Genomic DNA, 114445 nt, shown 5'->3' with positions numbered 1-114445 from the left:
TGATTACATCGAAATGTTTTATAACAGTAAGCGTCGGCATGGTTCTAGCGATCAGATGTCACCGACAGAATATGAAAACCAGTATTATCAACGGCTCGGAAGTGTCTAGATTATCCGTGGCGATTCAATTACAGTTTTTGATGAATGTCTCATCAAGTTGCCTAATCACCCGTAATTCTCTGCTTCATCTCACGCCGATGCTTATGATAGTCCTCGTCACATTCCGCGGAACAGAAAGCGGTATTAGCAACGATTGCCTCATCAGTGCACCAGATACAGTAACCATTACGGCTCATTAGAGGTGGCTTTCGGGCAGATAGAGAGGCATCCAGATGAGCTGCTTCACGTTCCTGAGCCAGGTCCACATCATCCATAATCGAGATCCTTATAGTCATTTCGTTGTATTAAAGAGGGTTTGTTAGCCTCAGTCCTGTATTGCCATTCAATGTCCAGCCTCACAGCATAGTTCAATTACACAGGTTTGGGGCTTAAGGCTTGATTTGAATACGATTCACTGCGTTACCCGTCTCCCTGGCGGCATGATATCGTTCATTGCCCACCACAGTATGCCCGCCCCCCAAAGATCAATCTGGATGTCCTAAGTCTGACCTGCCAGCAATCGAAATACCTATCCATATTTAAATTCCTATAGCATTCAACAGCCTTACAAAACACTCCGATGGAACGACTTGATCCGCATCTGCACCTCAATAATACTGTTATTATATACAGTATTATTAGGGGCATCTAAATGCCACGCGACTACGAAATTCTATTGGCTTTCAGGCAGGCGGTTAAGCGTGATGCTGCTGGCCGTTACACCATCAGCACACTCGACTTCGTCAAAGAGCTTGATCGTATGAATTGGCGTTATTCATTACGCGCCGCCAACAAATGGATTGAGATGCATACGACAACTTTCCGTGACATATCAACCAGGGAGGGGGAGGAACGCATGTTTCAACTGTTCAATCCGAATGGTTAAGACATGGCATCTTAAAAAAAAAGCCCGCACAAGGCGGGCAAAAAGCAGTGGCTAAGGAATGTCTCTCTCGTATGAAACGCATCCTGTGTGCTTTGCTGCCAGTAAGTGACTGACCCACATACCATAGACCAACATAATACGGGTGGTAGGATGCATTAAAGAAAGTGATTATGTGCCATTAATTTCTAATAAGTCATATTAATCAGCGACTAATAAATTAAATTTCAGACCCTTAACCGAAGCGGCTACGTTTGCTGCTGATTTTCCCTGGTTTATGACGGCCTGAAAAATGCACCAAAACTATCACCCCCTGCGCTCATGGCTATCCACCCAGGCTGACAGCCTCCCGTACACCTCAAATTAAATCCCCTTTACCAACAACGCGTTTGGAAAAAGTCTTTCTGCCTGACTTGATCGATTGTGCTGTTTACGATTACTGTTTATATATACAGTATTTATCAGGGCAATTATCATGGAGTTTTTCAGACCAGCGGAAATCCGCGCTGTTCTTGAGTTGCCGCTTTTCATTGCCCGCGTGCCATGTGGTTTTCCGTCGCCGGCGCAGGACTACGTTGAGCAGCGACTCGACCTCAACAATCTGCTGGTCAGCCACCCCAGCTCGACCTACTTCATCCGGGTCAGTGGTGATTCGATGATTGAGGGTGGCATTAATGATGGCGACATGCTGGTGGTGGACAGCTCCGTCACCGCGGAGCATGGGGATATCATCGTGGCCGCGATTTCCGGCGAGTTCACCGTGAAGCAACTGATGACCCGGCCATTCCTGCATCTCAAACCCATGAATGCTGCACACGCTATCATCCTGATCCCTGATGCCGACCAGTTTGAAATCTTCGGCGTTGTCCGGCACTCCATTAAGACGATGGGCCGTTAATGTTTGCCCTGGTGGATGTGAACTCGTTTTACGCCAGCTGTGAAACGGTGTTCAGACCGGACCTGCGTGGCAAGCCGGTAGTTGTCCTCTCCAACAACGATGGCTGTGTTATCGCGCGTTCGGCAGAAGCGAAGGCCCTACAGCTGCCTATGGGGGCACCGTACTTCAAGCTCAAAGACGAGTTCAGGCGTCATAAAGTTCACGTATTCAGTTCCAATTACGCCTTGTACGCGGACATGAGCAACAGAGTGATGACCACTCTGGAAGATATGGCGCCCTCAGTTGAAATCTACTCCATTGACGAAGCTTTTATGGACCTGACCGGGGTTCGAAACTGCCGTGTGCTGGAAGAATACGGGCGGGAAATTCGCGCGCGCGTGAAGCGCGATACGCACCTGACGGTCGGCGTCGGTATCGCACCGACCAAGACACTGGCCAAGCTGGCCAATCATGCCGCCAAAAAATGGACGAAGACCGGCGGCGTGCTGGATTTATCGAACGTCGATCGCCAGCGCAGGTTGATGGAGCTGGTGAAGGTTGAAGATGTCTGGGGTGTTGGCCGGCGCATCAGCAAAAAGCTCAATGCGATGGGCATCATCTCCGCGAAAGACCTGTCCGAGCAAAGCACGTACATCATACGCAAACATTTCAACGTTGTGCTCGAACGCACCGTAAGAGAGCTGCGCGGTGAACCCTGCCTCGAACTGGAGGAGTTCGCACCCACGAAACAGCAGATTGTCTGTTCGCGTTCTTTCGGTTCCCGCATAACGGAATATCAGGATATGCGTCAGGCTGTGTGTGCTTATGCCGAGCGCGCTGCCGAAAAGCTCAGAAGTGAACGACAATACTGCCGGCAGATAGCCGTTTTCGTCCGAACCAGTCCGCACGCGGTAGGGGAGACGTTTTACGGTAATCAGGCCATGGGCACGCTGATGACACCTTCCAACGACACGCGTGACATTATCCGCGTGGCCATGGATTCACTGGATCGCATCTGGCTCGATGGATGCCGCTTTATGAAAGCCGGCGTGATGCTCGGGGATTTCTACAGCCAGGGCGTTTCGCAGCTCAATCTCTTTGACGAATTTAAGCCACAGGCCAACAGTGAAGCGCTGATGCGCGTAGTTGATGGCCTCAATCAGAGCGGGAAGGGGAAATTATGGTTTGCAGGACAGGGAGTGCAGAAAACATGGGCCATGAAGCGGGAAATGCTGTCGCCGGCTTACACTACGAGGTTTTCGGACTTGCCTATTGCAAGATGATTTAGGTTAAATCGTCAGCATTGCAGCATCATCAATGGAGAGCAGCCAATTAGTATCGGACTAAACAAGTTCAACTAAAAGTGATTGATTGATAGAAGCAATTAGGATAATAAGTAGTCCTTATCAAATTGTATTCTTTTGTAGCCATTCAATATTTCGGCAAATACTTACGGTAAACCTCGGAGCCATTAGCGCTTGTTGCATTAGGCGGTTTGTGATTGAATTTCTTAATAGAATGTTATCCGTACTGAATAGAATTAAGTAAAAATAAATTTGTATTGATTTCAGTCAGTTAGTGCTAAGTGGGTTCATCACGGATCTTTACGACTCGGCTAACGTGGACATTAACAATCAGCAGGTGCGTGATACTATGTGCGCAAGGGAGGATGGAATGACTGAAAAAAACAAGGATAGTAGATGGAACTGTTGATTATTATAGCCATTGTTGCTAACAGATTTTAGTACGTTGAAAATCACAAAGAGTTTCGTATTATCTTAGATAATGTCGCCTTCTGTGCCCCATTGGATATTACCTATTTCTGGCAAGTAATTCCATTGGTTCAGTTCAAAGCGTTGCCTCTTTTAGATACCTGAAAAAGTAGGGCAAATTATCGAAGGTAATAAAGAGCTGTGATTCAAGAATTAGACGTATTAAAAGAGCCTTGATTTTTTACTGAGCGAAACTCTTTTTTTTGTTTTTCAATAACGTGCAATATGAAAAAATATAAATTTAGACGGGAATTTTTGGTTTAAGTGTTAAGAAGTATTTAAATGATGTAATGGTAAATTTTACGCAAAAATTTTAATTTGGAGTTAATATGGCTAAATATATAAGAAGCATTGCTCAAAAAACAAATGCTGGTCGCAGAAAAATAATAATAGATGGTAAGAATCTGATCATCGTTGGTAACAACGGGGCTGGGAAAACCAAATTTTTAAAGGCGTTACAGAGCAGTCTAAATAAGTTATTCCAAGGAGGTCAATATCAAACATCAGAAAGCCTGAATAAATTGATTGATGATCATAATTCTCACTTGAAACAATTCAAGATTGATACTGAAGAACATAATAATATTCTCAATGCCATCAGTCATTACAAAAGCCTTCTTGACGAAAAAAATGTTCTTGATGTAACGCTATCCTCAAGTACATCCTTTATCCAAAGTATAAAAAACAATGAGATTATATTCAGATTTTTCGAGGCTGGGCGTTTTTATAATAGTGATGGAAATAATCTTTTAACTAGCATAGATAGCCTGTTTGAAAGGTTCAAAAGTAATAACTCAAACTTTCAATCTACGAGCAGTTATTTCGAATCCTATTTGGTTTCAATGAGCAATTATGCCCTCCTTGAAAAGGGGGCAGAACAGATTGAAGAGTATAATCGTGTAAATGGTATAGTTCAAAAAATACAGTATGATCTTAGAAGTTTATTCGAAGATGAAAGTTTGTTGTTGTCATTCAATCGAAAAAAATTAAGGATGGAAATCAATCAAAAGAATAAAGACCCGTTCAGCTTGAGTCATCTCCCCTCAGGTTATTCATCTATCCTTGCAATATATGCAGAGCTAATAATGGTTTCTGAGTTAAGCAACAGAAGAAAAGATGAAATAAAAGGGATTGTTATTATTGATGAAGTTGATGCGCATTTGCATGTTACACTTCAAAAGAAAGTATTTAATTTTTTATCGGAAAGCTTTAAAGATATTCAGTTTATAATTTCAACTCACTCTCCTTTTGTGGTCCAATCAGTATCTGATGCAATAATATATAATCTATCCAAGAATGAAAAAATGGAAGATCTTTCCATTTATTCTTATAGTTCCATCATTAAAGGTTTGCTTGGGGAAACCACAAATTCAAATGAGCTCGAAGGTTTGTTAAACGAATTAAGCACGCTTAGTAAAAAAGATATTTATAATTCAAGATTTCATTCAATCATATCCATTTTGGAAGAAAATATGGATTTTTTAAATCCAAAGGCCAAGGCGACATTTTTAGGTGCTAAATCGAAATTTATAGACTGGAAAGAGGAACAAGATAATGTTTAATGTCACTCGTTCCTATCCTGCCCCTACTAGTCTAGCTTTAAATCGAACCTACAAAGATCAAGATGTAATTGACGCTTTACGCCTGATTTTTCATGATAAATGTTATTTATGTGAACAAGGTTCTATATCCGATCCCGAAGTGGAGCATTTTGTGCCACATAACAAAAATAAAGCATTAAAATTTGGCTGGGATAATTTGTTTTTTGTCTGCCGTCGATGTAATGGCATTAAAAGTACTAATCATATAAATCTTCTCGATTGTACTGTTTCAGCAATTAACGTTTCAGATGAAATAGTACATTTTGCTGGTAATGCTGATGTCGGTGAGATCGTTATTAGACCTCATTCAAAAAATCCCTCTGTGCAAGTTGAAAACACAGTTCTGCTTCTAAGTAAATGTTTTAATTTAGAGAATACTAGCTTAAGAAAAATCTCTAAAGAGAGTTTGATGGAAAAGATTTTAGTGGAGCTTAATAACTTTAGACCACTAAGGGATGTCTTGGCCCAAAGGTTGAGTTCAATTGAGAGTGTGATTGCTGCAAAACAATCTTTAGCGATAATGTGCTCAAGCAATTACCCATTCTCAATTTTTTGGAGATGGCATGTTATTAGTGATGTAATACTAAAAAGAAGGCATCCAAACTTAAGGCAAGAACTGGGATTCTAGCTTAGAAGGTGCGCTTAGCGCGCACTCTTTAAATTCCAATCATGTTTGTATCGAATAGTTCACTGAAAGAAAATGGTCTGGTTTGTCTATATGTTTATATAAAGAAATACTGTATTAGATGGTGAAGGGAACGTATGTAATTAAGCGAATATTTCACATTCAATTATTTAATTAGCAGTCCATGATGGGGTGGTGATTGTTTTTATTTGTAATAAATTTAATAAGAATGAGGTTTTATTTAAAGATGCTTCATATCTAGGTAAGCATTTTTTACAGTGGAAAATATCGATTTTAAACTCTCAAAGAAAATTTTAGCACCCTGCTCAGTAAATATATAATCATTGAGGATTTCCTCCGCCTTAACAGCATAATCAAAATTTTTCAATGCATGTCTTATTTTCATTTCATCCTGTAGATAGTTTGCTTTATAGTAAAATATAGACACGTTAGAAAATGCATGATATGCAAGTAAAATTGCCCAGATCGGTCGAGGTAAATTAACAGCCGGAGATAATCTGAGAATGCCATCATCTTCATGCAAACATTTGTTCAAATTGATAAAATAAAAATTTTGATGGCATGCTTCATGAAGTAATATGTCGGCCAGTTGGAATACCTCGTCCCGAAGTGAACAATAGGAAAGCCCACAATGCTTATCCCAACTACCAGAACTGAAAGAGTTTTTTTCGGCCTCGGTGACGTATAAACTTGTTATTGCAGAAGTCACCCACTCTGCCAACACTCCTGTAGAGGTTAGTTCATTTATAGCGAGCCTATTTAGCATGTCTAGTTCATTAAAATTCCCAATCGTAAGCTTAGATGATGTGTCATAGCCATTGTTGATAGTTTCTTTAAATGCAACAGCATCACCAAGAAACATTGATGTCGATATTTTATGAACATTATCGTGGTTTTCATTTATTGTTTCTCTAAATGTGATCGTGTTTTGTTTTATTATGAACTCCTGATTTTTTAAATATCTAGCAGGAATTCCATTAAAGGAACCAAAGCCTGGAGAGGCTGTATTAGAAAATTTTCCTTGCACGCAAAATCCTGATAATCTAACGGCATATAACTCTATTTTGAAATATGGAGGCTCTAGGGTTGTATCTGCCAACCATTGAAGAATTGAGGGTATCTCAGGTGCCCATGCGTTGCTGTTATTTGGTAATGACCGATCAGAAATACAAATTAGAGCTTCTATAACCCATAGGGGAACTTGGTGACATTTAAGGTTTTGCAATAAATTTTGAGCCAATACTATAGAAAAGGAACTTTTCCTATTTAATAGAGTGTCATGAATGCTTTGCTCTGAAAAAGGGCTAGCACAAGATAATAAACTATCCAACACGATTCACCCCCTCCACCCAAGCCTTTTCAGGAATCGACTGTTGCATATACTTTAAAATATGCTGCCCAAGTCCATACATAACACTGCAGTAATATGTCGGATTATTAAAGCTCACACCATCAAAACGGTCTGGTATGTAGCCCCCGCCACACGCATTCACTACAACACAATTTTTACATGTGTCACAAAGCTTTTGTGATTCCTGAACTTTGAAATGTTCAGAATGCACATCCAACTTATGTGTTTTAATATTAATGTCATCACTAGAATATATACCACCAAGGAATCGAGTTACATCACTCATTCCAATTGCACCATTTGACTCAACAACACACAAATTAGTTAAATCGCCTCCTAGTGCATCGAGGCAAACCTCATGCCCAAGAAATCCTTTAATCATTAATTCATACAACCTAATTCTTGGTGCCCCTTCACCAAGAGATCTCCAGTATTCGAAACCTTTAATCAGTTTCTCTTCTAAAGATGCCAGGTCTGATATTCCGCTGGGCGGGGTTAAAATATTCCCAAGTGGAAGTAGTAAATCAAAAGAATAAATTCCTATAGTGGGAAACCAATCGATTAATTCACAGATATCAGATGTGTCAGAAATGACGGCTAGTGCTCCTGGCTTAAAATTTGCTCTAGTGATATGCAAATTCCCAAGAATATTTAATAAATTTTGAGTAATGTCCCGTCCTCGTCTATTAACTCTTTTTGAGAAAGTTGATGGAGGTCCATCAATACTAATGCCTACATTAACTTTAAATTCAGAAAACAAATCAACCCACTCTCTATCCAGAAGCAATCCGTTGGTTTGAATTGAATATCTGAGGATTTGTTTGCCAACTATAAAATCCATAGTTGTAAGCAGTTTTCGTAGCCGTGCTTTCCCATATAATAAAGGCTCCCCACCATGCAGTTCTAGATGAAAAGTCTTCATGTTATAGAATTCAACATGTTCTTTAATTTTATTTGCTAAGGCCTGAACAATCTCATCACTAGCAAAATTCTCTCGTTGGGACCAAGAACTATCCCCCATGTTATAAACGTAGCAATACGTGCAATTTATATTGCATTTCTGGGAAATTTTAAAAATAACTTGGTGAAGAGTTGGTTTTTTAATATGGAATGAAAAGTCAGTCATCCTCACCCCTTGTTACATTAAATTTTAATATAAATTAAATTTGATTGGTGTGACTACTCCGATGATCACTTGCATGAGCTGTTTGATCACCACCTAATTGTTTTTTTTGTTCTTCAATAAGTTTTTTTATTAGGACGTCAATGTTTTCATAATCATCAAAATTAATTTTTGAAAGATCTATTTTGCGAGGTTTTTTAGGCTCAACCATAGCATCACCAATAAATTAGAATGTGGATAGTTAACTTAAGATATAATCTCAGTATGAAACTTTGTCAAATGTGTATGCGAAAATAATGTAGGTGCACTCCTGTTGTCACTATACGCTCTGAGCGTCTTGCATTTTCAAACTATAGAGCGATGTCTTTCATCAGTTAGTATATTTATATAGTATTCATATAGTTATGATATCGGTTTTACGGATAATTGTTATTATCAAGCGTAACCCTTCTCCTGCTCTCGTACAAACAAAGAAATTTAGTCTGGCACGTCAGTAAGAATTATTGATAAGAGGTTTCTGAATTATTTTTGTTATAGTGCACTACCTTTTCCTTCCCGATTTTTCTTTATTGATTACTTTATAATGACTTATGAGATCTGCCTCTGGCACAGGGCTGCTGTTGCAGCGCTGACAACCTAAGATTTCAATCGATTCAGAGATCTCTAACGCATCATTGAGTTCAATGCCCAGATGACGGACTGTGCTTTCCAGTTTCTTATGACCCTACAGAAGTTGGTTCACCCGGAGATTCTTGGTTTTCTTGTAAATCCGGTAAGGTTTTGTTCTTCTAAGGGAATGTGTCCTGTAAAGCGAATCTTAGAGACCAAGCTTTTCAACCAACCCAAGAAAGATTCGGTTGTATTGCCGGGTTAATATGTGCTGGCCAGTCCGGGACCGGAACAAGAAGTCTTTACTGTTCAAATTGCCAAGCTATATCATTGCAGCACCAACTTCTCTTGTCCCTTTGGTTATCTCAAATTGCACAGGGCTACCGGTTTTCTGTTGCAGCACTGTTGTTCTGCCTAAAAAGCTCAGCTGCCATATGCAACATCCGATACTTTTAGTTTGACCAGATCACAGCCTCGAAGCTTACTGTCCAGGGTCATATTGAAAACAGCTAAACCGCGCGTTTTTCCCCTCCAGTTCAAGCAGGATTAGGATACTACAGCTGAAGTGGTCTTTTTTTGACCGATGACACAGTCTTTGTTCCACGGAGATGTGTTAATACTCAAGACTCCTGAAATGTGGAAAATTTGAGTATGGTTATCCCCTATTGGCTGTGAGATCAATGGCTCGATGCAAAGCTGTCTGTTAATTTATTCGTGATCTTCGCTGGTGAGACCAACTAAACTGCAAACAGTTAGTCAGTTGAATGCATATACCCACAAAATGAATTTTATGTATTCACTTGTGATTAAACAGCAATAACTGGGGGGTTAACTCTTTATTTAGGGATGGAGAAACAGGGGACAAAAACAGGGGCAAAAACCCAAATCAGGGCACTAAAATGGGCATTGAAAATGGGGCTGGGAGTATGACTGCGTACTTTAGCGTTAATCTAACCAATTGATTTAAAATGAATATATAATGTTGCCAGATACTTAGACAATCAATCTTATTTCTTCAGGTTATATTGTTCTTTCTTCGTTACTTCTTGATTTTCTGACATTATTTTCACGCTTGAGAATGAACGCAAGGGTCGTTGGCGGCTGAATAACGCTTCAGCGGCAATAAACCCCTATGACATGAGTGCGTATGGTACGGATTGCGCACGCGAATGCCAGTCTGATGTGATCTCTTTTCACGGATTCCTGCGATAAAACCGCACACTTTGCCAGAACAATCTGCCCATTTATTGATCTGGGTAAAGATTGCGCGCATCGCTGCCTGACAGGATGGATGAAGTGTTTTTTTTAGTTTCTAAAGGTGAGGAGAGGCAGATGCAAACGTACGACATGGTTTTTGAAGAAGCGTGCCGGCTAGTCGGGCAATGTTATCTCGAGCTGGCGCAGCGGGGATCAGCAACAGAAAAAGAGGTGGTAGCGACGGAGTTGCGCAATCTGCAGCTGCGTTATCGGGAATTAACCGGCTCGCCCAATCGTGCGGTTGAGATGGCGATTATTCAGCTTAAACCCTGTTAAATCATTAAGCCCGGCCAGTGCGCCGGGCTTGCTTCATCTAGTCACTTTTCTCTGCTTTACCGGCCATTTCCGCCAGTCGCTGATAGCGTTGATTGGCGGCTTCGGTCGCATCCTGCCATAACTGCGCGGCAGCTTCCGGTTCACGGGTTTGCAACTGGCGGAAACGCTGCTCGTTCATCAATGCGTCTTCCAGCACTGAGGTTGGCTGGCGAGAGTCCAGCGCCAGTGCCGCTTTACCTTGCTCTGCACGACGAGGGTCATAACGATACAGCGGCCAGAACCCGCTGGTGGTTAACAATCGCATCTGCTCATGGCTATAAGCCAAATCATATCCGTGTTCTTCACATGGGCTGTAAGCGATGATTAGCGAGGGACCGGGCCAGGCCTCCGCTTCCTGAATCGCTTTCACCGTCTGATTCAACTGTGCGCCCAGCGAGATTTGGGCCACATAAACATGCCCATACAGCATGGTGGCAACGCCTAAATCTTTACGTGCTTTACGCTTGCCTTGTTCGCCAAACTTGGTGACTGCACCGAGCGGCGTAGCTTTGGAAGCTTGTCCACCGGTATTGGAGTAGCACTGGGTGTCGAGAACCAGCACGTTGACGTTTTCACTCAGGCTCATCACATGATCAAGACCGCCATAACCGATGTCATAGGCCCAGCCGTCACCCCCGATTAGCCAGACAGATTTCTCAACCAGCGCATCGGCGATAACCTGCAATTCGCCAGCGTGGGCTGATGATGAAGCCGCCAGCTGCTGACGCAGTTCAACTATTTGCTCGCGACGAACCGAGGGCAGGACATTTTCCTCTTTCAATGCGGCCAGTAAAGCTTCGGGCAACTGTGGCGCACACTGATCTAACAGACGTAGCGCGCGCTGTTTCTGCTGATCAACGCTCAGGCGGAAACCGAGCCCAAATTCAGCGTTGTCTTCAAACAGGGAATTGGCCCATGCCGGTCCGCGTCCTTCGGCGTTGGTGGTATAAGGTGTGGAGGGGAGATTACCGCCATATATGGATGAGCAACCGGTGGCATTGGCAATCAACAGGCGATCGCCATACAACTGCGTCAGCAACTTGATATACGGCGTCTCCCCGCAGCCGGAACAGGCGCCTGAGTACTCAAAGAGCGGCGTGATCAGTTGTGAGGTGCGAATATCAATGCGTTCCAGTTGTTCCGCTGTGATTTCTGGCAGCGCAAGAAACGCATCGTAATTCACTTTTTCGGTTTCAACATGTTCAAGACGCGATTGCATATTGATGGCTTTGATCTCTGGATGCTGGCGATCGCTGGCCGGGCACACTTCCACACACAGATTACAGCCGGTGCAATCTTCAGGAGCCACCTGCAGCACGTATTTCTGGCCGCGCATATCGCGTGATTTGACGTCGAGAGAAGCGAGGGAATCAGGTGCGGAGTCCATGGCCTCAGGCGTAACGACTTTGGCGCGAATCGCCGCATGCGGGCAGGCTGCTACGCAGTGGTTGCATTGGGTGCACAGGTCAGGCTGCCAGATCGGAATCGCTTCGGCGATGTTGCGTTTTTCCCACTGTGTGGTGCCAACGGGCCAGGTGCCGTCTGGCGGCAGTGCGGACACCGGCAATTTGTCGCCTAATCCTGCCAGCATGGCGGCGGTGACGGTTTTGACAAAATCCGGTGCGCTATCGGATACCACCGGCGGACGATGCGGACTGTGCTGATCAACCGCCTGCAGCGGCACCGCTTCCAACGCCTGTTGTGCCATTGCCAGTGCCTGCCAGTTACGCTGCACCAGCTCCTCGCCTTTACTGCTGTAGCTGCGGGAAATGGCGTTTTGCAGTTCGGTTAATGCACTGTCGCCGGGCAGAATCTGCGTCAACTGGAAGAACGCCATCTGCATGACGGTGTTGATGCGTGCACCGAGCTGGCATTCGCGCGCGATACGTGCCGCATTGATGACATAAAACCGCGCCTGCTTGTCATTAAGCTGGCTCTGCACTTCCTGCGGTAGGCGTGACCAGACTTCATCAGCGGCGTAAGGAGTATTCAGCAGGAAAATGCCGCCCGGCTTAAGCTGATCGAGCATCGAATATTTATCGATGAACTGCAGTTGATGGCAGCCAATAAAATCAGCCTGCTGCACCAGATACGCCGACTGGACGGGATGTTCACTGACACGCAGATGGGAAACAGTCAGGCCGCCCGCTTTTTTCGAGTCATAGACGAAATATCCCTGCACATGCCAGGGCGTGGCATTGCCGATGATCTTCAGGTTGTTTTTGCTGGCGCTCACGCTGCCGTCACTGCCGAGGCCGTAAAACAGCGCTTCAAGCCGTGCCCGATTCGGCACGATGTTGGCCTCCATCGGCAGCGATAAATGCGTGACATCATCATAAATACCCACGGTGAAACGCGCAGGCGGTTGTTCACGCAGCAGCGCACGGAACACGGCTAGCACGGCATCAGGGGCAAATTCTTTCGATGACAGACCGTAGCGGCCGCCAATCACTCTCGGCAGCGTCGGGCGTTCACCCCGGCTAAAGGCTTCAGCCAGTGCGGTCATCACATCCAGAAACAGCGGTTCACCCAGCGCGCCGGGCTCTTTGGTGCGATCCAGCACCGCCACACGCTGAACCGAAGTGGGCAGCGTTTTGATCAGATGCGCCGCTGAGAACGGACGATAAAGGCGCACTTTCACCAATCCCACCTTTTCGCCGCGCTGCAACAGAACATCAATCGCTTCTTCGGCGGTGCCGCAGCCCGAACCCATCATCACGATTACGCGCTCAGCCTGCGGGTGGCCATAAAACTCAAACGGCTGATAGTGGCGGCCGGTGTTAGCGGCAAACGCTTCCATGGCGGCTTCAACATGGCCGGTACAGGCGTCGTACCAGCGGTTAGTGGCTTCGCGCGATTGGAAATAGGTATCAGGATTGGCGGAGGTGCCACGAATCGTTGGATGATCCGGCGTCAGTGCGCGTGCACGATGCTCTGCGATCGCTTTTGCTGGCATCAGTGCTTGCAGGGTTTCATCACTGATCGGGACAATCTTGTTGATCTCATGTGAGGTACGGAAACCGTCGAAGAAGTGAATAAAGGGCACGCGGCTATTGAGTGAAGCCATCTGAGAGATCAACGCGAAATCCTGCGCTTCCTGCACGCTGGAAGCACACAGTTGCGCGCAACCCGTCTGGCGCACGGCCATCACATCAGAGTGATCGCCAAAAATCGATAAAGCATGTGTAGCGACGGTACGCGCTGCGACGTGCAGGACAAACGGCGTCAGCTGCCCGGCCAGTTTATACAGCGTCGGGATCATCAGCAGCAGGCCCTGTGATGACGTAAACGTGGTGGAAAGGGCACCGGTCTGCAACGCTCCGTGTACGGTAGCAATGGCACCGCCTTCTGACTGCATCTCCACTACGCGAGGGATATCACCCCAGATATTGCGGCGACCTTCGCCAGACCAGCTGTCGGCCAGTTCCGCCATGGTGGAACTGGGCGTGATGGGGTAAATGGCGATCACTTCACTGGTGCGGAAAGCGACCGAAGCCACCGCACCGTTGCCGTCGACGGTAATCATAAATCGTCCTTTGCTACGCTGAGAAACCCGAAAGTTTACGGGGGTAATGATTCAGTTTAGCAAAGCGATTTGGCCAGACTTTTTCATCTGTGTGTTGGCGACAGGTGAACGCACTGTCATCTAAGGTTGTCGATTTTTACATCATTTCTAAGGATTGAACGCCTTTGATTTCCATCACTTTATCGTAGATGGTGTGAATAGCGGCGCTACGTGACAATGTCACTTCAACGCTCAGTTCACACAGGCCATTATCTTCATCCCGGTTCACCACGGCGATATGACCGTAGCGGATATTTTCGCGTTGTAGCACCAGCAACACCAACGGCACGCTCTTCGGTTTAAGGTGCACCATCAACGTATGGTGTCGGCCAATCAACCAGTGACTAATACGACGGAAAGTTTCTAACACCACCAGCGCTAACACCGTGCCATAAATACCAATCTCGTACATGCCGCTACCAATGACCAAACCAATGGCTGCGGTGACCCACAATCCTGCTGCGGTGGTTAAACCCTTGACCACTTGTTTTTGAATGATAATGGTGCCGGCACCGAGGAAGCCCATCCCACTGACCACCTGCGCGGCAATTCGGCTGGGATCGAGCGCCACATGATCGCTATCCAGCATGTCTGAAAAGCCATATTTCGACACCAGCATAAACATGGCACTGCCAATACCGACCAAAATATGGGTGCGCAAACCGGCCTCTTTGGCGCGCATTTGACGTTCAAGGCCAATCAATCCACCCAGTATTCCAGCAAGCGCGATACGGATTAACATGTCCGTTAGCATGATTCCTCCTTATGCATTGAAAAATAGGAATGTTTCGGTCAGAAAAGGTTTATCAGGTCCAATCAGGATAATTCTGCTTGCAAAAGGCGATAATAAATTTTGTAAAAAGCTGTGTCGCCTATCGACCCCTGATGGCACCTGACATATGCTGGTGCCTCTTTTACGCCCAACTCCCCGGAGCCCGACCGATGAAAGCCGCTACCTTAATGCTGGCCGGTGCAGCACTGTTACTTTCTGCCTGCAGCAGCAACAGTGATGATGAACCACCGCAACAGGCTACCGCAGCACACGTTCAACCGCATGTCATCATGGCATCTATGGCCGAAGTGAATTGCAACAATGCCGGGGGAACACTGGCGTTTTCACGTCAGCTGGATGGATCGCGTATTGGCATGTGTCAGTTAGCCAACGGCCGTCGTTGTGACGAGCAGGCGTTGATGGGTGGACAGTGCGCCCGCTGAGGCAGGCGCCACATCTTTACGCTTTCACCTGATTCGGGCAGGTTTCGCCACGTTCAAGCTGCTGCAAATTGCTGAGCGTGGTTTCGGAAATTGCCGTCAGGGCTTCGGCAGTCAGAAATGCCTGATGGCCGGTGAACAACACGTTATGGCAGGCTGACAGGCGACGGAAAATATCGTCCTGTATCACGTCATTGGACTTATCTTCAAAGAACAGATCGCGCTCGTTTTCGTACACGTCCATCCCCAGCGATCCAATTTTCTGCTGCTTGAGCGCATCAATCGCGGCCTGCGAATCAATTAAACCACCGCGACTGGTGTTAATGATCATCACGCCATCTTTCATCTGGCTAAACGCGTGCGCATTTAATAAGTGATGGTTTTCTGGCGTCATCGGGCAGTGCAATGTGATGACATCAGATTCAGCAAACAGCGTTTTCAGGTCGACATATTCTGCCCCCAGCTCCTGGGCTGCCGCGCTTGGGTAGGGATCAAACGCCAGCAGGCGCATGCCAAAGCCTTTCAAAATTCGCATGGTTGCCACACCGATTTTGCCGGTGCCAACTACACCCGCGGTTTTGCCGTGCATATTGAAGCCGGTCAGGCCATCCAGCGAGAAGTTAGCATCACGCGTGCGTTGATAGGCGCGGTGAATGCGGCGGTTCAGCGTCATCATCAAACCCACTGCGTGTTCAGCCACCGCTTCCGGCGAGTAGGCCGGTACGCGCACCACCTGCAGACCGAGCGCTTCGGCTGCTTCGAGATCGACATTATTGAACCCGGCGCAGCGTAGCGCGATAGTCTTGACGCCCAGCGCAGCCAGTTCTTCCAGTACCGCTTTACTGCCATCGTCATTAACGAAAATGCAGACGGCATCGCAGCCCGCAGCATTTTTGGCCGTGGTTTCACTCAGCAGGAAGTCAAAGAACTGCAACTCAAATCCAAAGTTGGCATTGACGTGTTCAAAGTATTTCTGGTCGTAGTGTTTGGTACTGTAAACCGCAACTTTCATTGTTTCGCTCCTGAAAAATGTCATGTCGGTATCATCACAGAATAACGTTTTCTGCATCATTTTGCTGATCTTCAGCCAGGCTATATAGCTAACACCTTCATTTGCCGGGCATAACATGACATCATCTCCGTCAGGATTGCGTAAAGAACAGGATAGTTAGCTGCCATGACGCGGGGCCTCCGTCGAACTCTTGCTGCGCTACTGGCGCTGATACTGCTGCTATTGGGATTGCTGCTGACGCTGACGCAATGGCTGCCGCGTCTGGCGGGCATCTGGCTGCCGGAAAATACCCGTGTGGAACTGACTGGTTCACCGCGCTGGCATAACGGCGGCGTGCATTTTCCGGCGGTACGCTATCTGGCCGGTGATTGCGAACTGGCGAATGTCAAAGATGTGGCGCTGGGTTGGCAACATCGACGCTGGCAGCTCAGTGCGCAGGCCGTACAGCTCAACAGCGATTGCCTGCAAGCTCTGCCGCAGAACGATGCCAGCGGTGCACCGCGCAGTCTGGCTGAATGGCAGCAGATGCTACCGGGCGCCGATATCCATCTGGAGCAACTGAGTATTTTACCCTGGCAGCAATATGCCGGTCGTTTTGATCTCAGCCTCGATAAAAGCGTCCAGCAGTTGCATTATCAGGGCGATAACCTCCAGCTTGATGCGCGTTTGCAGGGGCAACAACTGCAGATAGCACAACTTCAGTTCAGTCATCCTTTACTTCCTAAACCACTCGATTTGCACGGTGAACTGACGCTGCCCACCTTTGCCAACGGTTTACCGGTTGCAGGCGAACTTAGCGGTGATGTCAATCTGGCGCAGTGGCCGCAGCCGCTGGCGGTGACGCTTAACTGGCAGCAGCAGCAGGGCACGCTGGTGGTGAATCAGCAGGGCGACGATCAGCCGTTGTTGCAGTTACCGTGGCAGGTCGATGCGCAGCAGATTCGTATCAGCCAGGGACATTGGCGCTGGCCACAAGCCGATCAGCCGCTGTCGGGTGGTTTGGCGCTCACGCTGGACAACTGGCAACAGGGACTGGAAAACACCCAGGTCAGCGGACGATTTAACCTGCTAACTCAGGGACGTGGCGGTAAGGGTAATCTGGTGTTAAGTATCGGACCCGGCAACCTGAGCCTGACCGACAGCAACTTGCCGTTCCAGCTCACGGGTGAAAGTAAATTTGCCGATCTGCAACTGTTTGGCAGCATGCCGGGTGTGCTGCACGGCATGCTGACCGACCCGCAGGTCAGCCTTAAACAAGGTGCACTGCTGCGTTTGCGCGGTCGCTTACTGTCGACGCTGGAAGTGGATGAAGCGCGCTGGCCGTTAGCCGGCGTGACGCTTGCCTCGCGCGGTATCAATGGCAGATTACAAGCCATTCTAAAAGCTCACGATCCCAGTTTCGGGCGCTTTACGCTGCATCTTGATGGCCGCGCCAGCGATTTCTGGCCAGACAGCGGGCGCTGGAACTGGCGATACTGGGGCGATGGCGAGATGCAGCCGCTCAATGCCAAATGGGATGTGAAGGGCACGGGTAGCTGGCAGGATACGTTAATCAGTCTGGACACACTCAACACCGGCTTTGATCAATTAGCCTATGGCATGGTGCAGGTTGATAAACCGCGCCTGACCCTAACCGCACCGGTCCGCTGGCAGCGAGACGTCGCGCATCCGGCGTTTAACGGTGGTTTTACCTTGAAGTCAGGTCAGACGCAGTTCAGCTATGGCGGCTGGCTGCCGCCTTCGGAATTGAGCTTCGAGGCCAAAGGCAGCGATCCGAGTCGCTTTATCTGGCGTGGGCAGTTAACCGCTGAGGATATTGGCCCGGTGCGGGTGCATGGTCGCTGGGATGGTGAACGTCTGCGCGGTGAAGCCTGGTGGCCAGCTCAATCACTAACGGTGTTTCAGCCGTTGCTCAGCAGCGATTTGAAGATGCGCATTCAGTCGGGTGAACTGCGGGCACAAATGGCGTTTTCTGCGGCGTCGAAACAGGGCTTCGAAGCCGGTGGTTTCTGGGCGGTGAAAAAGGGCAGTGTGTGGATGCCAGACAGTGAGATCAATGGCATCGACTTTACGTTGCCGTTCCGTCTGAAAGACCATCAGTGGCAGTTAGGCCTACGTGGTCCGGTTTCACTGCGCATCGCCGAAGTGAAAAACCAGTTTGCGTTGCAGAATATTACCGCCGATCTGCAGGGCCACTATCCATGGCAAGAGCGCCAGCCGCTGACGCTGAGTAATGTAAATCTCGATCTTTTAGGCGGCCACGTTAGCATGCCTGAACTGCGCATGCCGCAGCATGAACCCGCGCGCGTTTCACTGCGTGAAATCAACCTCAGCAAGCTGATCACGGCGATCAAACCCAAGCAGTTCGCCATGTCGGGCAAAGTAAACGGCGAGCTGCCGCTGTGGGTGAATAATCCGCAATGGTTGATTGAAAAAGGCTGGATCGCCAACAGCGGCCCGCTGACCTTCCGCATGGATAAAGATATGGCCGATGCCATTGTCAGTAATAACTTTGCTGCGGGTGCCGCTATGGACTGGCTGCGCTACATGGAGATTTCCCGTTCGTGGGCCACATTGGACCTCGATAACTTCGGCAACCTCACGATGCAGTCGGAAGTGAAGGGCACCAGCCAGTTTAGTAATCGCCGGCAGTCGATTAACCTCAACTATCGGCATCAGGAAAATCTTTTCCAGCTGTGGCGCAGTTTGCGCTTTGGCGATAATTTGCAATCCTGGGTGGAACAAAATGCCACCCTGCCATCGAAGAAGGATCCCCAACCATGAGCCTCAGGGCATTGCTGGTGTTGGCAGCTGGACTGCCGCTGATCGGTTGCGTGCCGCGTATTGAAGTGGCGGCGCCGAAAGAGCCGATCACCATCAATATGAACGTGAAGATCGAACATGAAATCCACATCAAGGTAGATAAAGATGTGGAAGCGCTGCTGAAAAACCAGAGCGGTCTGTTTTGAGGAGCGGCAGGATGAAATCAAAAGCGATGGCATTAATGCTGGCGCTGCTGTTGGTGCCTTCAGCCTGGGCGCTGACGCTGGACGAAGCACGCCAACAGGGGCGTCTGGGTGAAACACTCAGTGGTTATGTTGCGGCACGCCAGCAGGATGATGAAACCCTGGCGCTGGTGAAGCGGATAAACGATGGCCGCACGCAGCAGTATCAGCGCGTCGCGCAGCAGAACAATCTAACCACCAGCGAAGTGGCACGTATTGCGGGCGAGAAGCTGGTGAGTCGTGCGGGTAGCGGGGAATATGTGCGCGGCATTAACGGGCAGTGGTTACGTAAGTAAAACCCATCATTATGTGAGTCACAGCCATAAAAAAGCCGGGCACTCAGGCCCGGCAAAGATGGCATCATACCCATTATTCTCGGGTATTCATCACGTTCTTAAGATTACGCAGCAACAATTTGCTTGATAGCGTCTTTCGCGTCGTTAGCCGCTTTGGTCGCCACTTCCGGACCGTAAGCAATACCTTCTGCGAACACGAAGTTCACGTCGGTGATGCCGATGAAGCCCAGGAACAGTTTCACGTATGGGGTCAGCAGATCGCTGGCCGTATCTTTGTGGATACCGCCACGGCTGGACAGGATCACGGCACGTTTACCGGTGACCAGACCTTCCGGGCCTGCTTCGGTGTAACGGAAAGTCACGCCAGCACGAGCAATCAGGTCGAAGTAGTTTTTCAGCTGAGTTGGGATGTTGAAGTTGTACATCGGCGCAGCAATAACCACGGTGTCATGCGCTTGCAGTTCAGCAATCAGTTCGTCAGACAGGGACAGTGCTTCCTGCTGGCGTGGAGACAGTGGAGCATCTGAAGGACGCAGTGCGCCAACCAGCTCACCATCCAGAACCGGAATCGGCTGAGCAGCCAGATCGCGGACGGTAACATCATTACCTTTGGCGCGGGCTTCTTCAGCGTAGAAGTCAGCCAATTGGTTTGACTGAGAGTAACCGGCGAGGATGCTTGATTTCAGAACTAAAACTTTGCTCATGGTGTTTTCCTGTGCGTGACGCGGTTGGCTTACCGCTCAATGCGTTACACTCTACGGAGTTCCTCCGCGAGGTAAAAGCGCAATATTTCGAGACCTATGTTCGAAATTATTGAATAAGGTCGCACGTCCGGTCAGGTGAGGTTTTCCAGAGTGTGCTATCATGCCGGGCAATAATTGATTGAATCCGCCGGGAAATTTCAGCCGGTATAGAGCGCATTTTGCCAGGCTCGCCGCGACAACAGGTAACGCATTACTATGTCATCATCCCAAACCTCCCCTTTGGCGCCGCTCTGGTCGCGGCTCGATAATCTGACGCTGCGCGATCGCCAGCGCTTGCAGCGCCGTCTGCATGGCGCAGCGAAGGCAAAAAATCCTGCGGCGCAGCAGGGCATTGCCACAGAATTAGAAGCCGAATTTGCGGCTGCTGAACTGCGTATCGCTCAGCGTACGGCGGCCACGCCACGCATCACCTTCCCGGAAAACCTGCCGGTCAGTCAGAAACAGCAAGAGATTGCAGAGGCGATTCGCGATCATCAGGTGGTGATTGTGGCCGGGGAAACCGGTTCAGGGAAAACCACCCAGCTGCCGAAGATTTGTCTGGCGCTCGGGCGTGGTGTGAAAGGGTTGATTGGTCATACGCAGCCACGCCGACTGGCGGCGCGCACCGTCGCCAACCGTATTGCTGATGAGCTGGAAACCTCGCTCGGAGGCACTATCGGTTATAAGGTGCGCTTTAACGATCAGGTCAGCGACACGACGCAAGTGAAGTTGATGACCGACGGTATTTTACTGGCGGAAATCCAGCAGGATCGTCAGTTGCTGCAATATGACACCATCATTATTGATGAAGCGCATGAACGCAGCCTGAACATCGATTTTCTGCTGGGCTACCTGCGCGAGTTGCTGCCGCGCCGTCCCGATTTGAAAGTGATCATCACCTCGGCGACCATTGACCCGCAGCGTTTCTCACGCCACTTCAATAATGCGCCCGTAATTGAAGTCTCAGGTCGCACCTATCCGGTAGAAGTGCGCTATCGCCCGATTGTGGAAGACGCGGATGATACCGATCGCGATCAGCTGCAGGCGATTTTTGACGCCGTCGATGAGTTAGGTCACGAGAGCCGCGGTGATATCCTGATCTTTATGAGTGGCGAGCGTGAAATCCGCGATACCGCCGATGCGTTGATGAAGCGCGATATCCCGCACACCGAAATTTTACCGCTGTATGCACGGCTGTCGAATGCCGAGCAGAACCGGGTGTTTCAGTCACACAGCGGGCGCCGCATCGTGCTGGCGACCAACGTGGCCGAGACTTCACTAACCGTACCGGGCATTAAATACGTCATCGATCCCGGCACTGCGCGTATCAGTCGCTACAGCTATCGCACTAAGGTGCAGCGCCTGCCGATCGAACCGGTTTCGCAAGCGTCTGCTAACCAGCGTAAAGGGCGTTGCGGTCGTGTGTCGGAAGGGATCTGTATTCGTCTCTATTCAGAGGACGATTTCCTTAGCCGTCCAGCGTTTACCGATCCGGAAATTCTGCGTACCAATCTGGCATCCGTGATTTTGCAGATGACCGCGCTCGGTCTCGGCGATATTGCTGCGTTCCCGTTTGTTGAAGCGCCAGACAAGCGCAACATTCAGGATGGCGTACGTCTGCTGGAAGAGCTGGGCGCCATCACGCTGAGTGAGGATGAAACCTACAAGCTGACTACCTCTGGCCGCCAGCTGGCACAATTGCCGGTGGATCCGCGTCTGGCGCGCATGGTATTGGAAGCGCAAAAGTTCGGCTGCGTGCGTGAAGCGATGATCATCACCGCGGCCTTATCCATTCAGGATCCGCGCGAGCGCCCGAGTGAAAAACAGCAGGCATCCGATGAGAAACACCGTCGCTTTGCCGATAAAGAGTCGGATTTCCTCTCTTTCGTGAATCTGTGGAACTACCTGCAGGAGCAGCAAAAAGCGCTGTCGGGCAATCATTTCCGCCGCCAGTGTAAAACCGACTTCCTCAACTATCTGCGCGTACGTGAATGGCAGGATATTTACACGCAGCTGCGTCAGGTGGTGCGCGAACAGGGCATGCCAGTTAACAGCGAGCCCGCACCCTATCGTGAAGTCCACTGCGCCTTATTGACCGGTTTGCTGTCGCATATTGGTCAGAAAGATAATGAGAAGCAGGAATTCACCGGCGCGCGCAATGCCCGCTTCTCCATCTTCCCCGGCTCCGGCCTGTTTAAGAAGCCGCCGAAGTGGACCATGGTGGCGGAACTGGTGGAAACCAGCCGCTTGTGGGGCCGCGTGGCCGCGCGTATCGATCCGGAATGGATTGAACCGCTGGCACAGCACCTGATCAAACGCAGCTACAGCGAACCGCACTGGGAGAAAGCCCAGGGTGCGGTGATGGCGACAGAAAAAGTCACGCTTTATGGCCTGGCGATTGTGCAGGCGCGCAAGGTTAACTACAGCCAAATCGATGCGCCACTCAGCCGTGAACTGTTTATCCGTCACGCGTTAGTGGAAGGAGACTGGCAGACGCGTCATGCGTTCCTGCGTAACAACCTGAAATTGCGCAGTGAAGTAGAAGATCTGGAACACAAATCACGTCGTCGTGACATTCTGGTCGATGATGAAACGCTGTTTGCTTTCTACGATCGCCGCATCGGCGCTGACGTGGTCTCCGCGCGCCACTTTGACAGCTGGTGGAAACAGGCGAGCAAAGACAATCCTGACTTGCTCAGTTTTGATAAGCAGATGCTGATCAAAGATGGCGCCGATAAAGTCAGCCAGCTTGATTACCCGAACTTCTGGCATCAGGGCAACCTGAAGCTGAAACTGAGCTATCAGTTTGAACCGGGGGCGGATGCCGATGGTGTTACCGTCCACATTCCGCTGCCGTTGCTCAATCAGGTCGAAGAAGGTGGTTTTGAGTGGCAAATCCCCGGCGTGCGCCGTGAGTTGGTGATTGCACTGATTAAATCGCTGCCAAAACCAACGCGACGCAATCTGGTGCCTGCACCGAACTACGCAGAAGCTTTCCTTGGTCGTGTTAAAGCGATGGAGTTACCGCTACTGGATGCGCTGGAGCGCGAGTTCCGCCGCATGACCGGCGTGACAATTGATCGTGAAGCCTGGCAGTGGGATCAGGTGCCCGATCACCTGAAAATGACCTTCCGCATTGTGGATGAACACAATCGCAAGCTGCAGGAAGGCAAAGATCTGCATCAACTGAAGCAGGTGTTGAAAGGCAAGGTGCAGGAAACGCTGTCGAAAGTCGCGGATGATGGGCTGGAGCAGAGCGGACTGCACATCTGGAGCTTTGGTGATTTGCCGCAGAGCTACGAGCAGAAGCGCGGCAGCTATCAGGTTAAAGCCTGGCCCGCGCTGGTCGATGAAAAAGACAGTGTTGCCATTCGCCTGTTCGATAATGAACTGGAGCAGCAGAAAATGATGTGGCGCGGTCAGCGTCGCTTGTTGCTGTTAAACATCCCGTCGCCGATCAAATATCTGCACGAGAAACTGCCAAACAAAGCCAAGCTCGGCTTGTACTTCAATCCGTACGGCAAAGTACTGGATCTGATTGATGACTGTATCGCTTGTGGTATCGATAAATTGATGGCGGAAGCGGGCGGACCGGCGTGGCAACAGGAGAACTTCGAGCAGCTACGCGACAAAGTGCGTGCTGAATTGAATGAAACCGTGGTGACCATCGCCAAACAGGTCGAGCAGATTCTGACCAGTGTGTTCAATATCAACAAGTTCCTGAAAGGCCGTGTCGATATGACGCTGGCGTTGGCACTGTCTGATATTAAAGCGCAGATGAGTGGTCTGGTTTACCGCGGCTTTGTTACCGGCAATGGCTATCAACACCTGGGCGATACATTGCGCTATTTACAGGGTATCGAGCGTCGTCTGGAAAAATTGCCGACCGACCCTTACAGCGATCGCGCGCGCATGCTGAAAGTGCAGGCGACAGAGCAGGCGTGGCAAGCATGGCGCAATAAACTGCCGCCACAGCGCCAGGATGATGCTGAAGTTCAGGCGATTCGCTGGATGCTGGAGGAGTTACGCATTAGCTACTTTGCCCAGCAGTTGGGCACACCTTATCCCATTTCTGATAAGCGTATTGTGCAGGCGATGGAACAGATTGGCTGATTGCAAAAACAACAAAGGCGCAATTTTTTTGCGCCTTTGTGAGTGAAAACATCGCTGACTGTGCGTAATAAATAACACCGCGAAGAATCGATTGAGTGGCGGAATCTTATTTCGCCAACTCTTCAAGACTGTCTTTAAACGATGTGACCGCAATGGCACGGTTATCCGCGCGATAACGATCCGCTGGAGCGGGCGCAGAGCTTTGCACCGCAATCAGTTTCCAGCCATCCCCACTTTTTAACAGTAGCGGTGATCCACTATCGCCAGGCAAGGTATCGCACTGGTGTGACAACACCGCACGTTGCGCCCAGCCGGTAATCAAACAATCACTGTGCGAGTAGAGCGTATCAAGATGATCCGCCGGATATCCGGCCTGCGTCACTTTACGTTCGGTGGTTTTCAGTGCGTCAGTTAGATCGCTGCGTGAGCCGTCAAACAGGGGAATCGGCACGATGCCCGACGGCGGGTTATGCAAAATAACCAGCCCATAATCGTAAGGTGCCGCGCCCGGCGGCACGATCCAACCCTCACCGTCGGCTTTAAGCCTGCGCGCCAGAGAAGGTTCTACTCGCGCATCAATATCATGTATTTCATAACGCCAGCCTTTGGCACCTGACATAAAGCGCAGCGCCACCGGTTTATCAAATTTACCCGGAGGAGCGAGCAGGCAATGTCCGGCGGTTAACGCCAGGTGAGCGGATATCAGGGTTGCGGTACAGAGATTGCCGCTTTCGGTCTCCAGCTGGCCAATCGCATCCCATGGCGCCGCGCTGACATCCGTGATCGCTTTGCGGTGGTCTTTGCCAAAGAACAGTGTCTTGATGTCTTCCGGGCTTGGCCCATCTTCGTCATCGGCATGTGCTGCGAGGTTAAAACTGAAAATACCAACGAGTAACAGGGTAGCCAGGCGCATAAATCTCTCAATGGCGAGAATAAGTAGGGGAGTTTGTCATCACGCTTGAGCGATAACTATAGTCGGAGAGCGGGAAAAAAGGGAGAAATATTGGAGTAATCAGCACGCTACAACGACTAGATAAAAAAACTGGCTGCAACAATGCCACAGAGGATCATTACAATCAGGATAATTTCGAAGCGATAGCGACGCACCATTTTTCGCTACTCCAGTAAATAAACACCCGGCATAACCGGGTGTTTTAGATATTAATGCGGTGTTGGCGCTAAGGGGCCGAATTATTTAGCCGCTTTTTTCGCTTTGTGGTGCTTTTTAGCAGCCTGAGCTTTCTGAGCTGGTTTAGTTACTTTTTTGTGGTGCTTTTTAGCAGCTTGAGCTTTCTGTGCAGCTGGCTTGGTTGCTTTTTTGTGATGCTTTTTAGCAGCCTGGGCTTTCTGTGCAGCTGGCTTGGTTGCTTTTTTGTGGTGCTTTTTAGCAGCCTGGGCTTTCTGTGCAGCTGGCTTGGTTGCTTTTTTGTGGTGCTTTTTAGCGGCCTGCGCTTTCTGTGCAGCTGGCGCTTTCTTCTCTACTTTTTTGTGTTTTTTAGCTGCCTGCGCTTTCTGGGCAACTTTCTTATGATGAACCGCTTTGTGCTTAGCAGGTGCAGCGGTAGTGGTAGCGGCAGCAGCCGGAGCAGCTGTAGTGGTCTCAGCAGCGAAAGCAACAGAAGACATACCCATAGCAGCGGCGATCACCAGTGCAACTAATTTTTTCATCGCAAAATCCTCGAACTAATTTTTCATGTGTAGCCCACTGCGGGGCCGGTGAAACAACTATATGAAAAACAACTCGGTCTTTCCGTGAGGCATTGGTATCGGCGTGTAACGGAATGTACAAAGCGGAGTAAAGGAAGTGAAAAGGGCGGCCGGTTGGGCCGCAGCGCAGTTTACGCAGAGAGATAGCGTTGTTCAAGGTGCTGACGGAAATAGTGCGGATTCAGCGTTTCGCCCGTAGCATTGACCAACAGCTGATTCGTCGGGAAGCGGCTGCCGTGCTGCCAGATGTTCTGTTGTAACCAGTCAAATACCGGCTGCAACTCTCCGTTACGGATCAGATCTTCCACTTGAGGTATCGCCCGCTTCACGGCCTGGAATAGCTGGGCCGCGTACATGGCACCTAAGGTGTACGTCGGGAAGTAACCAAAGGCGCCATCGGTCCAGTGGATATCCTGCATGCAGCCATCACGGTAATTGCCACGGGTATCTATTCCCAGCGATTGCTGCATCTTCTCATCCCACAGTGCGGGGATGTCATCGACTTCAATCTCACCTTCAATCAACGCACGTTCGATCTCGTAACGCAGAATCACGTGGGCCGGATAGCTCAGCTCATCGGCATCCACGCGAATAAAGCCGGGCTTGACGCGTTGCGTCTGGCGAATAAAGTTGTTGAGTTCCAGCGCGGGCTGATCGCCCATCATCGCCGTCACCTGCGGGTGGATATGTTGCAGGAACGCCTTACTGCGGCCCAGCTGCATCTCCATAAACAGGCTTTGTGATTCATGCATGGCGGTAGAGCGTGCATGTGCCACCGGTTGTCCGCGCCATTGCTGCGGTAAGTTCTGCTCATAACGTGCGTGTCCGGTTTCATGGATCACGCCCATCATGGCACTGAGGAAGTCGCTCTCATTGTAACGGGTGGTGATGCGTACATCTTCCGGCACGCCGCCACAGAAGGGATGTGCACTAACATCCAGGCGGCCATGATTGAAATCGAAGCCCAACGTTTTCATCACACTCAAGCCCAGCTGCTTTTGCGCTTCAATGGCGAAGGGACCAATCGGCGCCGCGATGGCGGTTTTCTGCTGCTTCTCAACGGCTTTTTGCAGCAGCGCGGGCAGCCAGCTTTTCAACTCGCCAAAAGTACTGTCGAGTTGTACACTGGTCATGCCTGGCTCGAACACATCCAGTAGCGCGTCATAACGAGACACACCCAGCGCCTCGGCGCGTAACTGAGCTTCCTCACGGCTGAGTTTCACCACTTCTTTCAGGTTAGCCGAGAAGCCCTGCCAGTCATTAGCCGGACGCTGTTGGCGCCATGCGTGCTCACAACGCGAACCGGCCAGCGATTTAGCTTCTACCAACGAAGCGGGCAGAATCGTCGCCTGCTGCCATGCACGCTGCATTTCGCTCAGGTTAGCTTGCTCAACATCGTTCAACGATTCTTGCTGGGCGGCATCGAACAAGCCGCCGAGGCGTTTATCAGTCAGCAGTTCATGCATAAACACGCTGAGTTCCGCCATGGCTTCACCGCGCGCCTGACTACCGCCTGGCGGCATGGTGGTTTGCATATCCACGCCGGCAATAGCGCCCAGATGACCAAAGCGGGAAAGGCGCTGGAAAGTTTTGCTAAGTTCCTGATAAGCAGAAGTCAAAATAAAAGCTCCTTATGACGGTAAACGGGGCGAAACATCTCGCAAGGGTAGATCAACCGGCCAGCAGAAGCGAACGCTGGCGCCACCCAGCGGGCTGCTCTCAATAGTGACCTGTCCCTGCAGTGCCTGTGCAATAGAGTGGACAATCGCCAGCCCGAGCCCGCAGCCGCCGGTTGCACGATCGCGACTAGGATCGAGACGAACGAAAGGCTCAAACACGCGTGCGCGCTCTTCGGGTGGGATACCCGGGCCATCATCTTCTACCTGTAAATTACCGATGGCGCCGTCAAACCACAGGCTAACCCGCAGCCGCTGTTGAGCGTAACGCAGCGCATTGTTCACCAGATTATCCAGAACGCGTTCCATCAAACGGGTATCGGCGGAGCCCACATTCTCAAGTTGCGGAATATCCAGTGCGATATGCGCCTGTGGATTCATGGTTTGCACATCTTCGATATGCACACGCAACCACTGCGCCAAATCAAACGACTGGAGGTTAAGATCGACACGCGGGCGGTCGAGACGGGCATAGGTCAGTAATTCTTCGATTAAGCTCTCAAGCTGGCCGACATCGCGATTGAGCGCAGCGGATTCGGCCTCGCTGAGGTTATCGCTCATTTCAAGGCGATAACGTAGACGAACTAACGGCGTTCTTAACTCGTGGGCGATGCCATCAATAAGCTGTTTCTTACTGGCCACCAGCGTATTGATGTTGTCGGCCATTTGGTTAAATGCGACACCGAGACTGTGCAGGCTCGACGTACTTTCGAAATGAGTGCGCACATCCAGTTCACCGCGACCAAAACGTTGCGCGGCTTTTTCCAGCCGCTGCATCTCCTGCCAGTGTGGTCGCAGCCAGATAAACACCGGCAGCGCCAAAGACATACCGATAAACGCCAGCAGCGCGATATCCAGAATGCGCATCTGATGCAGATAAAACAGATAAGGGATAGGGCCGACCGATAACACATAATGGCTACGCGGAATGTGCTGCAGGAAGGTGTATTGATCGTCAAGCGCGACGATTTCACCGGCACGCAGGCGGCGCATATCGGGCTCATCCAGCTGATACTTACTCATCGGTTCGATATGCAGCTCAAACGACAAATCAAGATCGAGATTGCGGATGGTTTTGTTCCAGTCACGCGGAGGGATCTCGCGCAACTCGCTGCGCATCAAAAACAGCGAACTCGCCATCAAATCGTTCATTGACTGGCGGCCTGCACGCTCTGCGGTGAACTTGTACACCAGCCCCACCAGCAAGGTCATCACCAGAAAGCAGACGAACAGCAGCAGATAGAACTGGATAAAGAGCTTTCTCATGCTGAACGGGTATCCCAGGCCTGAGGCGCGAACAGGTAACCTTTATTGCGGATGGTTTTGATGCGGAACGGCTCGGTGGCACTGTCATACAGTTTTTTGCGCAGGCGTGAAATCGCCACATCAATACTGCGATCCATGCCGTCATAGCTCACCCCACGCAGCGTTTTCAGCAATGCATCGCGGTTCAGGATCTGTCCTGCGTGGGTAGCCAACTCCCACAGCAAATCAAAATCGGCGGTGGAGAGGGTAATGTTCTCATCAAACAGCATCACCTGACGATTGAGTGAATCAATGGTCAGTGAACCAAAACGCAACACACGCTGGGAACTCTGAATCGCGGGTGTGACTTCGGGCTGAGAACCCTGCGCCTGGCGCAGGTGCAGACGCAAGCGGGCCAGCAAAACAGCGGGCGGCGTGGTTTTCAGAATGTAATCGTTGGCACCCATTTCCAGCGCCAGAATGTGGTTCATGTCACTGTCGAGCGATGTCAGCAGCACAATCGGCCCTGACCAGTGCGCGCGCAGATCGCGACAAACGGTCATGCCATCTTTGCCTGGCAACATAATATCGAGGAGCACCAGGTCGGGATCGGCTTCTAAAATAGTCGCTTCAGCACGGTCACCGCGCGTTTCAACAGTCACTTCAATATCGTGGCGGCCAAGGTAAGCGGCGATCAATTCACCGACTTCTGGCTCATCTTCCACATAGACAATTTTGTTCATATTTCACGGCAAGTGATGAGAATGACAGCAGCATAACTTTTCCTGGTCCTGAGCTCTACGCTATCGCACGAAATATCCCTGCCTGACTGGTATATTTACGGTGAAATGTGCCATTATTAGCGGCGCGTTGTAGCGCAAGGTTCGGAACCGTAACGAAAACCAGGAGGAGTGCGAGGGTGTCTGATAAAGAGCTGGCTTCAGCCGGATACAGTGACCGCATCTGCTTCAATTACAGCGATTTTCTCTCTGCTTCCTGCAAAAAACGCTGGAGTTTCGTTGACGCCATATACGGTGTCATGCCGATCTTTGGCATGGTGACGCGAAAATCTGCACATGGTTTAGCGGCAAGCGACGATCATCTGAAAGAATTAGCATTACAAATCATTTCTACGCAGGTGAGTGACGAGATTAACATTGCGCGATTGATCACCTTAGCTGAACAGCAACACATCAGCCGATTTGATATTCAACTGCCTTATCCTCTGTCAGAAGATCAGCTGGACGCAATCCATCAGGAATACCGTAAAGCGCTCAATCTGACACAGCAGGATGACCTGCTGTGTGTCTCCATCCCGGTTCAGCCTCACTAATTACTGCGTGAGCTGCCACATCGCTGGCAGTGCTGCAGCAATCAGTAACCCTATCGCGATGCGCTCCAGTTGTGACAACACCTTGTTGCCACGACCACCGCGTCGCGCATAGAGGAACAGCAGTAATCCCGGTGCGTACAGCACCACAGACAGCAGCAGGTGCAGCGGACCCGAAGCGTAAAGCAGCCAGAATCCGTAAGCACTGGCGCCCAATCCTACCGCCATCGCCAGCGGATTTTGTTGCCCGCGAACCACTTTAATCAAATACAGCCCCACCAACAGATACGGCACCAGAATCATCTCTGACGCGATGGTCAGGAGCGTATTGTAATCTGCGCCAGTCACAGCAATGAGGATCAGACAGACCTGTACGCTGGCGTTGGTGAGCCACAGCGAAGCCGCCGGCGAATTATGACGATTCTGGCGTGCAATACTGCGGGGAAAAGCCCCTTGTTGTGCTGCAAGGAAAGGGACTTCGGCGGCCATAATTGTCCAGCTTAAATACGCGCCACACACGGAAATAATCAGACCCACTGCAATTACCGTATTGCCCCAATGCCCCAACAGATGCTGCATCAAGCCAGCCATCGAAGGATTCCGCATTTGCGCCAGCTCTGCACGTGGCACAACGCCCAGAGCCAGTAGGGTGACAAGCAAGTAAACCAGCAGGGCCGCGATAACCGCCAGCATGGTGGCGCGTCCGACATCTTTCTTATGACGTGCTCGCGCGGAGACCACCACCGCGCCTTCGACACCAATAAACACCCACAAGGTGATCAACATGGTCTGCTTGACCTGCTGCCAGAGCGGCTGGCCTAACGCAACCCCGCTGAAGTCGAAGTGGAAGCGATCGTAGTTAAACGCCAGCAGGGCCAGCACGACAAACAGCAGCAGTGGCACCAGTTTCCCCAGGGTAGCGAGCAGGTTGATGCTGGCAGCGGTTTGCACGCCACGTAATACCAGCCAGTGCACCAGCCATAACAGCACTGACGCACCCAGCATGGCCTGCCAGGTATTGCCATCGCCGAACACCACGTGGTCAGGCGTATCAGTGAAGAAACTCAGTGCCGAAAAGACAATTACCAGATACGACACGTTGGCGATGACCGCACAGAGCCAGTAGCCCCAGGCGGAACAAAATCCTACCAACTCACCAAATCCGGCGCGCGCATAGGTAAAAATCCCGCCGTCCAGTTCGGGTTTTAAGCGTGTCAGCAGCAGCATCGCCAGCGCAAGAAACAGGATGCCGACACCGGTAATCAGCCAGCCAATCAGCAGTGCAGCGGGACCGGCGACGGCAGCCATATTTTGCGGCAGGCTAAACACGCCCGCGCCGAGCATGGAGCTGAGTACCAGCGCGGTGAGCGCGCTCAGACCTAATTTTTTATCCAAAACACCTTTCCTGGACAGCAGAGTATGCTGGGTAGTGACTATTCCGCTGGAGTGTAACGTGGCCATTAGCCGGATTTAAAACGGAATACCCTGAAAACAGGCGAAGGATTTTACGGAGAGCGAAAAGGGAAGGCAATGCAGGATTATGCAGATCTGCGCACAGACTATGCAAAAAGAAGCACAGGGCGACAAAAGCCGCCCTGAAGGGGAATTACTTGAACAGATCCGCGGTCACGGTCAGGTTGCCACCGCTCTGGCTCGACCACTGACGGGTGATGTGATAGTACTTCGCACCCTTATCAGCCGCGCGTTTAGCCACAGCTTCAGACACTTCAGTCGGCGTTCCGAAGTGATCGGAGAAGGTCACGGTATCAAACGGCTGCATCTGTGCGGCAGTAATCGCATTCACTTCCTGCACGCTACGGCCATCTGCCAGCTTAACGGTATAACGCTGGCCCGTTGAACTCTGCGTTTCAAAGAAACGGCCTACGCTACGGCTAGGGGTATCAGATGAGGCGACACCCGGAATAGCCACTTTACTGGCTTCAGCGCCGCCAGCAGCCAGTGCTGCTTTGCCGGCTTCAGAATCGGCAGGAATCGAATCTGAAACATTCTGTACCTTACGTTCTGGTGCATCTGCTTTATACACATAAGCGGTCACGTACTGGTTACCGCCGTTGTTGGCATCAACCTGACGCACAATAAAGAAGGATGCCGCACCTTTGTCTTTCGCCTGTTTGGCAATGGCATCATTCACATCTGGCTGGCTGGCGAAGAAACCGCTCACCGAAACAGTATCGAATGGCTCTAAACGATACGCTTCGGCTTTTGGCAACTCTTTGACGCCGCTGAAGGAGCGGTATTTCGTGGTGTCATCCGCTTTAGGTGCGTTGGCTTTATACAGATCAGCCGTGACGCGCCAGTTACCGCCATTGCCGTTGGTATCGTTGATACCCTGCACATAGAAGGAGTCAGCGCCTTTTTCGTCGGCTGCTTTAGAGATGGCATCGGTAGCATCACCGATGGCATTGAAACGACCGCTGATATTAATACGTTCGAATGGTTTCAACGCGGCCGCTTGTTCTGGCGTCAACTCTTTGGCGGCAAATGCATTTGCTGCCAACAGTGATAACAAGGTGGTCGCCAGAATGGTGTTCTTCAGCTTCATAAAAATGATCCTTCGCCTTACGCAAAATGAGTACGAAAACGTGCTGGACTCTTGATGTATAACAGATTAGCCGCTGATTATTGCATGTAATAATCAACCTGTCTCAGCCAATTTATACGCATAACATTGACAATCTCCGCAAATTATTCATAGACATGTCATTTGCCTATGCTATGGCCTTTTTTTGAACGACTTACCACTTATTCTGGTAACACATAGTGCAAATATAGTTAATGCATTGTTAAATAAAGGTTTTTTAAAACACTTAATTCGACATGACACGATTCTGCGCAGCAGATTATTTTTTATTACGGCTTAAAACTAGTGGCAAAACGTGGCATTCAATCTTTGCATCTGAATATTTGAGTGAATGTCATAAGTGTGCGTTATCGCTGTGGATCACTTTTCACATTTTCAGTAGGTTATAAAGACTTTGTTACATTGCGCATTTTGCTCATAAAAAGCTGAAACGCTGTTTCAGCCTTATGGGCTTGTGCCACTTACAGAACCTCATCCTTTAATTGTTGAAAGGAAACAGTATGTTAATTGGGATACCCAAAGAACGGTTAGCCAATGAGTCGCGCGTTGCAGCAACGCCAAAGACCGTTGAGCAACTGATCAAGCTGGGATTCAGCGTCACGGTCGAGCAGGGCGCTGGTATTCGCGCGAGTTTTGACGATGAGAGCTTTATCGCCGCTGGTGCCACTATCAGCACCACCGAAAGTGTCTGGCAGTCTGACATTGTGTTGAAAGTGAATGCGCCAGACGATCAGGAGATCGAACTGACGCGCGCGGGCAGCACTTTGGTGAGCTTTATCTGGCCAGCGCAAAATCCAGTACTGCTGGAGAAACTGGCTGCACGTAACGTCACCGTCATGGCGATGGATTCCGTACCGCGTATTTCCCGTGCCCAGGCGCTGGATGCCTTGAGTTCTATGGCCAACATCGCGGGTTACCGTGCCATCGTTGAAGCGGCGCATGAATTTGGCCGCTTCTTTACCGGGCAAATCACCGCCGCGGGTAAAGTGCCACCGGCCAAAGTGATGATTATCGGCGCGGGTGTGGCGGGTCTGGCAGCGATTGGTGCCGCGGGCAGCCTCGGTGCGATCGTACGTGCGTTTGATACGCGTCCGGAAGTGAAAGAACAGGTGCAGAGTATGGGCGCCGAGTTCCTGGAGCTGGATTTCGAAGAAGAAGCGGGCAGTGGCGATGGCTATGCCAAAGTGATGTCAGAAGCCTTTATTAAGGCGGAGATGGAACTGTTTGCCGCGCAGGCGAAAGAAGTCGACATTATTGTCACCACTGCGTTGATCCCAGGCAAACCGGCACCGAAGCTGATCACCGCTGAAATGGTGGCCAGCATGAAGCCAGGCAGTGTGATTGTCGATCTGGCTGCGGCCACTGGCGGCAACTGCGATCTGACTGTGGCCGATCAGGTGACGTTGACCAGCAACGGCGTGAAGATCATTGGTTATACCGATCTGCCTAGTCGTCTGGCAACACAGTCCTCTCAGCTGTACGGCACCAACCTGGTGAACCTGCTGAAACTGCTGTGCAAAGAAAAGAACGGCGAAATCACCGTGGACTTCGAGGATGTAGTCGTCCGCGGCGTCACCGTGATTCGTGAAGGCGAAGTGACCTGGCCAGCGCCGCCGATTCAGGTTTCTGCCGCACCGAAAGCGGCGCAAGCGGCTATCCAGCCAAAAGCCAAAGTGGAAGCCAAACCGGTTTCACCGTGGCGCAAGTATCTGCTGCTGGCGCTGGCGGTGGTGCTGTTTGCCTGCCTCGCCAATGTTGCTCCGCCAGAGTTCCTCTCCCACTTCACCGTCTTTGCGCTCTCGTGCGTGGTCGGCTACTACGTGGTGTGGAACGTCAGCCATGCGTTGCATACGCCGCTGATGTCAGTCACAAACGCCATCTCCGGCATTATCGTGGTGGGCGCGGTGCTGCAGATGGGGCACGGTGGTTGGGTGACTTTCCTTGCCTTCGTCGCCGTACTGATTGCCAGCATCAATATCTTCGGTGGTTTCACCGTCACCCAGCGCATGCTGAAAATGTTTCGTAAGAATTAAGGGGTAGCAATATGTCTGGCGGATTAGTGACTGCAGCATACATTGTTGCCGCAATTTTGTTTATTTTCAGCCTGGGTGGCCTCTCTAAACATGAGACGTCAAAGCAGGGTAATCTCTTTGGTATCAGCGGCATGGCGATTGCGCTGCTGGCGACCATCTTCGGACCCAACAGCGGCAACGTGGCGTGGATCCTGCTGGCGATGGTGATCGGCGGTGCGATTGGTATCCGTCTGGCGAAGAAAGTCGAAATGACTGAAATGCCGGAGCTGGTGGCAATCCTGCATAGCTTTGTGGGTCTGGCCGCGGTTCTGGTTGGCTTCAACAGCTATCTCGATCATGCACCAGGCCTGGTGCCGGTGATGGAAAATATCCATCTGACCGAAGTGTTCCTTGGCATCTTCATTGGTGCAGTGACCTTCACCGGTTCCATCGTGGCGTTTGGCAAACTGCGCGGCAAGATTTCGTCGAAAGCCCTGATGTTACCGCATCGCCATAAAATGAACCTGGCAGCGCTGGTGGTTTCCTTCCTGCTGATGCTGTGGTTTGTACAGACGGACAGCACCGGTTCACAAGTGGTTGCGCTGTTGTTGATGACCGTGATTGCGCTGGTGTTCGGCTGGCATCTGGTGGCTTCGATTGGCGGTGCGGATATGCCAGTCGTCGTTTCGATGCTCAACTCCTACTCCGGTTGGGCGGCCGCGGCGGCAGGCTTTATGTTAAGCAACGACCTGTTGATCGTCACCGGTGCGCTGGTGGGTTCTTCGGGTGCCATTCTGTCTTACATTATGTGTAAGGCGATGAACCGCTCGTTCATTAGCGTGATTGCCGGTGGTTTTGGTACCGATGTGAGTGTCGGTGGCGAAAGCGAAGAAGAGGGTGAACATCGTGAAATCACGGCGGAAGACACAGCTGAACTGCTGAAAGGTTCAACGTCAGTGATCATCACTCCTGGCTACGGCATGGCGGTGGCGCAGGCGCAGTATCCGGTGGCGGAAATCACTGAGAAACTACGTGCACGCGGTATCAAAGTGCGTTTCGGTATCCATCCGGTTGCCGGTCGTTTGCCTGGCCACATGAACGTGTTGCTGGCGGAAGCCAAAGTGCCGTACGACGTGGTACTGGAAATGGACGAGATTAACGATGATTTCAGCGATACCGATACCGTACTGGTGATCGGTGCCAACGACACCGTTAACCCGGCGGCACAGGAAGATCCACGCAGCCCAATCGCAGGTATGCCAGTGCTGGAAGTGTGGAAAGCGCAGAACGTTATCGTGTTCAAACGTTCGATGAATACTGGTTACGCCGGGGTGCAGAACCCGCTGTTCTTCAAAGACAACACACAAATGTTGTTTGGCGATGCCAAGGCGAGTGTAGAAGGTATCCTGCGCGCGCTGTAATCAGCATGGCTGTTAAAAAAGGCGACCATCTGGTCGCCTTTATTGTTTTAATCGTCTTCGTCTTCTTCGTCGTCATAATCAATCGGCGATTTGAAATCGTCAGGTTTGATCGCCAGTAAATCACATCGTAAATGATCGATAACCTGCTCAGCGGTATTCCCCAGAAACGCGGCTGAAAGGCCGGTACGTCCAATGGTACCCAGCACCACAATTCCCGATTCAAGATGTGAAGCGATATCCGGAATAACTTCCTCAGGTAAGCCTTTCGCCACATGAGTGAACTCTTCACCGATAGAGAATTTCTGACGCAATGCTTTCATCGCCACCAGATGTTGGCCACGAATCGCGTCGTTATACACGCTGGGATCAAAGTCGGGCAGTTCGATGGCGATATTAATTGGCGTGATGGGATAGGCACCCACCAGATGCACTTCAGTGTGATTGACCATATCGGCCAGTAGCACCGTTTCACGAATCAGCTTTTGGTTAAGTTCATCGTGGTGCGGCTCTTCACTGGCCAGATTGACAGCCACAATTGCTCTGCCACCTTCCGGCCACGGTTGATCTTTCACCATCCATACCGGGCAAGGACATTTACGCAGCAAATGCCAGTCAGTGGGGGTAAAAATCACCGCTTCCAGGCGATCGTGCTGGTGGGCCATTTTCAACACTAAGTCGTGCTGATGCGCCAACACTTCCTGAATGATCGCTTCATAAGGGCGGTTATGCCACACCACTTTAATTTCAATGTCGACGCCAGCCTCAAGATAGGCGTGGGCCTGCTGACGAATCCATTCAGTTCGCTGACTTATGACACCTTTACGCATGTTGGATCGCTCATCCGGCGACAACAAGGTGGTCATTTCATAGGAGAAGTCGTAGATAGGCAGGAAAGCTTTGATTTTTCCGCCGATACGTTGATTCAGATACACCGCACGACGCAGCGCGGGTTGATCGTCCTGTTGGGCGTCAATCGCCACCAGAATATTTTGGTACCGGGACATAAGGCAATCTCCTCAAACCAAAGCAAGTTGGATTAAAGATAGCCTAAGTTAGCGTAGGGCAGAAGGGGAAAAGTTGTTGCCGGATCAATAAACTAACATTTATCGACCCGGCACAGAATCACGCTGCTTGTTCAGTCTGACCAGCCAGTTCTGCCAGCAATGCATGGTTCTCAATAGTGATATATTTGCCTTTCACCGCCAGCATGCCACTTTTCTGGAAGCGGCCGAGCAGACGGCTAATGGTTTCTACGGTTAGTCCCAAATAGTTACCAATGTCACCACGCGTCATGGTCAGGCGGAATTCACGTTGTGAGAAGCCACGTTGCCCGAAGCGGCGTGACAGATTCCAGACAAAGGCCGCCAGACGCTCTTCCGCATTTTTCTTGGAGAGCAGCAGGATCATGTCCTGATCGCCTTTAATCTCACCGCTCATCAGACGCATCATCTGCTGGCGCAGTGCCGGCATTTTACCGGAGAGATCGTCGAGGGTTTCGAAAGGAATTTCACACACCATGGCAGTTTCCAGCGCCTGAGCAAAGCTAGGGTGGTGTGCGCCGACAATCGCATCAAAGCCCACCAAATCGCCAGCCAGATGGAAGCCGGTAATCTGCTCGTCACCCTGTTCAGTGATGGTATAGCTTTTGATGGTGCCGGAGCGGATAGCGTAAAGCGACTTCAGTTCATCACCGGCTTTGAACAACGTCTGGCCTTTCTGAATCGGCTTTTTGCGCTCAATGATATTGTCCAGCTGATCCAGCTCGTGCTCGTTCAGCGTGAAGGGAATACACAACTGGCTGATACTGCAATCCTGACAGTGGATGGCACATCCGCCAGACTGAATACGTCGAATGCTGCGTTTTTCCGGGATCATATAGGTACGCTCGATGATTATTGACTGCCGTCAATTTTAACATTTTTACGCGTTAAGGGAACTCATCCGAGCAGTATTAATCCCTAAACCCCCACTAACGTAGGGTATACCTGAGTTTGCGCAAGGTTAGCCTGACACTATTTTTTGACCTGGAACGTTTTCTTGCCACATTTACATCTGGTCACAACCTGTCACAGCGCAAAAAGTGACAGATGTGATGCCAAAAAACCTTTGCTACTATTTTGTCTTTGAGCGGCAATTTGCGTTCATCTAACCACCAGGTGCGAGAAAAGACCATGAACCTTGACGATGAAGACCTTTTCCGGGATGCCATGGGCGATGTGACGCCACTGAAAGATTGCGCTAACACCCAATGGCTGCGCACGCCCTCAACCAAAGCTCCGCGCCCAACACAAGCCAACGACGAACAGGAGAATTTCCTGACTCGTGGCTTTCTCGACATTATTCCACTGACCACACCGCTGGAATACAAATCAGAAGGGATCCAGCAGGGTGTGCTGGATAAATTGCGGTTGGGCAAATATCCATCGGACGCCAGTCTGAATCTGTTACGACAACCAGTAGAAACCTGTCGTCAGGCGTTGTTCAGTTTTATGCTGCAGGCGCGCAAGCTGGGACTACGCAATCTGTTGATCATCCATGGCAAAGGCCGCGATGATGAATCCCATGCCAATATTATACGCAGCTATCTGGCACGCTGGCTGACGCAGTTTGACGAGGTGCAAAGCTTTTGCGTGGCACAGCCCCAGCACGGTGGTGCCGGGGCGCTGTATGTCAGTTTGAGAAAAACAGATCAGGCGCGGCTGGAGAATCGTGAGCGCCACGCCAAACGCAGCCGCTAATCAGGTGTGAAATTTGCGGATGGTCGCCAGCAACACTTCTGCACTCAGGCTCAGATGATGGCCGCTGCGGGTGATGATCCCCACCGGCTCTCCGGGTCCCGGAGAATTAATCGGGAGTGCAGTGACCGCGTTGTGGCTGAGGTCCTCTTTAATGGCACCCGAGGGCACAAACCACACATAGTCATAACGCAGGGCCAGTTGGCGCGCCAGCGAAGTGGAGGACGTTTCAACGCAATTGGCGGGGAGTGAACAACCTTGTTCATCCAGCATATGCTGAGCAAGGCGGCGCGGTGCGGTGCCCTCCGGCGATATCACCACCGGCCACTGCATCGCGCGCGACAGCGTGACGTTGTCACTCAGAAGTGGATGCTCCGGGCGCACTACCAGCTTAAGCGATTCTAAGAACAGCAGTTCATAACTCAGTCCTGCCATCATTTCACTGTCGGCCATGCGTCCGATGCCAATATCAAACTCACCTGCGCGTAATCCGGCTAGCAACACATTATTATGCAAGGTCGCCACCTGTACGGTGGTATTAGGTTGCTGCTCATGAAAACGGTCAAGAATTTGTGGCAGCATGCCCATCGCCGCTGTCGTCAACGCACCGAGTCGAATCACCACCGGGCGACCGGGCTGTGGGGCGTTAAAGCTTTGTCCCGCATGGTTGAGTGCATCCAGCACTTTCACTGCATGAACAAGGAATTGCTCACCGAGCGTGGTTAACTGCGCGCCGAGACGACCGCGCTCAAACAGGCGCGCGCCAGCCAGTTCTTCCAGCTCATTCAGGGTTTTCGAGAGCGCAGGTTGGCTGAGATTAAGTGTCTCCGCCGCGCGCCCCAGCGTGCCTTGCTGCGCGACCGCAACAAAGGTGTGTAAATGGCGCAAGCGAATGCGCTGATTGAAAAGGGAATTTTTATCCATAGCCTCAAACATAATGACTTTTACCGGTTGGCGGCAATGGGAAAACCAAAATTATGTTAACTTCACTGCAAAATTATATTAACAAAGTCACCTGAAAACATAACTTGCTGTTTTTAATGAAATTATCAAAAATGCGCGCCAGTGCAAAATTATCACCTATTGCAATATCAAACGCTTAATCTCGCAAAATTTGAATAATTCTCACTTACACTTAAAAATCCTGCCCGTTATTGTTAACGATGAGCTATCATTAGCGCCGTTTTTTTTACCAAAACTGATGATTAAACGATGAATGTGCAGGAGTTGATCCGTGACCACCGTTGAAGCCGTAGATGTTCGCCAGCTGATTAATCAGAGTGCGCTTAGCCGTTGGCAAAAACGCCTGATTGCACTGTGCTTCATCGTGGTGGCGCTGGATGGCATGGACATCGCGCTGATGGGCTTTATAGCGCCCACGTTGAAAGCCAGTTGGGGCGTCACTAACCATCAGCTTGGCATGGTGATCAGCGCCGCGCTAATCGGTCTTGCGTTAGGCGCCATGGTGGCAGGGCCGCTGGCCGATCGCTACGGCCGGCGGGTGATGATCCTGCTTAGCGTAGGATTTTTTGGCCTATGGACGCTGGCAACGGCGATGGCGCAAAACATCGATCAGATGATGCTCTTCCGTTTTCTCACCGGACTCGGTCTCGGAGCCGCGATGCCAAACGTCGGGACGCTGGTGGCAGAGTATGCGCCAGAACGTCGACGCTCCTTTATCATCACCGTGGTGTTCTGTGGTTTTACCTTTGGTGCCGCCTCAGGCGGATTCGCGGCTTCCTGGCTGCTGCCACGCTATGACTGGCACTCAGTGATGTTGATGGGCGGAGTGTTGCCGCTGATTGTCTTGCCATTCCTGCTGCGCGGCTTGCCGGAGTCCGTGCGTTTCCTGATTAGCCGTCGTGCGCCCGCGGCGCGTATTCATGCCATTCTGGATCGCATGCTGCCTGGCGTTGTCGAACCGAACAGCCATTACCAATCTACGGAGCAGGTTGCCGTACGGCGCGGCGCGGTGGCGACAGTGGTTTCCCGTCGTTATTTGTTCGGCAGCCTGATGTTGTGGGGCGGCTACTTTATGGGGCTGTTCCTCGTCTATCTCATTGGCAGCTGGATGCCCTCGCTGATCAACACGCTGGGGATGTCGGTGACGGAAGCTGCCATTGTCACGGCCATGTATCAGGCGGGCGGCACAGTCGGTTCGCTGTTCGCTGGTTGGCTGATGGATCGCATCAACGCCAATATCGCGCTGGCAATCATCTACTTCTGTGGGGGAATTGCCATCGTCGGGCTGGGTTTTTCTCCGGCGGAAGTCGGATTAATGAGTGCCATCGCCTTCTTTAGCGGCTTCTGCTTCAACGGCGCTAACACTGGCATGAATGCACTTTCGGCCAGCTATTATCCCACGCACGCGCGTGCCACCGGTTCCAGCTGGATGCACGGTGTAGGACGCGTCGGCGCGATAATGAGTGCTTTTGTTGGGGCAGAGTTGCTTTCTCTGGGTTGGTCGTTCAGTCAAATCTTCCTGCTGCTGGCGATTCCGGCAGTGCTCACAACGGTCATGCTGGTCCTGAAATGCCGCTTTGGTGACCCATCAGACCAGGTTGAGTGACAGGGCGATCACAGTTCCACGAAATTCCTCCACGGCGATAAAGGGTTGATCTACATTAGCAACAACCCTTAACGCCGAGGTGATGACCATGGAAAACTTTCTCACCAGCGATGCCATTCGCACGCTGTTCTCGCAAGCGATGTCCAGTATGTATCAGCAGGAGGTGCCGCAATATGGCACGCTGACGCAACTGGTCACGGCCGTGAATGAGCGCACGCTGGAAGCACATCCCGCTTTAAAAAACCGCCTCGCCGCCGCCGATGAATTGGATCGACTCAGTGTGGAACGTCACGGTGCGATTCGTGTCGGGACTGCCGAAGAACTTAGCACGCTGCGCCAGATGTTTGCGGTGATGGGGATGGAACCGGTGGGATATTATGATCTCTCCCAGGCAGGTGTGCCGGTTCACTCCACCGCTTTCCGTCCGGTCACCGATAGCGCATTGCGCCGAAATCCGTTCCGCGTGTTTACTTCACTGTTACGTCTCGAACTGATTGATGACGCCGAGCTGAGGGAAAAAGCCGCCGCGATTTTGGCCGCGCGCGATATCTTCACGCCAGGTTGTCGTGCGCTGATCGCGCAACATCAGCAGCAGGGCGGTTTGAACGCCTCTGACGCCGCGCGCTTTGTCAAAGAGGCGCTGGAAACCTTCCGCTGGCATGCCCATACCCTTGTGGACAGTGAGACCTACCGTGCACTGAGCCAGCAACATCGTTTGATTGCTGATGTGGTGTGCTTCCAGGGATGTCACATCAACCATCTGACCCCGCGCACGTTGGATATAGATCGCGTGCAGACCTTAATGCCTACGCGAGGAATTGATCCCAAAACCCTTATCGAGGGACCGCCCCAGCGTCAGGTGCCGATTTTGTTGCGTCAAACCAGCTTTAAAGCGTTGGAAGAAGCGGTACATTTCAATGATGGTACACCCGGCACTCACACCGCACGCTTTGGTGAGATTGAGCAGCGCGGCGCGGCGCTGACACCCAAAGGGCGGATGCTGTACGACCGTTTGTTAGCCGAAGCGGGCACCGGCAGCGATAATCAGCATCACCAGCAACATCTGAGCGCGGTGTTTCGTGACTTTCCCGATGATGAAGATACCCTGCGCGAACAGGAACTGGCGTGGTTCCGCTATCGTCTGAGCGCTAAGGGCGTCCAGCATCCTCCGCAAACAGGGGAAACCCTGGCCCAACTGCTTGCTGAAGGACGTGTGCAGGCAGAACCGATTGTGTATGAAGATTTTCTGCCGGTGAGCGCAGCGGGGATATTCCAGTCTAATTTAGGCGCCGAAACGCACGCACGTAGCGCGGGCAATGCCAGTCGAGCGGATTTTGAAGCCGCATTAGGCGCAGCGGTGCAGGATGAGATGGCGTTGTATCAGCAGATGCAGCAGCGCAGTCTGACACGTTGCGGTATACGCTAACAGCAAAAGAAAACCGGTCTGTGAAGTGGCATCACCACTTCAGCAGACCGGCTTCATTTCTTTTATTTTTATTGCAAGCGCGAATCACGCACCAGCTGGTACTTCCCGGCACCCAGGAACATGATGGCGAGTGCGCCCAGCAGATAAAGCGCCTCTGTTTCCAGAGACCAGGCGCCAACATCTGTGCGATGCCAGATCGCGCCCATTTTTACCAGCAAGGTCGCAACAACCATGTTCACCGCAATAATGAAGGCCGCAGGGCGCGTCATTAATCCGATAATAACCATGACAGGTGCCACTATTTCCCCGATGTAAGCACCGTAAGCGATGAAACCTGGCATGCCTTTAACGGCCAGCATATGGGCAATCCAGTCGACGCCATGCATCACCTTAAATTCGCCATGAAACAACAGCAGGCCGCCAAACGTCAGACGTAACAGCAGTTTACCGAAGTCCGGGTGATCGCTCATCCGAGTGAACATCTGGTTGATTCCACCAAACATCGCGCTTCTCCGTCTCGCCAGGTTAACTTGTAACCTTAAAGCAATTCATCCTGTCAGGGTTAGCCAAAAAATTTGATGGAGTTGTTCAATGGATCGGAAGCTCATTCGGCATAATCTGCAAATGCTTTCAGAACATGGACATTCACTCAAGGCCTGCAAATAATGGAAACAAGCTTGATCTGGGAACCCGAGATGAAAAACGAACGACGTCTGAGGATCATGACCGCAGAGGGTGAGCTCAGAGGCCTGATTGACGATGATCTTTTTGTCTTCAAGGGAATACCTTACGCTGCCCCCCCTGTGGGAGCACTGCGCTGGCGTCCGCCGCAACCGGTCACGCCGTGGAAAGACGTACGTGAAGCCACGCAATGGGGCGATGCCAGCTGGCAAAACCGTGACTATTGCGTGGCGGTGGGCGGCGGCGATCCGGGTCGCTTCAGTGAGGATTGCCTGTACCTGAACATCTGGACGCCAGATGTTGAGCCATCCCGACCCTTGCCGGTGATGGTCTGGCTACACGGCGGGGGCTTTACCATCGGTGCCGGCAGCCTTGATCCTTACCGTGGCAAAGCGTTAGCCGCGCAGGGCGTGGTGGTGGTGACGCTCAATTACCGTCTTGGACATTTCGGTTTCTTTGCCCATCCGGCGCTGGATGCCGAATACCCGCCAGACGCGGTGGTCAACAATTTCGCGTTGTTAGATCAAATTGCTGCGCTTCAGTGGATCCAGCGCAATATCCCTGTTTTTGGCGGCGATCGCCACAATATCACGCTGTTTGGTGAATCTTCTGGTGCGCGCAGCGTGTTGTCATTGTGCTGTTCTCCGCTGGCTGAAGGACTGTTTCACAAAGGCATTGTCCAGAGTGCTTACAGCTTGCCGGATGTGCCGCGCAGGAAAGCGCAACAGATTGGCAAACAGGTGGCGGCGCATTTTGGCCTGCTGGAAAATGCCACTGCTGAACAACTTCGCCAGCTACCTGCCGATCAGTTCTGGCCGTTACAGCGTCCGCTGGGATTAGGCCCGGTGGCAATCAGCGGTGATGCGGTGCTACCCAAACCGATGCTCGAAACTTTTATGGCGGGTAAACAACATCGTGTGCCGTTAATGGTGGGAAGTAACAGTGATGAAGCCAGCGTATTGGATTATTTTGGCGTAAATCCAGTAGCGGTCTTGCAGCAAATTCGCAGTAAGAATCGCCTGAGCTACGGCATGATGAAGTGGCTTTACGATATTCATGACGATACCTTACTGGGCCGGGCAGTGGCGCGCGACATGGCCTTTACCGTCGTCCCGCTACTGGTGGCACAATCTCAGCACAGCATTGGTATGCCAGCATGGCGCTACTGGTTCGACTATGTATCAGAGAACGCCCGCGACCTCTATCCACATGGCACCTGGCACGGCAACGAAATCCCTTACGTGTTCAACACGCTGACCACGCTAAAACCACCGGTTGAGCGAGATTACACCGCTGCAGATCAGGCCTTCGCTGACATGGTGAGCAGCTATTGGGTAACGTTCGCGCGGGATGCCAGCGAGTTTAGCTATCAGCTGAAGGGCGAGATCGACTGGCCGGTGTGGCGACCACGTGAAGACCTGACGTTAGCCCTCGGCGATCAGGGGAAACCGCACGCCGTGTTGAAGGCGCGTTTTATGCGCGGGCGCCTGCGTTTGTTCCGCCTGATGATGCGCAGCCACGTGAAGCTTTGATGAGCAAGCTAATAGTGAAATTGCGCAAATGAATTTATAAGGCAAATTTTCGGCTAATCCACTGATTATAAACAATAACATTTCCTATCCGGCTTAAGCAGACAGCAATTTATTAGCTTATTAAACCGTTACATTTTCCCTATCCACTGCCGATAAACGCAATATGCCCTATTTTATCGGGCCTCCTTCGCGTTTCACACCAAGGGATTATGTATGGGAATCTTAAAAAACTTCACTATTCGCGCCGTGATGCTGACCATTCTCGGGCTGTTTTGCCTGCTGTGGTGCGGTGTCGGGTTATTTAGCGTGCACTCGCTCAATGCCCTCGGCGAAGGGAATGAGATAGACCGTGAGCTGGTTAACCAGATGACGGTACTGAGTAAAGGCAACGATCAATATTTTCGTGTGGTCACGCGTTTATCCCGCGTGATGGAAGGGCGCGCATCGGGCGCGGCGGTGAGTGCGGATGCCTTCGCACCGGTGCAACAGGCGCTGGATAGCATGAAAGCGCAGCTGACCCAGTTCAAAGCCATGGCACCCGGCCCAATGGACAGTGAAACCGCCAACAGCGTCATCGCCAGCTGGCAGAAGCTGCTGGATGAAGGCATTGCGCCGCAGGTTTCGCTGGCACAACAGGGCACGATTGAGGCTTACCGCACGCAGGCCAACAATGTGACGCCTGCTCTGAGCCGTGCATTTGGCACCAGCGCGGAAGCCTTCAATAAAGCCGCGGGTATCAAGCTGGATGAGACACGCGTTACCGTCGACAAACTCACCAACATCACCAAGGTGATTATTTTGGTTGCCGTGGTGTTCGGTCTGGTGATTTTGCTGTTCACCGACCGTTATCTGGTGGCGATGCTGGTGAAACCGCTGGAGCGTGTGCGCAACCATTTTGCGGTGATTGCCCAGGGCGATCTTAGCCAGCCCGTGGAAGATTTCGGCCGCAACTGCGTTGGCAAACTGGTGCCGCTGCTGCGTGCAATGCAAGACAGTCTGCGAGAAGCGGTGAGCGCCATTCGCAGCGGAACCGAGAATATATATCGCGGCGCGGCAGAAATCTCATCCGGTAACAACGATCTCTCTTCACGCACCGAAGAGCAAGCTGCCGCGCTGGAGCAAACGGCGGCCAGCATGGAGCAACTCACGGCAACGGTGAAATTTAACGCCGACAATGCACGCCAGGCCAGCTCACTGGCAGAAACGGCAACCGGCACCGCGCAGCAGGGCGGCCGACTGGTGGGTGAAGTGGTCACCACCATGCAGGGCATTTCCGGCAGTTCGAAGAAAATTGCGGAGATCACCAACGTGATCAACAGCATTGCCTTCCAGACCAACATCCTGGCTCTCAATGCCGCCGTTGAAGCCGCTCGCGCGGGCGAGCAAGGCCGTGGCTTTGCGGTGGTGGCCAGCGAAGTGCGTAATCTGGCACAGCGTAGTGCCGGGGCGGCGAAAGAGATCGCCACGCTAATCGAAGATTCCGTTCAGCGCGTGGATAAGGGCTCTGCGTTAGTTAGCAGCGCGGGTAGCACCATGAACGACATTCTGAAGTCGGTGCAGGATGTGAATGAGATCATGAAGCACATTGCGGCTGCTTCTGAAGAGCAGAGTAAAGGCATTTCCCAGGTCGGAACCGCCGTAACGGAAATGGACAGCGTGACCCAGCAGAACGCCTCGCTGGTCGAGCAGGTCTCTGCGGCAGCCAGCGCGCTGGAGCGTCAAACAGAAGAGTTGCAGGCTTCGGTGGCGAAATTCCGTCTGTCAGACAGTGCGCCGGTGAGCAAAGCTCAGGCCGCGCCAGCCAGCACCATTTTGCGCCGCCCGGTGCTATCCGGTACGCCAGCCGTTCAACCGAAGTCGGCCAGTGCCGATGAGTGGGTTTCATTCTGAGGTTGACACAACCACGCCACCAGTTCCGGCAGGAACGGTGGCGCATCCTGTTCTGCTCGCTGTAGCAGGCTGTATGCTGCCCCGGTTGCCACCGTGTTGGCAAACGGGGCAATTAACCGGCCATTCGCTAAATCATTCTGCACCAACGTCACATCAGCTACCGTCACACCAAAGCCCTGAATCGCCGCGCTGATAGCGAGATCCATGGTGGCAAAATGCTGATTGCGCGCCATCGGCACATTGGCAGATTGATCCGCCAGCCACATTTGCCAGTCTCTTGTATCATGGGTGGGATGCAAAAAAGTAAACTTCGCCAGATCGCTGATGCGCGCGGGCGGCGTGACGTTGTTGCCTAAGACCGGTGTGAGTCGTTCATCAAACAACCGAATGGAGCCGACAGGAGGCGTGCCAAACACAATCGCCGCGTCATAATTCTCTAACTGCGAAACATGATCCAGCGTGGTGGTCAGCGCTACGTGGATGTCCGGCCGCTGCTGCTCGAGCGCCACCAAACGCGGCACCAGCCAGCGCATGGCACAGGTGGGCGCTTTCAAACGAATCGAGGCATTACTGCGGCTGGCTTTCTCGGTGGCATTCACCAGTATGGCATAACCTTGCTGCAGTTCAGGCAACAGCGCCGCGCCTTGCTCGGTAAGATGCAGGCCACGCGCATGGCGTGCAAATAACGGAAAGCCCAACCAGCTTTCCAGCGTGGCGATTTTACGGCTCACCGCACCCTGCGTGATGCATAATTCGCTGGCGGCGCGCGTCAGATTGAGATGACGTGCGGTGACCAGAAAAGCATGGATGGCATTCAACGGCAGTGAAGAGCGGGACATAACGGCCTCAAGCTATGATTTTAAGTCATGGCTATTATGACAACAATTCGCTTGTCGACTCAAGCGTCTCACCGTTGAATAGAAATCTACTTTCCTTACGTGGTTATGCAACCTTGTGGAGCAACGATGACCCTGAATAGCAGTGTTAACATCTCTTCCAAACAGCCCGATGTCGGCACGACGATTTTCAGCGTCATCGGCCAGTTGTCGGCGCAACATAAAGCCATCAACTTGTCGCAGGGCGCCCCGAACTTCCCGTGCGATCCGCATCTGGTGGAGCTGGTCAGCAAAGCCATGCGCGAAGGTCATAACCAGTATGCATCACTGACCGGCTTACCGGCGTTGCGCGAAGCGCTGGCCGAAAAAGTCGAGACGCTGTATGGCCAGCACTATGATGCGGGCAGCGAAGTGCTGATCACCGGCAGCGCCAGCCAGGGTATTTACATGGCGATTTCTGCGCTGGTGCACCCAGGCGACGAGGTGATCTTCTTTGAACCGGCGTTTGACAGCTATGCGCCGGTGGTGCGTTTGCAAGGCGCAACCCCGATTGGCCTGAAATTGCAGGTGCCGGATTTTGCGATCAACTGGGATGAACTGCGTGCCACCATCACGCCGCGCACCCGTATGATCATCATCAACACCCCACATAACCCAAGTGCGCAGGTGCTGACGCCAGCCGATCTGGAACAGCTGGCGGCTTTAACCCGCAACACCGATATCGTGGTGCTGTCCGATGAAGTGTACGAACATATCCTGTTTGATGGCCGTGCCCACTGCGGCATGGCAACGCATCCGGAGCTGGCGCAGCGCAGCGTGATCGTGTCTTCGTTCGGCAAAACCTTTCACGTCACCGGCTGGCGTGTGGGTTACGCCCTGGCACCGGCCGCGCTGATGGAAGAGATTGTGAAGGTGCATCAATTCATGATGTATGCCGCCGATACGCCAATGCAGGTGGGTTTTGCGCACTATTTACAGAATCCGCAAAACTACCTGCAGCTGTCACCGTTCTATCAGGAAAAACGCGATCGTTTGCTGGCGTTGATGCAGGATTCACCGTTTAAGCTGCTGCCGAGTGCTGGCTCGTTCTTTATGTTGGCCAGTTACGGACATTTCAGTGACGAAAGCGACAGTGAAATGGTAAAACGTCTCATCGTCGATCACGGTGTGGCCACCATTCCGTTGTCGGCGTTTTATATGGACGGCACTGACAATAAATTAATTCGCCTGTCATTCGCGAAAGACGACGCAACACTGCAGGCTGGCGCGGAAGCGCTGTGCCGGGTTAAAGGGTAATTAGGGGAAGAATAATGAAAAAATTAAACGCACTGTTTGTGGCTCTGGGTATGCTGACTTCAGCACACGCACTGGCGCAGGAAACCTTACGCTACGGTCTGGAATCACAATATCCACCGTTTGAAAGCCGCAACGCACAGGGCGAGCTGGAAGGTTTTGATATCGAACTGGGTAAAGCGATTTGCCAGGTCGGTAATTTTGACTGTAAGTGGGTGGAAAGCAGCTTTGATGCGCTGATCCCGGCACTGCAGGCGAAAAAATTTGATGCGATCAACTCGGCGATGAACATCACCGAAGCGCGCGCCAAAAACATCGACTTCACCAAGCCAATCTACCGTATTCCTACCATGCTGATCGTTAAAGCCGGTGAGAAGCTGCTGCCAACGGCCGAGTCGCTGAAAGGCAAAAACATCGGCGTGCTGCAGGGTTCAATCCAGGAAACTTACGCTAAGAAGCACTGGGAACCGCAGGGCGTAACCGTAACCTCTTATCAGGATCAGAACCAGGTGTATAACGACATGGTCGCGGGCCGCCTTGACGGTACGCTGGTGATGTCAGCCGCGGGTCAGTCTGGCTTCCTCGATAAACCGCAGGGCAAAGGTTTTGCCTTCGTCGGCAAGCCGGTTGAAGATGATACCATCCTCGGTTCAGGTATCGGTTTTGGTCTGCGTAAGGGCGATGCCAAACTGAAAGGTGAACTGGATGCGGCCATCACTAAAGTGCAGGCGGATGGCACCATCACCAAGCTGGCGGCGAAATTCTTCCCTGGCATTGATGTGACTGCAGCGAAGTAACAACCAGCGTCACGCCTGGCGTAATGCTGGTTCGCTAAAACCAGATTTAACGAAGGCTGCCATTTTTCATTAATGGCAGCCTTTTTCATTTCCGCCACCGGGGCATGGGCAACTCAGTGGTTGCCGTGCCATCTCAAGGCCTGTGACTGTGTAATGATGCGTTAATGCCCGCTTGCTACTTAGCCGCCAGATAACACAGCGCTTCCGCCACTTGATAAGACTTCACAAACGACGGCACCGGTAAAAATTCAAAGCGTGAATGGAAATTGTGGGCGCCGGTAAAGAAATTGGGCGTTAGCAAGCCTTTCGCTGACAGGGCCGCACCATCTGTTCCCCCACGCATCGGGATCACTTTTGGCTCAACACCGACCTGATCTAATGCAGCAAAAATCAAATCAATCGCGCGACGATCTTCACCCACGGCATTGCTGATATTGCTGTAGGTATCGCTGATGTTTAACGCGACATGCCCCGTAGGGTAAAGCGCCGCAATCTCATCGGCCACCTCAACCAGCTGCTGTTTCTTGCCATCGAACCCCTTCAAATCGAAATCGCGAATAGAGGCTTTCAACACCGCACGGCTGGCATTGGCGTTAATATCGTTGAACCAAATATAGCCTTCACGGCCCTCGGTATGCTCTGGTGTCGCCTGGCGGTCAAAGCGTGAGATGAAGTCGTGCGCCATCAGCAGCGGATTCACCAGTACGCCTTTGCCTGACATCGGATGAGCCGGAACGCCGGTAAACACCAGTTCAGCCGCCGCCGCGTTAAAGTTTTCATATACCACTTCACCCAGCTCACAGCAGTCAATGGTCCAGGCGAAATCGACATTAAAGCGGTTTTCCAGATCCAGCGCTTTCGCGCCGCGCAGGCCAATCTCTTCGTCTGGTACAAACGCCACCACGATGTCACCGTGATCGCCTTTAAGGTTCTCCATCAAGGTCATCACAACGGTGACGGCTGCTTTGTTATCCGCGCCGAGCACGCTGGTGCCGTCGCTGAAGATGATCTCCTGCCCGCGATAAGGCGCGATCTCTGGATGTTGCGCCACGCGCAGCCAGATATCTTGCTGGCGGTTGAGACAGAGATCCTCACCGTTAAACAGCAGGGTCTGAGGATGAATATCCGGTGACAAGCCAACATCCACCGTATCAATGTGGGTGATAAAGCCAATGCGCGGCGCGTCTGGACGGTTGCCCGGTTTAACGGCCGTGACGGTGGCATGTTGGTCGATAACCACCTCCTGCAAACCTAATTCACGCAACTCCTGCGCCAGCAACTCCGCCATCGCATGTTGCGAAGGGGTGCTTGGCAGCGTGGTGGATTTGGCATCACTCTGGCTGGAAACCGCCAGATAGCGGTAAAAACGCTGTGTCAGTTGGCGTGTTAATTGGTCTGTCATCACAATTCCTTATTAGCTTTGAACGATGTGCATTACACACGTCAGATAAATCGTGTTATTTATCAATTCATACCGAGGCAGGCTCATGGAAGTCAATAAAAACGAGGATCATGATGAAAAAGATGATGATGAAGTTCACACTCAGCGCGCTGGGATTAGCGCTGGCGGGTGGCGTTTCAGCCAAAACATTAGTGTATTGCTCTGAAGGCTCGCCTGAGAACTTCAACCCGCAGCTGTATACCTCGGGGACCAGTGTTGATGCCAGTGCAGTGCCTATTTTCAATCGCCTGGTAGACTTCAAGCCCGGTACCACTGAACTGGTGCCAAGCCTGGCAGAAAGTTGGGATATCAGCCCGGACGGCACGGTGTACACTTTCCATCTGCGTAAAGGGGTGAAATTCCAGAGCAATAAGGCGTTCAAACCCTCACGCGACCTTAATGCCGACGACGTCATTTTCTCGTTTATGCGTCAAATGGATCCAAAAAATCCGTATCACAACGTCTCGGGCGGTAACTACACCAATTTTGACAGCTTAGAGCTCTCGAAGCTGATCAAGGGTATTGAAAAGGTTGACGACAATACCGTGCGCATTACGCTTGCGCATGCTGAGGCACCGTTCCTCGCCGATCTCGGCTGGTATTTTGCCTCAATTCACTCAGCCGAATATGCCGACCAGATGTTAAAAGCCGGTACACCGGAAAAAGTCGATATGCAGCCGATCGGCACCGGACCTTTTGAGCTGGTGCAGTATCAAAAGGACTCGCGCATTCTCTATAAAGCCTTCCCGGAATACTGGCAGGGCAAAGCCAAACTGGATCGTATTGTGTTCTCCATCACGCCGGATGCCTCGGTGCGCTATGCCAAGCTGGAGAAAAACGAGTGTCAGGTGATGCCGTTTCCCAATCCCGCTGACCTCGACAAAATGCGCAGCAACCCCGATTTAACGCTCGAACAGAAATCAGGTTTAAACACTGGTTTCCTGTCGTTCAATACCACCAAAGCGCCGCTGGATAACGTCAAAGTGCGTCAGGCACTGGCGATGGCGATTAACAAGCCGGCGATAATTGACGCGATCTTTAAAGGCACCGGCACGGTAGCGAAAAATATTCTGCCGCCGGATGTCTGGAGCGCCGACAAGGATCTGAAAGATTACGATTATGATCCGCAGAAAGCCAAAGCGCTGCTGCAGGAAGCGGGCATCAAACCTGGCACCGAAATCTCACTGTGGGCGATGCCAGTTCAGCGTCCTTACAATCCGAATGCGCGACGAATGGCGGAGATGATTCAGGCCGACTGGGCACAGGTGGGCATTAAAGCCAACATCGTCAGTTATGAGTGGGGTGAATACCTTAAACGCGTGAAAGGCGGTGAGCATCAGGCGGCGTTGATGGGCTGGACCACGGCGACCGGCGATCCGGACAACTTCTTCGGCCCGCTCTACAGTTGCACCTCGGCAAATGGCGGTTCCAACTCCTCGAAATGGTGTTATCAGCCGTTCGAGAAGATCATCACCGAAGCGCGTGCTGAGCAAAATCACGATAAGCGCGTCACGCTTTACCGTGAAGCGCAGCAGATCATGCACGATCAGGTGCCTGCCGTGATGATCGCCCATTCGACGATTTTCGAGCCGGTGCGCAAAACGGTGAGCGGATATACCGTCGATCCGTTTGGCAAACACATTTTCTATCCGGTCGATATTAAGGATTGATGATGGCAGCGGGCAGTCCAAAAGCGGCCCGCTAAACTGCCAACTGGCGATTAAGGCTTCCAGCGTTGACGCAACGGTTCTTCCAGTGCGTTCATCTGCTGCAGAAGAAATGTCATGAACACATTCAGGGCGGCACTGCGAGGTCGCCCTGACTGCGCTTGCAACTGCAGGTTGCGCTGACTCAACTGATCGATCCCCACCGAGCGCAATATCAAGCCATGGGTCTCCGCTTCCTGCAGCACGGTAAAGGCGCTGCAAATGGTCAGAGCCAGCGGTGTGCGCAGCAGAAAGTGGAACAACGTTGAGAAGGTATCGCAGGTGATCACCGGCTCAATCAGATTGCCGCTCATATGGCTCGCCAGCTCAAACAGCTGGCGCACCGTGGTATTTTGCTGCGGCAAAGCCAGCGGATAGTGGCTGACATCGTTCAGGGTCACGTGTGTTGCGCTCGCCAACGGGTGAGTCTGATGCATCACCAGCAGCACCGGGGCGGGCCAGGAGCCGATCACCTCCACGCCGCGTTCAGCGTGCAGGCTGAATTGCAGTGCCAGATCGCATTCTCCGCTACGCAGTAGCTCCGCCACACCTTGTGTACTCGCCACTTTAATATCAAACAACACACCGGGATTATCCTCACGGAAGGCGGCAATCATGCGCGGCAACAGCGTAAAGGCCAGCCCATCGGTACAGGCCACGCGAATCAGCGTGCGTCGTACGGCCTTCAATCCTTTGATTTCTGCCAGCGCGTATTCCATCTCCAGCATATTTTTACGCACGTGATGGGCGTAAATTTCACCGGCTTCATTCAGCACCATACCGCGCGCATGCCGATCAAATAGCGGCACACCGACCTGATTTTCCAGTCGCTGGATCTGTCTGCTGATGGCTGACACCGCGACAAACAGTTGCTGACTGGCCGCACTGAGCGAACCGGTATTCGCGACGGCCAGGAAATAGCGGATTTCATTGCTTATCATGCGGATGCCTCATGCTGGTGCATGCCTCGAAATCGGGCAGCGGAGCTTTGCCATAAAAGCAAATCATACTCGATAAATTGATAATTGTGGCAAAGCATGGTTTCCGCAAAGATGACAAAACCACAATACCAATAAAAGACATGCAAACATGACAGCACAACAAGCGGTTCAACAAGCCACCGCCTGGTTCGACAGCGGGGAATTTCAGGAAACGCTGGCGCGCCGCGTGGCGCAACGCACCGAAAGCCAGCGCCAGGATCGTGACAGCGAACTACAGCGTTACCTGCAGGATGAGATTGGCCCACAGCTCATCGCGCTGGGGTTCACCTTACATTTTATCGATAACCCGGAAGCCGCCCACCGTCCTTTCCTGGTGGCGGTGCGCATCGAAGATCCGGCACTGCCGACCCTGCTGAGCTACGGCCATGGCGATGTGGTGTTCGGCGACGATGAAAACTGGCGCGAAGGCCTATCGCCGTGGCAGTTGGTGGAAGAGGGAGATCGCTGGTACGCACGCGGTAGCGCTGACAACAAAGGTCAGCACTGTGTGAATCTCGCGGCGCTGGAGCAAGTGTTCAAAGCGCGCGGTGGACGACTTGGATTCAACTGCAAAATGCTGTTTGAGATGGGTGAGGAGATCAGTTCGCCGGGTCTGGCTCAACTGTGCCAGCACCATGCTGAACTGCTGAAAGCCGATCTGTTTATCGCCTCCGACGGTCCACGTCTGAATGCGGTACGACCCACATTGTTCCTCGGCTCTCGGGGCGCGGTAAATTTCCGTCTCACCGTTACCGCGCGTGACAACGCCTATCACTCCGGTAACTGGGGCGGTTTATTGACCAATCCAGGCACGCAGTTGGCCAATGCTATTGCTTGCCTGGTGAACCAAAAGGGCGTGCTGCAGGTAGATGCGCTGAAACCCAATTCTCTCACTCAACAAGTGCGCGATATCCTCAGCGACATCGAAGTGGGCGGGATGCCGGGCGATCCCGAGATTGATACCACCTGGGGTGAGCCGACGCTCTCTCCGACAGAAAGACTTTACGGTTGGAATACGCTGGAAGTGCTGGCGTTCCTGACCGGCAATCCGGCGCGTCCGATGAATGCGATTCCTGGTGAAGCCACGGCGGTGTGCCAGCTGCGCTTTGTGGTTGGCACCGATTGGGAAAATCTTGCACAGCATGTCAGTGAGCATCTGGCGCAGCACGGTTTTGGCTTCGTGAAAGTGGAGTTTATGCGCGGTTCACCGGCGACGCGACTCGATCCTACCGATCCGCTGGTGGATTGGGTGCTGGCGAGCATGGCAGAGACCAGCGGCAAAAAACCGGCGTTGCTGCCGAATCTGGGCGGTTCACTGCCCAACGAAGTGTTCTCTGATATTCTTGGCCTGCCGACATTGTGGGTGCCGCACTCTTATCCGGCCTGCGGCCAGCATGGCGTCAACGAACATATGCTGAAGTCGATTGCGCGTGAAGGTCTGCAAATTATGACCCGACTGCTGTGGGATCTCGGCGAGCAAGGCAGCGAACTGGTGGCCAGGCATCGTCAACACGCAGGAGGTGCTGTATGAGCACGCTTAACACGGCTGCCCCTTTAAGCAGCACTAAACCGAACCTGCACAAAACGTTGTTTGCCACCTGTATCGGCAATGCGCTGGAGTGGTTTGATATTGCGGTGTATGGTTTCTTTGCCAGTTACATTGCGCATGCGTTTTTCCCTACCAGCGATCCATCGGTTTCCATGCTGCTGACATTTGGCAGTTTCGGCGTCTCCTTCCTGATCCGTCCGCTGGGCGCAATTGTGCTGGGTAACTATGCCGACCGCCACGGGCGTAAAAAGGCGCTGCTGCTGTCGATTAACCTGATGATGCTGGGCGGCGCCGTCATCACCTTTATGCCGAGCTATGGCAGTATTGGCCTGATGGCACCGCTGCTGATTCTGCTGGCGCGTCTGGTGCAGGGTTTCTCTGCGGGTGGCGAATTCGGTAGCTCCACGGCGTTTCTGGTTGAGCATTTCCCGGAGCGCAGGGCGTTTATCGCCAGCTGGCAGTTTGCCACGCAGGGCGCGAGTACGCTGCTGGCCTCGGCGTTTGGTCTGGGGCTAACGCAGATCCTCACGGAAAGTCAGATTCAGGATTGGGGTTGGCGTGTTCCGTTTGCCTTCGGGCTGCTGATTGGTCCGTTGGGGATCTATATCCGCCGCCATGTGCATGAGCCTGCCAGCTTTGAAGCGCAAGCGCCTGAAGCCGCACCGCTGAAACGTCTGTTCGGGCGTCAGAAAGAGCTGATGATGCTGGCGATTGGCCTGATGGTGATCTCCACCGCAGTGAACTACATGCTCAACTACGTGCCAACCTACGCCACCAAAAACCTGCATCTTCCGGGTTCAGTCGCTTTCACTGCGACATTGCTGGCAGGGGTGATCCTGACGGTGGTGACGCCGCTGATGGGCTTACTAGCGGAGCGTGTCGGTCGCGTGCCGTTGATGTGGGGCTCGCTGATCCTGTTGATCATCACTATCTATCCAGCGTTTAAGATGGTGGTGAATCACACCACGCCGACTACCTTGATTATTCTGGTGTGCTGGATGGCGCTGCTGAAATCGATCTACTTCTCGACGGTACCGTCGGTGATGGCCGATCTGTTCCCGATTGGCACTCGCGCCAGCGGCATGGCGATCAGCTATAACGTCGCGGTGACGGTGTTTGGTGGCTTTGCACCGTTGATTTGTACGCTGCTGATCACGGCCACCGGCACCAGCCTCGCGCCAGGTTATTACCTGATGGCGATGTCGGTACTGAGTGGTTTAGCCTTGCTGCGCAGCCAGAAGCGTATCGCGTAGAGACCGTTGAGCGGATTAGCCTGGCTCGTTACCAAAAGCGACTTCCGTAGCTGCGCGAACCATCGCGCAGCCTGCAGAAATGCACCCGTTCAGGTGCGGCTGCAACGAATGACGATAGCTGGCTGGCAGCTTGTCCAGCCAGATATTTCACTCAGGAGAACTGCAAATACGCCACATGGGTTTGCAGATACTCTTCCAGACCGTGACGTCCATCGGCGCCGCCAATGCCCGATTTGCGCCAGCCGGCATGGAATCCCTGCATCGCCTCGAAGTTCTCGCGATTGATGTAGGTCTCACCAAATTTAAGCTGACGCAGCGCAATCATCGCGGTGTTCAGGTTTTGCGTATAAATCGAAGACGTCAGGCCATATTCACAATCGTTAGCCAGCGCTACGGCTTCATCAAGAGTTTTAAAGGTCATCACCGGCAATACCGGTCCAAAGATCTCTTCACGCATGATCTCCATCTCCTGACGTACACCGGTAATAATCGTCGGCTCGAAGTAGAAGCCTTTATCGCCGACGCGTTTGCCGCCCAGCACCACTTTGCCGCCTTCAGCGACCGCATTGGCCACTTTTTGCTCGACGCGTCCCAGTGCGGCGGCGGTGATCAGCGGGCCCATGTCGATATCGGTTTGTTCGGCCGGATTGCCAAACTTCACCTGCTTCATCGCGGCAGTCAGAGCGGTGATAAAGCGATCATAAATGCCTTCCTGCACATACACGCGCTCTGCACAGTTGCACACCTGTCCGGTGTTGATTACGCGAGAGCTGACAATCGCTTTTACTGCAAGATCCAGGTCCGCATCATCCATCACGATAGCCGGCGCTTTGCCGCCGAGTTCCAGCGACACTTTAGTGACATTTTTCGCGGCGGCTTGCATGGTGGCAATGCCCGCGCCGACGCTGCCGGTCAGGCTCACCAAACCGACTTTCGGGTTCGCCGCCAGCTCCTGTCCGACTTCAGGACCATAGCCGAACACGAAGTTGATCACGCCTTTCGGTAAGCCGATCTCATGCACGATCTGCGCGAAAATTGCCGCGTTGTTGGGTGTGAGTTCACTGGGTTTAATGGCGATAGTGTTGCCGGTAATCAACGCCGGCGCCGCTTTACGCGCAATCAGGAAGAACGGGAAATTCCACGGCAGGATGCCGGTGGTGACACCGATAGCTTTCTTAAACACGAAGATATTTTCATTCGGGCGATCGCTATTCACGATTTCACCTTCATAACGACGCGCCCATTCGGCCATGTAATCCAGATAATCCGCGGTGAAAAGCACTTCAGTTTGTGCCAGCCCCTGCGTTTTACCGCCTTCCGCCACGATCGTGGCCGTCAGTTCGGGTTCACGCTGGCGAATACCGGCAGCAATTTTTCGCAACCAGTTGCCGCGTTCTACTGCGGGTAATGCTTCCCAACCAGGCTGTGCTGCTTCTGCCGCGGCAATCGCATGTGCTGCATCTTGCTGTGTGCCTTGTGGCACGCGTGACAGCAGCGCTTCAGTTGCCGGATTGATGACCTCAATCCATTTATCGTTCTGATCGTTTACAAACGCGCCATTAATGTAATGTTGATGGTGTGTTGTCATCTGTAGGGTCTCCGCGATCGGTTTCGTTAGCATGGTGTGAATCGAGAGTGAAACAGATCAAGGTGTAGCACCTTTTTGTCAGTGCCAGAGGGAATGACGGGATGGCAGAGAAGGGAAGAACGAGACGACAGACGCAGCATTCCTGATGAAATGCCGCGTATTCAGCGTGTTAGCTAATCATCATTTTCAGCAAAATTATCAGGACCCCGGCACCGCTGCACCGCTGGCGATAAACCAGGCGAGGAAACTGACGCCAGCAATGATGATGGCAATAGGGAAGAGCAGTCCGATTTTCATAATTATCCTGATCGTTAAGCGAGTTGAACAATGGCGCGATGGGTTTTCATCATACTGAACAGCTGGAATTGGGTGGCGTCATCCACATCGCGCAGGTGTTCGCCTTTCTGATATCGAATCTGGTGAATATGCCCGAGTTGACGCCACACCACGATGGCCGATGCCAGCAGGGCGCAGTTCTCTTCACTCTGAATGCAGTCGAGTGTGGCGTAACGCTCTTCATCCAATCCATTAATGAAAACGTTCAACGCCTGGGGCGGCACAATGGCGCGGATATCATCCAGCATCACGCGGCTCACCGGCTGCGACAGCAGCAGCGTCAACCTTTTGCTATTCATCTCATTCCTTCGTTGCGATGATTTTTCCAACGTTATACGGAATTCGCCACGTGGGGGAAAGCTCATCGGGCGACTTTACGTGACTGCCATGTTAAACAGCAGGTTGGCAGTCAGTCAAAAACTGTGTCGATCAACACAACAAAAATAAAAAATATCCCCAATAATAAGTCACTTATGAAAATCAGTCAGAATGATGCCTGCAAATGCGATTTTGTGATCCTCATGTTGAAGACCCCCCGAATATTGCCAGCAGCGCGCGCTTTTCGGCAGCCATCCAAAGGCTGACGAAAAGCTGCCCACCGTAGACTGCTGCTAATCGGGAAACTGTCGGTTTCCTGTGGGCCTCAACCTTACGAAGGAATAACAATGAACAGTGCCATTCTTGCCGGTATTTTATGGCATCTGGTGGGTGCCGCCAGTGCCGCATGTTTTTATGCTCCGTTTAAGCAGGTAAAAAAGTGGTCATGGGAAACAATGTGGTCAGTGGGCGGCGTGATGTCATGGCTGATTCTGCCATGGGCGGTCAGCGCCGTGCTGCTGCCCAACTTCTGGGCGTATTACGGCAGTTTTAGCTTCTCACAGCTGCTGCCGGTGTTTCTGTTTGGTGCCATGTGGGGCGTTGGGAATATCAACTATGGTTTGACCATGCGTTATCTCGGCATGTCGATGGGCATTGGTATCGCTATCGGTATCACCCTCGTGGTGGGCACCCTGATGACGCCGCTGTTACAGGGACGCTTTGTTGAACTGTTCAGCTCGCCGGGCGGGCGCATGACGTTGTTGGGCGTGTTGGTGGCGTTGGTGGGTGTAGCGATCGTGACGCGTGCCGGGCTATTAAAAGAGCGTGCACTCGGCATCAACGCGGAAGAATTTAATCTCAAGAAAGGCCTGGTGCTGGCGGTATTGTGCGGCATCTTCTCCGCCGGGATGTCGTTCGCGATGGATGCGGCGAAACCGATGCATGAAGCGGCAGCCAATCTGGGCATTAACCCGCTGTACGTGGCATTGCCGAGTTATGTGGTGATCATGGGCGGCGGTGCGCTGGTCAACCTGGCCTATTGCTTTATCCGTCTGGCGATCAAACCAGAACTGTCGGTGCGTGGTGACTTCTCAGTGGCGAAACCGATGCTGATCGCCAACGTGGCCTTCGCCGTGCTGGGCGGCACCATGTGGTATCTGCAGTTCTTCTTCTATGCCTGGGGCCACGCGAAAATTCCTGCGCAATACGACTTTGTGAGCTGGATGCTGCACATGAGCCTGTATGTACTGTGCGGCGGTTTAGTCGGTCTGGTGCTGAAAGAGTGGAAAGCGGTGGGGCAGCGTCCGGTGCGCGTGCTGTCGCTGGGTTGTGTGGTGATCATCATTGCCGCCAACATCGTCGGATTGGGCATGGCTAACGGCTAATTAACTAGCCGCGGTACGCGATTGAACAAGCCTGACGCGCGGCAAGGTGCGTCAGGCTTTTATTTTATCGCTCAGCGAGGCGTGCTGAGGAAGAAAACGCTGGCGCCAGGCACTTGGCGTTAACCCGGTATCGCGCGTAAACACCACCGAGAAGTAGTTACTGTCATCAAAGCCGCAGCGTGCGGCCACTTCACTGATTAACCAATCCTGCGTGCGCAGCAAATATTTTGCCTGGCACAGTTGCAGCTGTCGTAAATAGTGGCCCACCGTCATGCCGGTTTGCTGACGAAACAGTTGCTTCAGCGCACGCTCATTTAATTCATTTTGTTGGCAAAAATGGGCCAGATCGAATGGGCGGTGCAGCGCACCCTGTAAGGCTGACATCAGCAAATCAAGCTGCTCACCTTCCGGCAGCGCCCATGGACGATCGGCTGCATAACCATGGCGACGCAAGATCAGCGCCAGCTGCAGAAACAGGGCTTCAGAGAGCTGGATCGACAACGAATCGCTTTTACGACTTTCCCGTTCAAGCTGGCTGATCACCCCACGCGCCAATGCCATGCCGCGCGTGGTTAAGCGCCAGCAGCCGGGTGCATCATCGTCCTGCGGGGGCAGCAGCTGGCTCCAGTCCAGGCTCAGGCGAAAGCGATCGCGGCAATAGAGAATGTTATCCAGCGCCAAATCATTGACGCTGTCATAGCTGTGGCAATCATTGTCGCGGATATAGAACACATCGCCGCAGGTAATTAACCAGGGACGATCGTTGAGCACGTGCAATCCGTTACCGCGCCAGACGATCACAATTTCACTGAATTCATGACGATGCGGCGGGAAGGAGGGTTGAGGCATGCGTTCGGCCACCGCAATCGGCAGATTGGTGGCCGGAAAATAATCTTCGCGCGTCAGTATCAGCGACATGGGAACCACTCCAGTTACATCATCTGCTGGCGCTCCGCTCGGGGCGCGCAGCCAAATTCTCGCCGAAACAGTGTGGAGAAGTGGTTGCTATCACCGAATCCACACTGATAGGCGATGTCCGTAATGCGCATATCGCTATGACGCAATAAATGCCGGGCCTGCAATAAGCGCAGTCGATTGAGATAGCGCTGCGGCGTATTGCCGGTTTGCTGCTTCATCTGGCGATGCAGGGTGCGCAGCGACAGCGAGAAGCGATCGGCCAGCGCATCCCACTCAACATCTTCACTGTAATGCTCATTAAGCCAGTCAAGCAACCGGTGCAGGCGCGCTTCCTGATCCTGCGCCTGATCGTTGTGACCCGCTTCGCGCAGCAGCACCAGCAGTTGCAAAAACAGCTGTTCCTGATGCGCCTGACGTTCCAGCGACCAGACTTCCTGCTGTTTCATCTGCGTCACGATCTGCAGCGCCTGCGCCATCACCTTGTGATTGATACGCCAGTGCGACACATAGTTGCCGTTCTCATCACCGGGCAGCAATGACTGTAAACCGGAGAGAAAACGAAACGCTGCCGGGCTGCGATACAGCACATTCGTCAGGCACAAATTCTCGGTCTGTTCATACAGATGGCGATCGTGATCGCGCACAAAGCACACGCAGCCGGCGCACAGGGTCTGCGGCTGACCGTTAAACACGTGAATGCCGGAACCTTGCTCAACCAACACAATTTCATGGAAATCATGATGATGTTCAGGAAAGGCTTGCTGCGGCACGCGCGGCTCAATGGCGATGGCGTAGCTTCCTTCAGGGAAGAAATCAGCACTGTGCAGAACGGTCATGATGCGCCTCTCAATTAACAATTTTGCAACCGAGTCTACGCAGGCGCTGTGCACCTTACCTTGAAATTTAAACCGCTCAGCGCAGGAAAATGGCGAATTATTCAAGATCGGCCAGGTGATTGATGGAATTGCGGTAACGCTCACAACTCTGCTGTCTCTCGGTTCTGTGAGCTTTCTCACGATCATCTTTGCCAGCCTGCCAGCGACTTTCACGCGCTGGCAGTAAGGGGAAGGTGGCAAAGCGCCAGGATTCATACGCTAAAGCCATCTCATCACAGGAAGAAACGCCATGAGTATGCGTAACATTGTTGCCATTGATTTAGGCGCATCCAGCGGGCGCGTGATGCTCGCACAATGGACCTCTGCTAATCAGCGCATCACCCTGCGTGAAGTGTGTCGTTTTGCCAATCAGCGTGTTCGTCGCGCCGGTTATGACTGCTGGGATCTCGACAGTCTGGAGCAGGCGATACGCGCAGGGCTGGCGCAGTTAGATGATGAGGGCATCGTGCCGGACAGCATCGGCATTGATACCTGGGGCGTGGATCTGGTGCTGCTGGATGCCAACGGCGATCGCGTTGGCGAAACGGTCAGTTATCGTGACTCGCGCACCGATGGACTGATGGCGCAAGCGATCAATGAGCTGGGTAAAGCCGCGATTTACCAGCGCACGGGCATCCAGTTTTTACCCTTCAATACCCTTTATCAGATGCGTGCACTTCACCAGCAACAGCCGGACTGGCAGGCACAGGTCAAACATGCGCTGATGATCCCGGATTACCTGCATTACCGTCTGACCGGCAACATGAACTGGGAGTACACCAACGCCACCACCACGCAGCTGCTCAATATTGAAACTGGCGAGTGGGATCGCGAGTTGCTGGCGTGGGCGGGTATAGATGCCGACTGGTTTGGTAAACCGACAGCGCCGGGCAACACCGTGGGCAACTGGATCAATGCCAGCGGTAAAAAGATCCCGGTGGTGGCCGTCGCGACGCACGATACCGCCAGCGCGGTACTCGCCACGCCGCTGATGCAGGATGATGCCGCTTACCTCAGTTCTGGCACCTGGTCGTTAATGGGTATTGAAAGTCTGCAACCCTGCGTAAGCCGCGCCGCACTCGACGCCAACATCACCAACGAAGGGGGCGCTGAAGGCTATCGGGTGTTGAAAAACATCATGGGTCTTTGGCTGCTGCAGCGCGTGTGCAGCGAATTGCACATCTCAGATCTCTGCACATTGATTGGCGAAGCGGAAAATGAACCCGCCTGTCGTGCCCTGATCAATCCCAATCATCCGCGTTTTATTAATCCCGCCAGCATGGTGCAGGAGATCCAGGACGCCTGCGCTGAGCAACACATGCCGATTCCGCAAAGCCCTGCAGCGCTGGCGCGCACCATTTTCGACAGCCTGGCGCTGTTGTATCGCCAGGTGATTGGCGAACTGAGCACCCTGCGCGATAGCCCCATTCGCCAACTGCATGTTGTCGGCGGCGGCAGTCAGAACCCATTACTGAACCAACTCTGTGCGGATGCCTGCGAAATACCCGTACTGGCTGGCCCCATTGAAGCCTCAACGCTGGGTAATGTCGGCTGTCAGCTGATGGCGTTGGGTGAACTGCGCGATGTGGCCGATCTGCGCCGCTGCATCGACAAAAATTTCCCGTTAGAAACGTTTGCACCTCAGAACGCCAGCATCTTTGCTGCCCACCAGGCACGCTTTGCGGCACTGAGCCAACCTGCTAAGGAACTTGCATATGACAAAGCTGATTGAACAAGCCTTTGAACTGGCGAAACAACGCTATGCGGCGCTGGGTATTGATGTGGACCAGGTGATGACCCAACTGGATGGCATCCCGGTATCGATGCACTGCTGGCAGGGCGATGATGTTCGTGGCTTTGAAAACCCGAATGGCGAACTGACGGGGGGTATTCAGGCCACCGGTAATTATCCGGGACGCGCTCGCAACGCGGATGAGCTACGTTCTGACATTGAGAAAGCGATGTCGCTGATCCCCGGTGCCAAACGCCTCAATCTGCACGCCATCTATCTGGAAAGCGACACCCCAGTTGAGCGCGATGCCATTGAGCCGAAGCACTTCAGCCGCTGGGTGGAGTGGGCAAAAGCCAACAAGTTAGGACTGGATTTTAACCCCAGCTGCTTCTCGCACCCGCTGAGCGCGGATGGCTTTACGCTGTCACATGCGGACAAAGATATTCGTCAGTTCTGGATCGACCACTGCAAAGCCAGCCGTCGTATTTCAGCGCACTTTGGTGAACAGCTGGGAACCCCGTCGGTGATGAACATCTGGGTGCCGGATGGCATGAAAGATCTCACCATCGATCGTCTGGCACCGCGTGAGCGTCTGGCCAGCGCGCTGGATGAAGTGATCAGTGAGAAGCTCGATCCACGTCATCATATCGACGCGGTGGAGAGCAAACTGTTTGGCATCGGTGCGGAGAGTTACACCGTCGGCTCCAATGAGTTTTGCCTCGGTTATGCCGCCAGCCGTCAAACGGCGTTGACGCTGGACGCCGGACATTTCCATCCGACTGAAGTGATCTCCGACAAAATCTCCACCGCCATGCTGTTCGTGCCGCGTCTGCTGTTACACGTCAGCCGTCCCGTGCGTTGGGATAGCGATCACGTGGTGCTGCTGGATGATGAAACGCAGGCCATCGCCACTGAGATTGCCCGCCACAATCTGTTCGACAAAGTGCATATCGGCCTGGACTTCTTTGATGCCTCAATCAACCGCATCGCCGCCTGGGTGATCGGTACGCGCAATGCCAAAAAAGCGCTGCTGCGTGCGTTGCTGGAACCCAGCGATCAATTACGCACATTGGAGCAGCAAGGGGATTACACCGCGCGCCTGGCGCTGCTGGAAGAGCAGAAATCGTTGCCATGGCAGGCGGTCTGGGAGGCCTGGTGCCTGCGCCATGATGTGCCCGCCGATGCCAGCTGGCTGAGCGAAGTGCGCCACTATGAACAACAAACATTGCGTCTACGTTAAGGGATCAACCATGCAAAATATTCTCTCTTCGTCCTTTGTTCAGGACATGGTGAAAGCCACCAGTGATATGTGGTTAAAGGGCTGGGATGAGCGTAATGGCGGCAACGTCAGCCTGCGTTTAGTGCCGGAGGAAGCTCAGGCCTGGTCAGCCGATTTTTATGCCGAACCGCGCTGTATTGAGCTGACCAAACCGGCGCCCGCGCTGGCCAACGATTGGTTCCTGGTGACGGGTTCAGGCAAGTTTTTCCGTAATGTTCAGCTTGATCCCGCCGACTGTCTGGCGCTGCTACAGGTGGACGATAAAGGGCTGTCGTACAAGATCCATTGGGGACTCAGCAACGGCGGGTTGCCAACCTCGGAACTGGCGGCGCATTTCCAGTCGCACAGCGTGCGTAAGCAGGTTTCCAATGGGGCTGACCGCGTGATCATGCATTGCCATGCCACCAACTTTATGGCGTTGAGCTACGTGGTGAATCTGGATTCCGCCCGCTTCACACGCTTGCTGTGGGAAGGGAGCACCGAATGTCTGGTGGTGTTCCCGGATGGTGTCGGCATTTTGCCGTGGATGGTGCCGGGCACCGACCAGATTGGTCAGGCTACCGCCGATGCCATGGCTTCGCACAGCCTGGTGATGTGGCCGTTCCACGGCATTTTCGGTGCCGGCCCGAATCTGGATGAGACGTTTGGATTGATCGACACGGCTGAAAAGTCATCAGAAGTGGTGGTCAAAGCCTTGTCGATGGGCGGAATTCGCCAGAGCATCACCACTGAACAGTTGGTGGCACTGGGTGAACGTTTCGCCGTCAAACCCTGGCAAGCGGCGTTGAGTGCGGAGCGCAGTGATGTTGCGTAAAGCCTTTGTGATGCAGGTGCATGCGCACTGCCACGATGAGTATCTGCGTCGCCATTCACCGATCTGGCCTGAGCTGGAACAGACGTTGAAAGCTCACGGTGCGCACAACTATGCGATCTGGCTGGATGCTGAACGTGACTTGTTGTTTGCCAGCGTGGAGATAGAGTCGGAAGCTCGTTGGGAGGCGGTGGCGAATACGGAAGTGTGCCAGCGCTGGTGGGCATCGATGAAAGATCTGATGCCCTCCAATGCGGATAACAGCCCCATTAGCCAAGCGTTAAAACCGATGTTTTTTATGCCGTAAGTCTATGTGGCGTTGCGCTTTGATGTGCGGCAGGGCGATCTTGAGATCGCCCCTGCTTTATGGAGAACAAGTGCCTGACAAAGCGGCAGACCTTTACGTGTTTAGCGCGCAGTAGCCTGCCAGTGCCGGCCAGATGGCCATCTGCGTATCAACAATCCCATCAAGGTCATCACGACTTGCACCTTCACGAGCACGCACCGACATCCCCTGCAACACACAAGCGAGATAGCTGGCCAGCGTGCTGCTGTTGGCGCACTGCGGTAATTCACCGCGCTGCTGTCGGGCATCCAAAAACTGTTTCAAGGCGTTTTCCTGCGCATGATGTTGCTTAGCCAGCATCTGCGCGATCTCGTCGGAGCCAGAAGAGAGCGCACTCGACGTGCAGATAAAGAAACAGCCAGCGGGCTTATCGCACTCGGTAAAACAGGCTGCGGTGGCACGAAAGTAGGCTTCAATTGCGGCTTTCACATCGAGTGTTTCGTCGTTGAGTACCTGATTACGCTGTGCACTGAAGGTATCGATGTAGCGCTGCATTGCTGCACGGAACAGACCTTCCTTGTTCTCAAATTCAGCATAAAGTGTCGGCGCTTTTGCACCGGTTGCGTCCACCAAATCCGACAGCGATGTGCCTTCATAACCGTGGGCCCAAAACAGCATCAATGCTTTATCCAGCGCATCGTTGCGGTCGAACACTTTTGGACGGCCACGCGTTTTACGATTAAGCGTGTCGGTAATTTTGGTCATAGCGCACCTCACTGCATGAAGAACATGGGATTAAATTACCGATCGCTAACTAAATATGCAAGCGCAGCCGGAGTTCAGCTTAATTTGCTTTGCCCGTTTGTGCTTTACCCATTTCATAGCACTCAAATCGATAAGTGAAAAAGGGCGCTAAAGCCCATAATCACGCCACTTCTTAATAAAATAACGACCGTTAATAAAATGATTGACGAGATGCCCGGTTCGGCGCTAGCATTTAATTAACGGTTGTTAACTAAATTCAACCCACCCCTTTCATCTGCATAAGAGAGACAATCATGAAAAGCATCAAAATGGTATTAGCCGCTGTCGCACTGTCATCCATCGCGTTTGGTAGCATGGCTGCCGAATTGGTCAATCAGGCACCATTGAACCAGCAGCAAATCGGTGTGGTAAGTGCATCAGGTAGCACTAACCTGACTTCACTGGAGAACCAGCTATCGGAGAAGGCGAGTGCTGCCGGAGCAAAGTCGTTCCGCATCACTTCGACCTCTGGCAACAACAAGCTAAATGGCACAGCGGTAATTTATAACTAATTACCAAAGCGCATCGAATGGCGCAGGGGCGCACAGAAGTGTGCCCCTGGTCGTAAAGCAGATTATCCGTTTGAACGGAGTTGCGGATACCGACGGAAGATAGTGATACACCAGAACAACGCAGCCAGACCAATCAATCCACCCACGTTACCCACATCCGACATTTTCATGTGTTCGCTGACCTGATTGCCCAACAGGGCACCCGCGCCAATCCCGATATTATAAATTCCTGAGAACAATGACATCGCCACATCGGTAGCATCGGGCGCCAGTGACAGCACGCGAACCTGCATCGCCAGCCCAATCATCATCATCGCCATGCCCCAGAAAATACACAGCAGCGAAATAGCAGCAGGACGCACGGCGGCAAACAGCAAAAGACCCATACTCAACGTGATGATACTAATCGCCGCCAGTAACATCGCAGAAGGGAATTTGTTGCCCAGCGTACTGAACAGCACGCTGCCAATAATCCCGGCGGAACCGAACAGCAACAGTAGCAACGTCGTGAAATTCTCATCCGCGTTAGCCACCACCTGCATAAAAGGTTCGATGTAGCTGTAAGCGGTGTAGTGCGCGGTGACCACCAGCGTGACCAGAATGTACATCGCCACCAGCGCCGGACGGCGGAACAGCATCGGCACGCTGCTCAGTGAGCCGGTGTGTTCACTCGGCAGGCGCGGCAATATCCGCACCAACAGAATTAATAGCACCAACGCTGACAAACCGATCATGCCGAAAGTAGTACGCCAGCCGAGATACTGCCCGACGATACGACCAATCGGTACGCCCAGCACCATCGCCAGCGCCGTACCGGTTGCCAGCATGCTCAGCGCCTGGGTTTTCTTACCCGCGGGCGCAACACGAATCGCCAGTGAAGCGGTGATCGACCAGAACACTGCGTGCGCCAGGGCGATACCGATGCGTGAAATCACCAGGGAGGTGAAATCCCATGCCACGGACGAGAGCACATGGCTGCCGATAAACAGAATGAACAGCACTGAAAGCAGAAAACGTCGTTCGATATTACGCGTCAGCAGCATTAACGGCAGTGATAACAGCGCAACGACCCACGCATAAATGGTCAGCATAATGCCGACATCGGCGGTTTTCATGGCGTAACTCGCCGCAATATCCGACAGCAGGCCAACAGGCACAAATTCAGTGGTATTAAAAACAAAAGCGGCAATGGCCAACAGCACAACGCGTAGCCAGGCTGTTTTACGAGAGACGGTAGTAGATTGCATGGGGTTCAAATGATCTGACAGCGAGTGAGGGGGTGAAACGCACCCGGTTAAGTGACCTGCATCACAAATTGGGGCTATTGTGGAGCATTAATGAGCGGATGAAAACCTTCAGGACCGTTTTTATTAGTGATTATTTTTTATCGCTAAACGCCGGGTTAATAGCCTGAGGTTATTATCAATTCTTGCTTTTTGTCTGAGGGGTGATAGCGAGAAAAAACAATCATGGCGTAGCGCTTTGAGATCCAGTGATGATTAAGTCGGCTGTTTCTATATTAGAACGATGCGACAGCCGTACTTAACAAAACCCCTTAAGCGCTAATCCATTGTCAGACCAGCATTATCAGAGTTGCACCATATGTTTTAGCGCCACGCTATTCTGAGTGGTCAGGCTTTTTTTTACCGCCACCGGGCAGCATTGTTCACACCCCATAGCACTGGAATAAAATTTACGCGCTTGTTGTATGGCGGCGGTGGGTGTGTAGAAAGTCCCGAGAAAACGCCGTGCACTATCAGAAGGGATGAATGGACAGCCTGTTGCATGTACCACATGGTTGTCGTTATAGCCTGCATGCTTATCGACGTAATAATAGAGTTGCATCTAACGTCCTCATTGCTGTGAAAAAAGAAAATCTAACTATTGTTGGAATAAAAAGGATTATAGCGACGAATTGTCGTTTTGTTTTAAGTGGGACTGATTGATCGCCCGATTCTGTGGGCTTTAGGGAGACGCGGGGCGCATCGGCCCCGTCGTTTAGATGAAAGGTATTACAGTTTTCGGCACTGTAAACGCCAGCCAACAACCAAGGCCAGCAACAGCAGCACACTGATGAACAGCGTTACGCCCGCCCAGCCATAGCTGTGCCAGAACACGCCGCCTAACGTACCCGCTACGCTGGAACCTACGTAATAGCTGAACAAATAGAGTGACGAGGCCTGGCCTTTGGCACGGCGTGCGCGTGGACCAATCCAGCCGCTGGCAACAGAATGCGCGGCAAAAAAGCCCGCCGTAAACAGCATCATACCGGGCAGTATCAGCCAGAGAGAATTAAAGGCGGTGAGCAATAACCCAGCCAGCATAATGGCGGTAGCGCTAATCATCACCGGACCACGACCAAAGCGACTGGTCATCGCGCCCGCTTTGGGCGAGCTCCACGATCCGGTCAGATACACCACCGACAGCAGTCCCACCACCGCCTGGCTCAGCGACCAGGGTGCGCTTAACAAACGATAGCCGATGTAGTTAAACAGCGTCACAAACGCGCCCATCAGCAGAAAACCTTCAGCGAACAGGAAGGGTAATCCTTTATCACGCCAGTGCAGGCGGAAGTTGATGAATAAACTGCGCGGGCGCAACGAGGCGGGACGGAAATGACGTGACGCCGGTAAAATTTTCCAGAACATCAGGGCGCCAGCCAATGAGAAGCAGCCGATCACGCCGACGGCGACACGCCAGGAGAAGAAATCGGTCAGCACGCCGGTGAGCAAGCGTCCGCTCATGCCGCCAATGGAATTGCCGCTGATGTACAGACCCATCGAGAAGGCAATCACGCGGGGATGGATCTCCTCGCTTAAATAGGTCATACCGACCGCCGCCACGCCGCTGAGAGACAGACCAATCAACGCACGCATCATCAGAATGCCTTGCCAGCTGGTCATGGTGGCGGAAATCAGCGTGCAAATGGCGGCAAGCATCAAAGCCGTCACCATCACGGATTTGCGCCCAATAGCATCGGATAGCGGACCGGTCACCAGCAAGCCCAGCGCCATCAATCCGGTTGAGAGTGACAAAGAAATACTGCTTTCGGCAGGAGAGACGCCAAACTGCTGTGACAGCACGGGCAGAATCGGCTGCACACAATACAGCAGCGCGAAGGTGGCCAATCCAGCGGAAAATAATGCCAGCGTGACGCGCATAAACTGCGGCGATCCACGCTCAATCCACTCTGAGGGGGCTACGGTTGAAGCAGGCTTAGCGGACAACTCGTCTTCATGAATTGTCACTGCCTGGGAAGAGCGACTCACGGAATATCCTTAGATGAGAAACGGTCTGATAACTGTAGGAAAGTGAGATTAGGTTGTACAATATATTAATAATCTCAAATGAGACGTTTAAGATATGAATGTCGAGTTGCGCCATTTACGCTATTTCGTTGCCGTTGCCGAGGAACTGCATTTTGGCCGCGCAGCACAGCGATTGAATATTTCCCAACCGCCACTCAGCCAGCAGATTCAGCAGCTGGAGCAAGAGATCGGCGCGCAGCTGTTTACCCGAACTAATCGCAGCGTGCAGATCACGGCTGCCGGTCAGCTGTTTTTACAGGATGCGCGCACCATTCTGCTGCAGGTTGAGCAAGCTGCCAGTCGGGCGGCTCGCGTGCATAGCGGACAGGAAGGAGAGCTACGCATTGGCTTTACCTCTTCCGCTCCCTTCACTGGCCTGGTATCCGATGCGCTGTATCAATTTCGTCAGCGTTGGCCGGAAGTGCACATCTCGATGCAGGAAAATAATACCCGCCAGCAGCTGGCACCGTTGCATGAGGGTCGACTGGATTTGGGTGTGATGCGCAATACGCCATTGCCGAGCGATTTACAGCATCGGGTGCTGCTGCGCGAGCCACTGTGTGCGCTGGTGCATTGGGCACATCCGCTGGCAGATGCTGAGTCTATCTCCATTCAGGCACTCGCTAGCGAGCCATTCGTGTTTTTTGATCCGCAGGGTGGCACCGCTTTGTACGGTGAAACACTGGCGCTGCTGCACCGTTATCAAATCAAACCCTTTATTACGCAGGAAGTGGGGGAAGCGATGACGATTCTCGGTCTGGTCGCCACCGGATTGGGTGTTTCCATTCTGCCAGCTTCATTTCGACGTGCGCGACTGGCCGATGTGGTGTGGATCCCCTTGCAGGAGCACGATGCCATTTCTGAAGTCTGGCTGGTCTGGTCAGCCACGCGTGAACCCAGTGCGCAAATGCACAATATGATGCAGTTGATGCTGCAGAATGCCGAAATTTGAATCACCCGGTGAATAATGGCCCGATCTTTATGTGCGATAAATCACATTTCTAATCAAATATTTGACGCTGCCTGCCAATCTGCATCACCATAGCTGCTGTTTATTTAGAAGCGCGAAAATATCCGGGAGCAGGGCGTGAATCTGGACAGTCAGCCTGGCCACATTGACCAAATAAAACAGACCAACGCAGGTGTGGTTTACCGACTGATTGACCTTTACGGCCCGATTTCGCGTATTGAGCTTTCTAAACGTGCCCAGCTGGCACCCGCCAGTATCACCAAAATCGTGCGTGAAATGCTCGATGCGCATCTGGTGCAGGAAACCGAGTTTCAGGATCCAGGCAGCCGTGGTCGTCCGGCCATTGGCTTGATTCTCGACACCTTCGCCTGGCACTACCTGGCTATTCGCATTCAACCGGGCCAGATCACGCTGACGCTGCGCGATCTCAGTAGCCGGGCATTGCAGGAAGATCGTTTGCCCCTGCCTGCCAGCGCTGACCAGCCGCTGCTGCAAACGCTGCAGAATATGGTCAATGACTTCTTCGTCCGCCATCAGAACAAACTTGAACGTCTCACCGCGATTGCCATCACCTTGCCCGGTTTGATCAATGCGGCTTCCGGTGTGGTGCATCGCATGCCGGGCTACGACGTGCAGGAAATGCCGCTAGGTGAAACGCTCTCCACGCTCACGGGTTTACCGGTATTTGTGCAGCATGATATCTCCGCCTGGACGCTGGCTGAAGCGCTGTTTGGTGCCTCGCGCGGTGCGCAGGATGTGATTCAGATAGTGATTGATGAAACGGTAGGCGCGGGCGTGATCAGCGGGGGACAGCTGTTGCATAAACGTGGCCGCGCGCTGGTTGAAATTGGCCATACGCAGATCGATCCTTATGGTCAGCAGTGTTACTGCGGCAATCATGGTTGTCTGGAAACCGTAGCCAGCACCGGAAGTTTATTGCAGCTGGCGGCCCAGCGTTTATCTTCACAACCCGACAGTTTGCTGCATCGGGAACCCCTGACCATCGCCAGTTTATGCGCAGCCGCACAGCAGGGCGATCGGCTGGCGCGCGACGTGATTGCCGGTGTAGGCCACCACGTGGGCCGCATGTTGGCAATGATGGTGAATATCTTCAATCCACAACAAATCCTTATTGGTTCACCGCTCAATCAAGCCGCTGATGTGCTGTTTCCTGCCGTCAGCAGCACCATTCGTCAGCAGGCGTTACCCGCGTACAGTAATGAAATTCAGCTTGCGCCCACCAGCCTCAGCGATCCAGGTACTCACGGTGCCGCCGCGCTGATCAAAGATTCCCTTTACAGCGGCCATTTGCTGGTAAAACTGTTGCAAGGCTAATCACTGCTCGCCTTAAGTTTGCGCTAACGCAATCTGCCGTCAGAGACATTTCCTTAAACTGCCTTCTTCGCAGGTTACACATCGCTCTAACGAAGGAGGAATAAGGTGAAAACAATCTTTGTCACCGGTACCGACACCGCGGTGGGTAAAACCGTCGTGTCACGCGCGCTGCTGCAGTGTTTCGCCAAAGCGAGCCTCTGTGCAGCGGGCTTTAAACCTGTTGCCAAAAGTGCACAGCACACACCCGACGGGTTGCGTAATAAAGATGCTCTGTTGTTGCAGCAGGCATCGGGTCTCGAACTCCCTTACCACGCGGTCAACCCCATCACGCTGGAAGAAGATGAAATCAGCACCAGCGCATCCGTGCGCATTGATTATCCGTTGCTGAGCCGCAGCCTTGAGCAGTTACAAAGCCGCGCCGCGCGGGTGGTAGTGGAAGGAACCGGGGGTTGGCGCAGTCTGATGAATGATCTGCAACCGTTGTCCAGCTGGGTTCAACAGGAACAGCTGCCGGTTGTGCTGGTGGTGGGCATTAAGGAAGGTTGCATTAGTCATGCTTTACTGACCGCCGAGACTATCGCTCGTGATGGGTTGCCTTTAGTGGGATGGGTCGCCAACCGCATTAACCCAGGACTGGCTCATTACGCTGAAATCATTGATGTTCTGCGTGAAAAGCTGGGCGCACCGCTGTTGGGTGAGTTGCCTTATCTGCCGCGTGCCGAGCAGCGTGAGCTGAGTGGCTATCTAGATATTTCCCTGCTGGATGAGGCTTTGATGCACATTGACAGTGCGCAGCCTGCGGCGTGGTGAAACGAAGTGATGCAAATAGTCGGATGCTGAATCTAAGGTTTCGGATTCAGCATCCGATATTGCTCTGCTTAAATCAGCTTTTTATCATGAGGTTATAAATTTTTTACTCTATGTGAGTGCCAATGGCGTGAATCATGCATCAGCCATGCTGATGAATATTCTGCCGGAGCATACACATGTCGCACTCCCCTAAAGGTTTATTGTATGGGCTTGATGCCCGTATTGGCCCTGTTCCCGCCTTTTTCGCTGCGTTGCAGCACGTCCTTGCCAGCGTGGTGGGGATCATTACCCCGCCGCTGATTATTGGCTCAATCCTTGGATTGCAGGCTTACATTCCGTATCTGATTAGCATGTCTTTGCTGGTTTCGGGTTTAGGGACGTTTTTGCAGGCGCGCCGCTTTATGGGTGTTGGGGCGGGCATGATTTGCCTGCAAGGCACCAGCTTTGCTTTTCTCGGTGTCATTTTATCCGGTGGCTTGATGGTGAAAGCGCAGGGCGGTTCACCGGAAGCGATCATGGCGATGATTATGGGATGCAACTTTGTGGCCGCGTTTATCCCGATGCTAATCAGCCGCTGTGTGACGCCGCTGCGGAAAGTGCTGACGCCCGTGGTGACCGGCACGGTGATTACCTTGATCGGCATCAGTCTGATTAAAGTCAGCATCACCGATTGGGCAGGCGGTCATAACGCCGCTGACTTTGGCGCTCCGGGCAATCTGGCGCTGGGCGCGCTGACGCTGCTGGTGATCATTGTGCTCAACCGCTCCCAAAATCGCTGGATGCGCCTGGTTGCGGTGGTGGCAGGCATCGCCGTGGGTTGTCTGGCGGCGGCACTCACCGGCCATCTGCCTATCAAACCAATGGCCACCAGCCACTGGTTGGTTTTGCCTTCATTTTTCCGCTTTGGCTTTGATTTTAGCTGGAGCATTTTCGTGCCGATTGCGCTGGTGTCGGTGATTTGCGTGATTGAAGCAGTAGGGGATTTGACGGCGAACTGCCTGATCTCGCAGCAACCGATTGAGGGCGAGGGTTTCCAGCGTCGTTTGCAGGGCGGCATTCTGGCAGATGGTATTAGCTGCTTGTTCGCCGCGATGTTTTCGGCATTCCCCAACACTACTTTTGCGCAAAACAACGGTGTGATTCAGATGACCGGCGTGGCCAGCCGTTATGTTGGCATGGTGATTGGCGTGATGCTGTTGTTGTTAGGCGTGTTTCCGGTGATTGGGAATGTGCTGCAGCAGATTCCCGCGCCAGTACTCGGCGGCGCCACGCTGGTGATGTTTGGCAGTGTGGTGGCGGCAGGCATTCGTGTAATGACGCAATCCCCGTTGGGCCGCCGTGAGATGTTGATCGTGGCGGTGTCATTTGGCATTGGCTTAGGTGTTGAAGCGGTACCCGAGGTGCTGAAGCAGTTGCCACCGTTAGTGAGTAATCTGTTTGGTCATGCGGTGACCACGGGTGGCATTCTGGCGATGCTGTTGAATATCGTGCTGCCATCGGAACGGGGTGATGAGCGGGTGATCAATGCGGTGAAGGAAAATCACTGATTTTGAGCCTGTGCGTGCGTTGGGGAGATGGGGATTTAAACCACTGGCTGTGAGTCGGTGCGTACGTCGGAAGAGGCGGCAGATCGTAAAGACGCCGTAAACCATCCCTGGGGCTCGGCCCGCGCCATCCCTGGCGCAGGACGCTTTACTCCTCTGCCGCCTCTTCCAACGTTTCAACTGTCGTGCGGTTTGTCTGGACTCGGGCTGTCGTGCACTGTTCCTCAAGGTTCAGCCATTGTGCGCTTGGTTAAGGATTCAATCGGCGGCGCGTACGTCCTGAGCTGAGATAATCCGCGATATAGTCCTGCGAAATCTCACCGCTGTAGCGTCCTTCCTCATCCACGATCGGCATCCAGACGGTGTTGTGCTCATACAGTTTGGATAGCACGACGCGCAGATTCTCTTCGGCCTTGCCCGTCACCTTGAAGGTATGCAGCATCTCCTCGCAGCTTCCGGCGGCATTACGGGCTTCACGACGCTTCACAAACCCCAGCGGCTTGCCATCATTATCCACCACAGTGACAGATCGCATATCGTTGTCATCCATAGTGGCGAACGCCTCCTGCAACGGGGTACTGCGCTTAACCGTGATGGTCGGCTGTTGATCGGTGACGTCGCCTGCCTGCACCAGAAGCAGGCGTTTTAGCGTGCGGTCCTGGCCAACAAAGGATCCAACAAAATCATTGGCCGGTTTGGCTAACAGTTCGTCAGGACTGGCGCACTGCACGATTTTGCCCTGTCCAAATACCGCGATGCGGTCACCGAGTTTTAGTGCTTCATCGATATCATGGCTCACCAGCATCACCGTTTTCTTCAGCTGGCGCTGCATTTCCAGAAACTCGTTCTGAATCACTTCACGGTTGATCGGGTCGACGGCACCGAAAGGTTCATCCATCAGCAGCACCGGTGGATCAGCCGCCAGCGCACGGATCACGCCGATTCGCTGCTGCTGACCGCCGGACATCTCACGTGGGTAGCGATGCAGGAATTTACTGGGATCGAGTGCCACCATGCTCATCAGCTCGGTAGCACGCTCGCGGCAGCGCTTTTTATCCCAGCCCAGCATGCGCGGCACCACGGTAATGTTCTCTTCGATGGTCATGTTTGGGAACAGACCAATCTGCTGAATCACGTAGCCGATATTACGACGCAGCGTGACGGTATCTTGTCCGCTGGTGTCTTCGCCGTTGATCAAAATCTTACCGCTGCTGGCTGGGATCAAACGGTTGATCATTTTCAGCGTGGTGGTTTTGCCACAGCCGGAAGGGCCTAGCAGCACACACATCTCTCCGGCAGGCACTTCCAGGCTGACGTTATCCACGGCGTTGAAGGAAGTGCCGTTCTTTTGCGTAAAGGTTTTCGTCAGGTTTTCCAGTTTTATCATTATCGAATCCCCTTAGGAGTCAGCGCCGACTGCAAACGGTGCAGTAGCCAATCAAGCACAATCGCTAATAAACAAATCATCAGTGCACCGGCAATCAGCATGCGCACATCACTGCCGCTGATACCATCCAGCAGCTGTAAGCCCAATCCGCCCGCGCCGATGACTGCGGCAATCGCCATCACGCCGACGTTCATCACCACCGCAGTACGGATACCGCCGAAGATCACCGGCAGCGCCATGGGAATCTCGACCCAGCGCAGGCGCTGCCAGAAGGTCATACCTATGCCGCGGCCCGCTTCACGTAGCCCTGGCGACAGGTTCTCCAGCGCGGTATGGGTGTTACGCACAATCGGCAGCAGGGAATAGAGGAATACCGCGCAGATAGCGGGCAGCGCACCAATGCCCTGACCGATCATAGAAAACAGCGGAATCATTAAGCCAAACAGCGCAATGGTCGGAATGGTCAGTACGATGGTGGCGATACCGAGCACCGGCGTCGCCAGCCATTTGAAGCGCACAATCAAAATGCCCAGTGGCACGCCAACGATGATGGCGAATCCCACCGCCACCAGCACCAGCCAGGTATGCTGCCAGGTTAAGGCCATCAGGGTGTGCCAGTTACTCATGATGTAATGCAAAGTCTCCATGACACCTCCTTACAGCATGTTTTTAGATTGAAGGAAATCACGCGCCACCTGCTGCGGTGACTGATGATCGATATCAACGCGTTTATTCATCTCGGTAATCGCTTCATCGGTGATCAACGGAGAGAGTTGATTGAGCGCCGTATCCAGCCCCGGATGGCTTTCCAGCACATCCTGGCGCACCACAGGCGTGACGTTGTAACTCGGGAAGAAGTGCTTATCATCTTCCAGCACCTTGAGTTCAAAGCCCTTTACTCGTCCATCGGTGGTGTAAATCAAGCCAGCATCAACAAAGCCATCGCGCACCGCGTTGTACACCAATCCCGGATCCATCTGACGAATTTGTGGGCGATCCAGCGGCATGTTGTAAGCCTTCTGCAACGGCTTCAGGCCATCGGAACGGCCGGAGAACTCCAAATCAAGTCCCAGTTTCCAGTTGTGGTCGGGGTCGGTTTTGCGTACCTGTTCCAGTTTGGCAACCAGCTGTGACATGGTGCTGATGCCCTCTTTATCGGCGCGTGCACGCTGCATGGCAAATGCATAGGTGTTGTTCATTGGCGCGGGATCAAGCCACACCAGACCTAGTTTGGCATCGAGCTGTTTAACGGTTTTATAAGCTTCTTCTGAAGACATCGGTTTGTTGATGTGATTGAAGATGATCAGCGAGGTACCGGTATACTCCCAGGTCATATCAATTTGCTTATTGATCATCGCATTGCGACTAATGGTGGTAGCGATATTGGTCTTGGGCACCACCTGGAAACCTTTCTTTTGCAGCCAGAGCACGGTCATAGCAGACAAAATATGCTGTTCGGTAAAGCTTTTGGTTGCCATCACAATCGGCGTTGCCGCGGCAGCGGTTTGGCTGATGGCCAATGTGGCGGCCAGTGCCAGCGCGGTGTGCTTCACCCAGCGCGTTAAAATATGCGTTTTACCCATCACTTAGCTCCTTGTTAAGCCGCAGAGTGCGGGCTGAGGAAACGTCCCAGGGCTGCCAGCAGCAGATCGAGGATCAGCGCAAACAGGGCGGTGGCGACTGCGCCGAGAATCAACGTTGGGAAATCATTAAGGTAAATGCCGGGGAAAATCAGTTCGCCAAAACTGCTGGCACCAATCAGGAAGGCCAGCGGTGCCGTTCCGACGTTAATGGCGGTCGCGATGCGCACACCTGCCAGAATCACCGGCAAGGCATTGGGAATCTCAACCTGACGCAAACGCTGAAATTTGGTCATGCCGATGCCGTTGGCGGCTTCAATCAGCGACGGTGGCACCGCGCTTAAGCCGGAAAAGGTATTACGCACGATGGGCAGCAGTGACGCGAGGAACAGGGCAATTAAGGCCGGTCGATCGCCTATTCCGACAATGACCATTGCCAGGGCCAGAACAGCCAGCGGTGGCAAAGTATTCCCGACGTTAAAGATCTGCATGACATATTCAGCCCAGCGACGGGCAAACGGACGGCTGAGTAAAACTCCACTCGGAATGCCGACCAACAGGGCAAACAACATTGACCAAAACACTAAAAACAGATGCTGCTGGCCGAGATAGATTAAGTCTTCTTGCCGGTCGCGCAACGTATTCAGCCCGATTCCCCAAACCAGCAGGGCAATCACCGCGACGATGGCCAGTAGTGCCAGCCCGGCTCTACTGACGAGCGATGCATTTTGCATGCGAGAGTCTCCCTGATTCGACAAATTGTTCGATCTGGTTATGTCATTTCACGGTTGAAGGCGCAGCGGAGAAATAACCGCATACGAAAATCCTTCACCCCATTAAATTGCAGATAAAATGACTGTTAGATACTGCTTTTCCAGTGAATAACTGGAAAGTGCTGTAAAAAGCTATAGCAATGCTTAGCGTAATGCGCCAGTTTCTACGGCAAAATCAGACAGATAGAAGGGTGGTTAAAACCTTCTTAACCCGCATGAAATAAGGCATCATCTGACAATAAAAAAAATTCATCGAATTGCGTGACATTGTCACATTGCGGGCGCACGCAGAGGAAACTCGTCTGATGGAAAATCAGCTAGCCTTGAAAGTAAAAAGGGAGACGTATGACTGAAACTGCAGAATTGAACACGGAACATCGCCACTGGATCCTTATCGCCTGCATGTTAGCCATGTTTATGGCCGCGATTGAAGTCACCATTGTGGCGACAGCGATGCCTACCATTATTGCTGAACTCGGCGGTTTCTCGCAGTTTGGCTGGGTTTTCTCTATCTATTTGCTGACTCAGGCCGTGAGCGTGCCACTCTATGGTCGTCTCGCAGATATGTGGGGCCGTAAACGACTCTTGTTCATTGGCGTCTCGCTGTTTCTGACTGGTTCGGTGTTGTGCGGTTTTGCGCACACCATGACGTGGTTAATTCTGTTTCGCGCGTTTCAGGGTTTGGGTGCAGGCGCGATTATGCCACTCACCAGCACCATCGTGGCCGACATCTATTCCCCGCGCGAACGTGCCAACGTGCAGGGCTGGCTCTCCAGCGTGTGGGGGGTTGCGGCTATCATCGGGCCACTGAGCGGCGCCTGGCTGGTGCAGCACTTTAGCTGGTCGGTGATTTTCTGGGTTAACGTGCCAATCGGCCTGTTTTCCATGCTGCTGTTAGCGCGTTTCTTACCGGCGCGTGAGCATCACAAAGGGGCAACGCTGAATCTTACTGGCAGCTGCTGGCTGATGATTTGCATCACGGCTCTGTTGGTTGCGTTGTTGCAGGCGGATGCTCTTGGCTACTGGTTACTGGCATTCCTGTTATTGGCTCTGCTAGCGGGCTGGCAGTTAAAACAGCATGAACAGCGTGCTGAGGCTCCGCTGTTTCCTCTCGCTATCTGGCGCAGCCGGTTAATTCTGGCAGGCAATGCCGGTAATCTGATTATTGGTGCCACCATGATGGGCATCAGCGCGTTTCTGCCAACGTGGATTCAGGGTATCACCGGCGGCACACCGTTGCAGGCGGGCAGCGCGCTGGCGATGATGTCCATTGGTTGGCCGCTGGCCAGCACGTTGAGTGGCCGATTAATGTTAGTCACGTCTTATCGTTTCACCGCGCAGTTGGGTGCCTTGTTGCTGATTGCGGGCAGCGCGCTGTTGCTGCTGTTGCGAACCGACAGTTCAATCATGCAAGCCGGGCTCACTGCTTTTGTCATCGGCACCGGCATGGGCATGACCAGCACCACCTTCCTGGTTTCAGTGCAAAACCATGCGCATTACGACATTCGTGGCATTTGCACCGCGTCGATTATGTTTAGCCGTATGCTGGGTTCAGCGATCGGGACGGCGCTGATGGGGGCGGTTCTGAACTTCAACCTTGCGCAGCGTCTGCCACAGGCTAACGATCCGATGCAGCAGATCATGTCACATGAGAGCCGTCAGTCATTGTCTGAAGCAACGTTGCATCAGTGGACCGGACAGATCGCTGCTTCGCTGCATTGGGTGTTTGTGGTGGCGTTAGTGATTGCGATGTTGACGTTGTGGATTGCGTGGTTGATGCCGCGCCAGCGGCCAGAAGCGGAATAGAAAAGGGCGGCCATCAGCCGCCCCTTCAGTATTACTGCGCGGGAGCATCCTGTGAACTTCCTGCGCTTGCCGGGACATCACTCTCACTGTCGCGACCGTTTTTCTTATATACGATTTTCTGGCTGTCATTTTCGCAGTGACCCACCACCTGACCGCCAGCTTGATCGGCCTGATCGTTAGGCACGATATCCAGCGTGAAGTCTGATTCGGCCACGCCGTTACTGACGATTTTCTTGCTGATATCCGCTTTGACGCTTTCACAGGAAGCCTGCGCCAGCACCGGCAACGCCAACATTGCCATCAACATCACTGCATTACGTTTTTTCATCACACTCTCCTTGGTTCTGAATTCCCTTGAAAACTATAGCAGCAACAGCGAATTAAGGTGCGACCGTACGACCGGTACGACGATCCAGGCAGCGCAGGGTGTTCGGTTCCCAATACGCATTGACGTTATAGCTCTTTTCGCAGCTATCACGGGTGTCAAAAGCCTTATCGGTTTTATCGAACTCTTTCTCAACGCGCGTATTCACTTTATTGCGCAGGTTTTTCGTGTCGTTCCACTGTTCTTTGCTTTGGCGCGCGGCTTCGTTGCTGGAAGCACTATTGCCATTTTCGATGATCAGGCGGTCGGTTTGGGCCGATGCCAGCGGAGCGGTCAGCAGCGCACCGGCGGTTAACGCCACAGTCAGCAGGAGAGAAAACAGGTTTTTCATTGTGATTTCCTTTAGTTAACACCAGCACAGCCAGAAACCCGGCTGTCACAACCATGAGGGCTAGTATATCATCGCTGCAACTTTGCTCACCAGCGGTGAGCCTTTTGTTTAGGCGAGAGAGAGATTTTCTATGCTGGTGAAAACCACTTTACTGTTTTTTTTGACTGCGATTGCCGAAATTGTTGGCTGTTTCCTGCCGTGGCTGTGGCTGAAGAAGGGCATGACCGCGTGGCTACTATTGCCTGCAGCAGCGAGTCTGGCGCTGTTTGTCTGGTTGCTGACGCTGCACCCGGCAGCGAGTGGTCGCGTATATGCGGCTTACGGCGGTGTCTATGTGGTGACGGCGTTGATTTGGCTGCGCGTGGTGGATGGCGTCAAGCTCAGTGCGTGGGATTGGATCGGCGCGCTGGTGGCGTTTAGCGGGATGTTAATTATTGTTGCTGGTTGGGGCCGGGCATAAACGAAGGGCGCAGCCTGTGCGCCCGTAACATCAATCAGCCTTTATGCACTTTCAGACCCGCCAGTGTCTGGGCGACCGGCATGATTTCCAGCGTATTAATATTGACGTGTTTAGGCAGCGTCGTGACCCAATACACCGCTTCAGTGACATCTTCTGCGGTCAGCGCGGTGGTGCCTTCGTAAACGGCATCTGCGCGGCCATCATCGCCTTTGAAGCGCACGTTAGAAAACTCGGTGCCGCCCACTAAGCCCGGTTCGATATCGGTCACGCGCAGTGCGGTGCCGTGCAAATCGGTACGCAGATTCAGGCTGAACTGACGCACGAACGCTTTAGTCGCGCCATAGACGTTGCCGCCCTGATAAGGCCAGCTGCCTGCAATGGAACCGATATTGACGATATGACCGATGTTGCGCTCCACCATGGCAGGCAGAACCGCACGCGTCATGTACACCAACCCTTTGTTGTTGGTGTCGATCATGTTTTCCCAGTCTTCAATATTGGCTTTATGCGCAGGCTCAACCCCTAATGCCAGACCGGCGTTATTCACCAGCACATCGATATCACGCCACTCTGCCGGCAGCCCGGCAATAGCTTCATCGATAGCGGCACGATTACGCACATCCAGCTGAACGGTGTAAAGATTGTCACCCAGCTCATCTTTCAACTCTTTCAGACGCTCAGCACGACGTCCGCTGGCAATCACTTTATGGCCATTTGCGATGAAGCGACGGGTGATGCTTTGACCAAAACCGGCGGTAGCGCCAGTGACAAAAATAATCATCTCACTGTTCCTTAAACAATTGTACGTCAATGTTAACCAATTGATTTTAAATTTAAAAACCAACAATGAAACTCTAAAAAGGGCATGAGAGGGGCAAGCGCTATCAGCCTGCGAGCGCCTGGTGCAGCCAATTTACCCGGCTGTCGCTCGGCTCTCCAATCCATGAACCCTGGACATCATAAACCATCTGAGCATTCTCATCGCCCATCTGCGTTGCGATAAATGTGGGATTAGCATCTGCGGAGGGCATCTAACATGCACTCACGATAACGTCATGGTGCCATTTGGCTGGCGCTGAGGGGGTGTTAAGTTGATGAGCGGATTCGGCCTTTTGTTTCCTCTTAATTAAGGAAAGCAAACCGGGCATCGCAGCATATCACCGCGATACCCGGCGCCTGTTTTGGCTCAGTGAATCAGAAAGAACTCCAGTTATCCTCCGGGGAAGTTCCCGCTGTAGCCAGCGCTGCACGGGATTTTAGCGGTGAGAGGACCGGCTTTTTCACATGACTCACAGATTTGGGTGTCATGGCATCAGCGCCCATCAATTTAAAGGTGCTGACCAGTTCGGCCATCACAGCGGCCTGCTCTGACATGGACTGGGCCGCACTGGCGGACTCTTCAACCAGCGCCGCATTCTGCTGCGTTGTGGTGTCAATTTGCCCCATCGCGATATTGATTTGACCAATACCATCGCTTTGCTCGCGGCTGGCATGGGCAATTTCTTCAATTAGCTGCGTCATATTGTGGATATCAGACACAATACTGGTCATCCCGTGATCGGCTTTCACGACCAATTCCCTGCCTGACGTCACGCGTGCAACTGTGTCATCAATCAGTGTTTTAATCTCGCGCGCGGCACCCGCACTGCGCTGTGCCAGACTTCGCACTTCGCTAGCGACCACCGCGAAGCCTCTGCCGGACTCGCCTGCACGTGCAGCCTCAACAGCGGCATTCAGCGCCAGAATATTGGTCTGGAAGGCAATGCCGTCAATCACTTTAATAATTTCGGACATCTTCTTCGAATCGTTCGAAATTTCCTGAATACGTGAGGAAACATCGTTCATTACGGCACCGTTGTCTCTGACCGCGGAGGCCACGCCGCTGACAAACTGGCGCGCCTGCTCAGTATTACTGGCGGTATTGCTTAGCGTTGAAGTCAACTCTTCTAACGTGGCGGCCGTTTCCTCCAGGCTTGCTGCCTGTTCATCGGTACGAGAGGCCAGGTCATTGTTGCCTCCACTGATTTCACTGGAGGCGAGCGCGATGTTGTTAGCCCCTTCACGCACGCGCAGAAGCACGTCCGAAAGTTTTCCAACAAAACGGTTGAACGCCGCTGATATCTGGGCCAGCTCATCTCCGCCACGAACATCCAGGCGGCGGGTCAGATCACCTTCCCCGGAGGCAACGTCTTCCAGTGCATCTCGCAAAATGGCGAGGCGACGCAACTGCTGATTAAACACCAGCCCGGCAATCAGCGCGGTAATAATCAGACTCACCAGGGTAATGAGGATACTTTCCCGTTGCAAAGTCGTCAGTGATGCAGTCACTTCATTACGGTCAACGGCAATCACCAGTGACCATGGCGTCCCTTTTACCGGAGAGGCATAAACGAACTGCTGTTCACCGCCGATGGTCAGTTCAGCATGCCCACCCTGACTGGCCAGATTTTGGATGACCTTGAGGTCGAGGGAAGGTGAGAGCTCAGTGACCGGCTTGAGAATAAGGTCTGACTTCGGCGCGGCGATCAATTTACCGCTGCTGTCCACCAGGAAGGCAAAACTCTTCTCAAGCGGATGAATCGCATTCACCGTATTTGAGACGGTATCCAGATGCAGATCGCTGCCGATCACACCCAATGTTTTCCCGTTTTCGACAATCGGCTGAGCAAAAGTAATGGTCAGTTTGCCCGTTGAGGCATCGACATAGGGGTCCAGTAACACTGGCTGGCCAGCTTTCACCGTTTCCAGATACCACGGACGCTGGCTGCCATCATAAGTGGCTGGCATAGGGTGAACGAATACATGCGAATGAGGCTCAGGATAGACGATGTAGGCATCATCAAACTCGCCAGCTTCGATCGCAGCACGCAGAAAAGGGACCGCATCGTCATGACGACCAAAAGCCGTTTTGATCGAACCGGTGATACGTTGTTTCTCGGCTGCCCAGCCAGCCAGTTCAGCCGCATGAACGCGGGAGAGCTGGCCAATGCGCTCATCAATGCTCTCAAGTGTCTTTCCACGCACGGTGGTGTAGGTAAAAGTGGCAAGTGCGATAAGGGATACTGCCGTAATGACCACGCTGATAGCGATTAAACGCGAGCGTATTGTTTTAAACATGATTGACCTTCCACCCAACTGGATCACATTAGAGGTTTGTTTTTTTCCAGAATGCGTCCTGCGTCACTGAAAATATCGAATACGTATTCCGTTATCGGTAACCCCATCTAAAACTGTAGGGAAACGATTGCGCGGTGAAAGAGTGTTAAGTCAATAAGGGGAAGGGAGATTGCGGGCCCGTTATCCTGATAAAGAGAGACGGGCACACTTTACTTAATGAAGCGAGCGCCAGAATGCACTCGCTGATACCGCTTAATTTAACGCGATGAGGGACAGCTGATGTGAGTCGGTATAACGGCCCGTGGCCAATGGCATCGCGTCCTCATCAACCTGGAACTGCGTCACCGACTGCTGCAAATTCACCACTTGCTGTTGCAGAGAACCTGCTGCGGTAGCGACTTCTGCAACGAGAGAAGCATTCTGCTGCGTCACACCATCCATCTGCTGGATAGCGATATTGATCTGTGAGATGCCGCGCGTCTGCTCGCCAGAGGCCAGCATCACTTCATCCATAATATCGACCACTTTCTTCACATCGAGCATCACTTCATTCATGGTCACGCCAGCATCTTTCACCAACCCCGAACCCTGCTCAATATTACTGAGCGAGTCATTGATCATCAGGCCAATTTCCTTCGCGGCAGTGGCGCTGCGCTGTGCCAGCACCCGAACTTCGGAGGCAACCACCGCAAAACCACGTCCCGCCTCACCGGCGCGCGCGGCTTCAACCGCTGCGTTCAAGGCCAGCAGATTAGTCTGGAAGGCAATGCCGTCAATCACACCGACGATGTCGCCGATTTTTGCCGAGCTTTTCTCAATGGAACTCATGGTGGTGACCACTTCAGACACCACCGTTGCGCCACGTGAGGCTGAATCGGAGGCCTTCTGCGACAGGGCGTTAGCCTTGCGCGTATTGTCCTCGTTATTTTTCACTGTCGCCATGATCTGCTCCATGCTGGATGCCGTCTCATCCAGCGAGGCAGCCTGCTGCTCGGTACGGCTGGAAAGATCGATATTACCGGTGGCGATCTCTTCTACGCCGGAACCGATCGCATCGGTGCCATTGCGTACCATCAGCACCATGTTCGCCAGACCATCGCGCATACGCTGGACAGCGGCAAACAATTGCGCAATCTCGTTTTTACCGGAGATATCGATGCGCGCACGCAGATCTCCCTCGGCGATGCGATCGAACACGTTAATCACATGATTGAGCGGCTTAACGATAAGATTGGTCATCACCGACCAGGCCAGTCCGGCCAGCACCAGCGCACAAGCGATACAAAAGTACAGCGTGAACTCCATACGCTGAACCCGATCGCTGGAGTCGCTGTAGGCGACATCAATACTTTTGATTTTGAATGCCACCAGCGCTTTAGAGGCTTTATCAAAGGCACCGTATAACGCCGTGGATTTCCCTGCACGCTGGCGATACTCATCCAGTTTGCCTGCTTCGAGCGCGGCAAAGGCCGGGTCGATAAATTCCTTCATCAGCGCATCGCGCGTCGTTGCCATTTCAGCAGCAATTGGCTTCTCCGCCGGGGATTGCGGATATTTCAGGTATTCCTGCCATTTAGCACTGGCGTTATCTATTTTGCCTCTGGCGCGCTCCAGCGCGACTTTGGCTTTTTCGGCATCGCCACTGCCCACCAGTGATTCATATAAACGTAAATCCAGTCGTCCGCGTAATAAGAGTTCTGAACTTTCATTGAGCGCCACCAGGCCCGGCAAGACTTCTGTATCGACGGTGGCAAAGGATTTATTGCCGGACTGAACGGCAAATAGCCCTAAAATACCGACAAAAAGCAATAAGGCCGTTAATGAAAAAACCATCATGCTGAGAGCTGTACGGATCTTTATTCTACGAAACATAACTATTCCCTGAGAACGTTTAATTGAAAAAGATGAAGGTGTAGTAACAATGAATTTTTTATTAAAAGGGGAAGTCATGAGTGTGACTTCCCGTCAACAGGCGGATTTAACCCAAATACTAAGGCTTAGCGGTCTCGGCTAAGAATGTCTGCAGTTTTTTATTATAAAACTTTGCTTGCATCATGGTGCCGTGGCCGCTGGTTTCAGCACTGGCAGGAATAAGCAGTAATTCCGCTTTCTTTATCTGAGGTAATTCACTCTGCAAAATGCCGGTTTCAACCGGATTACGCTCGTCATCTGCTGAATTAATGATCAACATCGGTGCGGTAATACGGCTTAATCCAGGCATGGCATTATAATTTGCCGATGAACCCCAGATATAAATGAAATCGTTGGCATCCGCGGTGACAGGCGCAGCAAGACGTGCATCCACCAGTTTATCCGCCAGTGCTCGCGTCGGGGCTTTGTGCTGATAAGCCAGCGTGCCGCCGGTGGTCGCAATACTGAACATGATATTGGTGGTTTTCAGAGTAGGGGGTTGCTGCTGATAATTGCCTTCAGCCCAGGCCGGATCGCCTTTGATCGATTCAATCAGCATGCGGCGGAGCATCCAGTTGCGGCCGGATAACTCATTCGGCTGCGATGCCATCGGGACCAGTGCATCCATCATGCCGGGATATTTTTCACCCCACAGCCACGTTTGCATGCCGCTCATGGAATATCCCATCACCAGGCGTAAATGCGAAATGCCCAAACCTTCTTTGATCAGCCGATATTGTGCCGTCACCATATCGTCATAATCGTAATGCGGGAATGCCATTTTCATGCCATCGGAAGGTTTGGATGATTTACCGGAACCAATCCCTTCTGGGATGATAATGAAATATTTGCTGGCATCCAATGCCTGTCCCGGGCCAAATAATTCTCCGGCAAATCCTGGTGCCAGCAATGCGCTGAGAGGCTGATTGGTTCCGTGCAGTAATAATACCGCTGGTTTATTCTTATCACCTAAAGTAATGTAATGGATGCGCACATCTTTAAGTTTTTCACCGCTATTAAAGCTAAATTCTTTAGCGGTCCAGTCGGCTTCTGTCGGCGTGGGTAATGAGCTGGCTGCGTGCGTTAAAGGTGATAAAGTTAACAGAATGGCACTGGCCACTCCTGATATCATGCGATTAAACATAAACGTCGCTCTTAAGTGATTGGGTACCCTGGAGGGCTGATATTAGTTTTAATAGAGATAAATCCCAATTAATATCAACGGCATTTAAGGAAAAGCAGACAATAATCTTCTTTTTTGGGTTTTAACAAGACGATTTTTATGCGGTTTTTCTTATGCTAATACATCCGTATGCCAGAGCGATGTTTAACATTTCTGTATTAATTCCCTTATTTCATCTTTCTCATCGTATTCCGCTTTATTTGTTTTCACTATCAGCGCTTCTCAACACACCACAATCCTTGCTTTACAACACCAGCGCTTATCAGCACATCACAATCCATCCTCTACCACAGCGGAATCTTCCTGAAAATAAAATCTGTGCACTGCAAGCGTGCGGCGCTGCACTTAAATGACGCACAGATCGTGTTGTCATTGGGCCCGTTTCCTCAGACATCTTATTCATGACACGATTTTTATCCCATGCAATCGGTTGCTAATTCTGGCAACCGATTGCGCATTCGATTGCGGTTCCAAAGTGACTTGAAATTGAATGAAGCGTTGTTAAATCATTGATATATAATCATATTATTACAATTCCTTATTGGCATAGCGTTTGCAATATACCTTGAAGGCAACTCATCGCAATTTTACTTCTCAAGGAACCGTTATGCCTCACGCCTCTGAAACGCTGCTACGCGCCAGCTTTTTTGATTTCACCGCACTGGCCTCTCAGCCCGATGATATCGCTGCGCATGCGCGCTACCTCGAAGACGGCTTGCTGACGCTTCGCGAGGGTAAGGTGGTGTCGCTTGAAAGCTGGGAGATTGCAGAAGGGCGCACTGATACCGCCAGGGTAATCGATCTGCGCGGCAAGCTCATCGTGCCGGGTTTTGTTGATACGCATATTCATTACCCGCAAACAGAGATGATTGGCGCATTTGGCGAACAGCTGCTGGAGTGGCTGAACCAATATACTTTCCCGGTCGAGAGCCAGTATCACTGCCCGGATCACGCCGCGCAGATGTCGGCCTTCTTCCTGCAACAGCTGTTATCTAACGGCACCACCACGGCGCTGGTGTTTGGCACTGTGCATAAACAATCGGTGGATGCGCTGTTCCAGGCCGCGCAACAGCTGGATATGCGTCTGATTGCCGGAAAGGTGATGATGGACCGCAATGCACCGGAGTATCTGACTGAAACGCCGGAAGAGAGTTATCAGGACACACGTGAACTGATTGAACGCTGGCACCAGCGTGGGCGCCTGAGCTATGCATTGACGCCACGTTTCGCACCAACCTCCTCGCCAGAACTGCTGGAGAAAGTTCGTCAACTGCGTGAAGAGTTTCCGGATACCTGGTTGCATACCCATCTGAGCGAAAACCAGCAGGAGATCGCCTGGGTCAAATCACTGTTCCCAGAGCGGGACGGCTATCTCGATGTTTACCACCATCATCAACTTACCGGTAAGCGCAGCGTCTTTGCGCACTGCCTGCATCTGGAAGAGAACGAATGGCAATGCCTGCACGACACTGATTCCTCCATCGCCTTTTGTCCGACGTCGAATCTGTTCCTCGGCAGTGGCCTGTTCAACATTAAGCGCTGCTGGCAGCAGGGCGTACGCATGGGCATCGGCACCGATGTCGGCGCAGGCACCACCTTTAATATGCTGCAAACGCTGGGTGAAGCGTACAAAGTCGGGCAGTTGCAGCAGTACAAACTCAGCGCCAGTGAAGCCTTTTACCACGCGACGCTGGGTGGCGCGCATGCACTGGATATCGACGATAAAATTGGCAACTTTAATCCCGGTAAAGAGGCGGATTTCGTGGTGATTGACCCGGCGGTTTCACCGCTGCAAAAGCTGCGGAGTGCCAACAGCAAAGATATCTGGGAACGCTTGTTTGTGATGATGACGCTGGGAGACGACCGCAACATTGCGCAAACATGGGTCAGTGGCAAACCGGTGTGGCAGCGCGATCGAGAAGAGGCAACGGTATGATCCAGTTTCTGTTGAATAATCGGCTGGTCACTGAAACGGCCTTAGACCCGAATCTGACCGTACTTAACTATCTGCGCAGCCATCAACAGCGGCGGGGAACCAAAGAGGGCTGCGCGTCAGGTGACTGCGGTGCGTGTACGGTGACGCTGGGAAAAGTGGTGGCGGGGCGTATGCAGTATCAGGCCATCAACAGTTGCCTGACGCTGGTCAGCAGCTTACAAGGCAAACAGCTGATCACCGTGGAGGATTTGAAACAGGGCCGCGAACTGCACAGCGCGCAGCAGGCGATGGTGGATTGTCACGGTTCACAGTGCGGCTACTGCACGCCTGGCTTTGTCATGTCGCTCTTTACCCTGCAAAAAAATACGCAGGGCTGGAATCAGCAGCAGGCTGAACAAGCCTTAGCGGGCAATTTGTGTCGCTGCACGGGCTACCGGCCAATTATGGCCGCCGCACAGCAAGCCTGTGCGCAACCCTTAGAAGATAACTTTATGGCGGATGAGCCGGCACTGGTACAGCGCTTACAAGCGTTGAATAACCGGGAAGTGCAAATGCTCGAAGCCAATGGCAGTCGCTGTTTCATCCCGAAAACGCTGGCTCAGCTAGCGGCACTATATCAGCAGTATCCGGAAGCGCAACTGCTGGCCGGCGGTACCGATCTCACTCTGCTAATTACCCAGCAGTATCAACGTTTACCGTTATTAATCGCGCTGGAGCAGGTAAAGGCGTTAAGCATCTGTTCTGAAGATGAGCAGGAAATTCACCTTGGCGCCGCTGCACCGCTTCACCATTGCTATCACTTCCTGGCGGCGAGAATTCCTGCCTTCAGTGCCACACTGGAGCGCTTTGCGTCATTGCAGATCCGCAATCAGGGTACGCTCGGCGGCAATATCGGCAATGCTTCGCCGATCGGTGATTGTGCGCCGATGCTACTGGCGCTCAATGCGCGGCTGGTGTTGCAGCAAGGGGAAAGCACACGTGAAGTACCACTGGATCAGTTCTTCACCGGCTATCGGCAAACGGTATTGCAGGCAGGTGAATTTATCCGCACCATTGTGATACCTAAAGTGACGATGTCACCTTATTTTGTGGCCTGGAAAGTGGCTAAACGTTTAGACGACGATATTTCGGCGGTGTTTATCGCCATCAATATTCAGCTTAAAGATGGCGTGGTGGTGCAGGCACGACTGGCATTTGGCGGCATGGCCGCTACGCCAAAACGGGCAAGCGCAGCCGAGGACGTCCTCATCGGCCAGCCGCTGAATCAAACCACTATTGAGCAAGCCTGCGCGGCGCTCAGCCAGGACTTTCAGCCGTTAAGCGATTTCCGCGCCAGCGCCGACTACCGCTTGCAGGTGGCACGCAATCTGCTTCGTCGTTACTACGCGCAAACCTGTGGCGAACTGACCATCACAGAGGTGGCGCGCTATGTCTCATAACCGACCCGAACTCAGCGAAACGCTGTTAAAGAGCCAGTTCGCCAGCGAAATGAAAACCGGCGTGGGCCGCAGTCAGAAACATGAAAGTGCCGATAAACATGTCACGGGCGAGGCGATCTACATTGATGACCGGCCGGATCTGCCTGGCCTGCTGCATCTTTGCCCGCGTCTCAGTGAGCATGCGCATGCACGGATCACACATGTCGATGTGCAGCCTTGCTACGCCGTGCCCGGCGTGGTGACTGTACTGACCTGGCGCGATGTGCCAGGCCTGAATGATGTCGGCCCGCTTGAGCCGGGTGACCCTCTACTGGCTCAGGATACCGTGGAGTATCTCGGGCAGATGGTGATTGTGGTGGCAGCGGATTCACCTGAAGCCGCGCGTGCCGGTGCCGCCGCCGCCATCATTGAATACCAGCCGCTGCCGGCGATTCTGGATGTGCGTGACGCACTGGAGCAGCGTCACTTTGTGCAGCAACCGCATGTGCATCAACGGGGTGATGCCGAAGCGGCGCTGGCGCGTGCGCCGCATCGTATTAAGGGTGAATTCCATATTGGCGGTCAGGAGCACTTCTATCTGGAAACCCAAACCGCGTTAGTGATTCCAGGCGAAGATGACAGCCTGCAGGTTTTCTCCTCGACGCAAAACCCAACGGAAGTGCAGAAATTGGTGGCCGAAGTGATGGACATCACCATGAACAAAGTCACCATTGATATGCGGCGGATGGGCGGCGGGTTTGGTGGTAAAGAGACGCAGGCTGCGGGTGTGGCCTGCCTGTGTGCGATTGCCGCGCGACAAACGCGCCGTCCGGCAAAAATGCGGCTGGCGCGACGCGATGATATGCGTAACACCGGCAAGCGCCATCCCTTCTTTGTTCGTTACGATGTCGGTTTTGATGAGGATGGCCGCTTCTGTGGCGTCAAAATCGATCTGGCGGGTAACTGCGGTTACTCACTCGATCTCAGCGGATCGATTGTCGATCGTGCGATGTTTCACGCCGATAATGCCTATTACCTCGGCGATGCGCTGATCACTGGTTATCGCTGCCGCACGCACACCGCGTCTAACACCGCCTATCGCGGATTTGGCGGGCCTCAGGGCATGGTGGCGATTGAGCAGATTATGGATCACATTGCCCGCGAGCGCGGACTGGATCCGCTCGAACTGCGTAAGCGAAACTATTACGGCAAGCAGGATCGCAACATCACCCATTACCATCAGCAGGTGGAAGATAATTTGCTGATGGAGATGACGGAGCAGCTGGAAGCCAGCAGCGATTACGCCACGCGCCGTGCGGACATCACGGCGTTTAACGCCAGCAACCGTTTTATGAAACGCGGTCTGGCCTTAACGCCGGTGAAGTTTGGTATCTCCTTTACCTCCAGCTTCCTCAATCAGGCCGGTGCCTTAATTTTGATCTACACCGATGGCACGGTGCAGCTCAATCACGGCGGCACCGAAATGGGCCAGGGATTGAATACCAAAGTGGCGCAGATTGTGGCGGAAGTGCTGCAAATCGATATCAGCCAGATTCAGGTCACGGCAACCGACACCGGAAAAGTGCCGAACACCTCACCCACTGCGGCCTCCAGCGGGGCCGATCTCAACGGCAAAGCGGCGCAGAACGCCGCGCAGATATTGCGCGACCGCATGACGGAAATGCTGTGTCAGCAGCACCACTGTACGGCCGACGTCGTCTCCTTTAGCAATGGCATTGTGCGCGTCGGCGAACAGCACTTCACCTTTGCGCAGGTGGCGCAGCAGGCGTGGCTGAATCAGGTGCCCTTATCCGCCACCGGATTTTACAAAGTGCCAGGCATCCATTACGACCGCAACGCCGGACGCGGTAAACCCTTCTATTACTTCGCTTATGGCGCAGCGTGCTGTGAAGTGCTGATGGATACCCTAACCGGCGAATACCGTTTGCTGCGCGCGGATATCCTGCATGACGTTGGCGCCTCGCTCAATCCGGCGCTGGATATTGGGCAAGTGGAGGGCGGTTTCGTGCAGGGCATGGGCTGGTTAACCTGCGAAGAGCTGGTGTGGAACGATCAGGGCAAGCTGCTGACGGACGGCCCGGCGAGTTACAAGATTCCCGCCATCAGCGATGTCCCCCATGATCTGCGCGTCACGCTGGTTGAAAATCGCAAAAATCCTCAGGACACGGTGTTCCACTCCAAAGCAGTGGGTGAACCGCCGTTTATGCTGGGCATTGCGGTGTGGTGTGCATTACAGGATGCGGTTGCCAGCGTGGATAATTATCGCCGCCATCCGCAGTTGGATGCACCCGCCACGCCCGAGCGCGTTTTCTGGGGCGTGCAGCGCCTCTCAGGAGCGGATGATGATTTATCATGACTGGATCGCTGTATTGCACAGTTTGCGTGAGAAACGTGAGAGCTGCGTTTTAGTCACCGTGCTAAGCCAGCGCGGCTCGGTCCCGCGCGATCGCGGCAGTAAAATGGTGGTCAGCGCCAGCGAAACTTATCTCACCATTGGCGGCGGCCATCTGGAATATCAGTGCATTGCGCTGGCGCGCGACATGCTGGCACAGCGTTGTCTGGAGCCGCGCAGCGAAGAGTTTGCGCTGGCCGCGCGCCTTGGCCAGTGCTGCGGCGGGCATGCCACGCTGCTGTTTGAACCGCTGATGCAGCAGCAGCCTGAAATCCAGCTGTACGGCGCGGGCCACGTTGGGCAGGCGCTGGTGAATCTGCTGGCTACGTTACCCTGTCACATTACCTGGATTGACAGCCGCGCCGCCCAGTTTCGCCATGTACCCCCGGGCGTCACCGTGCGCCAGGTGGAGGATCCGATCGATTGCGTCAGAGAGGCCGCGCCGGACAGCTATTTCATCGTGATGACCCACGATCATCCGCTCGATTTGGCGCTAAGCGAAGCCATTTTACGGCGCGGTGATTTTCGCTATGCCGGCGTGATCGGTTCGGCTACCAAAGCCCAGCGCTTTCGCTATCGTCTGGAGGGCAAAGGCATTGCTGCGGATGCACTGGCGCGACTGCGCTGCCCGCTCGGCCTGCCGGATGTGAAAGGCAAATTGCCGGCGGAGATTGCCGTGGCGGTGGCGGGCGAAATCATCAGCGTGTATCAGCACCAGCAGAGCGGTTGTTGAGTGGCGTTGAAACTGCCAGGATAGAAACATCCCGCCGCACCGGTTGCGGCGTTGCTGATTATCAGGAGCGATAATGACTTCACGAGCCAATCCGTTTTTCACCGTCAGTTCATTGCCATATCAAACTCCGCAGTTTGACCTGATTCAGGAAGCCGATTTTCTTCCGGCGCTTGAAGCGGGTATTGAAGAGAAGCGTCAGGAAATTGCCGCCATCGCCAACAATCCTGAACCTGCCACGTTCGCCAACACTTATGAAGCTTTGGAGCGCAGCGGACAGCTGCTGAGCCGCGTCAACCTGGTGTTCGGTGCCATGACATCGGCGAACACCAGTGATGTGTTGCAGGAAGTTGACGAGCTGATCACGCCTAAACTCACGGCGCTAAGTGATGAAATCCATCTCAACAGCCAGCTGTTTGCCCGCCTCGACAGCGTTTACCAGCATCGCGGCTCAGCCTGTCCGGATGCGGAGGCAATGCGCCTGGTGGAAGTGACCTGGCAGCACTTCCAGCTAGCCGGCGCCAGTCTGAGCGATGCCGATAAAGACCAACTTCGTGCCTGTAATCAGGAACTCGCCACGCTGAGTACACGTTTTGGCAACAAGCTGCTGGCGGCGACTAAAGCAGGTGCGTATACGGTGAGCAGTGTGGCGGCGCTGGCGGGATTGAGTGAAGAAGAGTTAGCGCATGCCAAAGCCGCGGCGGAAGCGCGTGGATTGCACGGCGAATGGCTACTGCCGTTACAGAACACCACGCAACAGCCCGCATTGCAGTCTCTGGAAGTACGCGCCACGCGTGAAGCGCTGTTCAATCAGGCACTCACGCGCAGCGAACAGGGCGATGACAACGATACGCGCGCGATTGTATTACGCATGGCACAGCTGCGCGCAGAGCAGGCAAAGCTGCTCGGTTTCAATACCTACGCCGAGTGGAGCATGCAGGACCAGATGGCGAAAACGCCGGATGCTGCCTTTGCGTTTATGCGTAATATCGTTCCGGCCGCGCGTGCACGCGCGGAGCGAGAAGCCTCAGACATTCAGCAGATCATTGAACAGCAGCACCACCATTTCCCGCTGCGCGCATGGGACTGGAACTTCTACGCTGAACAAGTGAGAAAAGAGAAATACGCCTTAGATGAGAGCCAAATCCGCCCGTACTTTGAGCTGAATAATGTGCTGGAAAAGGGCGTGTTCTGGTCTGCCAGCCAGCTGTTTGGTATCCGCTTCCAGCAGCGCCACGATCTGCCGGTGTATCATCCGGACGTCAATGTTTATGAAATCTTTGATGCTGACGATACGCCGCTGGCGCTGTTTTATACCGATCTCTACAAGCGGGATAACAAAAGCGGCGGCGCCTGGATGAGCAACTTCGTTGATCAGACCACGCTGCTTGGCACCAAGCCGGTGATTTACAACGTCTGCAACTACACCAAACCGCAGGCCGGGCAACCCGCGTTACTGAGCTGGGATGAGGTCATTACGCTGTTCCACGAATTCGGCCATGCACTGCACGGTCTGTTTGCCACCCAGCGTTATCCGAGCCTGTCCGGTACCGCTACGCCGCGTGACTTCGTAGAGTTTCCTTCGCAGATTAACGAGCACTGGGCCAGCGATGAAGCAGTGTTTGCCAACTATGCCCGCCATTATCAGAGCGGTGAGGCGATGCCCGTTGAACTGCGCGAGAAGATGGTCAGCGCGTCTAAGTTCAACAAGGGTTACGACATGACCGAACTGCTGGCAGCAGCCTTGCTGGATCTGCAATGGCATTCACTGACCACGCATGACAACCCGCAGGATGTCAGCCACTTTGAACTACAGGCGCTGGCGGCAGAGAACATTGCTTTAACCACCGTCCCACCGCGTTATCGCTCCACCTATTTCCGCCATATCTGGGGCGGCGGTTATGCAGCCGGTTATTACGCCTATATCTGGACGCAGATGTTGGCCGATGATGGTTATCAGGCCTTTGTTGAACGTGGTGGGTTGAGCCGTGAGAATGGCCAGCAGTTCCGCGATCATATTCTTTCACGCGGTAACAGCAGCGATTTGCAACATCTGTGGCTGGCGTGGCGCGGCAAAGCACCGGAGATTGGACCAATGCTGAAGAATCGCGGTTTAGAAGAGGCGTGATAAGCAGGGCGCACGGCGTGAAGTGAACCCCGACAGTTGGACACCGTTTCAACGAGTATGGAGTCATTCCAGCGGTGCGCCCTGGCGTTAACCCAGCGGCCCACCTTCAATGGTGTCGCACATGCCGGCCAGCACTCGCTCGCCGGTTTCGTTTTTCAAATCGGCGTACCACGCAGCGGTGATTTCAGCATCTTTGGCATGCGTCACGTCGCAACGTTTACGTGCTTTCAGCACCAAATCTTTAGTGCGTTCCACGCGGCGCGCCTCGTAGCGCAGCAACCCATCTTCGATTCCCAGCGAGTGCGAGGCCAGCGTTTGCGCCAGCACCACCGCATCCTCCATCGCCGCACAACCGCCCTGGCCGATATCCGGAGTGGTGCTGTGTGCTGCATCGCCTAATAAGGCCACGCGACCTTTGACGAAACGGTTAAACGGTTCAATGTCGTGAATTTCAACACGATTGGTGGTCTCTGGGTTGATGCTGTCAATCAGGCGCTGCACCGGATCGGCCCAGCCGGTGAAGTAATTTCTCAGATCCTGGCGAAGGGTGGAACGATCTTCCGCTAACCCTTTGGGCAAAGGCACGTCAAAGAAGAAGTAAAAGCGGTTGCCGCTAACCGGCATTAAAGACACGCGCTTGCCTTCACCGACAAAGGTTGTCCACTGATCGGCAGGGGCAATGCTTTCGTCGATGGTCACTAAGCCGTTCCAGTTAACGTAACCGGCATAGCGTCGTTCAACATTCTCACCCAGCACATAGTGGCGGATCACGGAATGCGTGCCGTCGGCAGCAATCAGAAAATCTCCTTCGGCCTGGCTGCCATCATCAAACCAGGCGGTAACGCCCGTGGCACTTTGCTCGACGCTGGTCACGCGTTTACCAAACTGAATACGCGAGCGACCGTAGGTTTCGATCAGCATCGCCTGTAACTCGGCGCGAGCGACCGGATAAGGGTATTCGCCCACCTGCTGCACCAGCGGTGACAGGCTGAAGCGGGTCAGGGTGCTGCCACTGTGCGCATCGTTATAGGCCATAAACGCCATATCGCCGCCCAGTGCCTGCAGTTGCTGTTTCATGCCGAGCGCATTCAGGCATTTTACGCCGTTGGGCCAGATAGAGATTGCCGCACCGACCGGCTTCATCTCTTTGACCGCTTCAAAAACGGCAGTCTCGAAACCCGCTTTCTCCAGCGCAATCGCCGCGCTCATGCCGCCAATACCTGCTCCAATCACAATCGCTTTCATTACTGTCTCCTTTGTCTACCTGCTTACACCTGCAACTTTCGTACCATTAGCTTGTCCTTAAGGTGATTTCGATTAATCCATTGATTCATAATGATTAACGGTGGTTGCGTGTTGCGTGCACTGCACCGTTATCGCGCAACAATTTGCACGGCAATAGGGCGGCGAAACCAAAGGGTGAATCAAAGGTTCCAACATGGCATTTGGCTGCGTAGACGCCATACTATGTAGAACCTTTTCGCGAGGAATTTCCTATGAAGTGGATAATGGTGTTTGTGGTGCTGTTCAGCGCCAGCGCACTGGCGCAAACCAAATGGCAGCCTGAAAAGAAAGCGCCGGTGGCACAGCTGACGCCGATTGCCGCCAAATGTGACCTCTCTTCCTGTCAGCAAAATTGCTATGTACAGCAATCACAGTGCAAAAACGATAACGGCGGTGGTTGTGGATCGCTCGCACAAATTTGCGTACAAAACTGTTCGAACGAGTGTCGATAAATGAAATAAATCTGTCATAACAGGGTGCTAGCGTGTTTCCCCGGCAAGGTAATATTCTGATAACAGGGGAAAATAATGAAAACCCGCTACACACTGATTGCAACGGTTTTACTGCTCGCTCAACAGGCTCATGCGACTACACTGCCGCAGGCGGCCGCACTGGCAGCACAAACTTCTACCGGTTCAACGCCAGGCTATACGCAACTGGAACAACAGTCACTGCAGGCGCAACGCGCCTGGCTGCAAGGTGACAGCGCGACACTGAAACGTGAGCAGCTGGAAAAAGCCAAACAGACCAGCACGCAGGCAGATAAAGCCTGGCTGAAAAGCAGCGGTTACGATTTCAACGTTAAACAGAATCAGCAAGCCGGTATCGCGCTATTGTCTGGATTCAGCGCCTTACCAGACAGCGTGTTGAATGCCAGCCGCGCTACCGTGACCGATATCAACCTCAACGCTACCCAGAATGTGCGCCATCAGGCGTTACAGGATGCGGAAGCGATCAGCTCCCTCTATTTCCTGTCTGATGCCATGGGGCCGCGTCTTGGTAAAGCCTTCATCGCGGCTTATGACAAAGGCGAACTCAGCAAAGCTGCTGCGCTAATCAAAGCCAGTGAAGTCAGCACCAGCGCTGCCAAAAAACATTTTAACTATCCGCGTCCGTTCCTGCATGAAGGCAATACGATTCATCTGGTGCCGGATGATGTGGTGGTGAAAGACAATGTGCGCTATACCGCGGACGGCGGTTCGTTCCCGAGCGGCCACACCAATACCGGTTACACCGATGCACTGCTGATGGCTGAAATGGTGCCAGAACGCTTTGAAGCGCTGGTCACCCGTGGCGCGCGTTATGGATATTCGCGTCTGGTGTTGGGCGTGCATTATCCGCTGGACGTGATGGGTTCACGTATGGTGGCAGAGCGCAACGTGGCGACTTACCTGAACGATGCACGCTATCAGGTGCTGTTCAAAGAGGCGCGCGATCAATTGCGCACCGCGCTGGAAAAAGAGTGTGGTACCTCACTGGCGGAATGTGCACGCACAACCGGGAAGGACGATCCTTACCGTGCGCCGGATCTGAAGCAGTTCTACCGTTTCACCCTGAGCTACAATCTGCCGAAAGCCAACGTGAAAAACATGCCGGTTCAGGTGCCGCAGGGCGCAGAAATCCTGCTGAAAACCGCGCTGCCTAAACTGTCTGATGCGCAGATTCGTCAACTGATGCTGAAAACGGCCTTGCCAAACGGTTATCCGTTGTCGGGCAATGCCGAGCAATCCTTCTGGCAACGCGTCGATCTGACCGCCGCTTACGCTATGGCGAAGTAATGCTGAGGCGGGCACTGGCGTTGGTAATACGTCGGTGCCCGCAGTGCTAATCAACAATAAACAACTTCGCGCCGTGCGTAGTCGAAGAACGGTGTGCTTCGGCGTTATCGGCGACCTGATAGCTCACGCCCGGCGTCAGGGTGAAGGTACGGCCATCTTCCAGTTCGGTTATCATCTCTCCTTCCAGACACAGCAATATATGACCTTTGCTGCACCAGTGATCCGCGAGATAGCCCGGTGAATATTCCACCATGCGCACGCGAATATCGCCAAAGCGCTGAGTACGCCACAGCGCAAAACCACTGTCACCCGGATGTTTTTCGGTTTCGAGGGTGCTCCAGTCGGTAATGCCAAACGGTAGTTGATTGATCTGCACGACGCTATCCTTAATGAAATAGACAAGAGCACAACATTACCGTTTGGCAAAATAATAACCAGATAATTCAACCCACTTCGTGCCACATTTCGCTCATCGCCAGTTCCAGTCTTTTGAATACCCGATAGCGCGCATCATGAAAAGCAAAGCGCTCCGGGCGTGGCTGCAACTCGCCGGGATTAATTTGTACCGCTTGCTGCACCGCCGCCGCCAGATTTGGCCAGACGCCCACGCCGACGCCCGCGCAAAGCGCTGCTCCCAGGGCACCGGTTTCTTTGCACTCCGCCACGCGAATGGGAATGCCCAACACATCAGCAAACATTTGCGGCCAGATACAGCTACGCGCCGCGCCGCCCGAAAGAATCGCGTGGGTTACGGGAATGCCCGCTGCACGTAAGCGATCGATGTGGGCGCGGTGGGCAAAGGTGACACCTTCAAACAGCGCAAACAGCATGTCCGCGCGCGTATGCCAGCCACCCAGCCCGTAAAATCCCGCTTTAGCGGGTTCAGATTTACGTCCCGAATAAAGGTATGGATGATAAAGCGGCAGCTGCGCGTTGGGTTCGACATGCGCCACGGTATCGCTGCTGCGCGCCGCGCCATTGCCAGTGCGGCCATCGTCGAACTCCCGCAGGAACCAGTCGAGATTGGCGGCCGAGGTGGCGCTGGCTTCAATTGCCATAAAGCGGTCATTTTCAATAATCGAATTCATGAACACCGGGCGCTGGTAATCCGGTTTGTCCACCACCACCTGATTGATACTCCAGGTCCCTGCGACGATGGATGCCTCTCCGGTTTTGACCACGCCGGAGCCAATGGCGCTGGCCACCACATCAAAAATGCCGGCCACCACCGGAATACCAGCAGGCAATCCGGTTAATTGCGCCGCGCGTGACGTCACCTGGCCGATCACCGCGCAAGATTCGCGCAGTGGCGGCAACTGGTCTAACGCCTCTTCAATACCATACAGCGCCATCAACTCGCGGCTGTAATCACGCTGGCGATAGTCAATTAATCCGGCCCCAGCGGCATCCGAAACGTCAGCGCTGACCGCGCCACTGAGGAAATGGGCGATAACATCTTTGGCACAGAGTAAATGGCCAATCTTTGCCCAGCGCTCCGGCTGATGCTGTTTGATCCAGCTGATCAGCACCGGCGTGGCGGCAGGCCAGGGTTTTTGCAGCGAAATTTGATAAATGGCTTTATCAGCGCCGCTGGCCTCCAGCTGATGAACAGTGTCTATGGCGCGATGATCGATGGATTGAATACCGAACAACGGCTGCTGCTGTTTATCCAGCGCATACAAGCCGTTGCCGTGACCCGCCGCGCCCACGGCGATGATCGCATCTGCCGCGCTGCCCGCCTGTTGCAGGCAGCGACTGACGGCCACGCTGACACCATGCCAGATATCTTCTACCGGACGCTCTGCATAACCTTCCTGCGGCTGGTGGGTTTCCCCCGCGCATTCGGCAACCGACAGCACGCGCCCGCTGAGATCAAACAGCACCGCTTTGATCATGGTGTTACCGGCATCAATGCCAAGAAGTTGACTCATATCCGACTCCGATTCACTGACGAAGACGGCGCACCGCTTAAGCGCCGGTGCAGGTAATACTCAACCCTGCTGATAAATGTCTAATGCATCCGGGCCGCTGGCGCCTTGATGGATAATCGCCATCAGCGCTTTCACCACGCGTGATGGGTTATCGTGTTGGTAAACGTTACGGCCATACACCATGCCGCTGGCGCCTTGCGCCATCAATGCGGCGCTTTTGGCCAGTACCGGTGCCAGCTCGCCTTTGCCGCCACCGCGTACCAGCGTCGGACAGCGCGCCGCTTCCACCACACGGTGAAAATCTTCTACGTTTTCCGTCGGATCGGCTTTGATGATGTCGGCGCCGAGTTCACGCGCCAGACGCACCAGCGGCACGATTTTCTCCACATCACCGAGCGAACCGTAAGCCGCGCCTTGTCCGGCCGGCGCCATCACCAGCGGTTCGATCATCAGCGGCATGGCGTAGCGATCGCACGCCTGACGCAGACGACCGATATTCTCCACGCACATGCGGAAAATGCCGGGTTCATCGGGGATCAGGTAGAGATTCACCACCACCGCAGCCGCATCCATCTGCAACGCGGCGAGGATTGGCTCATCCGGGTTGTGCAACACCGCCCACATTTCGCGATGGCGCGCCGCGTTATAGGCGTTACCGACATCCGTGCGCATCACCAGCGCCGGTTTTTGCCCCGCGACGTGCTGCAACAGATCGGCCTGTCCGTAATTCACCTGTATGGCATCAGGTTGCGCGGCGATCAGGTTTTTCATCACGCCCTCGATGTTTTCCAGCCCAATCAGAAAATCAGGCTCGTTGGCAATGCCGTGGTCGATGGCCACATCAAGGCACTTACCGTGTTGAAACAGACGATTCATGCGGACTTTATTGCTGACTAACATGGCGTGTTTCCTCCTGGAAAAAAGTGGGGTTAAGACCGGTCAAACCGTGCTGACGCGCCAGACTGGCGCAACTGCTTTGCAGATGATGTTGTCGTTGAGTGACGTTCCAGCCGCGCAGGTCGGCCATCAATTCAGCAATTTCTGTCACCAGCGAGGGTGTTAATTCTCCGCAAATCGCCAGCGAGGTGCGTCGCACCAGCAGGTCCTCAAGTTGTTGTACCTGCTCATGCTCAATGAGGTATCGGAGTTCCAGTGCGCTATATCCTGCATGATGCAGCAGCGGCTGCTCCCCCTGCTGCTGGATCAGCTGCAGGATTGGCAGGGCGCGGCTGCCATAACGGCGGACTAACTGCGATACGCGGGATAAGGGCAGTGAATATTGCTGTGCGAGTTGGGCAAGCCACGCGGTTTGCCCGGAAGGTGCAGGGAAGTCGCGTCCGCCGCCGATGGGTAGATCGCCGCTCGACACCCGGCGTTTTTCTCCGATCAGACGCAACACCCGATCCGCGGCTTCTTCACCAAACTGACGGAAGGTGGTCCATTTTCCACCGACCAGGCACAGCAGACTGTAAGCATGTGCGGCGTCGGGTGGCAGCAGCACCAGAGAGTGGTTACGTGAGATTTGCCCATTCACTTTGGCATCGCTGGCAGGAAGCGGGCGTACACCGCAGAAGGTGTAGAGAATTGACGATTCGGGTACCACAACATCTGGGAAAACAAAGCGTAACGATTCAAGAATGTAGGCTTTCTCCTCTTCCTCACACACCACGCTATCCGGATCGTCCACGCGGATATCCGTGGAACCGAGCAGCACCTTGCCGAACCAGGGAAACATGATGCAGACGCGGCCTTCCTGGTTTTCGAAATAGACCATCTCGCCGTCGAGCAGGTGTAACAGTTCGGGGTGATCGATGATCAGATGCGAACCCTTAGTACCGCCAATCAGTTTGGTGAAATGTTCAGTGGGCGCCAGGCGCTGATTGAGCTGATCTATCCACGCACCGCCGGCATTCACCAGCACATGCGGCTGCAAGGTAAAATGCTCACCACTGAGTGCATCCTGCAAAGTGACAGATTCGCCGTCGGCGCTGACCAGTTGCAGATAATTAAGCGCCAGTGCGTCTGGGCAGGCACGCTCGGCATCTTCAATCAATTCATAACCCAGTCGTTCCGGCGCGCTTATCCAGGCATCGTAGTAACTGGCGCTGTATTTCACCCAGGGAGCAAATGCGGGCCAGCGGTCGCGCGTGGCTGCCTCGCCGCGCACCTGATGTTTAGGCATTGAGCCGTACTGTCTGGTGTAGACATCGTAAAGACTCAGACCGGTTTTGATCAGTAGTGCGCCGCGGCGCGTGGGTTTGTCGCTTAAACGCAGAAAACGCCGCGTGGCATTAATTAAACCGCCGCCGAGGTTGTCGATGGGGACGGTGGTGCGCAGCGGAAAAACATAGTGTGCCGCGTTTTTCAGTAGCCGGTCACGCTCAATCACCGACTCTTTGACCAGCGTAAACTCGCCGGTTTCCAGATAGCGCAGTCCGCCGTGGATCATGCGCGATAAAGCACCGCTGGCCGCCTGGCACCAGTCACCTTTTTCCACCAGAATCGCGGGAATACCCTGCAACGCCAGTTCGCGAAATGTGCTGATGCCATTGATGCCACCACCGACAATCAACACCGGTGTGGACGTGCGTTGTCGCAGTGCGCTAAATCGCTGCTCGCGTGTTGCATTATTCTCCATGGGTTGCTCCCCGGCTCTTGGCCATTTCGAGTACGCCTGCTGCGGTGGATTCGTCTGTTACCATGCCTTTCAGCCACTTGCCTTGCAGCGCGCAGTGGATTGGATCCACCTTGTCGCGTCCGGCCACCACCGCCATAGAAAAGGGAATACGTTGTAGCTCCGATAAGGTCAGCCCAACCAGCCGCTGATTGGCGTCAAACGGCGCGGGCTGACCTTGTGCATCAAGTAACCAGGCCAGCAGTTCGCTACGTGCGCCACTGGTTTCAATGCTGGCGGATGCGTGACGAGCAGCCAGATTCAAATCGTAGTAGCTGGAACTGTCGCTGTGAATAGAACCAAGACCGACCACTGCCAGCGTGGCGTTACGCGCTTTATCCAGCACCCTTTCTACGGCACTGATGCCCATTAACATGTCACGTTCAGCAGCCGAGTCAGTGAAGAGCGGGGCATGAATTTGCCAGGCATGGCCGCCAAGCCGAGCCGCCATTTCAGAGGCAACATGATTCACGTCGGTATAATGCTTTCCTTGCACGCACCCCAATGCAGGCACGACCTGAACATCGTATTTGCGCGAGGGGTGCAGTGCCTCCACCAGAGCGCTCACGCCTTTGCCACCGGTAATGGCAATGACATCGCCATCTTTTAAACGTGATAGCAAATAATCCGCTGCCGCCGTGCCAACCATTTGTAAATTCTGCTCATCACTGCGCGCGACATTGGGTGCCACCACCACCTGTTGCAGTTGACCCCATTGCTGCAGATCACTTTCGAGTTGGTGGGCCGACAGCCAGGGCGATTTTATGGTGATTTCCACCATGCCGCTCTCTTTACCCTGACGAATCAGGCGATTCACGCTGGCGACCGACAACCCGGTTTCCACTGCAATCTCCGACTGCTTTTTGCCGTCGAGGTAATACATCACCAATACCTGATAGATCTGGCGTGCACTGTGAAATGCTGGATGTTCGCTGTCGAATTCCATTGATGTTGCGTCCTTATGCTGCCCGGTATTTATTCAGCAGGTGGTCAATCGATACCGCGGCCAACAGAATTAAACCTTTAATCAGGTCCTGCCAGTAAACGGAAACGTTTATCAGAATCAGCGAACTGGTGACAATCGAGAGCAACGCGACGCCTAAAACTGCACCCAGAATTGAGCCGGTGCCGCCTTTAAGGCTCGCGCCGCCGATCACCGCCGCCGCTATCACGTTCAGTTCCATCCCCACGCCAAAGGTCGGGGTAGCTGAGCCTAAACGCGCCATATAAATGATGCCGGCTACACCCGCTAGTGTTGAGGTGAGTACTGTGACCCACAGTTTGATGCGGTTGATGTTGATGCCGGAATAGGCCGCCGCACGCTCATTACTGCCGGTATAAAACACTTTGCGGAACAGAGTGGCTTTGCGCAGCAGGAAATCGAACAAGGCGACCAATATAAAGAACAGCAGGATGACAAACGGGATGCCCCACATGGCACCCTGGCCGATGAATTTGAAACTGACGGGAAGTGTGAACAGCGACAGTGGCGTGCCCTGGGTGATGATCATGCAAAGCCCGCGCACAATCACCATCGCTGCCAGGGAGGCAATGAAATGACTCAGGCCGATTTTGGTCACTGTTAAACCCATCAGCAAGCCCACCAGTGCAGCGGCAACTATTCCACCCAGGCTGGCCAGCCAGGGATCCACCCCGCTGAGAAACAGTTGTCCCGCGACCACCATAGAAAGGCACACCACGGCGCCGACCGAGAGATCGATACCGCCGACGATCAATAAGATCGTCATACCGATCACCACAATGCCTTCAATCGAAAACGACAGCAGCATCGCTTTCATATTGGCCCAAGTCAGGAAGTAGGGTGAGGTAAAACTCATCACGATAAAGATTAACGCGATGATCACAATCAAGCCGATTTCCCGCTGCTTGTGCAGGCCGCCAAATAATGACAGCCGGGATTTGCCTGCACCGGGCAAGGTCGTATTCATGGTCATAGGGCCTCCACTTCAGGGGTGATGCCAGCTGCCAGTCTCATCAGATTCTCTTCGGTCATCGCATCGCCGGTCACTTCACCGGTGATATGCCCTTCATGAATCACGATAATGCGGTCACATAAACCAATCAGTTCAGGTAACTCTGACGAAATCACCACCAGTCCGACACCGTCATGCGCTAATTGGGCGAGGATCTGGTAGATCTCTGCCTTGGCGCTGACATCGACGCCGCGCGTCGGTTCATCAAGAAAGATGATTTCGGGGTGCACTGACAGCACACGCGCCAGCGCCACTTTTTGCTGATTGCCGCCAGAAAGCGATGACACCAGGTCGCTCAATTTGCCGCGTTTCAGTTTGACCTGCTGCGCGAGGGCTTCCGCCTGAGCACGTTCGCGGCTCGGGCTAAGCGTCAAACCGTGATGGCTAATGGCACGGACATCCAGAGCCGAGATGTTCCAGTCAATTGGCATCGCCAAAAATAGCCCGGCGTCTTTGCGGTCTTCGGACAAGTAAACCATGCGCTGCTGGATACTGGCGGCGTAATCCTTCAGTTTTACCGGCTGGCCCTTAATGCGAATCGTTCCGTGAGTGACAGGTTGCAGTGCACATACGCCCTGAGCGATTTCGCTACGCCCCGCGCCCATCAAGCCGCCAATGCCCAGAATCTCGCCGGGATGCAAATTGAAGTTGATGTTGTAGAAACGCTGACCATCGCTCAGCGCACGGACCTCCAGCAAGGGTGCGGCAGTTTGAGGTGGACGTTTATCGGGATAGAGTTGCGACAGTTCCCGACCGACGAGGCGCGTAATGACTTCATCCGGTGTCATGCTGCTCAATGGCGCACTATGCACAGTACGGCCATCGCGCAGAATGGTGATGTGCTGACAAAGCGCAAAAATCTCGGCCATGCGATGACTGATATACACCACCGTGATGCCCTGATCGCGCAGTTGACGCACGATGGTGAACAGCGTCTGCGCTTCTGGTTCCGTTAGCGCTGCAGTGGGCTCATCCAGAATCAGTAAACGACAATCCAGCGTCAGTGCTTTGGCAATCTCCACCAGTTGCTGTTGTGACAACGACAGTTCGCTAACCTTTTTACTTACTGGAATAGGCGCAAGGCGATTCATGACTTGCTGCGCCTTCTCCCTTAAGGTTTTATGCGGTAATAGAAAGCCGCGCTGCTGATGTGCCATCCAGATATTTTCATATACGCTGATATCCGGGCATAACGCGATCTCCTGATGCACTAGCCCGATCCCCAACTGCTGTGCTTCACGGGGTGAACGAATAGTGACCAGGTGTCCATCCATTACTATTTCCCCACTGTCGGGGCGCAGGATGCCATCAATGATATTCATCAGCGTTGATTTACCCGCGCCGTTTTCACCTGCAAGCGCATGAATTTCACCGGCCCTTAGCGTCAGATCAACGTCCTGCAGCGCCCGCACCGCGCCAAAACTTTTAGAGATCCCGCGTAACTCAAGCAGTGCCGTCATCATCATCCCCTTACTCGTTGATGCCTTTGGTTCCACGACGTTTCAGGTAACGGTCCCAGCGGAAATCATCGGCATTTTCTTTGGTCACCACGGCATAACCATTGTCGAGGATTGGGAACGAGAAGGGATTTAGGCCGTTGCGTTTGGCATCGTTCATTGGGTCGATTAACTCGGGATGTGCTGCGAGAAACAGAGTCATAAAGCCCATATAGCCCTGTATGCCCTGATTGGGGTTGATGGCACCAAACACTTCGCCGCTTTTGATCATGTCCAGCACTTTGGCATTGACATCTACAGTCATCACTTTCACTTTGCCACCGTTCTCCACCACCGCTTGAGCGGCACCAATGGCGGAACTCGCTTCGGGCATGAAGATGCCTTTCAGATTGGGATTCGCTTGCAACATCGACAACACTGCATTGTAGGCTTTAGACGGGTCCTGATTGGTGGCGGCACGCGCGACAAGCTTGCTATCAGGAAACGCGGCTTTCATCTCATTAATGAAAGCCGTAACACGACGATCATGATTGTCCTGGCCCGGGTTCTCCAGTACGGCATACTCAGCGCCTTTGCCCATGGCTTTACCCAATTCATCGGCGGCGGCTTTACCTTCACGGAAATTGTCTGAGGTGATGTAAGCGACGCGCTTGCTGTTGGGAGAGTCGGCAGCGAACGTGACCACCGGAATGCCCATCTCTGCCGCACGATTAATCGGTTCGATAAACGGGTCGGGGTTCATCGGATGGAGGAAAATCCCGGCGGGTTTCTGCGCCAGAATCTGTTCGAAACTGGCTAACTGCTGGTTGACGTCATAAGCGGGTGTACCACCATAAACGGTTTTACAGCCCAATTGATGCGCAGCTTGTTTAAACATCTCGTACACCGGAAACCAGTATTCAACCCCGGTGACCATGACGTTCATGTAGTAGGTTTCGCCGGGTTTGCAGCGGAACTGTGGTGATTCATCGGCGGCACGTGCGGTGCTGGCGAATGTACTGGCAAACGTAAGGCTAGCCAGAAGGATGGCGATTTTTTTCATATTTTTCCCCGGAGCAGGCGCTGAATTTTGGGGGCTCAGCCGTGACGACTTAACGCGGAAAAACGAGCCGGGGTTCACTTTGAAAATTATTTCTGATGATTGAAATAATTTTCATAAGCTATAAAAGCTGGCGGAAAAAAGATCAATTAATGGTTAATGAAATGTTTCTCGGTTGTGATCGCCTTCACTTTCCCGCGGATAGCAGGACATTTGGTTAGGTGAAACCGTGGCGGGATTTTATAATCACGCGCTGAAATTGTGGCTAACTGAAAGAAAAGGAATTTTCATGCGTTTATCCCTTACCGCGCTCACGCTTTTGGCGAGCACCAGTGTCCTCGCACAAACCACTTCGCCCGACGCCATTATCAAACCCTTGATGCAGCAATATCAGATTCCGGGCATGGCGGTGGCCATCTTGCACGATGGAAAAACCGAATTTTACAACTACGGTGTAGCATCCAAAGAGACTCAGCAACCGATCACCGCGCAAACCATGTTTGAAATCGGGTCGCTGAGTAAAACCTTTACCGCTACCTTAGCGAGCTATGCGGCTCAGCAGAAAAAACTGCAGTTTAGTGATAAAGCCAGCACATGGTTGCCGGAACTGCAGGGCAGCGCTTTTGATCAGGTTTCCCTGCTCAATCTCGCCACGCACACTTCGGGCACGCCGCTGTTTGTGCCAGACGATGTGACCAATCAGCAGGAACTGATGAACTGGTACAAACACTGGCAGCCACAGGCTCAACCAGGCACACAGCGTGTCTACTCCAACTTAGGAATTGGCATGCTGGGCATGATCGCTGCCAAAAGTTTGCATCAGCCGTTTATTAGCGCAATGGAACAGCAATTGCTGCCTGCGATGGGCATGCGTCACACCTATGTTCAGGTGCCTGCATCAGCCATGGGTCAATATGCGCAAGGCTATAACAAGCAAGACAAGCCGGTGCGTGTGACGCCAGGCCCGTTGGACGCGGAATCCTATGGACTGAAATCGACATCCGCTGACTTGATTCGCTGGCTGGCGATTCAACTGGATGAACAGAAGGTTGCGGCGGAGTGGCAGCAGGCGATTGCCACCACGCATCAGGGCTACTACAAAACCGAAGCTTTTACGCAGGCGATGATGTGGGAATACTATCCGCTGCCTGTTTCATCGCAGCAGTTGGTGGAGGGCAACAGCGGTCAGCGCATCATGAAAGGGATGTCGGCCACATTGATCTCGCCACCGCAGGCCGCACCGCACCAGGCTTGGTATAACAAAACCGGATCGACCAATGGCTTCTCGACCTACGCAGTGTTTATTCCGTCGCAGAAAATTGCGGTGATTATGCTGGCGAATAAATGGTTCCCGAATGACGATCGTGTCATCGCAGCGGACAAAATTATTCAGGCGCTGGGTCAGTAACTGACGGCGGGGCGCACCTCGTCGCCCCCGATTAAATGGCCGGTTACTTTCGTGCATCCAGTGCGAGTTTGACGGCCATTCCTGCCAACACCGTTCCCATCAGCCAGCGCTGCATACGTTGCCAGCTGGGTCGCGCCAGTAAAAATGTGGAGACCTGACCGGCGGTGGTAATGAAAATCGCATTCACCGTCAGGCTAATCACAATTTGGGTGACGCCCAATACCAGCGACTGCAGCAGCACGCTGCCGTGATTCGGACTGATAAACTGCGGCAACAGCGACAGAAACATCATGGCGATTTTCGGGTTTGCGAGGTTAGTGAGGAAACCCATGGTGAACAGTTTACGCGGATTGTCGGCGGGGAGATCGCGAACCGCGAAAGGCGAGCGTCCACCGGGCTTAAGTGCCTGCCACGCAAGATACAGCAAATAGAATGCGCCGCCGAAACGCAACGCGTCATAGGCCCAGGGGACAGCCAATAGCCACGCTGTGATACCGAGCGCCGCGCACAGCATATAAAACACAAAACCTAACGCGACGCCGCCAAGGGAGATATATCCCGCCCGCTTTCCCTGGCACAGCGAACGCGAAACCAGGTAGATCATATTGGGGCCGGGAGTGAGCACCAATCCCAATGCCACCAATGCAAAGGCAAACCAACTCGACAGTTCCGGCATGCAACGCTCCTTGCGTTATTGTGGTTTATTCTGGTATCAGGTTATTCCGTCCAGAATATTAAGGAGATAAGCGTGAGAACACAAAAGCGTTGTATGGGATATATCGCTATCGTGGTGGATGATTATGACCGCGCGATTGAACCCCGTGAAGAGGAGTATGGCACGGTGGTGGTCTTCGAGGATCTCTACGGCAACCGCTGGGACCTGTATCAGAACAAATGATTTGGCGGTCATTCACCGCCTCAAAACCCAGGTTTCATACAGCGGTTGAGCGGCCGGTAATGGAAGCCTGAGATAATCTGATTGCCCACTTTAAACAGGTAGATGCGGGCAGTGAAATTCTCGTCAGCCAGCGGATCAATATATTTCCCGACGGCGGGATCCTGTGTATCGGGACCCGCAATGCGAAAAGATTTGCGAGTGGATACCGTGAACGAATCGGGGTGGTAGTCATAATCAAGGTTCACGGTGCGATCAACGTTAATCCTGCTTTCAACTCCCTGCGGCGACATAAATGCCAGATAAGCATTTAAATGACCTTCACGACTGCCGCTCAAAATATCCCAATAGCCATGGCTTATCACGGTCCGGTCAGGTTCATCGTAAATGATATAGGTCTCGGCCCGGCAATCGCCAGATAATGGCCGAACAAAGTAGGGCAGTGAAAACCAGCCAAGGAACAACGCCAACAAACAGCATGCCGCAGAAACAGCGATTTTCATGGATGGTTCCTCCCGATAACCGCAAATGTTTGGCAAGTGGTCGTCTTCAGTTCAAGTTCGCCATCGCACACAAAGAAATTAATAGAGTTGCCACGATCGGCATTAATATAGATTTTGCTTTGCGGGGTAAGCGAGACCTGCATTTTGCTGAGCCAGTAATTAACGCGTGTTGCCGACTCTGTTTTGTCATTTTCCACATACTGTGAAAACAGCAAAGTGTGTCCATTCAGCTGGAGTGGTTCACCATAACTCAATGGATGAATCAATTGTTGGCCGCGAAGCAGGGCGCCCGCTATAAAAAACAGGCAGGAAATACCTAGCGTAATAAGAATTAATCTTATTTTAAACGATTTCTTCTTTAGGTCTGATATCGGTGCGGTTGGAGCAGATAACTCTGAGGCTCCGCTGTATTCATTATCGGTGCTGTGAGGTTCTGGTAATAAATAACTCTGCGAGTCGGAAATCAGCGTGATGCAATTGGGTTTTAAGCGATAGCCCATGTATCCCAGTGTTTCGAGGATCTCTTCTTCAATATCCAGCGATGCCAGTGATTTTCGGATGCGAAAGAGAGTTTGCCGCACGGTATTATCGGAGACTACAGCACCATGATTTTTCCAGCAGGCATCATGCAATGCTTCTTTGGAGACAATATTGCCTTCATGCTCACACAGGTACATCAGGCAACTTTTACTTTGCCTGCTAAGGATAATCTCTTTATCTCCCAGCCTGATCAGACCGGTATCGGTAAAAAAAATAATTGTCACTTCTGCTCTATCCCCGCAGCGCATCGCCAAGGCGCACTTTACATTGAGCTGATTATAACACGGTCTGAAAAAAGGGCATGTAGAGGATGTTAATCAGGTAGGTAACAGCTTTGTCACAGGTTTATCATGATGATTTATAACATAATAATATGAATTGCGGTGACTTTTAAGTGACATTTTCGCCAGCATATTGAAAGCCTTTAATCAGGCGAATAATATGCGCATCAGATTAATCGCATGGCATGATTTAATATCGTTCAGATGAATCTGTAATAATGAGATGTGGGTGTGATTACAATTGAGGAATATTAACTATGCATAGCGCCATTAGAATAACGACAAGTAGAATTAAACATAAAAACATCGCTATCATGACGCCGAGCGCGATTACTTACTACGGCATTCGCGCCATGTTGACAACTTTGAATGGTGTTTCTGTGACACATCACCCCATCCAAACCCATGATGAACAGATCAGTATCATTGATAAGGATTTAGATCTTATTATTATCGACACCGAGGTGGGAAATGCAGATGTCATCTCGGTGCTGATAAAATCTTACTCACCCACTGCATCCGTCATGATATTGACCCGTGCTTCTGATATCAGACTGTTACAAAAATATAAAAAATCAGGTGTGCAAGCGATATTAAATAGAAAAAGCAGTCAGCGCGAGGTTGAAGATGCGGTAACCGCGGTGCTTGAGCATCGGATATGGGGATTTGAAGTAAAAATTGCTACGCCGCAAAAGGATACATCCCCTCGACAGTTATTTTCATCGAGAATGTATGAAGAAGCGATGCTCTCTCTTACCACTACTGAAAGAACGATCATCCGCTCAATTTATCGCGGCCGCACCGTCACGGATATTGCTGTTGCCAAAGATAAAAGCATTAAAACTATCAGCAGCCAAAAACAGGCTGCGATGCGCAAACTTAATGTGAGAAACCTGGCTGAACTCCATCAACGCTATCACGCCTGGCTGGAATAGAGCGCCCGCTCATTGCCTTACAGCACACCGCGGGTCAATCGCACATCTTTCTAACCGGGAATTCATCCCGGTCTACTTACGCTTGAAAGCCTCAGTCGCGATTTAATGTGATGCATTTCATAAAATCGCGCCCTGACGTTAGGTGAAATGTCGAACGATTGTTATGAATGAAGCTAAACTTAGTTTCATTCGAAGCA

At 52.8% G+C, this 114445-nt stretch carries 101 protein-coding genes and 1 pseudogene; 47 read left to right on the top strand and 55 right to left on the bottom strand.

The genetic code is table 11. The features are described from left to right. Positions 1 to 109, top strand: a 109-nt coding sequence (locus LBW88_RS04885) for an IS3 family transposase (RefSeq protein ID WP_131023897.1), incomplete at its 5' end; no start/stop codon positions are given. Between the two features lie 52 nt (positions 110 to 161). Here the strand turns inward: LBW88_RS04885 and LBW88_RS26585 are convergent. Continuing rightward, positions 162 to 296: a DUF2116 family Zn-ribbon domain-containing protein gene (locus tag LBW88_RS26585; RefSeq protein WP_414004117.1), complete on the bottom strand. Its 135-nt coding sequence runs from the start codon at positions 294 to 296 to the stop codon at positions 162 to 164. Positions 297 to 751: 455 nt separating this feature from the next. On the opposite strand from LBW88_RS26585, the gene LBW88_RS04875 reads away from it, so the two are divergent. From LBW88_RS04875 to LBW88_RS04855, 5 genes are all read left to right on the top strand, one after another. Beyond that, positions 752 to 985, top strand: a complete 234-nt coding sequence (locus LBW88_RS04875; RefSeq protein ID WP_224927999.1) for a DNA polymerase V — start codon at positions 752 to 754, stop codon at positions 983 to 985. A 472-nt stretch (positions 986 to 1457) separates the two neighbouring features. Then, entirely contained in the window at positions 1458 to 1880 is a 423-nt protein-coding gene (gene umuD, locus LBW88_RS04870) for a translesion error-prone DNA polymerase V autoproteolytic subunit (RefSeq protein WP_224928001.1), read from the top strand. After that, a complete protein-coding gene (gene umuC, locus LBW88_RS04865; protein ID WP_224928004.1) occupies positions 1880 to 3142 on the top strand; it encodes a translesion error-prone DNA polymerase V subunit UmuC in 1263 nt (420 codons plus the stop codon). Before umuD ends, umuC begins: the two co-directional genes overlap by 1 nt. An 818-nt stretch (positions 3143 to 3960) precedes the next feature. Continuing rightward, on the top strand, positions 3961 to 5193 hold the full coding sequence (locus LBW88_RS04860; protein ID WP_224928007.1) for an AAA family ATPase: 1233 nt from the start codon (positions 3961 to 3963) through the stop codon (positions 5191 to 5193). After that, positions 5186 to 5860: an HNH endonuclease gene (locus tag LBW88_RS04855; RefSeq protein ID WP_224928010.1), complete on the top strand. Its 675-nt coding sequence runs from the start codon at positions 5186 to 5188 to the stop codon at positions 5858 to 5860. Before LBW88_RS04860 ends, LBW88_RS04855 begins: the two co-directional genes overlap by 8 nt. 238 nt (positions 5861 to 6098) lie before the next feature. Here LBW88_RS04855 and LBW88_RS04850 read toward each other — a convergent pair whose 3' ends face one another. The 4 genes and pseudogenes from LBW88_RS04850 to LBW88_RS04835 form a co-directional block, all read right to left on the bottom strand. Further along, on the bottom strand, positions 6099 to 7211 hold the full coding sequence (locus LBW88_RS04850) for an HEXXH motif-containing putative peptide modification protein (protein WP_224928013.1): 1113 nt from the start codon (positions 7209 to 7211) through the stop codon (positions 6099 to 6101). Continuing rightward, the gene (locus tag LBW88_RS04845; RefSeq protein ID WP_224928016.1) at positions 7201 to 8355 is read right to left on the bottom strand and encodes a radical SAM protein; all 1155 of its coding nucleotides are present in this window, start codon (positions 8353 to 8355) and stop codon (positions 7201 to 7203) included. The genes LBW88_RS04850 and LBW88_RS04845 overlap by 11 nt, the downstream gene beginning before the upstream one ends. 34 nt (positions 8356 to 8389) lie before the next feature. Beyond that, the gene (locus tag LBW88_RS04840; RefSeq protein ID WP_224928019.1) at positions 8390 to 8563 is read right to left on the bottom strand and encodes a hypothetical protein; all 174 of its coding nucleotides are present in this window, start codon (positions 8561 to 8563) and stop codon (positions 8390 to 8392) included. Between the two features lie 429 nt (positions 8564 to 8992). Further along, a pseudogene (locus LBW88_RS04835) lies at positions 8993 to 9579 on the bottom strand (tyrosine-type recombinase/integrase); the annotation flags it as partial. Between the two features lie 714 nt (positions 9580 to 10293). Between LBW88_RS04835 and LBW88_RS04830 the strand changes: the two are divergent. Continuing rightward, positions 10294 to 10494 (top strand): DUF2767 domain-containing protein, encoded by a 201-nt coding sequence (locus LBW88_RS04830; RefSeq protein WP_224928022.1) that lies wholly within the window; start codon positions 10294 to 10296, stop codon positions 10492 to 10494. Positions 10495 to 10531: 37 nt separating this feature from the next. Here LBW88_RS04830 and nifJ read toward each other — a convergent pair whose 3' ends face one another. Beyond that, positions 10532 to 14059 carry a pyruvate:ferredoxin (flavodoxin) oxidoreductase gene (nifJ, locus tag LBW88_RS04825; RefSeq protein WP_224928026.1) on the bottom strand — a complete coding sequence of 1176 codons (3528 nt, stop codon included), beginning with the start codon at positions 14057 to 14059 and terminating at the stop codon, positions 10532 to 10534. Between the two features lie 136 nt (positions 14060 to 14195). After that, positions 14196 to 14852 carry an MgtC/SapB family protein gene (locus LBW88_RS04820; protein ID WP_224928029.1) on the bottom strand — a complete coding sequence of 219 codons (657 nt, stop codon included), beginning with the start codon at positions 14850 to 14852 and terminating at the stop codon, positions 14196 to 14198. A gap of 188 nt (positions 14853 to 15040) precedes the next feature. Here LBW88_RS04820 and LBW88_RS04815 point away from each other — a divergent pair, with 188 nt between their 5' ends. Then, a complete protein-coding gene (locus LBW88_RS04815) occupies positions 15041 to 15313 on the top strand; it encodes a DUF333 domain-containing protein (RefSeq protein ID WP_224928032.1) in 273 nt (90 codons plus the stop codon). Between the two features lie 16 nt (positions 15314 to 15329). Here LBW88_RS04815 and LBW88_RS04810 read toward each other — a convergent pair whose 3' ends face one another. After that, the gene (locus LBW88_RS04810) at positions 15330 to 16322 is read right to left on the bottom strand and encodes a 2-hydroxyacid dehydrogenase (protein ID WP_224928034.1); all 993 of its coding nucleotides are present in this window, start codon (positions 16320 to 16322) and stop codon (positions 15330 to 15332) included. A gap of 165 nt (positions 16323 to 16487) precedes the next feature. Between LBW88_RS04810 and LBW88_RS04805 the strand changes: the two genes are divergently transcribed. The 3 genes from LBW88_RS04805 to LBW88_RS04795 are packed head-to-tail and all read left to right on the top strand — an operon-like array spanning position 16488 to position 19623. Next, positions 16488 to 19106, top strand: coding sequence for a YdbH family protein (locus LBW88_RS04805; protein WP_224928037.1), 2619 nt, complete (start codon positions 16488 to 16490; stop codon positions 19104 to 19106). Then, positions 19103 to 19291: a YnbE family lipoprotein gene (locus LBW88_RS04800; RefSeq protein ID WP_013509194.1), complete on the top strand. Its 189-nt coding sequence runs from the start codon at positions 19103 to 19105 to the stop codon at positions 19289 to 19291. Before LBW88_RS04805 ends, LBW88_RS04800 begins: the two co-directional genes overlap by 4 nt. 11 nt (positions 19292 to 19302) lie before the next feature. Then, positions 19303 to 19623 (top strand): YdbL family protein, encoded by a 321-nt coding sequence (locus LBW88_RS04795; protein ID WP_224928040.1) that lies wholly within the window; start codon positions 19303 to 19305, stop codon positions 19621 to 19623. A 104-nt stretch (positions 19624 to 19727) separates the two neighbouring features. Here the strand turns inward: LBW88_RS04795 and azoR are convergent, their stop codons facing one another. Then, entirely contained in the window at positions 19728 to 20327 is a 600-nt protein-coding gene (gene azoR / locus LBW88_RS04790; RefSeq protein ID WP_224928043.1) for an FMN-dependent NADH-azoreductase, read from the bottom strand. A 255-nt stretch (positions 20328 to 20582) separates the two neighbouring features. Between azoR and hrpA the strand changes: the two genes are divergently transcribed. Next, on the top strand, positions 20583 to 24479 hold the full coding sequence (gene hrpA, locus LBW88_RS04785; protein WP_224928045.1) for an ATP-dependent RNA helicase HrpA: 3897 nt from the start codon (positions 20583 to 20585) through the stop codon (positions 24477 to 24479). 106 nt (positions 24480 to 24585) lie between these two features. On the opposite strand, the gene LBW88_RS04780 is transcribed toward hrpA, so the two are convergent. The 5 genes from LBW88_RS04780 to rstA form a co-directional block, all read right to left on the bottom strand. Then, positions 24586 to 25392: a trypsin-like serine peptidase gene (locus tag LBW88_RS04780; protein ID WP_224928048.1), complete on the bottom strand. Its 807-nt coding sequence runs from the start codon at positions 25390 to 25392 to the stop codon at positions 24586 to 24588. A gap of 278 nt (positions 25393 to 25670) precedes the next feature. Further along, positions 25671 to 26147 (bottom strand): acid resistance repetitive basic protein Asr, encoded by a 477-nt coding sequence (gene asr, locus LBW88_RS04775; RefSeq protein ID WP_224928051.1) that lies wholly within the window; start codon positions 26145 to 26147, stop codon positions 25671 to 25673. Between the two features lie 170 nt (positions 26148 to 26317). Next, positions 26318 to 27805, bottom strand: a complete 1488-nt coding sequence (locus LBW88_RS04770; RefSeq protein ID WP_224928054.1) for a carboxypeptidase M32 — start codon at positions 27803 to 27805, stop codon at positions 26318 to 26320. A gap of 12 nt (positions 27806 to 27817) precedes the next feature. Beyond that, positions 27818 to 29128: a two-component system sensor histidine kinase RstB gene (gene rstB / locus LBW88_RS04765; protein WP_224928057.1), complete on the bottom strand. Its 1311-nt coding sequence runs from the start codon at positions 29126 to 29128 to the stop codon at positions 27818 to 27820. Beyond that, positions 29125 to 29850, bottom strand: coding sequence for a two-component system response regulator RstA (gene rstA / locus LBW88_RS04760; RefSeq protein ID WP_224928061.1), 726 nt, complete (start codon positions 29848 to 29850; stop codon positions 29125 to 29127). Before rstA ends, rstB begins: the two co-directional genes overlap by 4 nt. A 176-nt stretch (positions 29851 to 30026) precedes the next feature. On the opposite strand from rstA, the gene LBW88_RS04755 reads away from it, so the two are divergent. Continuing rightward, positions 30027 to 30440, top strand: coding sequence for a hypothetical protein (locus LBW88_RS04755; RefSeq protein WP_038646835.1), 414 nt, complete (start codon positions 30027 to 30029; stop codon positions 30438 to 30440). Here the strand turns inward: LBW88_RS04755 and LBW88_RS04750 are convergent, their stop codons facing one another. Next, a complete protein-coding gene (locus LBW88_RS04750; RefSeq protein WP_224928065.1) occupies positions 30441 to 31832 on the bottom strand; it encodes a basic amino acid/polyamine antiporter in 1392 nt (463 codons plus the stop codon). Between the two features lie 211 nt (positions 31833 to 32043). After that, on the bottom strand, positions 32044 to 33000 hold the full coding sequence (ydgH, locus tag LBW88_RS04745; protein ID WP_224928068.1) for a DUF1471 family protein YdgH: 957 nt from the start codon (positions 32998 to 33000) through the stop codon (positions 32044 to 32046). Between the two features lie 539 nt (positions 33001 to 33539). On the opposite strand from ydgH, the gene pntA reads away from it, so the two are divergent. Both pntA and pntB read left to right on the top strand, forming a co-directional pair. Continuing rightward, positions 33540 to 35072, top strand: a complete 1533-nt coding sequence (gene pntA, locus LBW88_RS04740; protein WP_224928071.1) for a Re/Si-specific NAD(P)(+) transhydrogenase subunit alpha — start codon at positions 33540 to 33542, stop codon at positions 35070 to 35072. An 11-nt stretch (positions 35073 to 35083) separates the two neighbouring features. After that, positions 35084 to 36472: a Re/Si-specific NAD(P)(+) transhydrogenase subunit beta gene (gene pntB / locus LBW88_RS04735; RefSeq protein ID WP_224928074.1), complete on the top strand. Its 1389-nt coding sequence runs from the start codon at positions 35084 to 35086 to the stop codon at positions 36470 to 36472. A gap of 47 nt (positions 36473 to 36519) precedes the next feature. On the opposite strand, the gene uspE is transcribed toward pntB, so the two are convergent. Together uspE and LBW88_RS04725 are read right to left on the bottom strand one after the other, a co-directional pair. After that, positions 36520 to 37476 carry a universal stress protein UspE gene (gene uspE / locus LBW88_RS04730; RefSeq protein ID WP_224928076.1) on the bottom strand — a complete coding sequence of 319 codons (957 nt, stop codon included), beginning with the start codon at positions 37474 to 37476 and terminating at the stop codon, positions 36520 to 36522. Between the two features lie 118 nt (positions 37477 to 37594). Continuing rightward, entirely contained in the window at positions 37595 to 38347 is a 753-nt protein-coding gene (locus tag LBW88_RS04725) for an FNR family transcription factor (protein WP_034830913.1), read from the bottom strand. Between the two features lie 296 nt (positions 38348 to 38643). On the opposite strand from LBW88_RS04725, the gene smrA reads away from it, so the two are divergent. Further along, positions 38644 to 39210 (top strand): DNA endonuclease SmrA, encoded by a 567-nt coding sequence (smrA, locus tag LBW88_RS04720; protein WP_224928079.1) that lies wholly within the window; start codon positions 38644 to 38646, stop codon positions 39208 to 39210. On the opposite strand, the gene LBW88_RS04715 is transcribed toward smrA, so the two are convergent. Beyond that, the gene (locus LBW88_RS04715; protein ID WP_224928082.1) at positions 39211 to 40131 is read right to left on the bottom strand and encodes a LysR substrate-binding domain-containing protein; all 921 of its coding nucleotides are present in this window, start codon (positions 40129 to 40131) and stop codon (positions 39211 to 39213) included. Between the two features lie 310 nt (positions 40132 to 40441). Here LBW88_RS04715 and LBW88_RS04710 point away from each other — a divergent pair, with 310 nt between their 5' ends. After that, positions 40442 to 41776 carry an MFS transporter gene (locus LBW88_RS04710; protein WP_224928085.1) on the top strand — a complete coding sequence of 445 codons (1335 nt, stop codon included), beginning with the start codon at positions 40442 to 40444 and terminating at the stop codon, positions 41774 to 41776. 88 nt (positions 41777 to 41864) lie between these two features. Beyond that, positions 41865 to 43202 (top strand): VOC family protein, encoded by a 1338-nt coding sequence (locus LBW88_RS04705; protein ID WP_224928087.1) that lies wholly within the window; start codon positions 41865 to 41867, stop codon positions 43200 to 43202. A 68-nt stretch (positions 43203 to 43270) separates the two neighbouring features. Here LBW88_RS04705 and LBW88_RS04700 read toward each other — a convergent pair whose 3' ends face one another. Next, on the bottom strand, positions 43271 to 43705 hold the full coding sequence (locus LBW88_RS04700; RefSeq protein ID WP_224928090.1) for a DoxX family protein: 435 nt from the start codon (positions 43703 to 43705) through the stop codon (positions 43271 to 43273). Between the two features lie 192 nt (positions 43706 to 43897). Here LBW88_RS04700 and LBW88_RS04695 point away from each other — a divergent pair, with 192 nt between their 5' ends. Both LBW88_RS04695 and LBW88_RS04690 read left to right on the top strand, forming a co-directional pair. Continuing rightward, on the top strand, positions 43898 to 45415 hold the full coding sequence (locus tag LBW88_RS04695) for a carboxylesterase/lipase family protein (RefSeq protein ID WP_224928093.1): 1518 nt from the start codon (positions 43898 to 43900) through the stop codon (positions 45413 to 45415). 213 nt (positions 45416 to 45628) lie between these two features. Then, entirely contained in the window at positions 45629 to 47305 is a 1677-nt protein-coding gene (locus LBW88_RS04690; protein ID WP_224928095.1) for a methyl-accepting chemotaxis protein, read from the top strand. Here the strand turns inward: LBW88_RS04690 and LBW88_RS04685 are convergent. Next, positions 47263 to 48144, bottom strand: coding sequence for a LysR substrate-binding domain-containing protein (locus tag LBW88_RS04685; RefSeq protein WP_224928098.1), 882 nt, complete (start codon positions 48142 to 48144; stop codon positions 47263 to 47265). The two genes, LBW88_RS04690 and LBW88_RS04685, sit on opposite strands and share 43 nt — an antisense overlap. Before the next feature lie 126 nt (positions 48145 to 48270). Here LBW88_RS04685 and LBW88_RS04680 point away from each other — a divergent pair, with 126 nt between their 5' ends. Both LBW88_RS04680 and LBW88_RS04675 read left to right on the top strand, forming a co-directional pair. Beyond that, positions 48271 to 49437 (top strand): methionine aminotransferase, encoded by a 1167-nt coding sequence (locus tag LBW88_RS04680; RefSeq protein ID WP_224928101.1) that lies wholly within the window; start codon positions 48271 to 48273, stop codon positions 49435 to 49437. A 14-nt stretch (positions 49438 to 49451) separates the two neighbouring features. Further along, a complete protein-coding gene (locus tag LBW88_RS04675; RefSeq protein WP_038646858.1) occupies positions 49452 to 50231 on the top strand; it encodes a transporter substrate-binding domain-containing protein in 780 nt (259 codons plus the stop codon). Positions 50232 to 50406: 175 nt separating this feature from the next. On the opposite strand, the gene pepT is transcribed toward LBW88_RS04675, so the two are convergent. Continuing rightward, the gene (gene pepT, locus LBW88_RS04670; protein WP_224928104.1) at positions 50407 to 51633 is read right to left on the bottom strand and encodes a peptidase T; all 1227 of its coding nucleotides are present in this window, start codon (positions 51631 to 51633) and stop codon (positions 50407 to 50409) included. Positions 51634 to 51746: 113 nt separating this feature from the next. Between pepT and LBW88_RS04665 the strand changes: the two genes are divergently transcribed. Then, entirely contained in the window at positions 51747 to 53342 is a 1596-nt protein-coding gene (locus LBW88_RS04665; RefSeq protein ID WP_224928109.1) for an ABC transporter substrate-binding protein, read from the top strand. 50 nt (positions 53343 to 53392) lie between these two features. On the opposite strand, the gene LBW88_RS04660 is transcribed toward LBW88_RS04665, so the two are convergent. Continuing rightward, a complete protein-coding gene (locus LBW88_RS04660; RefSeq protein WP_224928112.1) occupies positions 53393 to 54319 on the bottom strand; it encodes a LysR family transcriptional regulator in 927 nt (308 codons plus the stop codon). A 148-nt stretch (positions 54320 to 54467) separates the two neighbouring features. On the opposite strand from LBW88_RS04660, the gene LBW88_RS04655 reads away from it, so the two are divergent. Then, the gene (locus tag LBW88_RS04655; protein WP_224928116.1) at positions 54468 to 55889 is read left to right on the top strand and encodes a M20 family metallopeptidase; all 1422 of its coding nucleotides are present in this window, start codon (positions 54468 to 54470) and stop codon (positions 55887 to 55889) included. Next, on the top strand, positions 55886 to 57160 hold the full coding sequence (locus LBW88_RS04650) for an MFS transporter (protein WP_224928119.1): 1275 nt from the start codon (positions 55886 to 55888) through the stop codon (positions 57158 to 57160). Before LBW88_RS04655 ends, LBW88_RS04650 begins: the two co-directional genes overlap by 4 nt. A 151-nt stretch (positions 57161 to 57311) precedes the next feature. On the opposite strand, the gene aldA is transcribed toward LBW88_RS04650, so the two are convergent. From aldA to LBW88_RS04635, 3 genes are all read right to left on the bottom strand, one after another. Next, positions 57312 to 58748 carry an aldehyde dehydrogenase gene (aldA, locus tag LBW88_RS04645; RefSeq protein WP_224928122.1) on the bottom strand — a complete coding sequence of 479 codons (1437 nt, stop codon included), beginning with the start codon at positions 58746 to 58748 and terminating at the stop codon, positions 57312 to 57314. A 198-nt stretch (positions 58749 to 58946) separates the two neighbouring features. Continuing rightward, a complete protein-coding gene (locus tag LBW88_RS04640) occupies positions 58947 to 59045 on the bottom strand; it encodes a YoaK family small membrane protein (RefSeq protein ID WP_141399000.1) in 99 nt (32 codons plus the stop codon). Between the two features lie 14 nt (positions 59046 to 59059). Then, a complete protein-coding gene (locus LBW88_RS04635) occupies positions 59060 to 59383 on the bottom strand; it encodes a hypothetical protein (RefSeq protein ID WP_224928125.1) in 324 nt (107 codons plus the stop codon). Positions 59384 to 59749: 366 nt separating this feature from the next. On the opposite strand from LBW88_RS04635, the gene rhaT reads away from it, so the two are divergent. Next, positions 59750 to 60787, top strand: a complete 1038-nt coding sequence (gene rhaT / locus LBW88_RS04630) for an L-rhamnose/proton symporter RhaT (RefSeq protein ID WP_224928128.1) — start codon at positions 59750 to 59752, stop codon at positions 60785 to 60787. A gap of 51 nt (positions 60788 to 60838) precedes the next feature. On the opposite strand, the gene rhaR is transcribed toward rhaT, so the two are convergent. The 3 genes from rhaR to LBW88_RS04615 all read right to left on the bottom strand — a co-directional run bounded on the left by rhaR (position 60839) and on the right by LBW88_RS04615 (position 62809). Further along, the gene (gene rhaR, locus LBW88_RS04625) at positions 60839 to 61705 is read right to left on the bottom strand and encodes an HTH-type transcriptional activator RhaR (protein ID WP_224928131.1); all 867 of its coding nucleotides are present in this window, start codon (positions 61703 to 61705) and stop codon (positions 60839 to 60841) included. 14 nt (positions 61706 to 61719) lie between these two features. Then, positions 61720 to 62541, bottom strand: a complete 822-nt coding sequence (rhaS, locus tag LBW88_RS04620; protein WP_224928134.1) for an HTH-type transcriptional activator RhaS — start codon at positions 62539 to 62541, stop codon at positions 61720 to 61722. Positions 62542 to 62638: 97 nt separating this feature from the next. Beyond that, a complete protein-coding gene (locus LBW88_RS04615; RefSeq protein WP_224928137.1) occupies positions 62639 to 62809 on the bottom strand; it encodes a hypothetical protein in 171 nt (56 codons plus the stop codon). A 21-nt stretch (positions 62810 to 62830) separates the two neighbouring features. On the opposite strand from LBW88_RS04615, the gene rhaB reads away from it, so the two are divergent. Genes rhaB through rhaM form a run of 4 tightly spaced genes read left to right on the top strand, consistent with a single transcriptional unit; the run spans position 62831 to position 66709 of the window. Then, complete coding sequence (gene rhaB / locus LBW88_RS04610) at positions 62831 to 64312, top strand: rhamnulokinase (RefSeq protein ID WP_224928140.1); 1482 nt, start codon at positions 62831 to 62833, stop codon at positions 64310 to 64312. Beyond that, positions 64296 to 65552 carry an L-rhamnose isomerase gene (locus LBW88_RS04605; RefSeq protein WP_224928145.1) on the top strand — a complete coding sequence of 419 codons (1257 nt, stop codon included), beginning with the start codon at positions 64296 to 64298 and terminating at the stop codon, positions 65550 to 65552. The genes rhaB and LBW88_RS04605 overlap by 17 nt, the downstream gene beginning before the upstream one ends. A gap of 10 nt (positions 65553 to 65562) precedes the next feature. Next, a complete protein-coding gene (gene rhaD, locus LBW88_RS04600) occupies positions 65563 to 66405 on the top strand; it encodes a rhamnulose-1-phosphate aldolase (protein WP_224928148.1) in 843 nt (280 codons plus the stop codon). After that, the gene (rhaM, locus tag LBW88_RS04595; RefSeq protein ID WP_224928151.1) at positions 66395 to 66709 is read left to right on the top strand and encodes an L-rhamnose mutarotase; all 315 of its coding nucleotides are present in this window, start codon (positions 66395 to 66397) and stop codon (positions 66707 to 66709) included. Before rhaD ends, rhaM begins: the two co-directional genes overlap by 11 nt. 93 nt (positions 66710 to 66802) lie before the next feature. Here rhaM and LBW88_RS04590 read toward each other — a convergent pair whose 3' ends face one another. Beyond that, entirely contained in the window at positions 66803 to 67453 is a 651-nt protein-coding gene (locus tag LBW88_RS04590) for a TetR/AcrR family transcriptional regulator (RefSeq protein ID WP_224928154.1), read from the bottom strand. Between the two features lie 293 nt (positions 67454 to 67746). Between LBW88_RS04590 and bhsA the strand changes: the two genes are divergently transcribed. Further along, a complete protein-coding gene (bhsA, locus tag LBW88_RS04585; RefSeq protein ID WP_034831180.1) occupies positions 67747 to 68004 on the top strand; it encodes a multiple stress resistance protein BhsA in 258 nt (85 codons plus the stop codon). 62 nt (positions 68005 to 68066) lie between these two features. Here the strand turns inward: bhsA and LBW88_RS04580 are convergent, their stop codons facing one another. The 3 genes from LBW88_RS04580 to LBW88_RS04570 all read right to left on the bottom strand — a co-directional run bounded on the left by LBW88_RS04580 (position 68067) and on the right by LBW88_RS04570 (position 71273). Next, positions 68067 to 69251, bottom strand: a complete 1185-nt coding sequence (locus LBW88_RS04580) for a sugar transporter (RefSeq protein WP_224928156.1) — start codon at positions 69249 to 69251, stop codon at positions 68067 to 68069. 340 nt (positions 69252 to 69591) lie between these two features. Next, positions 69592 to 69849, bottom strand: a complete 258-nt coding sequence (locus LBW88_RS04575; RefSeq protein WP_224928160.1) for a hypothetical protein — start codon at positions 69847 to 69849, stop codon at positions 69592 to 69594. A 167-nt stretch (positions 69850 to 70016) separates the two neighbouring features. Beyond that, positions 70017 to 71273, bottom strand: coding sequence for an MFS transporter (locus LBW88_RS04570; RefSeq protein WP_224928163.1), 1257 nt, complete (start codon positions 71271 to 71273; stop codon positions 70017 to 70019). Positions 71274 to 71367: 94 nt separating this feature from the next. Here LBW88_RS04570 and LBW88_RS04565 point away from each other — a divergent pair, with 94 nt between their 5' ends. The 4 genes from LBW88_RS04565 (at position 71368) to LBW88_RS04550 (ending at position 75974) form a co-directional block, all read left to right on the top strand. Next, positions 71368 to 72264, top strand: coding sequence for a LysR family transcriptional regulator (locus LBW88_RS04565; RefSeq protein WP_224928166.1), 897 nt, complete (start codon positions 71368 to 71370; stop codon positions 72262 to 72264). A gap of 135 nt (positions 72265 to 72399) precedes the next feature. After that, the gene (locus LBW88_RS04560; RefSeq protein ID WP_224928169.1) at positions 72400 to 73617 is read left to right on the top strand and encodes an ROK family protein; all 1218 of its coding nucleotides are present in this window, start codon (positions 72400 to 72402) and stop codon (positions 73615 to 73617) included. A gap of 105 nt (positions 73618 to 73722) precedes the next feature. Next, a complete protein-coding gene (gene bioD, locus LBW88_RS04555) occupies positions 73723 to 74427 on the top strand; it encodes a dethiobiotin synthase (protein WP_224928172.1) in 705 nt (234 codons plus the stop codon). A gap of 176 nt (positions 74428 to 74603) precedes the next feature. Then, positions 74604 to 75974, top strand: coding sequence for a nucleobase:cation symporter-2 family protein (locus tag LBW88_RS04550; protein ID WP_224928175.1), 1371 nt, complete (start codon positions 74604 to 74606; stop codon positions 75972 to 75974). Positions 75975 to 76221: 247 nt separating this feature from the next. On the opposite strand, the gene osmV is transcribed toward LBW88_RS04550, so the two are convergent. The 4 genes from osmV to osmY are packed head-to-tail and all read right to left on the bottom strand — an operon-like array spanning position 76222 to position 79672. Continuing rightward, complete coding sequence (gene osmV, locus LBW88_RS04545; protein WP_224928178.1) at positions 76222 to 77358, bottom strand: osmoprotectant ABC transporter ATP-binding protein OsmV; 1137 nt, start codon at positions 77356 to 77358, stop codon at positions 76222 to 76224. Beyond that, the gene (gene osmW, locus LBW88_RS04540; RefSeq protein ID WP_034823432.1) at positions 77358 to 78005 is read right to left on the bottom strand and encodes an osmoprotectant ABC transporter permease OsmW; all 648 of its coding nucleotides are present in this window, start codon (positions 78003 to 78005) and stop codon (positions 77358 to 77360) included. Before osmW ends, osmV begins: the two co-directional genes overlap by 1 nt. 9 nt (positions 78006 to 78014) lie before the next feature. Next, positions 78015 to 78941 (bottom strand): glycine betaine ABC transporter substrate-binding protein, encoded by a 927-nt coding sequence (locus tag LBW88_RS04535; RefSeq protein WP_224928181.1) that lies wholly within the window; start codon positions 78939 to 78941, stop codon positions 78015 to 78017. A gap of 14 nt (positions 78942 to 78955) precedes the next feature. Next, a complete protein-coding gene (gene osmY / locus LBW88_RS04530; protein ID WP_224928183.1) occupies positions 78956 to 79672 on the bottom strand; it encodes an osmoprotectant ABC transporter permease OsmY in 717 nt (238 codons plus the stop codon). 384 nt (positions 79673 to 80056) lie between these two features. On the opposite strand from osmY, the gene LBW88_RS04525 reads away from it, so the two are divergent. Further along, positions 80057 to 81517: an MDR family MFS transporter gene (locus LBW88_RS04525; RefSeq protein WP_224928186.1), complete on the top strand. Its 1461-nt coding sequence runs from the start codon at positions 80057 to 80059 to the stop codon at positions 81515 to 81517. A 31-nt stretch (positions 81518 to 81548) separates the two neighbouring features. Here the strand turns inward: LBW88_RS04525 and LBW88_RS04520 are convergent, their stop codons facing one another. Further along, positions 81549 to 81845 carry a DUF1161 domain-containing protein gene (locus LBW88_RS04520; protein WP_224928189.1) on the bottom strand — a complete coding sequence of 99 codons (297 nt, stop codon included), beginning with the start codon at positions 81843 to 81845 and terminating at the stop codon, positions 81549 to 81551. A 52-nt stretch (positions 81846 to 81897) separates the two neighbouring features. Beyond that, positions 81898 to 82233 carry a DUF1283 family protein gene (locus LBW88_RS04515; RefSeq protein WP_200577300.1) on the bottom strand — a complete coding sequence of 112 codons (336 nt, stop codon included), beginning with the start codon at positions 82231 to 82233 and terminating at the stop codon, positions 81898 to 81900. 130 nt (positions 82234 to 82363) lie between these two features. On the opposite strand from LBW88_RS04515, the gene LBW88_RS04510 reads away from it, so the two are divergent. Then, the gene (locus LBW88_RS04510) at positions 82364 to 82693 is read left to right on the top strand and encodes a YnfA family protein (RefSeq protein WP_224928192.1); all 330 of its coding nucleotides are present in this window, start codon (positions 82364 to 82366) and stop codon (positions 82691 to 82693) included. Between the two features lie 34 nt (positions 82694 to 82727). Here LBW88_RS04510 and ydfG read toward each other — a convergent pair whose 3' ends face one another. From ydfG to LBW88_RS04490, 4 genes are all read right to left on the bottom strand, one after another. Beyond that, complete coding sequence (gene ydfG, locus LBW88_RS04505) at positions 82728 to 83474, bottom strand: bifunctional NADP-dependent 3-hydroxy acid dehydrogenase/3-hydroxypropionate dehydrogenase YdfG (RefSeq protein WP_224928194.1); 747 nt, start codon at positions 83472 to 83474, stop codon at positions 82728 to 82730. A 413-nt stretch (positions 83475 to 83887) separates the two neighbouring features. Further along, on the bottom strand, positions 83888 to 85810 hold the full coding sequence (locus tag LBW88_RS04500; RefSeq protein WP_224928197.1) for a methyl-accepting chemotaxis protein: 1923 nt from the start codon (positions 85808 to 85810) through the stop codon (positions 83888 to 83890). 252 nt (positions 85811 to 86062) lie between these two features. Beyond that, positions 86063 to 87682, bottom strand: coding sequence for a methyl-accepting chemotaxis protein (locus LBW88_RS04495; protein WP_224928200.1), 1620 nt, complete (start codon positions 87680 to 87682; stop codon positions 86063 to 86065). A 118-nt stretch (positions 87683 to 87800) separates the two neighbouring features. Next, on the bottom strand, positions 87801 to 88865 hold the full coding sequence (locus LBW88_RS04490) for an alpha/beta fold hydrolase (RefSeq protein ID WP_224928203.1): 1065 nt from the start codon (positions 88863 to 88865) through the stop codon (positions 87801 to 87803). 646 nt (positions 88866 to 89511) lie between these two features. Here LBW88_RS04490 and guaD point away from each other — a divergent pair. The 5 genes from guaD (at position 89512) to dcp (ending at position 97529) form a co-directional block, all read left to right on the top strand. Continuing rightward, positions 89512 to 90840 (top strand): guanine deaminase, encoded by a 1329-nt coding sequence (guaD, locus tag LBW88_RS04485; RefSeq protein ID WP_224928205.1) that lies wholly within the window; start codon positions 89512 to 89514, stop codon positions 90838 to 90840. Beyond that, positions 90837 to 92279: a xanthine dehydrogenase small subunit gene (xdhA, locus tag LBW88_RS04480; RefSeq protein WP_224928208.1), complete on the top strand. Its 1443-nt coding sequence runs from the start codon at positions 90837 to 90839 to the stop codon at positions 92277 to 92279. Before guaD ends, xdhA begins: the two co-directional genes overlap by 4 nt. Next, on the top strand, positions 92269 to 94635 hold the full coding sequence (gene xdhB / locus LBW88_RS04475) for a xanthine dehydrogenase molybdopterin binding subunit (protein ID WP_224928210.1): 2367 nt from the start codon (positions 92269 to 92271) through the stop codon (positions 94633 to 94635). Before xdhA ends, xdhB begins: the two co-directional genes overlap by 11 nt. Then, positions 94622 to 95404, top strand: a complete 783-nt coding sequence (xdhC, locus tag LBW88_RS04470; RefSeq protein ID WP_224928213.1) for a xanthine dehydrogenase accessory protein XdhC — start codon at positions 94622 to 94624, stop codon at positions 95402 to 95404. Before xdhB ends, xdhC begins: the two co-directional genes overlap by 14 nt. Positions 95405 to 95477: 73 nt before the next feature. Further along, positions 95478 to 97529, top strand: a complete 2052-nt coding sequence (gene dcp / locus LBW88_RS04465; RefSeq protein WP_224928216.1) for a peptidyl-dipeptidase Dcp — start codon at positions 95478 to 95480, stop codon at positions 97527 to 97529. An 87-nt stretch (positions 97530 to 97616) separates the two neighbouring features. On the opposite strand, the gene hpxO is transcribed toward dcp, so the two are convergent. Continuing rightward, positions 97617 to 98774, bottom strand: coding sequence for an FAD-dependent urate hydroxylase HpxO (hpxO, locus tag LBW88_RS04460; RefSeq protein WP_224928219.1), 1158 nt, complete (start codon positions 98772 to 98774; stop codon positions 97617 to 97619). A 251-nt stretch (positions 98775 to 99025) separates the two neighbouring features. On the opposite strand from hpxO, the gene LBW88_RS04455 reads away from it, so the two are divergent. Both LBW88_RS04455 and LBW88_RS04450 read left to right on the top strand, forming a co-directional pair. Further along, positions 99026 to 99265, top strand: a complete 240-nt coding sequence (locus LBW88_RS04455) for a hypothetical protein (RefSeq protein WP_224928222.1) — start codon at positions 99026 to 99028, stop codon at positions 99263 to 99265. Positions 99266 to 99340: 75 nt separating this feature from the next. Then, a complete protein-coding gene (locus tag LBW88_RS04450) occupies positions 99341 to 100591 on the top strand; it encodes an acid phosphatase (RefSeq protein WP_224928224.1) in 1251 nt (416 codons plus the stop codon). Positions 100592 to 100637: 46 nt separating this feature from the next. On the opposite strand, the gene LBW88_RS04445 is transcribed toward LBW88_RS04450, so the two are convergent. From LBW88_RS04445 to LBW88_RS04410, 8 genes are all read right to left on the bottom strand, one after another. Continuing rightward, positions 100638 to 100967: a DHCW motif cupin fold protein gene (locus LBW88_RS04445; protein ID WP_045833384.1), complete on the bottom strand. Its 330-nt coding sequence runs from the start codon at positions 100965 to 100967 to the stop codon at positions 100638 to 100640. Between the two features lie 67 nt (positions 100968 to 101034). Next, positions 101035 to 102522 (bottom strand): FGGY-family carbohydrate kinase, encoded by a 1488-nt coding sequence (locus LBW88_RS04440; protein ID WP_224928227.1) that lies wholly within the window; start codon positions 102520 to 102522, stop codon positions 101035 to 101037. Between the two features lie 60 nt (positions 102523 to 102582). After that, positions 102583 to 103422, bottom strand: coding sequence for a class I fructose-bisphosphate aldolase (locus LBW88_RS04435; protein WP_224928229.1), 840 nt, complete (start codon positions 103420 to 103422; stop codon positions 102583 to 102585). Continuing rightward, positions 103406 to 105160, bottom strand: coding sequence for a glycerol-3-phosphate dehydrogenase/oxidase (locus LBW88_RS04430; RefSeq protein ID WP_224928232.1), 1755 nt, complete (start codon positions 105158 to 105160; stop codon positions 103406 to 103408). Before LBW88_RS04430 ends, LBW88_RS04435 begins: the two co-directional genes overlap by 17 nt. Beyond that, a complete protein-coding gene (locus LBW88_RS04425) occupies positions 105150 to 106142 on the bottom strand; it encodes a sugar-binding transcriptional regulator (RefSeq protein WP_224928235.1) in 993 nt (330 codons plus the stop codon). Before LBW88_RS04425 ends, LBW88_RS04430 begins: the two co-directional genes overlap by 11 nt. A gap of 13 nt (positions 106143 to 106155) precedes the next feature. Further along, positions 106156 to 107151 (bottom strand): ABC transporter permease, encoded by a 996-nt coding sequence (locus tag LBW88_RS04420; RefSeq protein WP_224928237.1) that lies wholly within the window; start codon positions 107149 to 107151, stop codon positions 106156 to 106158. Then, entirely contained in the window at positions 107148 to 108650 is a 1503-nt protein-coding gene (locus LBW88_RS04415) for a sugar ABC transporter ATP-binding protein (protein WP_224928240.1), read from the bottom strand. Before LBW88_RS04415 ends, LBW88_RS04420 begins: the two co-directional genes overlap by 4 nt. Before the next feature lie 10 nt (positions 108651 to 108660). After that, a complete protein-coding gene (locus tag LBW88_RS04410; RefSeq protein WP_224928243.1) occupies positions 108661 to 109689 on the bottom strand; it encodes a substrate-binding domain-containing protein in 1029 nt (342 codons plus the stop codon). Between the two features lie 286 nt (positions 109690 to 109975). Here LBW88_RS04410 and ampC point away from each other — a divergent pair, with 286 nt between their 5' ends. Next, a complete protein-coding gene (gene ampC, locus LBW88_RS04405; RefSeq protein WP_224928246.1) occupies positions 109976 to 111094 on the top strand; it encodes a class C beta-lactamase in 1119 nt (372 codons plus the stop codon). A 43-nt stretch (positions 111095 to 111137) separates the two neighbouring features. Here the strand turns inward: ampC and LBW88_RS04400 are convergent, their stop codons facing one another. Next, entirely contained in the window at positions 111138 to 111770 is a 633-nt protein-coding gene (locus tag LBW88_RS04400; protein ID WP_224928249.1) for a LysE family translocator, read from the bottom strand. A 72-nt stretch (positions 111771 to 111842) separates the two neighbouring features. Between LBW88_RS04400 and LBW88_RS04395 the strand changes: the two genes are divergently transcribed. Beyond that, positions 111843 to 111992, top strand: coding sequence for a hypothetical protein (locus tag LBW88_RS04395; protein ID WP_224928252.1), 150 nt, complete (start codon positions 111843 to 111845; stop codon positions 111990 to 111992). A gap of 20 nt (positions 111993 to 112012) precedes the next feature. On the opposite strand, the gene LBW88_RS04390 is transcribed toward LBW88_RS04395, so the two are convergent. After that, entirely contained in the window at positions 112013 to 112492 is a 480-nt protein-coding gene (locus tag LBW88_RS04390) for a hypothetical protein (protein ID WP_224928255.1), read from the bottom strand. Then, positions 112489 to 113256 (bottom strand): transcriptional regulator, encoded by a 768-nt coding sequence (locus tag LBW88_RS04385; RefSeq protein WP_224928258.1) that lies wholly within the window; start codon positions 113254 to 113256, stop codon positions 112489 to 112491. Before LBW88_RS04385 ends, LBW88_RS04390 begins: the two co-directional genes overlap by 4 nt. A gap of 314 nt (positions 113257 to 113570) precedes the next feature. Here LBW88_RS04385 and LBW88_RS04380 point away from each other — a divergent pair, with 314 nt between their 5' ends. Continuing rightward, positions 113571 to 114248, top strand: a complete 678-nt coding sequence (locus LBW88_RS04380; protein ID WP_224928261.1) for a LuxR C-terminal-related transcriptional regulator — start codon at positions 113571 to 113573, stop codon at positions 114246 to 114248. Positions 114249 to 114445 lie beyond the last annotated feature (197 nt).

Source organism: Pantoea sp. alder81 (assembly GCF_020179835.1).
GTDB lineage: Bacteria > Pseudomonadota > Gammaproteobacteria > Enterobacterales > Enterobacteriaceae > Pantoea.
The sequence above is the reverse complement of the archived record's forward strand: the minus strand, read 5'-3'. Positions and strand labels throughout refer to the sequence as shown.

Coding starts and splice junctions, on each gene's coding strand:
- LBW88_RS26585 (WP_414004117.1), bottom strand. CDS start 296: ATGAGCCGTAATGGTTACTGTATCTGGTGCACTGATGAGGCAATCGTT.
- LBW88_RS04875 (WP_224927999.1), top strand. CDS start 752: ATGCCACGCGACTACGAAATTCTATTGGCTTTCAGGCAGGCGGTTAAG.
- umuD (WP_224928001.1), top strand. CDS start 1,458: ATGGAGTTTTTCAGACCAGCGGAAATCCGCGCTGTTCTTGAGTTGCCG.
- umuC (WP_224928004.1), top strand. CDS start 1,880: ATGTTTGCCCTGGTGGATGTGAACTCGTTTTACGCCAGCTGTGAAACG.
- LBW88_RS04860 (WP_224928007.1), top strand. CDS start 3,961: ATGGCTAAATATATAAGAAGCATTGCTCAAAAAACAAATGCTGGTCGC.
- LBW88_RS04855 (WP_224928010.1), top strand. CDS start 5,186: ATGTTTAATGTCACTCGTTCCTATCCTGCCCCTACTAGTCTAGCTTTA.
- LBW88_RS04845 (WP_224928016.1), bottom strand. CDS start 8,355: ATGACTGACTTTTCATTCCATATTAAAAAACCAACTCTTCACCAAGTT.
- LBW88_RS04840 (WP_224928019.1), bottom strand. CDS start 8,563: ATGGTTGAGCCTAAAAAACCTCGCAAAATAGATCTTTCAAAAATTAAT.
- LBW88_RS04830 (WP_224928022.1), top strand. CDS start 10,294: ATGCAAACGTACGACATGGTTTTTGAAGAAGCGTGCCGGCTAGTCGGG.
- nifJ (WP_224928026.1), bottom strand. CDS start 14,059: ATGATTACCGTCGACGGCAACGGTGCGGTGGCTTCGGTCGCTTTCCGC.
- LBW88_RS04820 (WP_224928029.1), bottom strand. CDS start 14,852: ATGCTAACGGACATGTTAATCCGTATCGCGCTTGCTGGAATACTGGGT.
- LBW88_RS04815 (WP_224928032.1), top strand. CDS start 15,041: ATGAAAGCCGCTACCTTAATGCTGGCCGGTGCAGCACTGTTACTTTCT.
- LBW88_RS04810 (WP_224928034.1), bottom strand. CDS start 16,322: ATGAAAGTTGCGGTTTACAGTACCAAACACTACGACCAGAAATACTTT.
- LBW88_RS04805 (WP_224928037.1), top strand. CDS start 16,488: ATGACGCGGGGCCTCCGTCGAACTCTTGCTGCGCTACTGGCGCTGATA.
- LBW88_RS04800 (WP_013509194.1), top strand. CDS start 19,103: ATGAGCCTCAGGGCATTGCTGGTGTTGGCAGCTGGACTGCCGCTGATC.
- LBW88_RS04795 (WP_224928040.1), top strand. CDS start 19,303: ATGAAATCAAAAGCGATGGCATTAATGCTGGCGCTGCTGTTGGTGCCT.
- azoR (WP_224928043.1), bottom strand. CDS start 20,327: ATGAGCAAAGTTTTAGTTCTGAAATCAAGCATCCTCGCCGGTTACTCT.
- hrpA (WP_224928045.1), top strand. CDS start 20,583: ATGTCATCATCCCAAACCTCCCCTTTGGCGCCGCTCTGGTCGCGGCTC.
- LBW88_RS04780 (WP_224928048.1), bottom strand. CDS start 25,392: ATGCGCCTGGCTACCCTGTTACTCGTTGGTATTTTCAGTTTTAACCTC.
- asr (WP_224928051.1), bottom strand. CDS start 26,147: ATGAAAAAATTAGTTGCACTGGTGATCGCCGCTGCTATGGGTATGTCT.
- rstB (WP_224928057.1), bottom strand. CDS start 29,128: ATGAGAAAGCTCTTTATCCAGTTCTATCTGCTGCTGTTCGTCTGCTTT.
- rstA (WP_224928061.1), bottom strand. CDS start 29,850: ATGAACAAAATTGTCTATGTGGAAGATGAGCCAGAAGTCGGTGAATTG.
- ydgH (WP_224928068.1), bottom strand. CDS start 33,000: ATGAAGCTGAAGAACACCATTCTGGCGACCACCTTGTTATCACTGTTG.
- pntA (WP_224928071.1), top strand. CDS start 33,540: ATGTTAATTGGGATACCCAAAGAACGGTTAGCCAATGAGTCGCGCGTT.
- pntB (WP_224928074.1), top strand. CDS start 35,084: ATGTCTGGCGGATTAGTGACTGCAGCATACATTGTTGCCGCAATTTTG.
- uspE (WP_224928076.1), bottom strand. CDS start 37,476: ATGTCCCGGTACCAAAATATTCTGGTGGCGATTGACGCCCAACAGGAC.
- LBW88_RS04725 (WP_034830913.1), bottom strand. CDS start 38,347: ATGATCCCGGAAAAACGCAGCATTCGACGTATTCAGTCTGGCGGATGT.
- smrA (WP_224928079.1), top strand. CDS start 38,644: ATGAACCTTGACGATGAAGACCTTTTCCGGGATGCCATGGGCGATGTG.
- LBW88_RS04715 (WP_224928082.1), bottom strand. CDS start 40,131: ATGGATAAAAATTCCCTTTTCAATCAGCGCATTCGCTTGCGCCATTTA.
- LBW88_RS04705 (WP_224928087.1), top strand. CDS start 41,865: ATGGAAAACTTTCTCACCAGCGATGCCATTCGCACGCTGTTCTCGCAA.
- LBW88_RS04700 (WP_224928090.1), bottom strand. CDS start 43,705: ATGTTTGGTGGAATCAACCAGATGTTCACTCGGATGAGCGATCACCCG.
- LBW88_RS04695 (WP_224928093.1), top strand. CDS start 43,898: ATGAAAAACGAACGACGTCTGAGGATCATGACCGCAGAGGGTGAGCTC.
- LBW88_RS04690 (WP_224928095.1), top strand. CDS start 45,629: ATGGGAATCTTAAAAAACTTCACTATTCGCGCCGTGATGCTGACCATT.
- LBW88_RS04685 (WP_224928098.1), bottom strand. CDS start 48,144: ATGTCCCGCTCTTCACTGCCGTTGAATGCCATCCATGCTTTTCTGGTC.
- LBW88_RS04680 (WP_224928101.1), top strand. CDS start 48,271: ATGACCCTGAATAGCAGTGTTAACATCTCTTCCAAACAGCCCGATGTC.
- LBW88_RS04675 (WP_038646858.1), top strand. CDS start 49,452: ATGAAAAAATTAAACGCACTGTTTGTGGCTCTGGGTATGCTGACTTCA.
- pepT (WP_224928104.1), bottom strand. CDS start 51,633: ATGACAGACCAATTAACACGCCAACTGACACAGCGTTTTTACCGCTAT.
- LBW88_RS04665 (WP_224928109.1), top strand. CDS start 51,747: ATGAAAAAGATGATGATGAAGTTCACACTCAGCGCGCTGGGATTAGCG.
- LBW88_RS04660 (WP_224928112.1), bottom strand. CDS start 54,319: ATGATAAGCAATGAAATCCGCTATTTCCTGGCCGTCGCGAATACCGGT.
- LBW88_RS04655 (WP_224928116.1), top strand. CDS start 54,468: ATGACAGCACAACAAGCGGTTCAACAAGCCACCGCCTGGTTCGACAGC.
- LBW88_RS04650 (WP_224928119.1), top strand. CDS start 55,886: ATGAGCACGCTTAACACGGCTGCCCCTTTAAGCAGCACTAAACCGAAC.
- aldA (WP_224928122.1), bottom strand. CDS start 58,748: ATGACAACACACCATCAACATTACATTAATGGCGCGTTTGTAAACGAT.
- LBW88_RS04640 (WP_141399000.1), bottom strand. CDS start 59,045: ATGAAAATCGGACTGCTCTTCCCTATTGCCATCATCATTGCTGGCGTC.
- LBW88_RS04635 (WP_224928125.1), bottom strand. CDS start 59,383: ATGAATAGCAAAAGGTTGACGCTGCTGCTGTCGCAGCCGGTGAGCCGC.
- rhaT (WP_224928128.1), top strand. CDS start 59,750: ATGAACAGTGCCATTCTTGCCGGTATTTTATGGCATCTGGTGGGTGCC.
- rhaR (WP_224928131.1), bottom strand. CDS start 61,705: ATGTCGCTGATACTGACGCGCGAAGATTATTTTCCGGCCACCAATCTG.
- rhaS (WP_224928134.1), bottom strand. CDS start 62,541: ATGACCGTTCTGCACAGTGCTGATTTCTTCCCTGAAGGAAGCTACGCC.
- LBW88_RS04615 (WP_224928137.1), bottom strand. CDS start 62,809: ATGGCTTTAGCGTATGAATCCTGGCGCTTTGCCACCTTCCCCTTACTG.
- rhaB (WP_224928140.1), top strand. CDS start 62,831: ATGAGTATGCGTAACATTGTTGCCATTGATTTAGGCGCATCCAGCGGG.
- LBW88_RS04605 (WP_224928145.1), top strand. CDS start 64,296: ATGACAAAGCTGATTGAACAAGCCTTTGAACTGGCGAAACAACGCTAT.
- rhaD (WP_224928148.1), top strand. CDS start 65,563: ATGCAAAATATTCTCTCTTCGTCCTTTGTTCAGGACATGGTGAAAGCC.
- rhaM (WP_224928151.1), top strand. CDS start 66,395: ATGTTGCGTAAAGCCTTTGTGATGCAGGTGCATGCGCACTGCCACGAT.
- LBW88_RS04590 (WP_224928154.1), bottom strand. CDS start 67,453: ATGACCAAAATTACCGACACGCTTAATCGTAAAACGCGTGGCCGTCCA.
- bhsA (WP_034831180.1), top strand. CDS start 67,747: ATGAAAAGCATCAAAATGGTATTAGCCGCTGTCGCACTGTCATCCATC.
- LBW88_RS04580 (WP_224928156.1), bottom strand. CDS start 69,251: ATGCAATCTACTACCGTCTCTCGTAAAACAGCCTGGCTACGCGTTGTG.
- LBW88_RS04575 (WP_224928160.1), bottom strand. CDS start 69,849: ATGCAACTCTATTATTACGTCGATAAGCATGCAGGCTATAACGACAAC.
- LBW88_RS04565 (WP_224928166.1), top strand. CDS start 71,368: ATGAATGTCGAGTTGCGCCATTTACGCTATTTCGTTGCCGTTGCCGAG.
- LBW88_RS04550 (WP_224928175.1), top strand. CDS start 74,604: ATGTCGCACTCCCCTAAAGGTTTATTGTATGGGCTTGATGCCCGTATT.
- osmV (WP_224928178.1), bottom strand. CDS start 77,358: ATGATAAAACTGGAAAACCTGACGAAAACCTTTACGCAAAAGAACGGC.
- osmW (WP_034823432.1), bottom strand. CDS start 78,005: ATGGAGACTTTGCATTACATCATGAGTAACTGGCACACCCTGATGGCC.
- LBW88_RS04535 (WP_224928181.1), bottom strand. CDS start 78,941: ATGGGTAAAACGCATATTTTAACGCGCTGGGTGAAGCACACCGCGCTG.
- osmY (WP_224928183.1), bottom strand. CDS start 79,672: ATGCAAAATGCATCGCTCGTCAGTAGAGCCGGGCTGGCACTACTGGCC.
- LBW88_RS04525 (WP_224928186.1), top strand. CDS start 80,057: ATGACTGAAACTGCAGAATTGAACACGGAACATCGCCACTGGATCCTT.
- LBW88_RS04520 (WP_224928189.1), bottom strand. CDS start 81,845: ATGAAAAAACGTAATGCAGTGATGTTGATGGCAATGTTGGCGTTGCCG.
- LBW88_RS04515 (WP_200577300.1), bottom strand. CDS start 82,233: ATGAAAAACCTGTTTTCTCTCCTGCTGACTGTGGCGTTAACCGCCGGT.
- LBW88_RS04510 (WP_224928192.1), top strand. CDS start 82,364: ATGCTGGTGAAAACCACTTTACTGTTTTTTTTGACTGCGATTGCCGAA.
- ydfG (WP_224928194.1), bottom strand. CDS start 83,474: ATGATTATTTTTGTCACTGGCGCTACCGCCGGTTTTGGTCAAAGCATC.
- LBW88_RS04500 (WP_224928197.1), bottom strand. CDS start 85,810: ATGTTTAAAACAATACGCTCGCGTTTAATCGCTATCAGCGTGGTCATT.
- LBW88_RS04495 (WP_224928200.1), bottom strand. CDS start 87,682: ATGTTTCGTAGAATAAAGATCCGTACAGCTCTCAGCATGATGGTTTTT.
- LBW88_RS04490 (WP_224928203.1), bottom strand. CDS start 88,865: ATGTTTAATCGCATGATATCAGGAGTGGCCAGTGCCATTCTGTTAACT.
- guaD (WP_224928205.1), top strand. CDS start 89,512: ATGCCTCACGCCTCTGAAACGCTGCTACGCGCCAGCTTTTTTGATTTC.
- xdhA (WP_224928208.1), top strand. CDS start 90,837: ATGATCCAGTTTCTGTTGAATAATCGGCTGGTCACTGAAACGGCCTTA.
- xdhB (WP_224928210.1), top strand. CDS start 92,269: ATGTCTCATAACCGACCCGAACTCAGCGAAACGCTGTTAAAGAGCCAG.
- xdhC (WP_224928213.1), top strand. CDS start 94,622: ATGATTTATCATGACTGGATCGCTGTATTGCACAGTTTGCGTGAGAAA.
- dcp (WP_224928216.1), top strand. CDS start 95,478: ATGACTTCACGAGCCAATCCGTTTTTCACCGTCAGTTCATTGCCATAT.
- hpxO (WP_224928219.1), bottom strand. CDS start 98,774: ATGAAAGCGATTGTGATTGGAGCAGGTATTGGCGGCATGAGCGCGGCG.
- LBW88_RS04455 (WP_224928222.1), top strand. CDS start 99,026: ATGAAGTGGATAATGGTGTTTGTGGTGCTGTTCAGCGCCAGCGCACTG.
- LBW88_RS04450 (WP_224928224.1), top strand. CDS start 99,341: ATGAAAACCCGCTACACACTGATTGCAACGGTTTTACTGCTCGCTCAA.
- LBW88_RS04440 (WP_224928227.1), bottom strand. CDS start 102,522: ATGAGTCAACTTCTTGGCATTGATGCCGGTAACACCATGATCAAAGCG.
- LBW88_RS04435 (WP_224928229.1), bottom strand. CDS start 103,422: ATGTTAGTCAGCAATAAAGTCCGCATGAATCGTCTGTTTCAACACGGT.
- LBW88_RS04430 (WP_224928232.1), bottom strand. CDS start 105,160: ATGGAGAATAATGCAACACGCGAGCAGCGATTTAGCGCACTGCGACAA.
- LBW88_RS04425 (WP_224928235.1), bottom strand. CDS start 106,142: ATGGAATTCGACAGCGAACATCCAGCATTTCACAGTGCACGCCAGATC.
- LBW88_RS04420 (WP_224928237.1), bottom strand. CDS start 107,151: ATGACCATGAATACGACCTTGCCCGGTGCAGGCAAATCCCGGCTGTCA.
- LBW88_RS04415 (WP_224928240.1), bottom strand. CDS start 108,650: ATGACGGCACTGCTTGAGTTACGCGGGATCTCTAAAAGTTTTGGCGCG.
- LBW88_RS04410 (WP_224928243.1), bottom strand. CDS start 109,689: ATGAAAAAAATCGCCATCCTTCTGGCTAGCCTTACGTTTGCCAGTACA.
- ampC (WP_224928246.1), top strand. CDS start 109,976: ATGCGTTTATCCCTTACCGCGCTCACGCTTTTGGCGAGCACCAGTGTC.
- LBW88_RS04400 (WP_224928249.1), bottom strand. CDS start 111,770: ATGCCGGAACTGTCGAGTTGGTTTGCCTTTGCATTGGTGGCATTGGGA.
- LBW88_RS04390 (WP_224928255.1), bottom strand. CDS start 112,492: ATGAAAATCGCTGTTTCTGCGGCATGCTGTTTGTTGGCGTTGTTCCTT.
- LBW88_RS04380 (WP_224928261.1), top strand. CDS start 113,571: ATGCATAGCGCCATTAGAATAACGACAAGTAGAATTAAACATAAAAAC.